A 115,343-nucleotide genomic window follows, 5' to 3' on the forward strand; every position below is an offset into this window, starting at 1 on the left:
AAACACGTGGAACGACCTGTAATCTTTCCGCTTTCGAATCCGACTTCACGGGCAGAAGCGACTCCAGCCGATTTACTGAAGTGGACTGATGGCAAAGCGGTGATCGCAACCGGGAGCCCTTTTGATCCTGTCGAATATAATGGGGTCACGCATACTATCGCACAATGTAACAATAGTTATATTTTCCCCGCGATGGGTCTCGGTATTCTGGCTTCTCGGGCACGACGCGTTACCGATTCCATGTTTATGGCCGCGGCATCGGCACTCAAAGAAACTTCACCGGCGCTCAAAGATCCGACTGCATCGTTACTGCCTCCATTGACTAACATTCGCGAAGTCGGGCGACATATTGCGAAGGCCGTTGCTGCAGCGGCGATTGAAGCTGGTGTGGCTGATTCCGTTACTCCCGATGAAATTGATCAGCGGATTGAGCAAACCATGTGGAATCCAGAGTATTAACACAGCAAGTCATGTTGCATCTTAGGATGATATGCGCATCAATTGATATAAGGAAATTTCATGTCTGATCATTGCACTACTACAGTTGGTTCCTATCTTGCTTCACGGTTGGAAGAAATCGGTTTACAACATTACTTCGCTGTGCCGGGTGACTATAACCTTGTCTTGCTCGACAAGCTGCTGGAAAATAAAAATATGCAGATGATTTCCTGCTGTAATGAATTGAACGCAGGGTATGCCGCCGACGGTTATGCGCGGGCCACAGGAGGCGCCAGCGCCGTCTTTGTCACTTACAGTGTCGGAGGTTTGAGTCTGCTCAATGCTATTGCGGGGGCGTATGCTGAAGACTTGCCGGTGATCGCCGTTTCGGGAGGGCCGAATACCAATTCGGAATCCGAATTTGAAATGTTACATCACACGCTGGGGACGCTCGATTATGACTATCAACGTGATATCTTTTCAAAGGTGACTGCCGAAGCGGTCACGATCCATGATCCTCGCGAAGCACCTGCCCAAATTGATCATGCCATTCAAACGGCACTTCGTTTTCGCAAACCTGTTTATATTGAGATTGCCTGCAACATCGCTTCGGCTGTGACTGCGGAACCGACTGTGCGAGAATTCGGAGGACCGACGGCCAGTGATCCACTGTCACTAAACGCCGCCGTTGAACACGCGGCAGAACTGCTGAATTCAGCGGTCAAACCTGTGATGGTCGCAGGTGTCAAACTACGTTCGTTTGGAGCAGAGGAACATTTTCATAAACTGGCGGATGCGTCGGGGTATGCAATCGCCACAATGCCCAACGCAAAAGGTTTTTTTGACGAGCAGCATGCGAACTACATCGGAATCTACTGGGGTCCCGTGGGTTCACCCGGCTGTGGAGAAATTGTCGATTCTGCAGATCTCTGCTTGTTTGCCGGCCCTACGTTTACTGACTATACCACAACAGGACATGCGGCTTTGATTAATCCGACGCAAGTCATACAAGCCTTACCGAACAGTGTGGTGTTCCCCGACCGTACTTTCAGTAATGTCAAATTAGCAGATTTTCTTGAGTCACTTTCCACGAAACTGAACCCGAATGATGCATCGATGGTGGCCTATAAACGAATTCAGGAAGAAGTGACGCCACTCCGCCCCGGGGCACCGGAAACAGCTCTTTCCACACGTCAACTCTTTTCACGCATTCAACAGATGTTAGGCCCCGATTCCGCAGTGATCGCGGAGACGGGTGATTCGTGGTTCAATGGAATTCAGCTCGATTTGCCGACAGGTTCACGGTTTGAAGTCCAAATGCAATACGGTTCGATCGGCTGGTCTGTTGGTGCCACGCTGGGGTATAGTATCGGTGCACCGAATCAGCGTCCGATTGCTCTGATTGGAGATGGCTCGTTTCAACTGACGGCTCAGGAGGTCTCCACGATCATTCGTTACGGATTGAAACCGATCATTTTCCTGATCAACAATGGTGGTTATACAATTGAAGTGGAAATTCATGATGGACCGTACAACACCATTAAGAACTGGAATTACGCGGAACTGGTGAAGGTCTTCAATGCAGAAGATGGAAATGGCTGGAGTTGCAAGGCTGGTACAGAAGGGGAACTGGACGAAGCGATTCAAAAAGCGGTGGCCCATAATGGTCCTGCCTTCATTGAAGTGCTCATCGACCGGGACGATTGCAGCAAGAATCTGCTTGTCTGGGGAGGGCATGTCGCCAAAAACAATGGCCGTCCACCACACTCTGCATAATGGAATCAAAACCATGATGGTCTTGCTTTTAAAGCTACATAAGCGTGAATGTTTGCAAAATAGACTGAGGATGGAAATTGATGGAAGAAGTCTGTGAATTGCCCGATGGGAAGTTGATTCTGCGAACCCTGGCGATGCCCGCCGACACCAATGCGAACGGAGACATTTTTGGTGGCTGGATCATGTCACAGATGGATATCGCTGGTGGAATTATGTCGAAAGAGATTTCGAGTACACGCACAGTGACCATTGCCGTTGAATCGATGAAATTCATTCGACCCGTCAAGGTAGGGGATGTCGTATGTTGTTATGGAACGGTTGAAAGAATTGGTACGACATCTATTAAACTGCAACTTGAAGTCTGGGTAGAGCCGGTGCTGCGGCATGAAGATTCCAATTGTCCCTACTTTAAAGTCACAGAAGCTGCGTTTACTTATGTGGCCATTGACAAACATGGCAAGAAAACACCGATTGTTAAACAAGGCACTTAAACGGCTCTCAAATTCACACTCGCATTAAACAGAGATTCATCGTCGCCTGTCTGTTGTCACGAGCACATTCCGTGTACAATGGGGATGACTCACTGAGTCTGATTGAAGTGAATGTACCAGAAGCAAAAAGTGAAGAACTTCTGTTGGCTAGGAATATTTTCAACCGCCAATGAACAGTGCGAAAGGATCAGAAACTCATGAAGAAAGTGGCGATTATTGGTGGAGGGTTCAGTGGGACAATGGCAGCCGTCAATTTGGCGCGACTGAGCACAGGTCCTCTTTGCATTCAACTGATCAATGATAAATATCCGCTGGGGCGTGGCGTGGCCTATGGTACGAAACGCGAAGAGCATCTTCTGAATGTGGCAGCGCGAAATATGTCGGCTGTTCCCGACCATGCCAATCATTTCCTCGACTGGCTCCGGACCCGCGTTGATTACAGCGACTTACCAGATCCTCAACTTCGTGAGACATATGTGCCACGACGGATTTATGGAGACTACTTGCGCAGTATATTGTCAAACTATATGCAGCCGATCGATAGTCACCATCCTGCTGAAATTCATGTGATCGAAAATGAAGCCGTAGATATTGAACTCAATTATGATGGATGTGCAGAGATCACTCTCAAAGATGGAGAAACAGTCGAAGCGGACCGTGTCCTGCTGGCCACTGGCAATCAGCCTCCCTCACCTGTCGCATTTTCTGATCACTCGTTTTCACACCCCGCTTATTCGCCAGATCCGTGGGGAAACTGGATGGAACAAATTCCTGATTCGAAGGAGGATGTTATTGTCCTGGGAACAGGGCTATCGATGGTCGATGTCTTCCTGACACTCAGCGAGCAGGAATGGGAGGGGAATATCATTGCGATTTCCCATAATGGGATGATTCCCCAAGCCCATTTTCGTGGAATCGAGTATCCCGATTTTCTACCACCCGAACCGGAAAAACTGGGACTTGAGAAGCTTGTCGAATTGTTGGAAAAACATTGTCGACAACTGCAACGGATCGGAGAGAATCCGGGAATCGTTGTGGATCGTTTGCGACCACATACCCAGCGCATCTGGCAGCAGTTTCTGGTGTCCGAAAAACAGGAGTTTCTCAAACGTTATGCAGCACGCTGGAATGTGATCCGTCACCGGATTGCCCAACCCATTCACCAACGGGTCACAGAAGCCATTACGGAGGGGCGATTACGTGTGATGCGTGGTCGCATTTCCGGACTGAGAGAGCAAGGTGACAAAGTGGAAGTGGCACTTCAAGACAAATCAGGAAACGAACAAATGCTGTCAGGGGGACTGGTTGTAAATTGCACGGGTCCCAACAGCGGTTTTTCAGACACCAGTGTCCCATTGTTTCAAAACCTGTTGAAACGGGGATTGATTCGACCCGATGAACTGGACATGGGCATTGATGTGGCCGCAGATTTTGCAGTGATGAATGCGGAAGGAAATCCATCTGAGTCTTTGTTTGCCATTGGTCCTTTGATGAAAGGGACACTTTGGGAAACAACGGCCGTTCCCGAATTACGTGGTCAGGCAATGCGAGTCGCTCAACTGCTCCTGGATGATGTCGCATTGGTCACGCCGGGACATGATTATCGATTCTCTGTCGAAGAAGAGCATGTCATCGAGTATTATATTTAATGGATTTGCAGTTGTGACGTTCGCCAAAATTGCCAGAGGGATAATCAGTCCCTTTGCCCCGCTCATTGCTCAAATGACAGAGATCGTTATTTTTTACATGAGTTCAATTACCTCTGTTTCTGAAATTTAGCAGAAAGTCCGTTTGCAATCTCTGTGTAAATAGGATGTTTAGGTTGTTTGTGTTGATAGGTATTTTAAAAAGGAGGAAGTGACCTAAGTTTATAGAAGAACAGCGATACCAGAAGCCCGATATTTATGAGGGATATTACTCTGGACTGTTGTTTGGGATTAACTCGTTTTATTCGGGTGAGATGTATAAACGCAAGACAAAATGATCAGAGTGAAGCTCTAAAACACGCCGATCTAGTCAAGATGACTTCGTATGAACTCTACCACTGATTTTTTATCAAAACTGTTATTTATCAAGAGTGGCATTGATTCAAACTGGGACTATCAGTTCAACCCCGTTGAGAGTCAGGAAACAACGTCTCGTTTCAGCTTGGGAGAGCTGTTTTGTGACGTCGCAACCCGCCATGCGGACCGACCTGCGATTTCAAATTCCGTAGCATCGTGGAAGTATCATAGCCTGCTGTCTGCGGCCCAAAAAATATCTGATCAACTCCAAAGTCATCCTGAATATCAGCCAGGCCATCGTGTGATTCTCTTAGTGCCTAACTCGATCGCCTATATTGCTGCGTTTTATGGAATCTTAATGTCGGGGGGAGTTGTAGTTCCTTTGCCCGCTAATACAGAGCGAGGAACACTCCAGAAGATCCTCGAATCAACAGAAGCCTTTTATATTATTTCGACTTCGCAGGTTCTGAGTCGACAGCCTGACTTAAAAGGACTTCAGAGTGATACCATCTGTAATGATGAGTTAGGAGCACAAAACCAAACGATTCCTCCAAAGCCCATTGTCACCACCGCAGATGATCTGGCTGCGATTTTTTTCACAGCTGGTTCCAGTGGTAAGCCAAAAGGGGTGATGCTCAGTCATTCCAACTTGATTTCGAATGCACAATCGATTCAGGAGTATCTTGAATTGAAAACGGATGAGCGTCCTTTATGTGTGCTGCCATTTCATCATGCGTTTGGAAATTCCATCTTGCAGTCACATATCTTGTTGGGTGCGCACTTAGTTTTAGATGGTAACGCCTTATTCCCAGAGAGCATTGTGAAATCTGCAATTCTTCATCGTTGTACCAGTCTGTCTGCAGTACCAGATTTATTCCGGATTTTATTAGAGCGAACGTCTTTTAAGAAAGCCAATCTTTCCTCATTACGCTATATGTCGGTAGCCGGTGGTGCATTGCCGCACGCGATTTCTGTTGAAATCAGTCAGTGTATTGCCCCCGCTCGCTTTTATGTGATGTATGGTCAGACAGAGGCAACGGCCCGCCTGGCTTATGTGCCTCCTGAAGATCTGCCCGAGTTAGCTGACGGGTGCATTGGTCGCGCGATTCCAGGAGTGATTCTGGAAGTAGTGGATGAAAAAGGACGTGCGACTGAGCCGGGAACTGTGGGAGAGCTACGTGCCAAAGGTGCCAATGTCATGCGAGGATATTGGCGCGATGCGACAGAAACGAGAAAACGCATCAGAAACGGTTGGTTGTACACAGGAGATCTGGCAACAATGGACGAGGCAGGTTGGATTATCCTCAAGGGACGACGTAATGCGTTAGTCAAGATCTCTGGTTACCGAGTTCACCCGGTTGATCTGGAAGAGTTTGCCCTGAGATCATTCCCCATTTCGCAGGCAGTAGCTGTACCGTTCGAATCAAAAGATGTAGGGACTCGATTGGCTTTGTATATCAAATTGAATTCCAAAGCTGACCAAATATCAGTTTCTGAAATGAATGCGATTTGTCGTAAAAACCTGCCGCGACAAATGGTTCCGGATTTCATTAAAATTGTTGAATCATTTCCATTAAATCATGCCTTCAAAATAGACCGTTCGCAGCTATCGGTATCAGCGGAATAAAAAACGCAGCTTTCTATTTAATTATACATTCCATAAACTGGGTGAATTCGAATGAATCGTTCGTTTCAGGATCACCTGGCGGAATGATCACAGTCGGTCACCAGACAACCGAATCTCAGATTACGGCGCAGTGCTTAAAAATAGTAGCTTCTGACCTCGCTGATTTGCTCGTATCAAATCACCGCTACTCCCGGATATTCATCTCCGCTTTATATGCTGAGGTTTGGTAAACTACGAAAGCAGACGGGGAAAACTCCACGCGCGCGACGCAGATCACAGAATTTTGCGAGAGACGCAGTGGTGTCAAACGGTAAATAACCACCTGAAAACAAGGCTCCATTCGATGAAGAATGCGGCTCTAAAATGCCAAGTGCATTTTTTTGATTATTTTGTCGCAATTGTGAACCATTTGTCGAATCATGTAATACTGGTACTGCGATACAAGTTTGAGTTTGGAATCGAAGCCTTTTATTTGGAGGAAAGACAATCATGAAACGCTATTTATTGATTGCATTATTTATGATGAGTTCTCTCTCTATCTTGGAAGCGGGAGAAAAGCGAACTTGGGAGGGGAAGTGGAATAATCGCAAGTATAACACAAGTGGGCCACTTAAGTGTGTAGCGGCGTCAGATGATAAAGGAGTCTGGAAGGCTACATTTACCGGGTTGTTCAAAGGGGACCCGTTTAAATATGAAGCTACGTTTCAATCTCGACCAAATGGAAATCAATTGAATCTTGCAGGGACTGCCACCATTCGAGGACATAAATATCAGTGGGCAGGCTTTATGAAAGGAGCGACCCTCAGCGGGAAATACAAATCTAATATCGGCTATTACGGTGAGTTCGTCTTGAAAGAGAAAAAATAACGACCATAGAATTCCCAAATCAATCTGTTTATTTCATTTATTCAATTGTGGGAATATGTGATTTAATTTGTTGCAGATTGGTTTTTCCCGTTGGTTTCCCAAATTTTGTAATGAACTTTATCAGTAGCCAGGCCCAAAAGGGAATTTCTTTTTCAAAAATAATGCGTTCAATAATTTGAGTTTTTCCACCTTTGGGAATGATCTCATAGATCACAGTGAAATGATCGGGCGCTCGCTGTTCCTGCTCTGTTTGCACCACCAGATTACAGGTGACCTTTCGAGGGTCGTCGTCTTCCGGAACCATGCCAGCAAAGTCAATGTTTTTGCCTTTGAATTGAAGCTGGCCGATACACTTATTTCCTTCAACGGAAATGGATTTGATCTTGTCATTAATCTTCGGCCAGTTTTCCAGATTACTGATCCAGTCGTGAATGACTTCAGCAGAGGCATTTATCTTTGTTTTCTCTGTTAATTCCAATTGCATCGGTCGAACTGTTTTTATAAGTGTGAATGAAGGACCATTGTCAACAGAGTATGATTGCAATCATTCTTTATCACAAGATTGATTAGACTCGGAGTCCGTTCTTCTCCGCTTGTGTGAACTCTTAAGCACACATTCCAGGCAAATGTATCACTTACAGAAGGAGAAAATGTACAAAGGACTATTAATCATTTCTCGTCTGGCTTGCAGCTAGCGTTTGAAAACTCGATAAGAATTATTACGAATTCAATCAAACTTTTTTGAGCAAAAAAAGACAGATGGTATGTGCAATGTTCAGTTTTTTAACACGTGGTCAAATTAATATCGCCTGTCGTGCAAATCCGAACTCCGCTTGCAGGTCGAGTAAAATGAGTGTATACAAGATGAATATGATTTCCCTACCAATGTGAAATCGTATAACGGGTCTTCCAAATTCAGTATTCGAACACTTCTTAGAGTAACAAACAAGCTCATTTTTGTAGTGCCAGTTTTCAATTGAATCTTCCTTCAATGAGCTTAGTTCCAACTACATAACTTGTTTCTTTTGTTAAGAAGAAAATACAACATACCTCTACTCAAAGTACCATACCATTTGATGATTCTTATCTGTGAATCAGATTCAAATATCCTTTACCTGAAATCATCTGAATCAAATAGTTCAAACCATTTGGGATTACTGTGATAGAAAGGAGTTCTGTTTCAATATAGTGGCTCATTTCGTTTAGTTCCTTATGGAAAGTGATTCCCTCCTTTCCATGTTCACACGTATGGAGATCACAAAAACAGTTCTATTCGATTGAACACAGCATAGTTGTTTTTTCATTCCTATCATCTATAGATAATTATTATTCCCAGCATTTCAACAGACTTGATATGCCAATCATTTTTATTTTATTTATACTTTCTTCATTCGGTCTGGAGATTGAGTTCTGAAGAGAAAGTGCCGTTAAGGAAAACGACCATATGAAAAACAATCCTCTGCCGCGTCTTGATGAAGACCAAGCACTTCGAGAGCGTTTACTCCCTCATTGTCGGCTTTCATTAGGAGAGGTTTGGGAAGATCCTTTAGGACAGCATCGTGTGGCTTGTGCCGATGCGACAAATCTAAGCCATATAAAAAACCTGGTTCGTGATGATCGGGCTTCTTTAGCGATACATGATCCACCTTATAACCTGGTTGCTTTCAATTTGCGGGATGTCGACGCATTTATTGAATGGTGTGCGGACTGGGTTCGGCTCTCGGAACGATTCATGGTTCAAAACGCTTCATTTTATGTCTGGTTAGGTGCAGATCAAAACCAACATTTCCAGCCTTTGCCTCAATTTATGATGATGATGCAACAGCTGGAGCTATTTGAATCACGTTCTTTCATCACAATGAGAAATCAGAGAGGATACGGAACGCAGAAAAATTGGATGGCCGTCAGACAAGAATTATTGTACTACACCAAAGGGAATCCTTTTTTTGAAGTGCAATATACAGACATTCCCAAAATTCTAAGAGGTTACTATAAAAAGATTAACGGCAGAAAAACAGAAAATCTGGAGCGTGGTAGATCAGAAAATATTCGTCCGGGTAATGTCTGGGTTGATATCCAGCAAGTGTTTTATCGTATGGAAGAAAACGTATCAGGCTGTTATGCCCAAAAACCTCTTAAATCTTCCGAACGCATTATTTCTGCCAGTTCGCGACCTGGTGATTGTGTACTTGATTTTTTTTCACATTCTGGTTCAACACTAATATCCTGTGAGCAGTTGGGACGACGCTGTCTGACAGCCGACCTGGATCCCATCTACTGTGAGATTTCGATCCGCCGACTAGAACATTTTCGTAATTCTGGAAAAGTCGGATGGCAAAATGGCCATCCATTTGAAGATGTCTTGGAACCTTCATTGGATGAACAATTAATGGCGGATGAATAGACGTAAAGAATTACTTGGTAAAGCTAAATATCATTTTCACGTATTGATGATACCAAAGTAAGCAGGAAATCATTTTCCCATCCAGTATTCACGTTCCTATGCAGCGTGGTTACGACCAGTTTTTCATAATTCATTTTGAATTAGACAATGAATCTATAACGAGAATCTTCAGAAGTAACTACTTTGAATTCAATGCAAAGTTCACTTCGGTTGCATCTTTATTGATCGTGGCAGTCAGTTTACTGGTAGCAGGATCGCTGTATTTAAGTGGGATCTCTACTCCACTTGATGTCGAACCCTTCGGTTCAGCTAAAGGATCTGACACTTCAGCCGACGAAAAAACTGAGACTTGATACTCGCCAAATGGGATTCCATCACCGTATTGGCTGCTTGCTATCATATAACTACCATTCTTAAGTTCTGCTGTCGCGGCAAATCCGGAGCTCGAAATGAAGTTGATCTTCCCCTCCGAAATAGGGGCTGTGTCCAGAGTGACTCTTCCGGTAACTGTTCCTAACGACTCTTCCGAACGAGAGCATCCAGATGGTATCCATAAGCCAATGATCGCGACGGCAGAAAAACAAATAGAATTTCGAATTGTTTTTTTTACTTGAAACATGGAATACTCATCTCCGTTAAGACAATCGTAAGGCTGCCTATGCGAACTGGCAGAGATTCAGATTACAAAATACCATTTCTCGTTAGAATTAATTTAAGGCATGAGGTAAAGCCATCGACCTTATATCAGAGCATAAATATAAAAACCGACAATACGAGGTCACGTGTTTAGAAAGCGTCTTTCTCCATCGAGCGAGTATGTATAAGGCTGCATTAAAGCCCTATGGTCGTTTACACGCTAAAACTCTCCAAGAATCTTCCCATCATCGCGAATCGAAAGATTGATGAGAGTTGTTTGGTCAAGTGAGGAGGACAGGAAGCTAACCCCACCATCTGCACGTAATACAAAAGCCCCTCCGGCATGGATCGACTGAATAGAGTTGTTTACACCATCACGATGATTCCCCCCTGTACTGGGGATTTCAGTAACATTGTCGATTGGGTATCGAATGGTTGTTATATTACGCGCCCAGGGAGTACTGCTGAATGGGTAGGTTTCACCCGGAACAGGTCGGTTCGGGCGTCCTTCTGCACCGGGACCCAGCCAGGTTCCCCACTCACCACTACCACGAATATCGACATCCTGACCACTTGAATTGACACCCCAATCGGACTGCTCCCCCACCATAATCGTGTTTGAAGCTCCGTCGGTGATATCCCGTAATTTCACTGACGCATTAGCTACTAAGATCCCATTCTCGCATGCATATCCTACATTGTTACTCACACAGCGATTTTGTCCTGTAGGATCGTTAGACGATGTTGCTGAGGCACTTGCACCAGAAATACCAATGTAACAGCTCGTTGCGAACACGTTGTCACGAACGCAGAATTTAGGTAGAGGGCTCGACGGACACCAAAGTATGTTCGGTGCCCAGTTTTCCAGCATCGATCTATTTGGTCCACCAGAGTAGCCTGCCCAGTCAACTGTTACCAATCTGTTTGTCATTGTACTTTGTTCCAGGTGTGGAAGAATCGCTACCCACCAGGAAAAAGAGAATTTTCCAAAGCCACCTGCAGGGAATGACCTATGCGCATCGTGATAATTATGAAACGCTAAGCCAATCTGTTTTAGATTATTTCGACAGGAGGATCGGCGCGCTGCTTCCCGAGCCTGTTGAACTGCCGGTAATAACAGGGCAATTAAAATGGCAATAATGGCGATGACTACGAGTAGCTCAATCAAAGTAAACGCGCGTCGTTGTTTTGTCGGCGAGTTCATGAGTTCGTCCTCTTTTGAAATTTGAATGATCATGAAAGAGATGAGAAACAGATTTTTATAATCAGAGTTAGGTCTAAATTAAGAAAATGGAAAAACCACAAATTTATATGCTACTGACGCCAATATAAATTCTATTGGTGACAATATCAAATTAATAATGCACAATTGATATGGTTTTTAGATATTTATATATTGGCGACAATATCACAATCGAAAGCGATTTTAGTCATAGGGTTCTTTCAATTTCCCGTGTTTTATAGGTTTACGTTGTTGGGATCGAGTGACCCATCAACGTTGGTTGTTGTGTCTTTGCCTGTCGATCTCTATAATTCAGAAGACTTGAAACAACTTTGAGATGAATTCAGTGCGGAGACAACTTCATGCGAATTATTAGAAATCGTCGACAAATTTTACGCTTGGTTTTGAGTATTTGTTGTGCTCTTGTCTTTTACGTCGATGCTCACGCTGCAGAGAAAGTCTTCAAAGCGGGCGCTGCCGCCAGTAATATTACTCCTCCGTTAGGCGAATATGTCGTAGGTGGTTTCAAGCCTTTTCCAGCACAAAATGTTCACGACGAATTGCACGCTCGTTGTCTTGTGCTTGACAATGGAGAAACGAAAATTGCGTTTGTGATTTGCGACAGTCTTGGCGTGAAAGCAGAAGTTTTCGACAATGCTCGTAAATTGATCAAAGAAGAAACGGAGTTGCCTCCAGAAAACATTTTGATGGCTGCGACGCATACGCACTCTGCTACACGCGCCAGCAGTCCAAAATATCATCCATTTCTTTCACGTCGAATTGCAGACTGTGTGCGTCGGGCGTTAGAAAACCGAGTGCCTGCTAAAGTCGGTTGGGGTGGAATTGACGAACCATCTGAAGTTTTCAATCGTCGTTGGTTTACAACGAATCCGGAATTCTGCAAGAATCCCTTTGGTGGCATTGACACAGTCCGCATGAACCCACCACGTGGTAATGCTGCTTTGGTAAAACCTTCTGGACCCATTGATCCCGAGATTTCATTTATTAGCGTTCAGTCACTCGATGGTCGCCCACTCGCTTTATTGGCGAATTATTCACTGCACTATGTGGGCGGTGTCAAAAAGGGGGAGATTTCCGCGGACTACTTCGGCATCTTTTCAGAAACGATTGGTTCGTTGATCGGAGCAGAGCCAGATCATCCGCCATTTGTGGGCATGCTATCGAATGGAACAAGCGGAGATATTAATAACATTAATTTTCGAAACCCTGGTAAGCGAATGAAACCTTATGAAAAGATGAGACAGGTCGCTGAGCTTACTGCCAAAAGAGTTGCCGAAGCGTATAAAGATGTCAAATACAAAACCTGGGTTCCTCTGGGTGCCGCCAGTCAAGAATTGACATTAACGGTTCGCAAACCAAATGCCGCCATGCAGGCATACTTTAAGAAAGTCACTGCTCAACCCGAAGATGCTCCTAAGCATCACCGTTATGAACGTAATTACGCAAGCCGCGTTCAAAATTTGCTTGATGGTCCGGATGAGATCACCGTCATGTTACAAGTCTTGAGGATCGGAGATTTATGCGTGGCAGCCATACCCTTTGAAACGTTTTGTGAGATTGGACTGGAGCTCAAGGAGAAGACTCCCTTTGATGATGCCTTTACTATTGAACTTGCCAATGGTTCTAACGGTTACCTTCCGACTCCCGCTCAACATAAGCTAGGTGGCTATGAGACCTGGATGGGCACGAATCGTGTGCAGCTTGATGCGTCTGATAAAATCACTGCGATCATTTTAAAGTTAATGAAAGAGTTACATAACGAGAAATAAGAACTTATTTCTTATCGATTTTAAATGATCTTATCATAGTCATCACTCAATACTTTCAGAGAAACTTGAGTCAGATCATGGATTGAAGACGTTGTGATTCCAGTTCTAACATTGTTACACGAGCATGATTTTCGTATTAGAAAATTGAGAATAAAGTTCCAATTCCTTTGCTATCAGCTACAATGCAGTCACTATCAAGACTCATCATGGAATAGGGATCAATTATGTCCAAGCGACGAACTCGAATGATGTACGCTGGGGGAGGGGTGTTGGCTCTGGGGATCATTTTGGGCCAGTTCTTTGGTCTGACTCCTGGTATCAATTCAGGATCAGGAGAGGGAGAAGAGAAGGCTGCACCTGATACTGATCCTCAAACAATTCTCGCATCAACTGAAACCGAAATCGTGCCTGTTCTTATCCAGCCAGAGTCGGAACAAAGTAAGTCGCAATCTCAGACCCCTCTGAAAGTGCTGGACATTTTGATTGATAACCGTAGTTACTTCATCAAAGCCGCTTCCCAGCCTAATGAGAAATATCGACCTGCAGAAATTGAAGAGATTATCAACCAGGCAAAAAAAGCAACCGGTAATGAAGACGGAATTCATATCCGTGTATACCGAAAAGGTTCTGCACGTGTGATACCGGAATCATTGCTGAAAGAGGAACTGAAAAAGTCGGGACTGTCATCAGAAATGATCGACTGGAAAATTCATCTTGTGGATTGAATTGTGATCTCTTTCAATAAACCTTCACGCTCTACTAATACCGTAAATGGCAATGGAATTGTTGTAGCAAGCTTACGAAATTCATCGCTTGTTCCAAATGTTTTTCCATCGATCTCATAAATTCGATCATTCATTTGGAGTCCCGCCAGATCAGCGGATGATGCTTTCAGAACGTTGGAAATGACGATGACGGTCGGCTCGGAATCATCGGTCTTCCATTCAATTCCCAGTCGCACTGGCTGCCCTTTTAACTCAACAGGAATTTCCAGTGGCTTTTCTTCTTTTGGTCTTTTGACTTGCATAATGATTTTCGAAGGAGCACTGCGAATGAGAGCGGCAAACCCAGATTTCGTTATGGGTGATTGGCCATCAACCTTAATGATTTCATCCCCGATTTTAAGACCAGCTTTCTTTGCAGGGGAGTTAGACAAGACTTGAGTCACCAGAAGGTTCCCCTGTTTGTATTTTTCTGCATTCCAGGCTACACCCAGCCGAGGTGGGTCAGGTTTATCAACTTTGGCTTGTTGGTCGATACCTTCCAGAATATCTTGATCCGCATTTCGATATTTTGGTTTTTCCTTTTGAAGTGAAAAGTCGAGTGTGAGCTGTGCCAACAGTTGAGCACATTTTTGTGCTCCCGCATAATCTATTTTATGTGCATCATCTTCAGGTCTATGGTAGTCTTCATGCTTTCCAGTATGGAGCATCAGGAAAGGAATGCCTCTCTTATAAAAAGGCCAATGATCGCTGTCTCGTCGAACTGCATTGTCAAACCGAATTTTTACTCCTGTTTCGCGATGATTACATTTTACTGCGAAAGAACGTAACCCTTTCGATGACCTGGAGCCAAAAAGGTTTAGAGGTTTTCCATTCAGACGACCCACCATATCTAAATTGAGATAAACAGAAATTTGATCGAGGGGAATGTTGGGGTGATCTACCCAGTACTTTGATCCAAGTAATCCCATTTCTTCTGCGTCCCAAAATACAAACATCAAAGAGCGTCCAGGAACTTCTTTGTGTTTGGAAAGTGCCTGGATGACTTCGAGAAGTGCGGCAGTCCCACTGGCGTTATCATCAGCACCATTATGAATCTGGCCGACCCCTCCTCGACTGTTACTTGGTTTCCCATATCCGACGTGGTCGTAATGCGCACCGATCACTACATATTCTTTTTTCAATTCAGGATCGTTTCCGGGTATGATTCCAATAATGTTGCGAAATCCACCTTGAAATTCCTGGAAATATCCTTCGTCATCTAATCCAGGCTTGATACCATATTTTTGAAGTAACCCACGAATATAAGTACCAGCCGCCTGCCCTCCTTGTGAGCCAGCTTCTCTTCCCTCAAGTGAATCGCTGGCTAAAAATTCGATATGTGTTTTCAGCTCATCGACCGAAATTGACTTTACTGCCGCTTTATATGCGCTAGCGGCAGGATAATTCGTTTCAGCTTGAATGAAATGATTGCCACAGGCAAACCAAATCAAACCAATCAAACATAAGAATTTGATTTGTGAAGAATTACATTTACGAAAAACACCATTCGCTGGATCAGAAGTCAAAGTTCGCGGCTGTTTTGGTTTTGGATACACGCTATAAATTTCCCGATTGTTTTTGAGGTAGGCGAGTTAGGAAGATGACCTATTCTTACTATACCTCTTGTTTTAGGCTAGGGGTGTGTACAAATGGTATTGCTCCGAGCAAGTTTAAGATGAGTTACAACGACTGGTATTGCAGTTATTTACGAAGATTGGATAAAACACAATCTCAATTCAATGCCCATCAACCGGCAATAATTGCAGTTAAAGGACTCTTAGGAAGTGACTTAAGGTAAGTAACTTTTAATTGAGATGCAAATCTGATTCATAAATAACGACAGGCAAGGAAGCCATGGTACGTTCATTTGCTCAAACTCTGCTAAATCAATTCGCACAAATTTTATGTAAACGATTGGGAATTCTTTTTCTCATCGGTTGGATCTGCGGTCTCTTTCTGTTTGCCTGCATTCAGCGCTTCCAGTCATTTGTTAGTGACAGCTCAGAAGTTTTAGTTGGGATCGGGTTATCGATCTGTATTGGGATCTGGTTGGGTTTACCAACATCAGTTGCGCAGTCCAGCCGTGCTTCGGACTCAACTTCGAAACCAATTTTTGATCGCAGAAAATTTCAATTTACGCTGCTTACTTTTGCAGGTTGGTCCATTTGTTTTCCGCTTCTTTTAAAACAATTAAATCAAGTCTTACATCTGTTTTCGATTCAACAGATGTCAAATTTTGTTTTTCTAACGGGCCTCATGATATTGGCTGCGATCGCACTCATCATGCCTGCTACCTATTGGTGTGCCCGATTATTCTGGTTGACTGTGAATCACATTGGTTTCAATTCTATTCACCAGCTGAATCAACATATTGCCCGTTATTTAGCAGGCATCGTATTTGGACTGTTCATTGCTATCTTTTGGTTAGTGCCGCAACTAGGCTGGACGATTTCGCTTGCATTTCCTGTCGGAGTTTCTTTACTGATCTGTTTTGGTCCATGGATCGTAGCTCACTTAAGATCTTTATTCCCTGAATCACTTGAGTGGATTTCGGTGAATTTGATTAAAATGAAATCAGGTTCACTTTCTAAGGAGAATGAGAGTTTGCTGTCAGAAAAGCAGACTGATATTCCCTTTGTGATAGATGGTAGTCGTTTTCTTGTTAGTCTCGCCGTCGGAATTCTCTTTGTGACTTCGAGTCGTGTTCTCTTTCAATTGTATCCAGATTCACTTTACCTGAAAGTGATAGCCTGGTCTGCATTCTTAGCTGGAATTGCAATTGCATTGAATTTCATCCGTTTTGGTGGGTTAGAGGCTGCGGTTCAGTCAACAATCTGTTTCACTTTAGGAACAGGCATCGTTGGCATTGGTTGTCTGGCACTATTCCCTCTGTTTGTCTCTTGGATGCTGTATGCAAATGCTTTCATTGAGTTTGCTTTCGTTCTGGCATTGGTAAGAGGAGCTTTAACTGCGTTTATCTTTTGTGGTCTCGGGTATTGTTGGGGTGGTTTTTTAAATTTATCGATTCAGCCCAAGCGTTCGCGGGAAAACCAAATATCAATGTATCCGCTTCCCATTTGGCAGCCATTCTGTTTCCTGGCAGGCGTATTACTTAGTTATGGGCTCGTTAGTACTTCAATTGCAGATGTCAGATCAGTTGCTGCGATTTCTGCATTGGTTTTACTATGTCTGGCAGTGACGATTTGGTTTTCGCAGTACCGGCTTCCTCGAACGAGAACACAAGCTGTGATTGCGAGTTTCTGTTTAATGGCACTCATTACCGGCTTACTGTTTCATCACAATTATGATGCCCGTCGCTCAGCAAAATTATTATTTTCAACGAATACATTTACAGGCTTGCGTTACGGATTAAATTCAGAGCTATTGCCTTATTTGGATGAGGGGCGTTGCTTTTCGGAAGTCGAAGGTGAATATGGCACATTTACGCTCTGGTCATTTCGTGAGAATCAAATCCAGATCCGCAGGAGTGGACTGCCATTTGGAGTCACAACTGTCGATCCTGGGTTGTGTCCTCACACGACTGGGGAACTGATGCCTTTCCTGATCCCCGTGATTCTTCATGAGCGTCCCTCGGAAGTCTTATTTTTAGGTCTGGGAGCAGGGGTCGGCGTCAACTCCAGTTTGGATTTCCCGGTTCAAAAAGTGACTTGTCTGGAATCCGATCAAGGGTTAGTCAAATTGTATGAGGAAGAGCTTGCGTCTCGAAATTCAATTTCTGCATTCGATTCAGAACAAGTTCAATTGATTCAACTACCGATTGCGTTGGCGATGGCGTCTCGAACTGAATCGGAAAAGCAATATGATTTGATTATCAGTAATCCAGTTCAGTCAGTGGTGACACAGTCGTTGTCTGAATATACGGCTGAGTTTTATCAGAATGTTTCCCGTCATCTGAATGAAGAAGGGATTTTTTGTCAGAGGTTTCAGCACATAGATTTTGGAGCCCAGCCTTTACGTGTGATAGCACAAACATTTCTTTCCCAGTTTAAACAGGTTATGGCAATTGAAATTGCCAATGGTGAAACATTATTTTTGGCAACGAATTCTGAGCAAGGCTTTATTCGGGAAAATTTGATTGATCGGCTACAAGCTCCCCAGGTAAGACGTACAATGGCGCAAGTAGGCTGGGACTGGTCTGTTTTGATGAATCTGGCTGCTTATTCTCATGATGCGTTGAAAGACATGGCCGATGATGTGAAAACATCCGTGAATAATACTTCGACCGGTAATTTTGCTTTTACACTACCTTTCGAATTAATGCGCTGGGGATTAAAGCGAGAAGAAATTCAGAAGATGGTTTCCAAAGAAAATCGTACCGGCCGTATTATCAACTGGATGCCACTTGAAAAAGATGATCCCATCGTACTTAGGAGACTGTCTGAAGTCACTGCGCAAAATAAATTGATGGCACAATACCCTGATCAATACTGGAAGTACCGTAAACCTGCCAAGGAACAGATTACAGAAAACCCGCGTTCATTGATCCGGCAAGTTGCCGCAGAGAACTTAAATGATGATTATATTCATAGTGAAGACAAACGCCGCATGCTCTATTTCAAAGCATTATCAGATGCGATGGAAAAAGCGAATCCTTCGATTGAACTTATCAGCCGTGTTGTGAAATTTACCTCTACCTATGATCCAATGGTGAGCTATTTTATGCATGATGAAGTGGCCGAACTCTACAAAAAGTCAAAAGACGCTCCTCCAATTCTCGAATTTTCACATCGACTTCATGCCATCAATTATGGGGCTGTCTCAGATCGATCTATCAATTCTGTCGTGCGGGCTCTGGAATTAGCAGCCACTAGGTCTGAGATGTTCCAGAGATCGGAACAGCAATGGGACCATTTAAATGGATTACTACAGGCTCTGAAAGTACGTTGGGAGAATCGTTCTCAAGCACGGCCCGTCACATCCAAGCAGGCATTACATGATATCGAGTTAAGTATATCTGCAATCGAATTGGCATTTGATGCCATGGATGGATTACACGATCAAATAGGGGTTTCACAGCAAAGTTGGGATCTACGAAAACTGGTTTTAGAACGAACATTGGTTCGGCCTTTACAGACCTATCAAAATCGAGTGTTACCACACCACTATAAAAAAACGCGCGAAGAAGCCAAAAAACTGTTGGAGAATATTAAGCTTCCCGAAGCTGATGCACTTTGAGGCTGAGGATTCTTTTCAGAGTAAATACAGGAATCGATTGATAAACTAAGTGTCGATCCGATGTAAGCAGCTTCAATCATTCTCTAGAATTTCAAATTCATTTCCTTCACTCGCGTTAAAAAGCCCAATTTTCTGAATCTTTTTGGACTCTAAACGAGTATATTGGGAAATGTTGAATAGGGCACTTTTGTCAGGTGAGACTCCCCAAGTGGCAAGAGGAAAGCTCAATTTCAGGTTACTTTCGAATCCTCGGAAAAGGCGGACTATGACGGACAACTTTCATTCAAATTCATATCGTGTGTTTTCTAAACATAGAACAATTTTTCGGTGTGTATGTAGCATAATACTGTTGACCGGCCTGCTTTTCAGTAACTCCCTCTGGGGGCAGGAACCGTCCAAAAAAGACTCAGAGAAAAAAGAGAAAACAAAACAGGCAGTAGAGACGTTATTACCTAAGCCGATTATTGTCATCAATTTTGCAAGTGTTGAGCGCATTTTACAGGACATCGATTTGATTTTCGAATTGGCAGAGCGCCCTGAAATTGCTGAGATTGCTTCATCTTCTCTCGCGAATGTCAACGATCTCGAAGGTATCGACCAAAACAAAAACATGGGAGTGGAAATGTATCTGAAAACAGGGTTATTACCTCAGCCTGTTTTCATCATGTATCTTCCCATTTCAAAAGTCCGCTCCTTTATTGAGACGCTAGAAGCGGTCATTCCCGGTGATGAAGAAACAATCAAAAAAGACCCAAATCGAGATGATCTCTATATTGTTAATGGCAGACGTGGTGAGTCTTTAATTCGGATGCAAGACAATTACGCTCATATGCTGTTTCGAGGTGGAGAAAGTGAAGAAACACTCGACCTGATTACATCCCGAGATTTTGATAATCCCACCCAGCAATTTCAGAACTTAACCAATAACTATGACCTTGCAGTGAAGCTGGATTTAAGTGGCGTTCCTGAATTGATGCGAACAACATTTTTAGGATTTTTTCGTACTGCAATCGAAACTCAGTTACAACAAAGAGATGGAGAATCTGATTCTGCTTATGAACTACGACGTATGTCGGGCAAGCAGAATATCGAAGGGATCGAATATTTTCTCAACGAAGCTCAGGAGTTAGTTTTAGGGGGATATATTGATAAAGAGCAGAAAAAGGGAATCATTGATTTCCTGATCAAGGCAAGACCAAATAGCGATCTGGCTCGTGATATTAAAAATATTCCCGGCAAGGCCAGTTATTTCAGTGTGGTGACCTCACGTGAGAATCTACCTGTCGCGGCTTCTGCATCAATGAATATTGCGCGTCGTGAGCGAGAATCTTATCACGCTTATTTAACTTACTTTGAGAAACAACTCGCTGAAAAGTTGTTAGCTGAAGATGAACGTCTGCAAAATACAAATTCCGTAAAGCAGTTTTTTGGTCCCATTAAATCAATGGTGAAGAAGGGACACCTCGATTTGTTTGCACAACTCGTTGCAACACCTTCACGAAAGTTTGCCTTGATCGGCGGCATCAAGGTTACTCCTTCTTCCAATCTACCGGCTGCTTTACTGGATATGATCGAACGCGTCGATAAATTACCTGACAATAAGGCAAAAATATTTACGAATGCGGAAACCGTTCAGGGGATCGCCCTGCATCAGTTACAGCCTGATATCAAGTCGGCCGATGATCGACAGAAACGTTTTTTAGGTGGCGTGCCCTCACTTTATGTTGGTGCCGATTCACAGGTGATCTGGTTTGCGATGGGAACGGATATCGCAGTTTCTGCACTCAATGAAGCAATCGAACAGATTAATACGGCATCACCTGAAGCACGAAAAGAACAGCACACGGCTCCCTTCCAGATAGAGTTTCACATGCGACCCTGGTTAAGCTTGTTTTCCGAAGAAGAAATCGATCAGAGTGGTGTCATGCAAGTACTGGATGTTGCATTTGAAAAGGACAACGATTTAATTCAAATGACAACTCAACCAACTGAGACGGGAGTTCGAACCCAGATCCAAGTCGATGAGGGGTATTTAAAACTGTTGGGGCTTTCAATCTCGAAGCAATTTGATCGTAATCAGGAACGTCGTGCTCGCAGAGAACGGGAACGCCAGAAAAAGAAAGCGAAAGAAAATCAGAATAATTAATACATTATCAAGAGTACAATTGTTAAATGATAATGAATGCCATTATTTCTTTTTGATCGTTACATAATGATTAATAAACTGTGCTTGTGACATAGATTGTGACAGATCAATATTTGCGCCTTCGAACAAGCGACGCATAGAACGGCTTTTTTTCCACTCTTCGGCAGAGACGGTATCATCTTTATTGCGGTCGAGCAGTTTGAAAAAGTACTTGGCTTGAGTGTTTATCGGATCGTTACTAGAGGCAGTTGATTTTGTAGGAGCCGTTTTCTCTTTCGTAGTCTTCTTGGATTCACTGAGCTTAGCAGAATCTTCCGATTTTCCTGAATCTGTTCGTGATTCGGTTGGCTGATCCCGATTGAGAGCAAACATGAAAGAAGCAGCACTGCGCTGTGTTTTACCTTCTTTTGAGAGCTTGATTTCACGCGGTGTCAAAAAACCATCTCCGTTCAAATCCATCGTAAAAAAATCATTGAGCTTAGTAGGGTTGTTTTTTCTCCATTCATACAAGCCAATCTGACCATCTTGATCTGTATCGTGAGGAATAAAATCTTTCGATAAATCAACTGTTGTGCGTTCCAGCTTGGCGGTTTCTTTTTTAGTCGAACTACTGGATTTGCGACTGGAAGAACTCGTCGGTCTGGTCTCTCTACCTGATTGAAATGAACCATAACGGCCCCGCATTTCACGCTGGTCAAACCCTCTCTGTGAAACCGATCCTGAACTTCCACTTGGAGAAGAACTCCTAAAGACCATTGGTCGTCTTTGCCCTCCTTCATCTGAAGAACCTCTCCGACTGCGCATGCGTTCCATGAGCTTAGGCAAAATCTGCTCAAATTCTTTTTGACTGATACTACGAGATGTATCCAATCCTGCTGCTTCCAGAGACTCTTTCAGGCGTCCGGGCATCTGTGCAAATTCTGCCGGTTCCATTACGCCGTTTTTATTTCGATCAATAAACGACATAAATCGTTGAGTACGGCTTTCATCAGTGGACTGTGCCGAAGCCTGATCAAGTTTGACCCCTACCAGCATTAAAGGCAGAAGTAGCAGACTGAGAAATCGAAACATTTTCTTCCTTCGCGGTATTTTAGGCGGTCTTTTCGTGTCAGGACCGTGTTTAATAGACAACTACAGGGATTTTGCGCATCTAAAGCTTCTAGATGCAAGAGGTTTTCCCCAGAGATAACATAATAACACCAGTTATCGCGGAAAAGATCGTTCAAATCGAAAAGATTTCAGTGATCTTTGAAACGGGCCGTAAGCTATTGAAGTATCACATGATAGTGCATGTTTGGGCAATTTGCTCTTGTATTTGATTTTTGCCACTCATAGCATAATGGTCATAAGGATATCTTTATAATAAGTCTTTTTTGTCGTATTCGGAATTGTCATTCACAATGGTCCTGAAAACAAAATCCTTTCATTGCTTTGTCGTTATCTTGGTGGCACTCATTTTATGTTCAGATTCTGTCCACCAGTCACTCCAGGCTCAACAGCCGGGAGGCCGACCGGACCGGGGAGGATTTGGCGGTCGCAGAGATCGAGGAGGCTTTGGTGGCAGAGGAAGCTTCGGTGGCGGGGGACCACGAGGTGACCTTGGTTCCTTAGTAGCTCGCGAAGCAGTACAGAAGGAACTTCAGTTAACCGAGGACCAGAAAAAAAAGCTGAGTGAAGTAGCTCAAGAACTTCGCCCCAATCGCGAAATGATGGAGAAATTTAGGGACCAGATGCGCGAAGCACAATCGGAAGAAGCGCTTAGCAAAATTCGCGAAGAGATGGGCTCTGTATTCGAAAAACGGAGAAAAGAAGGCGAAGCGAAACTTTTTGGACTATTGAATGAAACGCAAGCGGCTCGATTAAAGCAACTGCAATTGCAAGAAACCGGGTACCGTCAGCTGACCAATGAAGAAACAACGAAACAGCTTAATCTATCCGATGAACAATCGAAAAAAATCAAAGCAATTGAGGAGCAACGGCTCGCAGCGCGTCGCGAATTAGGACGCCGTGCTTCATCAGAAGAACGTGAAAAACTTCAAAAAGAATTCGATCAGAAAATTGAAAGCATTTTAACGAAAGAACAACAATCTCAATGGAAACAAATGCTCGGTCCAGCATTGGTCTCGGATCAAAATCAGAATTCTACAACTGTAACAAGTAATGAAGTTTCTTCACCTCGTCCACGCCCTCAGATTCCAATGGAACCGGAAGGCTTGCGGCCGCAAGACCGTCGTATTTCATTTGGTGGCGGAAAAGAAGTTGCTATGGATAAAACTGCAGATCAACCCCAAGTCGGAAGTGAGCCAAAACCAGTTCGTAAAATGTCGTTCAATTTCCGGTTTGCTCCCTGGGGAGATGTTTTGAAACTCTTTGCAGAGTCTGCAGGTTATACACTTGATTTAAACGATGTTCCACCGGGGACTTTTAACTATTTTGATAAAGGTTCTTATACGCCAACCGAAGCGTTGGACATTATCAATGGTTACTTGTTGCAGAAAGGGTATGTCATTGTTCGTCGCAATCAGTTTCTGGTTGTCTTAAATATTGATAATGGAATCCCCCCCAATCTGGTCCCCATCGTTAGCTCTGAAGAAATTGCCAAACGTGGAAAGAATGAACTGATGAGTGTTTCTTTTCAATTAGAAGGAGTTGACCTCGATCAAGTTTCTAAAGAAGTACAAGCTATATTAGGTCCTCAGGGGAAATCTGTTGCATTGAAAACAGCAAACTCGATTATCGTTACCGATATTGGCAGTAATCTATTACGTGTCAAAAAAATTCTGGAAGGAGCGATTGCCAATGGGGGACCCACCGATCTCGTATTTCGCTCTTTCGATTTAAAGTATATTGATGCTTCGGAAGCAGAGAAGATTGTTCGCAATCAATTTGGGCTCCCTGCGGCAACGCAAAATGTGAGTTCCAGTGCTATCATGGCCCGCTATTACGAAGCACGGTCTCGACGCAGCAGTAGTAGCAGTAGCAAGAGCACCCCACAACCGACAACGACCGGTAAATCAACACAGGTAACAGCAGACCCTCGTACCAATCGTCTCTTGGTGACTGCAACACCTGCTCAAATCAAAATCGCAGAAGAAATCATTAAATCGATCGATGTGGATGAAGACAGTTTGGGAAGTCTGGTGGCAGGAGGAGGTCACCGACCGTTTTTGCAGGTCTATTCAATTAGTTCAGCTGATTCGCGCGAAGTCACGAAAACATTAGATGCAATGATGCCTGGCGTGGTCGTGAATGAAGATGCTCGCAATGGAAAGATTCACATTCTAGCGACACTCAAAGAACACAAAAAAATTGACGAGATGATTCGTCAGTTAGATGGCGAAGGGGGGAGTCAGTCTGTTTCTGTCATCAATCTCAGTTTCCTCGATCCTATCTCTGCAACGACGACGCTACGCTCGCTGTTTTTGAGAGATGGCAATGATGCTCCGACAATTGAGGCAGACTTGCTGGGGCGGCGCCTGCTGGTACGTGGTTCGCCAGATCAGGTCATTCAAATCAAAACGGTATTAGCACAATTGGGTGAAGATGGGACCGGTAAATCAAACGATGTCAGAGACAATAGCCCTGTTCGTACGATTCCGCTTGGTGGCCGTGATTCGAAAGAAATTCTGCAGTTGATCGATAAGCTCTGGTCAGCCTCTTCTGGTGAGGAGAATCCAATCCGAATCGTCGTACCTTCTGACAATTCATTAATCCGCGAAAAAGTATTGGGAGAAGAGAGCGCTCCCGTTAGAAATCGAGGTTACCGCGTACCAACTCAAAGTACGGGAGCACCTTTGAATCGTCCGATTCAGCTCAGGCAACCTGCTTCAGAATCTGACACTCAGCGGTTTTTCTTTACTGCAAGCGAGCAGAAATCAGAGAGTGAAGCAACTCAGCAAAAAAATGCTGCTACCGAGACGAATACTGCTGATGAAGTGAAGACAGAATCAGTGGATCAGAAAACATCGACTCAGAAATCTTCACAATCGGATAAAAAGAAACCAGTTGCCATTTCGACCAACGGAGATAATCTAATCATTTCATCAACCGATTTGGAAGCTTTGAATCGGCTTGAGCAAATGATAGAAGCATTAACCCAGGCGATTCCTCCTAAAAATCAATGGACGGTCTTTTATCTGCGTTCTGCTGACGCAACGGCCACGGCTAAGATGCTGGAAAGCCTGTTTCCAACCAGTTCAGTATCAGATATGGCACCAGACTCTGGTATGTTTGGCGGATTGTCTTCCATCGGGGGCAGTCTGATGGACGCCACCGGCTTATCTACTTTGGGTATGGGACCTCAGACATTACGCATCATTCCAGAAGTAAGATCCAATGCGCTTTATGTTACAGGACCACCTGATAAAGTCCGCTCGGTAGAACAGATGTTGAAAGTTCTTGACACATCAGAACTGCCTGCTTCATTACGAAATCGTTCACCGGGAATTATTCCTGTTGAGCATGCTTCTGTGAATGAAGTCGCAAACATTGTCAAAGAACTCTACAAAGACTATATGCAAGCCCCTCAGAAACAGAATAACTCACAAAAAGGAAATCCGTTTGCCGCGATGATGGGAGGGCGAAACCAGCAGAATTCTAATGCGAAACCAGCTGAAGCCCGACTTGCTGTGAGTGTTGACGAAAATGCGAATCAGTTGCTGGTTTCCGCCAGTGATTCGCTGTTTCAGGAGATCGAATCACTGGTTCGCGAGTTGGATTACTCCGCGAAAATGTCACGAAAATCAGTTCGCGTTGTAACACTCAACAACGCGAGTTCTGCTTTAATTCAGAATGCCTTGACTTCGCTCTTACCTAATGTTTCTGTCAGTACAACAGGTAGTAATTCTCGGAAAAAAACAACCGACCAGAACGCGAATTCTCCAAACCAACCTGCATCCCCCACGAATTCAGATAACCGTAATGAAGAAATTCGCAAATTTTTTGAACAGCGAATGCGCGAACGGATGGGAATTTCTCAACCTGGGGGAAATTCGAATGGTCGTACCTCACGCGGTTTTCGTTTTCCTGGAAGTGATAATAGTGGTATCAGAGGAGGCGGCAGCCGTTCGAATCGTGGCCGGGGTCGCTAAGATACCATTCTCCATGAATCTTTTTGCTATTGCGTAAACCCCATGGAAATCGGTGAAATTCTCCAACGACGTGGACTACTTGACGAACGCCAGCTGCAGTTAGCACAGCAATCGGCGAACGGTCATCGTCTGGATCGTGTTGTCTTGGAAATGGGGTTGGCTTCGGAAGAAGATCTTCTCAAAGTATTTGCCGATGAGCTTGGCATGAAGTACTTTGAGTTAAAGGATTTTCAAGTTGATACAGAGTTGCTTTCACAGTTTCCCGCTACGCCAATCTTTCGACATTCATTACTTCCCTTGCAACGAAATAATGGCCGTGTGCTGGTGGCATCAGCCGACCCCTTTGATTTTGAAGCCATCGATGAGCTCAGTTCACTGAGTGGTCAGGTTTTAGAGCCGGTACTTGCACTCCATGATGATGTTGTTGAACTCATCAAGGATAACCTTGGTGTTGGCGGTGACACGATTAACGAACTAGTCTCACAGCGATCTGCTGAAGACGGTGTCGAATTACTTGAAGAAGTCTCCGAAGAACATGGCGAACTGGCCGACATGGCACAGGCGGCTTCGGTAATTCGTCTTGTGAACGAGTTACTGATCGAAGCATTGCAGCAACAGGCCAGTGATGTGCATATCGAGCCACACGAGACAGGCCTGGTCGTACGTTATCGGATTGATGGTTTATTACGGGTTCAATCTGTTCCTGCTGAGATCAATCATTTTTATTCGGCGATCATCACTCGCCTTAAGATCATGTCGCATCTAAATATCGCTGAGAAACGATTGCCACAAGATGGACGAATCAAACTTCGGATTACGGGCCGAGAAATCGATGTTCGTGTTTCGATTATTCCGATGATCTATGGTGAAGGAGTCGTGCTGCGTCTGTTAGATAAAGAACGGATGGTCTTTCGACTGGACAATGTTGGCCTCAATCAGGGGCTGCTGACTACCTTTCGCGATTTGATTCAGATGCCTCATGGAATTGTGCTAGTGACAGGTCCCACGGGAAGTGGAAAAACTTCGACGCTTTACAGTGCCTTGAACGAAATTAAAAACCCCGAAACGAAAATCATCACGGTTGAAGATCCGGTCGAGTATCACAGTGAAGGAATCAGTCAGATTCAGGTGAATTCTCGAATTGGACTGACCTTTGCAGCCGGTTTACGTAGTATCTTACGTCATGACCCTGATGTGGTTCTGATTGGAGAAATTCGAGATGGAGAAACAGCCAATAGTGCGATTCAGGCATCTCTCACCGGGCATCTTGTTTTCAGCACTTTGCATACTAACGATTCACCAGGCGCATTTACTCGATTAATTGACATGGGCGTTGAACCTTATCTTGTCGCCAGTACAGTGGAAGCCGTTTTAGCACAACGTTTGGTACGTTTACTTTGTCAGCACTGCAAAGCGCCTTATCAGCCACAGGCTGATAAATTGCCGCCCGATTTTCCAGACCTTGAAATTAAAGAACTCTGGGAGCCCGTTGGTTGTCGACATTGTCGGGAAAGCGGATATTCTGGACGGATTGGTATTCTTGAACTTCTCGTAAACGACACAGTCATTAAAAGGTTGTGTACCGAGCATGCCAGTTCAGGGCAAATACGCGATTATGCTCTAAAAAATGGGTGGCAGACATTACGTGATGCTGGTTGGGAAAAGGTACTCGCAGGAATTACTTCCATTGATGAAGTCCTGCGTGTCACTAAAGGAGATATCTAAAGCGAAATATTAATTGTAAATGCAAATAGACAAATTTGTTTTCAAGAGTTTTGATTCAATCAAAGTAATTACGATGCCGGAATTTCAATACATTGCCAGAGAAGCGACAGGCCGTCAGGTGACTGGTATTCTGTCAGCACCCAATCAGCAGGATGCCTTGAACTCTCTGGCTGCGCGCAGCCTGTTTCCTGTGAAAGTGGATTTGGCAGATCAGGCAAAAGCACAATTGAAATACACGGGGCGTCGTGTTCGTGCTCGCTATTTGTCTGTCTTTTATACCCAATTAGCAGACTTACTGAAGTCAGGCGTTCCCCTGCTCCGTTCGCTCGAGTTACTACATAAGCAGTCAACAAATCCCGCTTTGAAATTAGTTCTGGAAGAGGTTCGAGCTGAAATTGCCGATGGAACACGGCTGGCTGTTGCTATGGGCCAACATCCCAAAGTCTTTTCTGAACTGGCTGTGAGTATGGTTCGTGCAGGGGAAGAAGGGAGCTTTCTGGAAGACGTTCTAAAACGCATTGCCAACTTCACGGACCATCAGGAAGAGTTGAAAAATCGTGTCGTGGGCGCGATGATTTACCCTGCGTTTTTGACGACATTCGGAACGATTATTGTAAGTTTTTTACTCATCTATTTCGTTCCCAAGTTTGAACCAATTTTTGCAAGAATGTCCGCACGAGGAGAACTTCCCTGGGCTACAACCACACTACTGGGTTTCAGTGAATTCATGCAATCTTATTGGTTTGTGATTCTTTTTTTAATGGCACTAGCTGTGGTTGCGGTTTACAAATATATCGCGACAACGGAAGGGCGCATGAAATTCGATCAATTTCGATTAAACGCTTATGGTTTGGGTAGCATCGTTCGCAGTCTGGCCATTGCCCGTTTTTGTCGGATTTTAGGAACTTTGCTGACGAACGGCGTTCCTATTTTACAGTCCTTACGAATCGCCAAAGATGCGGCAGGAAATAAGGTGATCAGCAACTCAATCGGTGAGGCAGCTGAAAGTATCTCTTCCGGAAAATCGATCGCAGAGCCATTTGCTGTGAGTGGGCAATTCCCGGAAGAGGTAGTGGAGATGATTGCTGTGGGTGAAGAAGCAAATAATTTAGAACAGGTATTAATTGATATCGCTGACAATATGGAACGGCAGACGAACCGTAAACTGGACATGTTTGTGCGTATGCTGGAGCCTTTGATGTTGCTGCTCATGGCTGCCGTTGTCGTTTTTGTGATGTTGGCTTTACTTTTACCCGTCTTTCAAAGCTCAGGCTTACTATAATAAATAAGGGAAGCAAACTTCACTGGTTAAATCTCATTTAGGTTGAAGCCAGAATTGTGATTTCTGGAAAATGTATATTGCGAAAAGGATGGAGACATGTATCAACAAAAAAAACAAGTAAGACAAAAACGACACGGATTTACGTTATTGGAAATGCTGATTGTATTGGGAATCATTCTCGTTATTGCAGCGATGGTTGTTCCCAACTTGTTAGGTAGTCAGAAGAAAGCCAACATTAAAGCCACACGTGCCAGCATTCACAATCTGGAACAGGCATTCAAGCTCTATGCTGCCGAGAATAACGGCGAATACCCACAAGGAGGCCAGGAACAGATTCAGCTTCTATTAGAGCCAGCTTCCTCAGATGGTCAGGCAGCGGAGCCATATATTGATTCACAACCTCTGGATGCCTGGGGGCAGGTATTTCAATATGAGTACCCTAATAATAAATCAAAATCGACCAAGCCGGCAATCTGGTCTCTGGGGCCAAATCAACAAGATGAAAATGGATCTGGTGATGACGTGAATAACTGGGACCAGGCAAAATAGTCTAACTTTGCAGGAGGCCAGTTAGAGATGATGACAAGGGGGCGCTATCCGTGCCAGTTCAACAGAAAAAGAGTTTGAAGATTCAACAAAATCGATCAGCATTTACGCTGATCGAAATGTTACTCGTTCTTTCCCTGCTTTTGGTACTGATCTCTGTTGTCTGGCCTGCTGTACTCCGGATCAACGCGAACAATCGATTAAAACAGAACATGCAGGATGTGAAATCAGCGTTCGCTGCCGCACGCATTCGCGCTATTGAGCATGGTGTCAATTATCAAATATATTTCGAATTGGGTGGGAATCACTATCTGGTAGTACCCGTTGATAAGGAATTACTAGGACAAGGCACTGATTCTGCTGATACACGGCAGATCTCCAGCGATCAGACTGTGATCGCACAAGAGCTCTCAGAAGATTTTGAATTTAGTCAAAACGTTGTTGCAACAGTAACCGAGCCAGCTATCCCCTTCGAATGGCTGGGAAATCTTCCTGCTGCCAAAGATTGGAAATGGATGGAAGCATCTTTTCCGATCACCTTTTATCCTGATGGATCTGCTGCCTTCGATTTGAAACATGAGATTCTAGGGAAAGATCAAAAAAGAGTCGCCAGTATTGAACTACGAGGACTCACCGGTAGCGCATCGATTTCTTACGATCGGGAGTCGTCTCGATGAGGATTCTCAGGCCGATCAACCAGACGTCTATTCCGAGTCGGGCTGGACTCACCTTACTGGAAGTTCTAATCTCGCTGACGATTTTTCTGGGTGCTTTGGCAGCAATCAGCCAGTTGATTAGCATTGGTTCGCGGGCCGCTTTACAGGCACAGCTTCGAACTCAGGCTATGATAAAATGCCAATCAAAACTGGCCGAGGTCATTTCTGGTGCGCAACCGATGGAGTCGGTTTCTCTGGCTGCATTCGAAGATGATAACGAGAACTGGAAATGGAGTTTAAATGTCGAGCCTGGTACCTACGAGACGCTTTTAAAACTGACAGTGGATGTGCAATATTCCGGAGACTCTGAGACCGTTACCACCAGTTATCAGCTTACACGCCAGGTTCGGGATCCTGCTGAATTGCTGGATGCCGCGAATACCGTAGAAGTCAGCGATGACACTGAAATGGAGGATTTTTAAATGCGAAAATCATTTAGTTCTCCGAAACGCAGGCTTGTTTCACTGTCATTGGGATTCACCTTACTGGAAGTCATCCTGGCGATTGGATTAACAACATTACTATTGGCTGCCATCTATTCCGCTCTCGATTTATATTGGAAATACACAACCATTGGTCATGCACAAGTAGAACGCGCGCAAATAGCCCGGGCAATTTTTCAAAAAATAACGCATGACTTACATTGTGTGACTTATGTGCAACAAATTACAGAAGAAGAGTCGACAGACTCCTCAGAAGAGGAAGATGAGATTGAAGAAATCCCGGTTACAAATCCGGATGAAGCTTATACGACTGCAAACATTGGCGTTTATGGAGACGCTCAATCACTTGTATTACACACCAGTCGTCCAGCCCGACAACCACTACTATTATCACAGTCAATGAGCGAAAGTGATTCCACCGATTCACAGAGCGATTTGTTATCGATCTCCTATTTTATTGCAGACGCTGGTTCTGAAGGATTGCAGGGAGTGGTCGGCGATCGTTTTCGAAGTGCTACGGAATATGGTGTTGCGACACAAGGGCTTGCAAGGCTCGAAGGAGATCGGTTAGCCATGATCAATGCAGATGAATCGGCAAATCTCGAAGAACTGGCCGAGCAATCTCAATTATTGGCGCCAGAAATTGACAACCTGCAATTTCAATATTTCGATGGAACTGACTGGTTAGAAGTTTGGGATAGTATTGAATATGGAACAGTCCCCCAGGCAGTGAAGGTTACAATCGGATTTCGAAACGATGATGATCAAGGCGTCATCAAATCGATCAATAGTAAAATCAACGGTTACGAAAACACATACAGCATGGTCATTGCTTTACCGTTGGCATTACCTGCCATTTTACAAACATCAGAACAAGAAGCCGACGCGTTTTAAATGGTGCAGCAACATTTCTTTCATCACGATCACAGGTATCAAATTTCTAATCGAGAAATCATGTTGAAGCTGCGCGCGGGTAGTACATTACTGGTGGTGTTGGTAGTCGTGGTCATGCTCAGCTTAGGCGCATATACATTTTCTGAATTAATGATCGTGGAAATGGAAGCAGCCAATATTTATGGGCGGTCTCTGCAATCGCGCGAACTGGCGCTCTCAGGTATCGAGCAAGCGGCTGTTTATGTGGGAGACCGCTCAGAAATTGATGGCTGGAATTCCTACCATAATCCGGAACAGTTTCAGAATATCAATTTAGTACCGGGTGAGATTTCAAGAACCAGCGGTTATTTCAGTGTTGTGGCACCCGTCGTCACAGATTCCGAATCAAAATCCATTCGCTTCGGCTTAATGAATGAGTCGGGAAAACTGAATTTGAATATTCTGGCAACTGAAGAAGTAGATGACTTAGAGGATGTCGATTCAGAATTAGATGAGTTTGATATTGAAGCCGACACACCAGTTGACCGTTTAATGTATATTCCGAATATGACAGAAGACATTGCAGCGGCGATCCTCGATTGGATTGATGAGGATGACGAAACGCGTTCATTAGGTGCTGAGAGTGACTATTACGAAACACTCGGATCGCCTTACTCTGCTAAAAATGCTCCTCTGGAGTCATTGGACGAACTATTGCTGGTACGTGGTGTCACTCCAGAATTACTTTATGGCGAAGATACAAATCGAAATGGAATCCTCGATCCTAATGAGAATGACGGTGATGCGACATTGCCTCTTGATAATGCCGATGGAGTTCTGGATCCTGGTTGGTCAGCGTTCTTAACAGTTCATAGTCGAGAGATCAACATTCGCCCTGATGGTTCAGAAAAAATCAATCTGAATGCAACGATGTTGACCGAACTCTATGATGAACTCGAAGCAGAACTTGGACCTGATGAAGCTCGGTTCATCGTTGCGTATCGAACAAGTGGGCCTGTTCCGACTTTGAGTGATTTCGAGTCAGGAGGGGCTGTAACTGCTGTCGGAGGAGAGACAAGTGAGAGAGAAGCTCTCAACGAGTTAGCTGTCGGAATTGCGAAAGCGATATTTTCGGAAGAGGGAGTTACTGTCACCCGTGCAGGGATCGATTTGTCTGCTGGGGGAATCTATAGCATCAATTCAATTTATGATCTGATTGGCTCTGAAGTGGAAACTGAGATCGATGGCCAGCAGACAACGCTCGTCAGTCCCTGGTCAGCTGACCCTTCAGCCATGACAGCTGATTTACCAATTCTGCATGACCTTCTAACAACAACTAAAAGCCAGTATATCGAAGGACGTATCGACATTGGGCAGGCACGGTTGGAAACGCTTCTGGGAATCCCTGAAATGGACGAAGATTTAGCCAATTCGATCGTAAATTCCCAAATGACTGATACAAATGGTGCGCCATCTACAGAAATCAGTCAGGCACGACAAACAACGGGATGGCTAGTCATTGAGGGCTTAACGACAATAGAACATATGAGAACACTGGCTCCTTACATTAACAGTGGAGGGGATGTATTTCGTGCCCAGTCGTTAGGATATTACGGAAAAGGAGGTCCTGTTACTCGAGTCGAAGCCATCATTGATGGAACATTCATTCCCCCACGAATCACATATATCCGTGATTTGAGTAACCTGGGAGCTGGATATCCTTTGTCGTCGTTTCGAGGAAATGAGACATGGTGGCTTGGTGAAACAACTCAGTGATAGGACGATTTCGAAACTGAAATTTTGAAAAGTAAAAAATGGCAGACTATCTAGCACTTAACTGGGAAAAATCAGAACTCACTGGCATCGAAGCAACTGTCAGTGGTTCAGCTGTTTCCATAAAACAGTCATTTCATATCGTTTGGCCTGATGAGTTGAATCCCACTCAGGATCCGATTTCAGCTGGCAGTTGGTTGAAGAATGAATTTTCGCGGTTAAATATTTCGGTAAAAAACGTACTGATTTCTTTTCCCCGTCATGACACTACGATTCGTGTATTGGAAATACCTGATGTTCCTATAGAAGAAGTGCCTGAAATCGTTCGGTTTCAGGCGGCAACGAAATCTTCGGTTCCTCTCGGTCAATTATTGCTCGACCATTTGCTGCTGCCCGTCCGTGAGGGAAAAGAGGCACGTGATGTATTGGTTGCCAGTATTGTCAGAGAACTGCACGATCAGGCGGTGAATACGTTCCAGTCAATGGGTATGGATGTCATTTCGACGGGAGTCAGTGCGATCTCTGTTGCTGAATGGATCGCACATGTTGGTACTTTCGATAAGATGTCTGATCCTACCTTAATTGTGAATCAGGTAGACCATCATCTGGAAATGTCCTTGGTCAATGATCAACAACTATTATTTACCAACTCAACATCGATGACATCTGCAGATCGCGAAGTCACAGAACAGTCAATGATCACAGAGGTCAACCGTTTTCTTTTAGCCAGCAGTTCACAACTTGCTGGACAGAAAACAAAACAAATCATTTTGATTGGCGAACAGCAGGCACAGCAATCTTTTTCTAAAAAGTTAAGTGACCGATTTCGTTGTGCTGTTGAATTTGTAGATCCGTCACTAAGTACAAAGTCTACATTCAGTGACTCTCACCCGCTTGAGTATCCAGGAGTCTTGGCCGGACCAATGGGGATGTTATATTCCCAGGCACAAAAGAGTATGGAAGTTGTTGACTTTCTGAATCCTCATAAGGCAGAAGTGAAGCCAGATCGTCGTAAACTACAGATCGGTTTAGGAGTTGCCGGTGTGGTATTGATATTTATGACGGCTTTATTTTTAACACAGCGTCGTGTTTCTGATCTGGATGAACAAATAGTGGAACGCCAGAATATCCAGAATGGTTTAAATGAATTGCTCAAACGAGGGAAGCCGACTTTAGAGTCAGTCACACTCATCGAAAACTGGGAACACTCAAATTCCAAATCATTAAAAGTATTGAATGAGTTAGATACCGTACTACCTGGAACAGATCGACTCTATCTAAGCGATATGAGTCTGAATCGCTCTGCCGGTCAATCGATCAGTCGCCTGAGAGCGATGGGCCATGCGAAAGATGACCTGGATGTGAGAGACCTTAATCGCCAATTATCTAATGACAATTATCGAGTTCATCCCAAGCGAAGTAATAATAGTACTTTTGATTCTGATTACCCTGTTCCTTTTGAGATCGACGCAGAACGGCTTCCTCCTCAAGTAAATACTCAGCAGAAACCCAAGGCTGAGAAGGTGAATAAAAGTTGATTGGGAAGAATCATGTCGGGAATCGTAAATCAAATGCGAATTTGTTTCATTGAGTTGGGTGTGTGAACGATGCAAAAACGAGAAAAAATACTGGCATTGATTTTTGGAGCCGTGATTGTCTTCTGGTTGGGAATGCCGATTCTACATAGCACTTTTATCGAACCAATTGAGTCTCGAGAGAATCAACTGAATGCGATCAATAATTCCATTGATCAGAAAGAACAGCAAGAACTGGAACTCCTTCGTTCAGCCAAACAACTGGGAACCTGGGTTGAACACAGTCTTCCGCCGGACGAACACGATGCGCAAAGGCTCTATCTGGAATGGTTAAATGATCTGGCAGAACTTTCAGGAATATCAGATTTGAAATTGTCGCCTGGCCGTCGAATCCGTGAAGGCAAAACTTATATTGCTGTCCAGGTTTCTTTAGAAGGGACCGCCACTTACCAGCAGTTAAGTCACTTTCTGTTGCATTTCTACCAAACCGATCTATTACAGAATATTGTTCGCTTGGAATTAAAGAGTACCGGTACTGGTAAGTCTGACCCACTCGAAGTGAAAATAACAGCAGAAGGTCTGGCTTTGACAAAAGCAAAACCCCGTGAGCAATTATTTCCACGTGCAAAGGTAGCTGCTATTCTGAATTTTGATGGGACTAAAATGAAGGTTCAAGACGTCATTGATTTCCCCAGCCAGACTCCTTTTCGAATTCGTATTAATCAGGAATTCCTCACTGTAAATGAAATCTCAGGGGATATTTGGACTATTGTGAGAGGTGCCAATTCGACAGTCCCTGCTCGCTATGATGCTGGTACACCTTTTGAGCTGTCACCTCTCAGTCAATATTCTGAGGGAAATACAAAACTGCAACAGCCGATTACTCAGGATACAGAACTGATTAAAGTTCTTAGTTCAAAACATTTTCCCAAAGGGCAACGATTTCTCATCAAGATCAATAACGAAATCTTAAATGTAATCAATCAGACCAATGGAGAATGGGCTGTTCAACGTGGGGTCCTTGATACAAAACCCACTGCTCACTCCAAAGGGGCAGTTGTCATGCAAGCTCCCCAATATTTACAGGCGGTTTTTGATTATGGTTTGGTTGCACCCTCAAACCCATTTGCGAAGCCTGTTCCAGATAAAGTTTATAAGTTGGAACTGAAAGAGATTCCTAAACAGACGATTGTCAGAGGTAATACTCTTGAGTTAAAAATTCCTATCGTAGGTATCAATCCTTCAATCAATGCTCCTGTGTTATCTGTCAAAGAGAAATTACCAGGGTTGGTAATCAAATCGGATAAGTTAAATTGGTCCCCTGCTAAAGAGCAAAAAGCAGGCGTTTATCCCATAACGATCACTGCAGTTCAGGGAGATCAAACTCAAGAAAAAGTGTTCCAAATCGAGCTACTTGAAAAGAATACGCCACCAAAAATTGAAGCCATCAAATCTGTGGTTGCATACCAGACACAGCCTCTCTCACTATTCGTGAAAGCCAGTGATGTCGATCTTCCGCCACAAAAGCTCAAATTCGAGTTAGCATCAGAAGCTCCTGAGGGTGTGAAGCTCAACTTAGAGACAGGGGAACTCACCTGGACTCCTGCTGCTTCGGCTGAGTTAAAAGACTACGTGATTACCGTAAAAGTTTCAGATTCGGGGACGCCTCCTGTTTCTTCAACTGAGAATATTACTGTCAAGGTTTTATTAGACGACGCATTTTTTACGTTCTTAACGGGTAGTATCAACGTTGATGGAAAGAAAATGGCCTGGCTACGAAATCGGGCAACTAACCAGAAGCAGGAAGTTCAAGCGGGTGACACAATTAATGTTTCGGAGATCCACGCCATCGTGAAGTCTATTTCAGATAAATATCTTATTCTGGAGATCGATGGCAAACCGTGGGTGCTCTCACTGGGAGAAAATTTCAGAACATTGCGAAACCTGTCCTCAGTTCCTGTGTTGAATTAGCCTCTCCTCTTGTAAACTCGAAAGAGATGGTTACTTCTCATACCTTTCCTCTCCATTTTCCCTATTCTTAGCTCGCTATATTCTCAGGCATCAATTCTGCAATTCGTAAACCGACATCACTGACATGTACGGGCGGAAGTATTTATGCGCATATTATTACTATATATGGAGTTATGTTAATCGCCGATCCCTAGAAAACTCTGATTTTCTTTCCAAATATAAACACCTTTGTTCAATAAAATAGTCAAACTTTTCCGATATTAACGATTGTAGGGATTCTTTCGGGGACGATCTCGCTTGAGATGCGTCTACATTCCTTGATCAGAATTCCTGAAGTCGGCTTATGGCATCAATGGGGTGAAACGTTGTTTTTATTCATACGATTAACCAGAAATTATTCCAGGCATTTACGTTGCCTGTTAGCATTGCTCGTTCTGTGCGGGCCTTCAGTTTCTGTTTACGCCGACTCAAAGCCCTCGTTTTGGAATCGCTTTCGAAAGCCATCCTCTACAAAGACGAAGGAAACTAAAGCTGTTTCAGATGACTATGAGCGAAGCTTTTCCCAGAACGAACATCGACCAGGTAAAGAGCCTGCAGAAATTTCTTTAAACTATGTCCAATCGACGTGGAAGAGAGTATTAGAACAAGTTGCAGAGCAAAATGAGCTGACGTTGGTAATGGATGTTGTACCGAAAGGTTTTTTTTCGCGTCGAGATAAACGACTGCATTCCTTTGATCAAACTTTACAAATCTTAAATCGAGAACTCGAGCCTAAGGGATTTCGGTTGCTTCAAAAAGACAAATTTCTAGTCGTTCTCGATCTTCGACAGACCAAAGCAAAGTATATTCCCCCAACCATCCAAAACGGTAAATCGAAAATAAATACCGAAAGAAAGAATCACGGAGTTCAACAGGTAAACTACCAGAAACAAGCTAAGGTGTCTGAAACACAAATCAGGCAGCCAGATGTACCAGCGACTTTTGAAGAAAGTGCACAAAAACTTCCAAAATCTCAATCGAAACTGAGGAAAACTCAGTTTTCAGTTCGTCCGGGTACACTAAGCAGCACGGAAGTACTCAGGCAGTTCTATCATGCCTTCGAAAGACGTGCTGAACTGCAGGGAGAGGGACCAGGTGGTTTTCCTGGAATCGTAGTTTTTATGAATAGAAATCAGAATGTACTCAAGGATGAATCAACTGATTTAGAGAACTTAGTTGATTCACATATTGATTTTCGCGTAGGACTCGATAAAGAAAATAATGCATTGGTTTTTGAATGTGCTAGTTCCAAAGCAAACTCATTGAGATCAACAGTCATGAGACTTGATCAGGCTGCCAAAGGTTATGCAGAGTCAATTCAGCTTGTATCAGGTACGATGAAAATTGGTAAAGTTGCTCAAGCCCTGCATGAGCAATTGAAATCAAGTACAGTTAAGACACGTTCGCATTTGAGCTTATCTCAAAACAGTGCTTCTAAAATACCACCGCATTTACGTAATCGACGTGTCAATCAATTAAGACAGCGTATAGATCAAATCAGTTTTGATGAAAAGCAGCTTGAGAACACAAATCAAAATCCAGTACCACCCGGCCCAGCAGAGAAACTGGATCAAGCTCAAAAACAGCAATCGCTTCCGGAATTATTACAAGATCTAAAGGGCAATGTGAATATCGAGTCTGTCCCTGACCTCGGAGTTCTGATTTTACGCGGTAAAGATGAAGATGTTGAAGCACTGATGAAGATCATCAAAGAGTTGGAAGAATTAAGTGCGGGCACCCGTCCTGACATCCATTTATTAAATTTGCGTCATGTGAACTCGACTGCACTGGCTGATCTTTTGAACGGAGTGTATGAAGAGCTCGTCAATTTACGAGCCATTCAAGGGCAAACTCAAAAAATCAAATTCATTCCTCTGGGAAAGCCCAACGCATTATTGATTCTAGCCCCTGATACAGATATGCCTTCGATTCTTAAGCTGGCAGAGGAACTGGATCAACCCGTGAACCCACTCACCGAATTTGGTGTGTTTCATTTGAAAAGTGCCAGTGCCACCCAGGTCTCTACAACATTACGTGAGTTTTACGATGAACGAGGTGGATTGGGAACTCGCATTATCGTCTCTCCCAATATACGAACCAATTCGATCATCGTTCAAGCCCAGCCAAGAGATATGCAGGAGGTCGCGGCGCTGATTCAGAAGATTGACCAGGATCAATCCAAGGCAGTCAGCCGTGTCAAAATATTTCCTCTAAAGAACGCGATTGCAGAAGACTTAGCTGAAACTCTGAACTCAACATTACAAAGTGTTCTTAACCCGGCAGCAGCTCGAACAGCAGGTTCCGGAGCTAATTTTGGAGGCGCGGGGGGTGAAGCAGCCCAGCAATTACAGGAAGCACGCTCAGTTGTCCTTGAGTTTTTGACACACGATAGATCTCAAAGCCGGGTCTTGCGATCAGGATTATTAGCAGACATTCGAGTCATTGCCGATCCGCGTGCAAACACACTGGTTGTTACTGCTCCGAAAGACAGTCTGGAGCTGGTAGAAGCGTTAATCAATCAATTTGATCAGCGTGTCTCGACAGTGGCGGAATTAAAAGTATTTACATTGAAAAATGCGGACGCAGACTTAATGGTGACTTTGCTACAGTCTACTTTTTCAGTTGAGAACCAACAAACTGATTTAGGCATTCAAATCGCGGGTATTGATGATACCAATAGTAATTTAGTACCTTTGAAATTCACGGTGGATCGACGAACCAACTCAGTTGTCGCGCAGGGAGGAACTGATGCATTGCAGATTGTTGAAGCCATCCTGTTAAAACTGGATGGTGCAGACAGCCGTAAACGCGAAACTACAGTGATTCAGTTGAAAAACACTCCGGTCGCGGATGTTGCTGTAGCCATTAATGAATTTCTGGACACGCAACGTGCACTCATTGCTCAGGATCCTGATCTGATCAGTAGTTTCGAGTTGCTGGAGCGCGAAATCATTGTCGTTCCTGAACCGATAAACAATAATTTAATCATCAGTGCCACGCCTCGCTATTTTGCTGAAATTTCCAATCTCGTCAAAGAATTGGATAAGGAAGCTCCGCAAGTCATCATTCAGGCTTTGATTGTTGAAGTCGAATTGGATAACGATGACGAGTTTGGAGTTGAGTTGGGAATTCAGGATTCATTGCTCTTCAATCGAAGTATCATCGACAACATTCTGACGGTACAGCAAACCATCACCGGACAAAATAACGTCACTCAAACCAACCAGACAATTGTTTCCCAAGAGGCAACGCCCGGCTTTCTGTTTAATAGTATTAACCCATTGGGAACCAATAATTCGAATAACGTTGGAAATACGGCCGGTCAGGCATTGAGTAACTTTTCATTACAGCGCGGTAATGATGATCTTGGCTTTGGTGGACTCGTGCTTTCTGCTAGTTCTGAGTCTGTCAGTGTCTTAATTCGGGCATTAGCTGCCAAACGGAATGTGCACATATTGAGCCGTCCTCAAATTCGAACGGTCGATAATGTCACTGCCCAAATACAGGTGGGGCAAATTGTTCCAGTGGTGAACGGCGTCACAGTTTCCAGTGTAGGTTCAGCAAACCCTGTAATCGAACAAGATGAAGCAGGAATTATTCTGGCAGTGACACCACGGATTAGCCCTGATGGTAATATTGTCATGGAAACTATAGCTGAGAAAAGCGATTTTGATGGTCAAAGCGTTCCCATCTTTACGGATGCAACCACTGGGAATGTTGTTGAATCTCCGATTAAGAACATTACACAAGTCCAGACGACGGTTAGCGTTCCCAATGGTCAAACTGTAGTTTTAGGTGGAATGATTACCGAATCTGATACTACTATTGAACGCAAAGTCCCTTGGCTGGGTGATATTCCCTTTTTAGGCATTCCCTTTCGTTATGACTCATCCTCAACCAGACGTAAAGAGTTATTGGTATTCCTGACTCCACGCATCATTCAAAACGATGCTGATTCTGAATTTATTAAGCAGGTCGAAGCAGAGCGCATTCACCTGATGGAAGAAAAAGCGGAAGAAATGCATGGACCTATTTTTGCTGTACCTCCGGGAGAACCAGAGTTCATACCTGAGGGCGACGGGCTCTTAGAACCGATACCGCCAGCTGAGATGCCTCAATCCAATTTGAATTCATCTGAATTGATCGAAAATGAAAGCAGTGGAGAGATCCAGCAAATCGGTTATGACACAGAGGCTTTAACAAAACGATCTAAAAAGAAGCCGGCAAAACAAAGGCGCTTTCCTTATTGGGGGCGAGATTAATATATGGACGATTTAATCATGCCTTTTCGATATGTGGTGATTTTATTTCTTTCAACACTTGTTACGGGATGTGCAAGCATCGATCTGACCAGTTGGGATTGGAAAATGAAACATCAGTTTGCGACACCCAAAAAACCGGTCTATGAAATTGTGGCACTCTGGGAACCGGCTGAAGGAAAAGGGGTTGATGGAATGCCAACCCGAGGATTTGCTGGCCAGTTAATGTTTTTCCAGCATAATAACCCCTCGCCTGTTTACGTGAAAGGCGAAGTGATGATTCATCTATTCGATGACCAGGGTGATCTGGAAGATCAAACAAAACCAATTCATCAATACAAATTTGATTCAGGAGCATGGCAGGCTCACGCGGTTGAATCGACTTTAGGTCCTGGCTATCAGGTTTTCATACCGTATGTTCGAAAAGGTCGGATTCAAGCGGAGTGTGCCTTGCGCGTTCAACTGACCCAGCAAAGAGCTTCCGACGTCTATTCACGAATGGTTTCAGTAAAACTGGAAGGAACAACCCCTGAAACAAGGCAACCGTCTCTAACACAGAACCAACAGCACTTTGAAGCAAAAGGTCAGATCGAAGTCGATACTTTAGCAAGACGAGAAACAGGAAAGCGTCTAGAGCTATCTCGGGAGCATAAACAAATTAAATTTAATGATTCTGAACAGCGACAGGAACTAATTCAGCAAACGAAAGCAGAATCGTTGAAGCCTATTTTAGATGAACGCGATGAACGAATTCGCCAATTGGAAAATCAAATGGCTCGTTTACTGGATGACCAAAGGCAACAATCAACGGAACGATTTAGCAATTCTGATAACGAATCGTTTCCCACAAATTCGACCAGTTATCGTAAATTTCGAATGAGTGGTTCGGTGAAATAACATGATTCTCTACTTAGAAATCAGATTATTTACTTTCACAGAAATATGTCGATGTTATAATTAACGTTGATTCGATCTGGTTTTGTCTTTGCTTCTGTTTCGGGGAAAACATGACGCGCTTTATACTCACAAATGCAATGATCATCATCGTTTGGGCTCTGTTATCTCTTGGACTCTCCGAACGATGTCAAGCTCAGGTACAAACTCTGTCTAATAGTTCCTCAGGTAACGCAGGAACAAATATTGGCAACTTTAGTTCCGGAAATAGTGCCTTTGGTGATTCCCAATTAGGGCTGTCTACTTTTGGTAACGCGCAAACAGTGACTCCTCAAAATTCCTTCATCGGTCGATCCGATGCAGCGCAAAACTCATTTATCGGACGTACAAATGCACAAAATGCGGCCAATACTGCCGGGCAGAATCGTAACTTTAACCGGGCAAACACGAGCGGATTTCAAAATGGTCGAAATCAGTTTAATACAGGTCAGAATGCAATAAAAGTGCCTGCTTTTCGTCCACAGATGAGAGTGGCATTCAAGTCTGCTCCTCTCCCACTGAGTAATATGAAAACATCAATGGATCAGTCCTTTGATCGAATCAAAGAACGAAACGAACGATTTCGAGATGTGCAGTTCCAGTTGAACGTTGATCGCAGCGTCACACTACGTGGTCAGGTCGAATCAGCAAGTGCCAAAAAGCTGGTGGAGTTCCTGGCTATGTTGGAGCCAGGTGTTCGTAAGGTCAAAAATGAATTAACGGTTACTGCCAAAAAATAGTTTGTATCAAACAAGGCTTGTTGTGGCCGGTGCCTGCACTGATTTCATTAATAGTGCAAACTGTTGATCGTGTTCGCTAAATTGCCGTGCTCTATCCTCAAGTTGATTATCAGTAAAGGGGATCTTTACGATATGACCGCTACCGGGGGCGACATCAATGGACTCGGTTTTTTGATTTAATAATGTTCTCAATTCAAAGACCGTATTTCCAGAGGGCGTCATCAACTCGAGTTCATCGTTGAGTTCAAATTTGTTTTTGACATCAACAATCAGACCATCTTCTTCACGGTCAATAATATCGCCGACAAATTGTTGTTTATGAGCGACCGAGCGACCATGCTCATAATTTTGCATACTTTCTGAAGCATGTCTTTGGAAAAAGCCTTCGGTATAACCACGATTGGAGAGACTGTCGAGCATTTCCAACAAATTCTCATTGAACTCAACACCCGCGGCGGCATCGTCGATGGCTTTGCGATAAACCTGTGCGGTTCTAGCAGCATAAAAGAATGATTTTGTGCGTCCTTCAATTTTCAGCGAACTGATTCCCATATCACTAAAAGTCTTGACATGCTGTACCGCACGCAGGTCTTTCGAGTTCATGATGTAGGTACCATGTTCGTCTTCGTAAGCAGGCATGTATTCGCCGGGGCGTTGTGGTTCTTCCAACAAAAATACCTGATCCACGATGGGAAGTTGCTGCTGACTTTGGGGAGGAGGAGGATTTTTTAGCACAATATCGCCTTCCATGGTCTGGACCGCATCATTCACTTTATAGTCCCAGCGACAGGCGTTGGTGCAGTTCCCCTGATTTGAGTCGCGATGATTCATGTAGCCAGAAAGCAGACAGCGCCCTGAATAAGCGATACAAAGTGCACCGTGCACGAAGACCTCCAGTTCCATGTCAGGACATTCTTCCTGAATCTCAGCAACTTCTTTGATTGACAGCTCGCGAGAAAGGATGACACGAGTCAGACCAAAGTTCTGCCAAAATTTAACAGTGGCATAATTGACGGCATTTGCCTGAACTGATAAATGGATGGGAACTTCTGGCCAACGTTCTCGGACCATCATGATTAACCCGGGGTCAGACATGATCAGGGCATCCGGTTTCATATCGATGACCGGTTCCATGTTTTTGAGATAACTGCGCACTTTCAGATTGTGAGGTGCAATGTTACTGGCAATATAGAATTTCTTACCCAATTTATGCGCTTCTTCAACGGCTTCTGCCATGACTTCCAGTTTATTGAATTCATTTTCTCGAACACGCAGACTATAACGAGGCTGCCCGGCATAAACGGCGTCAGCGCCAAATGCGTAGGCATATTGCATTGCCTTGCGCGTACCAGCGGGGGAGAGAAGTTCCGGTTTCATATTGATACCTAAGTCGAAATTTCTATCGAAAAATAGAGTGTAAAATGCGAATCACTCAAAACAGGATAGTATTATTCCTGGGGTAGATTCCATAGGGCCTGGGCAAATTTCTTCCCTAAATCCAGATAACCCTCAGAATTATAGTGCCAACGGTCTGAATAACCATAATTATCAGTACTGGTCACGAGCGCTGCACGTTTGTCTTTTTTGACAAACGAGGCTTGTGCGGCTCGTACGATCTCACCATGTTTCCAGACTTTTCCCTCGGGATGATTTCCTGAGTCGGAAATACGACCTATGATCACAGGGAGATCATCCGCGTACATGGTTGCGCGAACTAAGTCCATCAGTCGTTTCAGGTTGGACTCATAAGCTCGCGCGATTTCTTCAGAGTAAACGGCATCGCTTTCGCCTTGCATCCAGACAATACCAGCAGGAACCAGGGTATCGCTTTCACCATCCTGATCAATGTCCCGCGTTTGTAGTGCGCGTTTCATACCTGCGAGAAAATGGTCGTATTGATTGATCCCCTGGCCTGCTCCCGTTCCCTTTTCATAATCCGGGTCCCAGCAACCAAAGTTGCCAGCCGCCTCGATAGCAAGAGAAGTTCCGCCACGCGAAATTTTGATCAAAGCAACATGTTGATTCGGAGCGAGTTCTTTCAGAGTTTTCGCAAACGTCAGCTCAGCTCCAAACCGATTTGAATAAACATTGGCCTTCCCATCCGATTTGAATCCAGCACCGTGACCGGGTTTGAGCTGAGACCAGATACCGCGACCATCAACGGCAACACCATCCGGGCTTGGATTTGCATGAAAGATCATTACGTCGGGAATCGGTTGTTTGAGATCGGCCGGAAGATCTTTGGTATAACCGTAGCCATCCATATTAGATTGGCCACCGAGAAAATACACATGATATGTTTTGCTGGAAGCAGTGTTAGTACTACAGAAGAATTGAATATGGATCAGCATTAATGCAATACATGCAAAACGACACATAGGAAACCTTTCACACAATTTGTAAAAATAGATTACTTGCGATTCGACCTCGCAAGTAATCTATTATACAAGCTATGCGATGATTTCGTCGATAGAGTGGCCGAAATCCATTTCAATGCGTTTGTGGCCAGGCACTTCGAGACGGCGGGCATTCAGTCCCAACTGTTTCATCAGCGTGGCATGCACGTCAGTCACATAATGCGGATGCTCTTCGGCATGGAACCCGAGTTCATCCGTTGTGCCATGCGCGACACCACCCTTGATTCCACCACCGGCCATCCAGATTGAAAAACCATATGGATGATGGTCACGACCGTTACTGCCTTGTGAACCGGGTGTTCGTCCAAATTCCGTTGCAAACACAACAATCGTATCTTTTAATAAGCCTCTGCGTTTTAAGTCTTTTATCAGCCCTGCCGCAGGTTGATCGACCTGCTTTGCCAGCTTGGAGTGATTCGTTTTCAGATTCGAATGCGAATCCCAGGCACCGGCAGCACCACCCCCATGCATGATCTGGACAAAACGAACGCCCTTCTCTACAAATCGTCGCGCAGCCAATAACTGCATTCCAAATGGTTTTGTTGCAGGATCATTCAGCCCATAAAGTTCCTGAGTCTCTTTGGTTTCCTGATCAAACCGAATAACTTCAGGGACTGCCGATTGCATGCGGAATGCCAACTCATAAGACTTAATCCGCGCCTGAAGTGTACTATCATTCGGATATTTCTCAGAGCTAAGCTGGTTGAGCTGGTTGATGAGAGAAAACTCGATTTTTTGTTCTTCACTGGAAAGATCGAGTTCGGGTTTTGCATAGGGCAGCGGATTTTTAGGATCGACTTTGAGGGGAACTGAATCATATGCAGGCCCTAAATAATGTCCGTCTCTCACATCAAAAAAGCGTGGTCCCATATTGATGAATTGCGGCAGGTTCTGATTCAGTGATCCCAGGCCATAATTAATCCAGGCACCAATAGTTGGCACCCGACCATCGAGCATATGTCGCCCAGAGTGAAATTGAACTTGAGCACCATGGTTGTCGTCTGTGGTCCACATGGAGCGCACGATAGAAATGTCATCGACACAACTGCCAATATGGGGGAACCAGTCGCTGACCTCAATACCACTCTGACCATATTTCTTATAACCCACCTGCAGTGGATAAACTTTATTTCTTTGTTGCCCGTTGGCATCGTTGACGACAACAACACGTACTCGTTTCAGTTTTTCAGATTCTTGAACGCTTTTCCAGGGAGTTTCACTGATCGATTTCCCTGCGTATTTGGTGAGCATTGGTTTCGGATCGAAACTTTCCATATGACTCACACCACCGCGCATGAACATCCAGATGACGCTTTTCGCTTTGGGAGGAAAATGAGCTTTGCCATCGGGTGGAACATGTGCCGTGGATGCACGGGCTTGATCTTCCTCTTGTAATAAGGAAGCGAGCGAAATTCCAGCAAGACCGGAACTGAGGCTCGTCAGGAAGTTGCGACGAGGAAGCTTACCTGAGAAGTTCTGAAGAGAATACTGTTTATTCATGACGCACCTTCATCGAATCGTGATGAAATCGTTATGGTTGAGTAAGGCATGAACCAGATTTTCACGCGAACGCCAAGTCGGATTTTGATTTTTAGTTGATTTTAATACCGACTCTGTTTCAGCTAAAGCTTTCAAGCAAAGAGCCGATTCCTGCGGGGTTGGCTCTACACATAGAATTTTCTCATAGGCGAACCTGATAAATTTCTGATTATTGATATCAGGATGCTTTGTTTGAATTTGCTCTGTAATTTTACGAGCCATTTGTAGTGAGACTTTGCTATTGGCTAGTGCCAATGCCTGTTGAGGTATGACACTTTGATTTCGACGATAGCATGCAAAAATATCAGCGGCATCAAACATACTGAGAAATTTATTCTGAGCATCACGTGAAGTTGTGAAATATAAACTGCGTCGCTTACTTTCAGGGTTTTTATCCGGATCGATGGTCGGACCTCCTTGAGTCAGATCCAGTTCTCCAGCCAGGTAAAGCAGACTGTCGCGTATGACTTCTGATTCCATACGTACGGTATTCCGCAGCCAGTAATATTGATTCTTTAGATCCTGTTCCAGGGTTCGGGGATCCGCGCCAATTGTTGAACTGCTGAGTTGATAGGCTTTTGATGTGATCATCAGTTCATGCAGATGTTTCATGCTCCAGTTGTGTTCCATGAAGTCAACTGCGAGCCAGTCCAGTAATTCGTGCTGAAGTGGTTGTTTGGAACGCAGGCCAAAGTCAGTCACCTCTTCTACCAGTGGCTGACCAAAGTGCCTTAACCAAATATGGTTCACGGCGACTCGTGCCGTTAACGGATTATTGCGATCAGTAATCCAGCTCGCAAACGCCGTGCGACGTCCGGTGCTGGTTGTGGGATAAGGTTGAAATCGGGATGCCTCCTTTTCCGCAGGGCCTTCAAGTGCTTTAAGCGAAGCACGGACTGGCGTATACTTTTCGCCCGGCTTATTAACCGCTTGCTTTGCTGTTTCGAGTTGTTTTTTGGCAGTTGTGAGCTCTTTATCAATTTTTTTCGCTGCTTCGCCTGTGGTTGACTCTCTTTTTTCCTGTGTCTGAGCAAGTTTTTGCTCGGCCAAAGCTAACTCATACTTTCTGGCGGCCAGAGCAGCAACTCGTCTTAAATTAGTTTGGTCAGTCTCTGATAGGTTCGAATAGGGGGCCTTATCAGCGGTATAGGCAGCCATCAGACTCTTTTTATAAAGCTGAGCGACTCTCAACGAAATCTCAGCAGTTGTCGATTTTGCTTTCGCCAGTTTTAATGATGGTGTTTTAGAATCTTTACCATCGATTAATTTTTCATTGGCTGGAAGTGAGCTGATATGGATCTTTTCGAATTCTGCAGAGGCGTCAAATGTCAGCAGGTCCATTTTTCCAGACTCCCTCTGTAACGGCAGCTTGTAGGAAATAGCATGCTCTCCATTCAGTGAGACGTTTACCAGTTGGTCGCGCACTTTAATTTCGAGTTCATAAAGCTCGTTCAGATTCACAGCGCATCCATGCCGTGCTTCTGCAGGATAAATAGACCGTGATCCTTCATTGTATGAGATCTGAAGCTTTGAGCCTGGCTTAACGGCGCTGAGATAGATCATCTTTTCCCGCTGACCATTGACATCAAAGGCGAGCCCGACTGAACGCCATTTATCACCGCCAGTGGTCTTGAATTTCAATTTGGCTTTAAAGTTCAGCGGATGATTTGCTTTCGAACGCAAATAGGCTCGGCCATATCCGGTTTTGGTTTGGACGAGTTTCCCATTTTGATAGGCCCACTGACCAGGGCCCATGGCCCATTGTTTTGAATTGGCCTTAGTAAAATCGTCAGCCAGAAAAAGCTTTTCTTTTTCCTGAGACTTCTGTTGGACAAGATTCGTTTTAGAGTTTTTCTCTAACTCTGCCAGTTGTTGTTTTGTTTGCTGAACTGCTTTCTGCGCAACAGAGATTTTTACTTCCGCAGCTTTAAGTTGATCCTTTAGAACAAAATCCTGTAATGCTGGATTATGTGCTTCTGCCGGTAAGTTGACTGGTGTGACTTGAAATGAATTGAAAGTGAAGATCTCCGGAGTCCCTGGTTTGAGTTCTCGAGTCTTATCTGGGGCTTTTTCATTTCCACGAATATGCACATAGGTTTTTGCATCAGTGTGCGCATCGAAAACACGAGGCAGGCCGTTTTTTTCCAGATCGGTTTCTCCGGGCAGTGCGTCGAGACGTACCTGATATGGTTCAAAAATGGCTCTCATTTGGTAATAATCTAAGTTGGTTAGCGGATCATATTTATGATCATGGCATTTGGCACAATTCATCGTAAGTCCCAGGAATGCCTTTGATGTATGTTCCAGAGTACTGTCCAACCAGGTTGTTCGATTGAATAAATAATAATGCCGCGCCAGAAAGCCGGTGGCGCGTAGTGCCTGGTGATCCGTTGGCTTGAGTTCATCTGCAGCGAGCATGTCCTGAACCATCTCTGCATAACTGCTATCGTGATTTAATGATTCAATGATCCAATCGCGCCAATGCCAGATATGTTTTTGACTGTATCGCAATTGCTTTCCCAGTCCATACCAGTCTGTATATCTCCAGATATCCATCCAGTGTCGGCCCCAACGTTCACCATATTGTGGGCTCGCTAATAATTTTTGAACGACTTTTTCATAGGCATCGTAGCACGAGTCGTTCACAAAATTTTGTATCTCATCTTCTGTGGGTGGTAGCCCAATCAGATCGAGATAGACACGACGTAATAACACTCGTTTGCCTGCTGGGGCTACGGTGATTAATTTTTTTTGTTTCCGTTGTTGTTCCAGGAAAGCATCAATTGGATTTTGAGAGTTATTACCAGAGTGAGTTTGAGGCACTTTTGTTTTAACAGGTGGTTGAAAAGACCAATGATCTTTAGGGCTACCGGGAATTTCTTCCTGAGGAGTTTTGGCTCCCTGTGCGATCCAGGTTTTGATCAAGGCGATTTCATGCGCAGAGAGCCTGGAACCTTCTTCGGGAGGCGGCATCTGCTCGTCTTCTTGAGCCATGATACGTTGTAAGAGCAGGCTCTGGTCTGGTTTGCTGGGGTGAAGGACTGCGCCGCTATCGCCCCCATTCAGCATAAGCTCACGTGTTTCCAAACGCAGTTCTGCTTCCTGCTTGAGGGCACTATGGCATGCATAGCACTTCTCTGCAAAGATCGGTTTGATCTCCTTCAGGTAATCAACGTTTTCAGCTCCGGTGAGGCATTGCGGAGAGAAGACGCCCCATAACAAGGTTCCAAAAACAAACCTGCAACAAATTGTTTTAGAATTCCATCGTATCATACCTAAATATGTACCAACGAATTGAAAGTGTGGTAAGTCCGTACTTCTAATTTTTATATATTATATATATCTTTCTTTGTATATTTTATACAAAATAGGACAAGTTTCACTCATAATTGTGCTAGTCCGTAAAATTAGTAACGATTTCAATTGGTATCAGGGTGTAATTTGGTAGGCTCAAGCGTTGAGACTAAGTTTAGCAATGGCTATGACTTTCCAGACGAATGTAAGCCTTGAAGTCCTATTTGATCACGTCTACCATTGCCATTCAGATCAGATAGGACCAAAGACTGGAATTTTCGTAAGTTATGGCTGGTTTTATGATCCGATTGAGAGGCAATTGCGTTTAACATAACGCAGATTCATTATGAGAGACCATGTTGTGCTTTGTAAGCAGTTAATTGAACCAGCGATTACAGATAAGGGATTCGATCATGGCCGATGATTCCAAAAGTGGTGGTGATTTGGAAAAAGACCAACGTTCACAAGAAGATGCGCCTCCTTCCAGCATCTATTTAATTTCGTATCCCAAAATTGTATTTCTCTATCCCACATTCCTTGTCGCAGTTGTCGTGGCGATTTTCATGTCGATTGCTGGTGAGTCTGCGCAGATTGGTGGCAATCGAGAGCACATGGCCGAAGTGATGTCGCTGATCTTTCTGGGAGTCTTCGGCTTAAACCTGACAGTTCTTGCTTTCGATTTCCCACGAACCACCTCGTTGACTCTTTTCTTTCTGGGAGCGGCGCTCTTTATGGGGGCTTGGATGCTGTTGCGGTTCAATCCTGATATCGTTCCTACGATTACTGGTCTTCTGAAAGGATTACGGCCCTGGGCTAATTCCCAAATGTATTGGCTGTTTGCCGGCATACTGGGTTTGATTTTCATTGGTGTGGCGATCAGTGTTCGTTTTGATTACTGGGAAGTGAAAGGGAACGAGTTGCTCCATCACCACGGTTTCTTGAGTGATCTGGAGCGATTTGCCGCACCGAATTTGAAAATTGATAAGGAGATTAGCGATATCTTTGAGTATCTTCTGTTGCGATCAGGTCGATTGGTATTACATCCCAGGAATGAGCCTCGGGCAATCGTACTTGACAACGTCCCATTCATTTCCCGTAAGGAAAAACAAATCACTCGTATGCTGGGAGCGCTACAGGTTCAGGTACGACCAGATAATCACTAGCGATTTCGATACTGAACCTTTCCCCAAGTCAATGTGTCGCCATTTGACTTGAAGCAACGTTGTTTTAAGTGCAAGCAATTTCTGTTTATCATTCATAGAAATCAACGGGTCATCGTCTGCTTGATGTTTTTTAGGCGCGTGAGGTTTTGAGTCATGGGTAAAAAAGGGAAAAAGAGTGCTTCGAAAGAAGATCCCAACTCGAGGACCGTTTGCCAGAACCGTAAAGCGCGTCATAACTATGAAATCCTGGATACACTTGACTGTGGAATTGTTCTGGCAGGTAGCGAAGTCAAAAGTATTCGCGCGAACAAGATTTCGATTGAAGAAGCATTTGCTCGCATGAAAGATGGTGAAGTCTGGTTATACAATTGTGATATTGCCCTCTATCCACAAGCCAATACGATGAATCACCAGACCAGACGGCCTCGCAAGTTGTTGATGAAAAAAGCCGAAATCAAGAAATTTGCAGAGCGTGGCGAACATACCAGTTTGACGCTCATACCACTAACGGTTTACTTCACACGTGGTTTGGTCAAAGTGAAGCTGGGAATCGCCAAAGGACGCAAACTGCACGACAAACGTGAGAAACTGAAAAAAGATTCAGCTCGTATGGATATCCAACGTGCGATACGTGCCCGTAATAATTAAGGCCCTCTGAAAGTTTTTCAAAGGGCCTTAACGCTTTCTCTAAACTGTTATAAATGTCTTATTTATTGGCTGATTTCGGGTCTGTATATAGCCTGAGATGAATTAAGTCACCTTTTTGGGCTGGACTACCTGGTTTAGGCAGTTGCTCATAGACATGATAGATTTTCTTAGCTTCATTTGCAGGTTGGCCTGCATGAACCTTTGAGTCAAATCCCATTTGTTTCAACATTTTTTGTGCGGATTTGTAGTCCCTCCCAATCATAGAAGGCACTTTAAATGCCGCCATTTGCTGAACTGGCTTTTGAACATTCTTGTTTTCAGCCGCTGCGATGACTTTGCCCTGCAGTTGATAGTCATCAAGGTCGGGACGAAAGGGATCTTTGTCTCTGCCTAATATACCGTCAATGAATCCTCGATTTTTATTCGCGACGACATCCTTAAATCGATAGACTGTCGACTGGTTTCCACCAGGGTGAATCAGTTGCACCGCACCTGGTATATAAGTCTTCGGGTTGAGTAAGACTTTTGCTTCACTGTAATTGGCGGCATCAGCGGGCCGCCGAGGTTTCACAGCAATGATGATCTGTTGTGGCGTATTCACGAGAAGTTTTAAAAAGTATCGTTTTTTGGCAGTTGCTGCCGGCATTCCAAATAGAAAAGGCAACGGTCCTTCCATAATGTTGGCACCACGTCGATTGAGGGGAATAGGAAAGACTTCATACGTTTTTTTTTCTTCATCAATTGAAAAGATACGTTTTCCATCACAGACCCAGCGCTCATCTTCTCCTGGTTTCAGTTGAAAAGGTTTGCCTTGCGCATTGCGTTTATCACTGACCTGGCCTTTTTTAATCTCCATCCCCGTAATCTCGATCGCACCTTTATCGGGGTGCTCATAATAAAATTTGCCTTCGGATCTCTTTTCTAACTGAAAGACGTCGTCATACCAGAGGCGTACATGATTTCCTTGCAGTTTTTGAATCTTCTTCGATTCGGTTTCCCATTGTTTTAGAATTTGCTCCAGTTCAGGCGGTAATGGTTCTATCTTAAGAACGGCATTGGCTGGATTAGGACGTTGTTTACGTTGTGCCAACAATTCATTGTTCATCAGTAACAGAATCAATGTAGTACAACAGGTAAAAATAAGAGCACTTTGATGTAAAACAAGTTTCGACTTCATTTTGTTATCCAAATCCTTCCCTGAATTGCCGGTCTGGCTGATCGGCGTGCCAGTGAAACTGGCGAGTGGCCCGATATCTATTAGCAATCCGTGCTATTGAAGAAGATAGGTTTTCTAGTAAGTGTGGGGGTGAATTTCGTGGCTGTGATTTCTGAAATGATGTGCGACCAAATACGGTCGGAGTGTAGCAGTTATCGTAATTTCTGACTATCCATTTTTGTAAATCTAATTACCAGGGCATTTCCATTAATTGAACAATTTGATTGGCCAAACTATCGGTAGCAGTCTTAGTCGCGGTAGCCAGAGATTGCCCCACTTCCGGGGCAAAGGAGGCTGCCGAGACCAATGATACAACATCAGCAGTGATCGGAACTTGTTGCTGCGATAAAATTTTACCACTTCGCATATCTTCCCAGGTTACCTCAACGACAAATTGTAAATTTAAGTTGCGAGGATCATCAAATTGAGTTGTGCCTAAGACACTTTTGTTAATTTGTTTAATCGTACCCGTAAGTCGAGTATCAGCTTCAGCCCCTTTTGCCAGTCGAAATGGCGTGCGTGACTGAATTTTTTGCTGAACGGCTTCCGTTAACTGGTATTCAAATCCTCGGCGAAACGTCTTATTTTCAAAAATTGGTACATAAACCGTTTGTACGTCAGGCTGATAAGAATTGCCTACTGTATACCCACAGCCTGTCAGATCGATTGACAGCAGAGATAGCAGCAACAAATTGAGCACAAAACGTTTCATAAATATTTTCGATAGATAACAGACATTCCGCCAAGAAATGATAAGTGATTAGAGTTTTATTTTTGCTGGTTTCGAATCTTCTTCGATGGGAATTCTCCTGATTGGCTCGTCAAGCTCATCTAATCTCAAACGAGCCGGTGGTTCCAGTTCCTGATTTGTTGCAGGAGCTCTAGCTGACTTTGGTGGAGTGGGCGGCGTATTTCCAAATGAAGGTAAGCTTGGTACAAGTGATCTTTTAGGTTCTGGCTGCTGTTGAACCATTTTCTTTGGTGTTGCGTAGTTCGCCCAGAGGTGGTTGGTATTTTCCTCACCAAGTTCTGACAATAACTCACGGGCCTCGTTAGCAAAGCTGGAAGTCGGATACTTTTCGATCAGTAAGTTGCAATAAATGGCGGCTGACTTTGGCTTACCTCGACGCATCCAATATTGAACCGTTTCCCAATCTCGCTTTGCCTTCGCTTTTTCAATTTTTTTCAACTCTTCTTTGAGTCTTGCTCGTTCTGATTCAGGAAAGAGACGGAGAGTTGTCTCTTTGAGCTCACCTGCATCATTCAAAACGGTAGAATCATATTGAGGACCCTGGTACGACATCAGTTTCACGTGGGTTCCCAGCATGAACGCATCTTTAAGATGAGGACTTTTGGGATATTCTTCACGTAGTAGACTAAACGTACGGTCGGCGTCCATATAACGCCCTTTTTTCAGATAATAGCTGGCGGTAAGCATTAATGAATCATCAGCGAGAGGACCTGTCGGATCATGGAGCCAAATGGATTTGAGTGCTTCCAATGCGCGGTTCTCTGTATCGAACACGGGACGCGTACGATCAAAGAAATTAGGAACCAGAGCCCAGCGTGATTCTCTTTGTTTGCCATCACTGGGAATTTCAGGAGTTTCTGAACCAGGATCTTCTAAATTGACCTGTTGAATATCGTTACCAGTAACGATCGATGGTTCCTGCAACCAGTATCGGGCGATATGAAACAATCGTTTTGTGGTTTGGTCTAAGTGGCGTGTGGAAGGAAAATCAATCAAAAGTTGATCATATCCATCTTGTGCCCATGAGTATTTTTTTTGTGCAAACTGAGATTCTGCCACCATGAACTGGGCATCCTCTCGGATCGGATCATTTTTGTATTTCTTCACAATGGCTTTGAATTCTTTCTCAGCCGCCTTATATTCCTTTGCCTGGAATTTTTCGTTTGCCAGCTTGAATTCTCGTGCGCCTAATGCCGGCTCGATGAATGTTGAATCTTTTTTCTTTTTCCAGAGTGCGGTCTGCATCACTCGTTGCATTGGACCGCGAATTCCATCAATCGAAGGATTATCAGTTGCACTTTTTTTGGACCAGGGAGGTTTCCAGGCTGCGAAATCGGAGGATCGATCACCAAACATCGTACAGCCAGAGATCAACCCACATAGCATGAGTGCAACACAAAGGCGTATTGCAGGCTGCACGCATCGAAATAGGTAATTTAATTGGTATATGGACATGGTCGTCATCCCTGACTTCCACCAGAGGGAAATGAATTGTTTGTTTATAGTTGCAGGTAGGGTGCCATTTTAGGACGACGACCCAGGATATGAGACATGGTTGTTGATAGCAATTGTCTGATCTCTCGTTGTTGCTGGAGTGATAAGTTCAATCGCTGGGAAAGTAGTGTATTCTCGACTGTTAGTTTTTGTAAGATTGTAATTGTACCACGGGAAACCCGGACTTTTCCGTGTCGCTGTTGCTCGCAATGCTGGCAATACAAGCCCCCGTTATTTGCGTCATAGAGATACGATTCCAATTGTCCCAGTTCTTGACTGCAGCCGGTACAGTACTGGAACTGAGGAAGCTGGCCGATCTCTTCTAATATAGTTAACTCAAAAATAATTAACGATTTCTGATAATCATCATGTTCTTGCAAGTGTTGTAATACGACACATGCTGCATCAAACAGCTCTGGATGTGGATCATATTCCTCAGTGAGAGCGTCTAATAACTCCGCAATGTAATACCCCACATACAAGTTGGAAAGATTTCCAGGATAAGGACGAAAACGATTCACCAGTTGGGCTTCGGTCAAAAGATCGAGACCACCGGAGGATTTTCGGATGAAGACTATCCGACATGTGGCTAACAAGTCAATAGCAGCCTCGAACGAGCTTTTTAATCTTTTTGCACCTTTTGCCAACGACGTAATTTTTCCAAAGTCCCTGGTGAACCAGGTAATGACTTTGCTGGACTCACTAAAGTCGGCCAGTCGAATAATCAAACCTTCGGTTTTTTCGTTGGACATTGATGAGGTCAGGCTATATTACCAGGTTTAGTTGGTCGTACGATAATTATGAAACTCTGAATCGCTGTCTCTGCGAATTCAGTTTCTCAAATTCCGATTTCTTCTTGAATCTTTGATTTTAGAAGCGCACCCTCTACGCTGAAAAGGAGAAATGAGGGGGGAATCATGATTTACGCTTACAAAAATAAAAAGCCTGCGACTAAATCGCAGGCTTTTTTGTTGTAAAAAATACAACTAGCGCTCAAATGGTGACATACTTTCAGAAGAGAGTATGGCAAAAATTTCGGCCCGAAGTCATTTAACCGATTATGTGTCTTTCACCGGAAAGGTCAAATCATCCAAGTGACGGACTTTAGAAAACATCGAGCTTAAAGTGATTTCCTTTGTGATAAGGTCGATCACTGGGATAAAAATTATGCCAGTTCTGATTGTAAACCGGAATTCTCATACTTTCCGGATAGCGATAATACAGGTTGTCATAGCTCCCCTGTGGTCTTTGGAAGTTTTGGGGATAATAGACATAGGGATAATAGTAAAATCGTTTCCAGTCTGCGGGTTGTCCTCGACCAGCTGCCATTGCATCAGAAGATGAAAAAGTAGACGTGGCCAACCCAACCACAAACAGGAACAAACCTGCGAGCATGAGACGCCGCACCATCATAGTTCTCTCCTTGCCAGTCAGTAGAATAAAGGAATCAACCCGGGATAGGTTGAGATTGATTTTGTACGAAAGGAATCCTGAGAGATTCAGTATTCCGCTTTATTCATCGACCTGATCGAGGGTGCTACAACAGGATAATTCTGCACAAACCGATTAATCGTCTCAATTAAAACTGTACAAATTTATCGAATAGAGATTATAGAGGATAACGTTTGAAGCTGTCTAAACGAGTCGGGCTGTAGAGATTCCTTCCATAATCCAACGATTCAAAAACGTCAGCAAAACCGTTTTGTCGTTTAGATCAGGCTGAAAAGAATTCAGGAGATGAGTTTCCGCACCCGTTGTTTCCCACATACGAGTAACTCTCTGGGGCGAAAATTGGTCCTTGGAATTGTGAGTGATATTTTGGTCGAGAAGAATCCGATTCCCTTTCAAGTTACAAGGAGCCTCGCTTCGGAAATCACTTTTATTGAACTGCCCATTGAGTAAAGCCGCTCCTGTATAGAAATGGGGGGCTCCTATGAGTAGTTTTGTGGCGACAGAACAGCCTGTGCCAGTTCCAGCCAGATAAATTCGTCCTGTGTGGATGTTAAGAATTTTTTGCAGTTCGCGGACTGTGTTTTGGACATGCTTACCAAACTGCTTCACAAACAGGTGACTGTCGGGCCAGTGATAGCCATTAGTGGGTGCAGCAGGGTCAACTGCGGGGGCACGAAATGAGAGCCCTAAATAATTTCGGAAACTGATTTGCGGCATGATTTCATGCAGATCCTGTTCAGAACCGCCATCAGGATGTAACCAGATGACTAAAGGGTAGGCATATCCAGGCTCGTAATGTTCTGGACGAAACAGGGCGACATGCTTAATCGGTAACCTGACTACCACATTCGACTGATTGTCATTTTCAGACATTCTGTCTACAGGAAGAGGAGGCGTGAATGCGACTCTCTCTCCATTGAACACATATTTAATCCATTTAAGACGTTGCGCATAATCCATTGTCATTTTACTTTCAGTAAGTCAGTGTAGAGGAGTCTTAAATGTGGGGGAGTAACAGTAGTTTATTCCTGAGCAAGTTGAACTTTTGTGTGTGGATTTGGGGTTTTTGGTGGAATGGATCCATATACAGGGAGATCAACGGCAGCAGCCACTTCGCTCATGGGGAAGTATTTTCCGGGACAGGCTGTTGCTTTGACATCGCGGTGCCCTTGTACGTTTTCACTGGAAATGTGATATTCGGTTTTTAGAACTCCAACCAGTTTCTTAACGGCTGCCAATTGTGCTTCCGTAGGAGGTTCATTTTCGAAATTTCCTACCAGACAAACGCCAATCCCTTTCTGATTGTATTCATTATTTCCGGCATGCGCACCATGCATCTGCTCGCGCCAGCGGAATGTCGATTCAATTGCACCATCGGGCATGCCGTTCCCATTTCCAATGACGAAGTGATAGCCGATGCCCAGCCAAGCATTGCCGGACTTATCTTTTTTCTTGCTATGAAGCTCGTGAATACTTTCAACGCTTCCAGTTGATGAAGCGGTGTGATGAATTACGATATATTCCCAGTCACGTGTTTCAACTTCAGGTTTCCAGGGATTTTGTGGTTCAAGTGCCATTGTTGGTGGTGTGATAAACAACGGCGTATTGGGAGCTGGTTTGGAAACCTGAGCTGGATATTGAGGTTGTTGAGCAGGTCCGTTAATGGTCACAGGAGGCAAGGATGTTTGCTGGGTACATCCTGCGATCTCTAAGGCCGGCAACATTGCAACGCAACACATTATGATGCCCTTCAAAATGCTGCCCTCCCTGACAACCAATGTGCTTATCAATTCGTTTGAAGTATAAAGAAATCAATAAAATCATTCTGCTAAGTAATTTTCTAAGTCGGGACTGTAATTCCGAGCGTATTTTGTGTCAATGCGGGGAGTGTTGGTGGTTTATGCTGTGGTTCTTTGAAATGGAAAAGGCAGCCTGAATCAAAAGATTCAACGATCTAAAGTCTCTAAATTAGCAACAAAAAGTGCATGTAATTTCTTCTCACATGCCTCAAATTACCTATATTGCGCAACAGACACGATTTTGATGAAAAATAGAGCTCTTTATAGATGAGACTGAATCTAAGCCTTAGTAAAGTCGAGAGCTCTCTACAAATTTGAGGAGAAAAGATTTGGTATTGTTATCAACACAGACCATTGAGCTAAAACAAGAGGAATTTCCGCAATTTAGCGGTCTCATGCATGAGAGACGTCAATAAAGAAACCAGATGCCATCCAGTGTCTGAACCAGACATGGAGTTTTGCATCCAACTGATCTGGTTCCATGAGGCCTGACTCAGCAAATTGAGTGATCGTATCTCCTACTTTTAAGCCTTGATTGAGCTTTGATAACAGGAAGTATTCCGACTGAGAAACAGATTCCCGACGGACAATAAATTTTCTGCGTGTAATCGCGAGATAGGTGATTTGCTGTTCTGGAATTGGAGGTGAATTTCCCTGTCGTGCGCTGGAAATATACTCGTGAACGGGAAACTGAAATTGGAGTAAACGAAAACAGGGAGCCATTTGAAGGCAAACTTCAGGCCAGGCTTCTGGCTCTATCGAATTTAAAGCCTCTGCAGTGAGTGGCGTTACTCTTTCGATGCCCGGGCCATCAAATACTTCGCTATAAATACGTTCCAACACGGCGATTTCAATCAAAAAGTCGGTCCAGTTGAATTCATCGTCCTCGGAAATTGGCTTGGTTTCTCTTAAAAACTGAGGAAAATGAGCTCCCAATTCACTGAGCGTATAACTGGTTGGTGGGTATTTCTGAAGGAACTCCATCGAGAAGGCACCAAAGGCCGTTTTTCCCATCGCACAAACCAGAGCGGGAAATTCTTCGCTTAAGCATTCCAGTAGACGAGCATAATACGCATTGGCATAGATACCCATCCGCTCCAGACTAGTCAGTTGGGTGGAAGCGGTAATCACTGTTTCCAGCTCATTACTTTCCAATGGAATCTTACTTTGTGCCTCTTCAGAAGCGATGCCAGCTTCGACACCAGTCGGCCAACTGATAACGGTTTGCATCCAATGTTGAATTTGATCCAGATTGCGTGATTCGTTGCTCATTCCACTTCAGCCGTAATGAATGATGCCGGGTGAGGGATCGCCTTTGAGGTTGTGTTCGTAACCATTTCTTCTGTACTTTCTTTTTCGAAGGAGCTCAAATTCTCATCCATGTAATTTTTGGCTTTCAGAACTTCCTCGTGCACAACAGGAAATGGTGGAATATCGGCATCCCACTCTAACAAAGTAGAAACTCCTCCGGTTCTCTGGTGTAATAACTGAAATAACTCCCAGACGGGATCAATTACCTTGCCGTCATGTGTATCAATTAAGTGGGTCCCACAGTTGGTATGTCCTGCCAGGTGGCATTGTACAACTCGTTTCGCGGGAACTGCTTCTATATATTTTACAGGATCAAATTCATGATTCACACTGGAGACATACACATTATTCACATCGAGCAATAAGCCACATTCCGCTTCTTCTGCCATCCGGCAAACAAATTCAGACTCACTCATCGTTGAGTCTTTAAATTCCAGATAACTACTAGGATTTTCCAGAACGAGCGGACGTTCCAAAATTTCCTGAACAGTTCGAATTCGTTTAACGAGATGTGAAAGTGTACTTTCATTGTAAGGTATTGGCAGCAGATCATGTGTATTGCGTCCTGCAACGCCAGTCCAACAGACGTGGTCTGAGATCCAGTGTGCGTTCACTGATTCGGCTAGAGATTTCAGTTTTTTCAGGTAATCGCGATTGAGAGGATCGGTGCTTCCAATTGAAAGTGAGACACCGTGCATCACAATAGGATAACGTTCTGCGATCTGCTCCAGCACAGCCCGCGGTCTTCCCCCAGAGTCCATGAAATTTTCTGAGATGATCTCAAACCAGTCTACTTCGGGCTGGTGTTCCAGTATATGGGCGAAGTGTACGGTACGCAGTCCGACTCCCAAGCCCAAATTTTCGTGTCCTAGACGTGGTTTTAACATATGTCCTCACTCCGACTTTCAGTAAGGGGACTCTTATCCGAATCGAAAAAGTTTGCTAATGCGTGCTTGTAACAAAAGCAGGCTCCAGACCAACTAAATTGATCAAGGAGCCTGTTTTATTATAGCAAAATCGAAACTTATTTTTTGGGAGCAGGGGCAGGACCAACTTTTTTGCCAGCTTTTTCCATGGCTTTTTCGAATTCAGCACGGGCCAATTTCCATGCTTCTGGCATCAATGGCACACTGCAGCTTCCTTTTCCTTTACAGGAATTCATGCCAGGGTTAGAAGCACAGCCACCTTGGCCTTTACATTCGTTGGAGCCTTTACATGCATGTTCTGCAACAGAGGCACAAGCTCCGAGACCAGCACAATCATTTTCCACACCGGCATGGGTTCCTTTGCAAGTGTTTAAACCACGACAGACATGTGGTTCACTCATCAGTAGACTCACATCTTTGGAATCCTTGTCATCAGCACCATGATCGTGATCATCTTTGTCATCCCGGGTGGTACTACCAGCTTCTTCACCAGCAGCTGGTGTTTCTGAAGCAGCAGGTTGCTCTGGTGCTTTTTGCTGACAGCCAGTCATTGAGCCTGCTACCATGCCACCAAATGCAGCAAATGTCAGTCGATTAAAATCGCGTCGATTGAGTTCAGGGCGTTTCATGGATTTCCTCATTGTTTTATGTTGGGGTGATGCAAGTTCATACAATGAACTCAAAGTAGAAAGGTCTGCTCTTTTGTTCTGTGAGTTATCTCACATTTTCTGCAAAATTTAAACGGCGGATGATTGAATTCGCTAAAAATTTCCATTTCTTTTTTGATGCAAATTTTTTCTTAACTCAGCTGTTTTAACGTATTTCATAATAGAACTATCTCTGCAACAGAACAGCATTCTGAGAAGTTGTGTGTTAGCTCACAGGATCGTATTGCTCGAATCTCGATATAAAAGGTAGAGGCACACAGCCTCTCAATGGAATGAGTAAGACAAGATCCAGAACCTCCAATCAAACACTTCGCAGCACAAATCATACATGTACCCGAAACAACACTGATTCTTCTTGTTAACAGAACAAGAATTTTAATTGGAGAAGAATGTCAGCAATCACATGAGATGCTTTTTGTATGTCACGGCCCAGGATATTTGCCTTTTAAAATCAACTTGATTGCTTCATTTGACGTAAGAAAGAAAGGCTCCAATCGAATTTGCATTTACGGTCATTGATTTATTCAGAAGAAAAGGCTGTATGTTCTGATTCGATAAGAGGCATTACTAAAATTACATGCGATTTCAAATCAGACTGGTTTGCGTCAATCAATTGTTTGCTGGTTTTACCTCCAAAAAATCATAAATAGTAATTTGCAACTCGAGGTGGTACTTCGGCTTTGAGTTCAGTGAGTCGCGCTGTTGAATGTCAACCCTTTCAGAGTTCAGCACGTGCCTGCGTTAATTCAGGAGTTTTAGCTAGTTTATGGGAAGGTCACTTTTCATTATGTTTTACTAACCGTTACAAGTCTCATATCAATTACAAAAATATGAACCAGAACATTCCTGTTAATTGAATAAACCATCAAATCTATCCGATATGTAAAACCGTGTAGGACTTCTGGGCCTGTTTTAAAAGGGGTTTTATTGTGCGTGTACCAAGTTTAATCGCTGTAACACTCAGCTTCATACTCATAACATTTTTCACCCAGTATGTTCAGGGTGAAGAAATCAAGTGGCAAACCAATTTAAAACGAGCTGCCCAACAGGCTCGTGTTGAAGAAAAAGCCATGCTTATTCAAATTGGAGCATCTTGGTGTGGGTTTTGTCACAAGATGGAGAGAGAGACTTATCGGAATCAGAAAGTGATAAAACATGTCAATTCCTGTTTTATTCCGATTCGAGTCGATGCTGACCAAAATACAGAATTAGTTGAAGCCATCGGTGTAGCAGGGCTACCAACGACTGTTATCATTACGCCTCAACTAAAAATTGTGAAGAAGATTTCTGGCTATGTTGCTGCTGGAGAAATGACAGGGCATCTCAACAAAGTATGTCTTGTTAACCATGAACGTAAAGTACCAGTTCGTACCACCGAAAAGATTCAGAAAATGAGTCAGAATCAGGTGGTCTCTCAATTTGCATTCAAGAATGTTTGCCTGGTGAGTATGCTGGATGATCAACGGCTTGTTGAAGGTATCCCAAATTTTACTTCTGAATATAAGCAACGGAAGGTTTGTTTTGCTTCCGCAGCGAACAAAAAGAAGTTCGACTCAAATCCGGATCGATACTGGCCTGCGTTTGAAGGAAACTGCCGCGTTTCACAATTGGAAAAAAGTCAATTAGTGGAAGGTGATCCGCATGTCGGTGGTGTGTATCGAGAGAAACTCGTTTTTTTCACTTCTGCTGATCAGCGAGATCGGTTTTCCGCCAACCCGGCAGGATATCTCTTACACCCATAGTACAAAAAACACCTGACAGCAATTCCTCTTCTTAGGTTGGAAGGGAGAGGAACAATGTCGCTGCCAGGTGTAGTTCTAAAAATCACTAAATTCAGCCTGTTGGTTTTGAGTCAGCAGGCTGATTTTTTTGTAGGTTACTGAATCTTTTCAATCGACTGTGGCTCGAGCCAGACAAACTTGCCGTGATTCGCAATTTGTTTCCCTTTCACACTCACTTTCACGCTTTGGAACCGGCTCTTATAAAGATCAGGATGCGAAGCATGTGCTCCTTCGATCACATAGACTTTTCCATCGTTACTCTTAATTGCGAGTCCTAGCTCTTTGGGGTCCTTTTTAGGATGGACCCCGTATTCACAAGCAGCACAACCTGTTGTGCCATTGATCGAAACCAATTGAGATCCGATGGCGTTTGTACTACTCGTTTTCTGGCCACCCTCTTTCTGAGATACGTATTTAGCAGGGTTGGCCTGGAATTTTTGCTTGACACTTTCACTGGGAAACTGGTAACGCATACCTTGGTAAATGGCAGTGAATTCTGGTTTGCCTGGAACGTCTTTTCCTCCATCGATTTTGCAGACAATACATTTTCCATTGTGTGCTAAGTCAACATCAGCGTACTTCTGTGGCGATTGATCAAATATCGATTTGATCTGCTGATTGGGGAATAAAAACGCTCGTCCTTGATAAAAACTCACATGATCCACCTTACCAGGGTTACGAACACCGTCATGATGAGAGAAACAGACAGAGCAATCACCATTTAATGCAGGAGCAAATTTCTCTGGTTCGGTTGCGAACATTTTTTTTATTTCCTCATTAGGAAACAGATAAGTCCGACCATCATAGACCACAGCGTGCTCTGGTTTCCCTTTGACTATTTTTTGACTTTTAACGAGACAAACAGCACAATTTCTATTAAGTGCCACTGGGGCTTTATCAGCTATTTGTTTCTCTTTTGCTTCAATTGAAACGGCTGTTAAGACAATGGATGCTAATAACGCAACCGTCATTACAAATGGTGTCAACTTCATCGACGTCTCCTGGAAATTTTTTGTGTTGGATTTTTATCGTTGTGAGTGAGACTACCATTCAAACCTTTGTCCTGTCATTTAAAATAATGCCTTTGGTTTGGTTCGTGATGTTTCACTTCCCATTACTTACGTAATCAGTATTGCCGTGTCACAGAGCTCAATCTGTGGTCTATTTCACACTCTGAAAATTTTTTCCAGTTCTCTCAAACAGCAGTTTGCTGAATTGAAGAATCATGGTCTTCCGTCGTGAGAGTTAAAAACGGTATTGCATGAAATGCTCAAGTGTTGATAATCAGTACCTCTCTCCAAATCAGTCCTATCTTCAAACATATCTCAAACCCTCTCGTACTATTAAGTTATAAAAATCAGGTGCCTTATGTGGTGCACAAGTTGCCAGTCAGATGTGGCTGCAGAAGTTTCTACCGATTCCAAGCGGGTCCATTGCGCAATCTGTGGCAATGATCTGGGAACGACAGCAGCTACACGAATTAGCGATAAGACTCAGGAAGCCCGGAATTTGCTTGCACGTTGGTCGAATCGTGAGATCCTGGATCCGTATGGTCCTTTGAGCAAGGTAGAGTCACGTCCGCAGTTTGCCTCTTCTCCCTTTGAGCAATCGGAAAAAAATGACCTTGAAAATGTTCCACCACAGGCTGCTGTGAAGGAACAAATAAATGAGAAACCTACATCAACTCACGCACAAGTTTCAAATACTCCTTATCAGGAAACACCAATTCCTGTAGAGCAGAAGTTAGAAAGCGAACCTATACACGAGGAATCAATTTCATTTCAACAAACGGCCGTTCCACGGTTGCGATCTGATTATCGTGATATTCAGGATTTGATCGAAGACGATGAGCAAAGCCCGAACTGGTTGGGGTTGGTTGGTCAATTAATGGCATATGGTGGTGTGGCTGTTTTAACAATTGGAACCACACTCGTTTTATGGGGTTATTATGGCGGACCTGCAAACTATGCTTCCACAGGCTGGCTCATCAGCACTGCCGGACAAATGCTACTCTTTCTGGGAGTCATTACTCTCGTTTCAGCAGGGATGGAACAGACTTCATCTTCAGTGAGCCGTCGTATTGATCGTCTGTCACAAAGAATCTTCTTATTTGAGCAAGCCATGCTCGACCAACAGGACTCACAGAAAACCCAGCGCCCTAATCCGCAGCAGCCCCAAACTGATGCAACAGCATCAGAAATACGATCCCGAAGATCTGCTTGAATTACAAGCAGAAAAGTATTCTCTTTGCACTCAATCTAGGTTTCGGTCAAATTACTACTGAATCGCCTCTGACTCCAGTGTGAGCAAGTGCTGTTTGAGCGATGTTCCCTGAGGTGAAGAAAACCCTCCTAATTTTCCACCTGAAGCGACCACACGGTGACAGGGAATAATAATCGGAATTCGATTTGTGGACATTACGGTTCCCACAGCACGCGCGGCACGTGGCGCTCCTGCTTTGGAAGCGAGTTCTCCATATGTGATCTGTTTTCCATAACCTATTTTTTTAAGTTCTCGTATGACGCGTGTCTGAAATTTTGTCATGTGAGGTAGACTGACTTTGACGTCCTGAAATTCGACAACCGCGCCTTGATAATAATCTTGGAGTCTCTCTGACAAATCTGGAAACCAATTTGATTCCTCGAACATTTTGATGGATTCGTCATGGTTTTCTTTACAGACTTGATTCGCTGCTTGACGAACATCAGCGGCAGAGTGGTGCCCCATCAATAGTCTTTCTACGCCCTCGGAATTTCCCATGAGTCCACACCAACCGATTTCCGTAGAAAAAATCGATAATTTTAATGAAAATGACTCATTAGAAGTGCCTTTCTGTGCTGTTTTAGAAATCGATTTGGGAACTGAAACAGTTCTTTGACCCATCTGGAATTCTCCGATAGAATAGATTTGACTCAAAAGTACAAAATAACCGCTGTTTATTTTAGAACATATAAAACTGAATTTACAAGATAATAGAGTGATTATGCATCCATACAGCATGTTGTCCGACGAATACTTTACCAATCTGAATTTATGCACGGAAATGACGCTACCTTCATCTCGGGAAACGGTGCTGAATTTTTTTGAGCGGGTGCAAAAATCTTTTCCAACCATGCGAAATTTCTATAACCGCGGCGAAAACGGTTTCATTCTTGAGGAAGACAAAGAAGAGACCGGGCAGCAACGTTGGATTTCTCTCGAACCTCAGCGCGTGAGTAGTGGGTACTTTTCACCCAAAGATCCGGATGATTGTTTGAAGCAACATAAATTAATGTTGGAACTGGTTCCTTATATGCTGTCAATCAGTCCTCTCGATTGTGAAGCGCTAGATTATGTCGTGGGCTTTGATTTTTCTTATCGTGGGAATCATGATGCTTTAGTGGCCGAAGCCTTAGGGTCGAATCAGGCGATTGACAGCCTGTTACAGATTCCTGGAGCACGGCCGCTGAACTACGAACCATCAATCACGCTCAGTCTGGACGATTCCTGTCGTTGTCAGGCGCGTTTGTTAATTGAGACTCGTACAAATGCCTATCAGGTCAGACGTGAGGATTATTCCGATGAGCAACTTTCCGTATTCTTTACGCTAAGACAGTATGGTAGTCTCTCAGCAGAAACAAAATTAGAAGAGACCATGCTGGATCTGAAAGAAAAATCAGACCAATTGATGAATGAATATGTCATCGATCAGGTCTTGCGTCCTTTGGCACAGGCAATTTCAACGAAATAAAGAGTGTTTTTTAGAATGAGGGCTGGCCCAGTTTCAAAATTGGGGATACCCCTATAAAGTAGTCATCATCGATTGTGCTTCCAGAAAACTTCAAGATCAAAGGGGAATCCTTCGTGGCTCTATCATTAAGCGATTTTGCTCAGTCTCTTACCGTCGAAACAGCTTTTAGTGTCTTGGCTGTTGCAAAGCAGTTAAAAGCAGAAGGCAAAGATGTTGTCGAGTTGGAAGTGGGAGACAGTCCTTTTGACAGTACCGCCTCTGCAAAATCAACAGGTATTGAAGCGATTCAAAATAACCAGTCACATTATTGTGCTTCTCCTGGAATTCCCGAATTCCGTAAGGCGGCTGCCGATTTTGTCTCGCGTGAATTTCAGGTAGCCGCGAAACCAGAGAATATTGTTGTTGGACCTGGTGCCAAAGTTTTTGAGCAATTCTTTTGTGAAGCCTTTTTGAATCCCGGCGATGGCGTACTCGTTTTTAGCCCCTATTTCCCGACTTACTTGCCAAACATTGAACGTCGCGGCGCACGTATGGTTCTGTCGGATCTGAAGCAGTCAAATGATTTCCGTCCCGACCTTGCCGACATTGAAAAGTTTCTGTCTGAGGATCCTGCTCCGAAGGCCATCTTCCTGAACTCGCCTCATAATCCCACAGGAGGGGTCATTGAGGAATCCGACCTGAAAGCAATTGCCGATTTAATCCGTGGTAAAAATATTGCTGTGTTTAGCGATGAACCGTATTGCCATATGGTCTGGCAAGGAAAACATCACTCTATCTTGGCTCAACCAGGGATGATGGATCAATGTGTTTCCGCATATACATTCAGCAAGTCTTATAGTATGAGTGGCTGGCGGTTAGGATTTTGTGTGGCTTCGGAAGAGGTTGCTACATCCATTGGTAAAATGGTTAACACCACACTTTCGTGTACACCTCCTTTGGTGCAACTTGCTGGTGCAGCTGCGTTGAACTGTGATTCCGAAGAGCGTGATGAAGTCATGTTGAAATTCAGAGAGAAGGTTGTTCTGCTAACGGATAAATTGAATCAGATCGATGATTTTCATGCCCTTGATCCCAATGCAACATTTTATGTCTTTGTGAATGTGGCCCCTGTCTGTAACAGATTGAGCATTACAAGTCACGGACTGGCACTCTACTTATTAGAAGGTGCCGATGACGAATTCGGTATTGCTTGTCTGGGGGGAGAATGTTTTGGAGAAGCTGGTCATGGATTTTTGCGTTTCAGTTGTGCAGAACCGAATGATCGACTGGAAAAAGCAATCGATTTCATCCCGGAAGCCATTTCCAGAACAGAGCGTATAGCTAGTTATTTGGAAGCGAATCCAGCAGCCAGGTTGAAGTCGCCGTACACCGTTTAAGAGTTTTTGCTCAATACAGTTCTGAATGCGAAACAGAATTTCAAGGATGTTATGAATCGTTATCAAGCGTTGATCCGCACTGCGGTCATCCTTTATTGGGTCCTGTTATTTACGGCGACTCATATCCCGTTAAAAAAAGGGACACTCCCCCAGGGAACTGACGTACCACTACATTTTCTCGCTTATGCAGGTCTTTCATTTCTGTTGACATGGTGGTTGTCGCTCAAATGGGACAAGCTGACTTTCAAACGATTATTCGCTGTATTTGTGGGAGTCAGTCTGTTTGGAGTCGTGGATGAGTTGCTACAGGGGATTCCGGTGTTAAAACGTCAGCCAAGTATCGATGATTGGGTAGCTGATACTGTGGGGGCACTGTTAGGAATATTGCTATTTCTGTTGGTTCAAAAACCGTTGCGGCAGCTCTTGGATCGTTTTCAAAACCATGATGCAAAATAATCACAAGTGTTAAAGCTAGATGAAATCTAACACTATTCTTTTTTACTAGCCGACGGAGTGCGCCAGTGGCGTTTTGATTTATTTAAAAGTGTCATCGCACTCGATGGTCCCCAGGTTCCTGCATAATAAGGCTCAGGAGTCTGATCTGTCTTTTCCCATTCTTCCAGAACTGGTGTCACAAACTTCCAGGCAGCTTCCAGTTCATCACTCCGAGTAAAGAGAGTAGAATCACCGCGCAGCACATCCATCAGCAATCGCTCATAAGCTTCGGGCAGGCTTTTGTGGTAAGCATCTTCAAATGCAAAATCCATCTCAACGGGTTGAATCTGATATTGCATACCAGGACGTTTCGTCGAGAACTTCATGGAAATCGATTCTTTAGGCTGGATGCGGAAAATGAGTTCATTCGGCTTTCGTTCAACCAGCGAGCAGATATCACCATCGCATTCTACGGTCGTAAAGAGATTCATTGGTGGGTGCTTAAACTGAATGGCAATTTCACTGACTCGTTCAGGCATTCTCTTGCCCGTCCGCAAGTAAAAGGGAACCCCTTCCCATCGCCAGTTTTCGACCATTACTTCCATTGCGACAAAGGTTTCCCGGTGAGAGTCTGCAGGCACGCGCTCTTCTTCCCGATACCCGGGGACTGCCTGTCCAAACGATTGTCCCGCTGTATATTGGCCGGCGACAGCCCATTCGGAAATATCACCTTTGGTTCCTGGTGAGAGCGTTTTCAAGACTTTCAGTTTTTCATCACGAATTTCCTCTCCACTGAAAAGCGCGGGAGGTTCCATGGCAATTAAACATAAAAGTTGTAGAACATGATTTTGTAGGACGTCTCGTAACGCTCCCGAACGGTCATAATAGCCACCCCGCCCGTGTTCAATTCCCTGTGATTCTGCAACTGTGATTTGTACATGATCAACGTGATTGCGATTTAATAAGGGTTCAAAAATCGAATTGCTCAATCGGAACAACAGAATATTCTGAACAGTTTCTTTACCTAAATAATGGTCAATTCGATAAATCTGATCTTCATCCAAGAGTTCGCTTAATTGCTGGCTCAGTTCCTGTGCAGACTGAAGATCGTGGCCAAACGGTTTCTCAATGACAACACGCAACCACTCTTCTCCTGAATTGCGTGGTACCATCTGCGCCTGGGATAGTGCATTAACGGCTGGATAAAATAAAGAGGGTGCTGTTGCCAGATAAGCGACACGTTTGGTGATGATGTCTCCGAGAACTTCACGTTCAACCGCTTCTATTGAAGATTTCAGTTTTGCATGATCACTTTCAGCTGTGATATCAATTTCACGGTAAAACAGTCGCTTGGAAAAGAGAGCCCATTTTTCATCTGTCACAGTGCCCGTACGAGTAAATTTCGAAACCGTATCGCGTTGCTCGTTTCGAAATTGTTCGTCTGTCTTTGACCGTCGCGCCAAGCCTATGATGGGAAGATCTGCTGAAAGAAACCCTTCGCTCCAGAGGTCATACAATGCGGGAATTAATTTTCGGGCTGTCAAATCACCAGAGGCGCCAAAAATCAGAATGGTTGCAGTTGTTAAATCGATAGAAGGATTAGAATTGGCCATGACTTACATCCATGCCTTAATAGAAAGTGTGGTTCTGGGAATAGGAATGTTTGTTATATTAAGTGAAGCAGACAGTTAAATTTTTGCCGATTGTTGTTCGATGAGTAAATCCAATTCACCTTTGAGGCGAGGTAAGATATCATCATAGGAATATCGGCCTAAAGACTCGCTTCTTTTCTTTAGATTGACATAATTAGGACCACACCAGAGGCCGAGGTCTGCATCATCTGTTTCTCCAGGACCATTCACTCGACAACCCATGACTGCAATTGTAATTTTATGCTCCTTGGCATATTCAGTCATTTTTTTGACATCCGCTGCCAAATCAACAAACACCTCGTTTTCCACACGAGAGCAACTGGGACAGCTGATGATATTAATGCCTTCTTGAGCAAAATTAACAACCGTTCGTACGCGCCCGGCAGCAATATCTTCCAGAATGGAACGCCCGGCTTCGATTTCTTCTCCTTTTCGATCATTGGGAACGGTTAAGGAAACGCGAATCGTATCTCCAATGCCTTTACTGATGAGTTGTTCGAAGGCCATTCTTGTCTTTATGATTCCATCTGGAGGCATACCGGCTTCCGTTACGCCCAAATGGAGTGGGATATCGGGACGTTGTGTGGCAAACCGCGTATTCACTTCAATTACTTTTGCCGGATCCGAATCCTTTAGCGAGACACAAAACCGGGTGAAATCAATGGATTCCAGAAGCTCGCAATGATCAAAGGCACTTTCCAGCATGGGAGAGATAGAGTCATCAGGATCATACTTTTCGAGTTTCGCCGGATCGACTGAACCACAGTTTACGCCAACGCGGATCGCGCAATCATTGTCTTTTGCAACTTCTGCGATAAATTCCACTTTCTTCTGCCAGGGTTTTTCCGGCTCATGATGATAAAGATGTCCCGGGTTGTAACGCAGTTTGTTGACATACGGGGCGATGACTTCCGCCAATCGGTAGTTTTCCTGTAAGTCTACAGATAGAGGAACAGTCGTCTGTTTTCGAATTTCGATGAGTGCGGCTGCTTCTCGTTTATTATCTACAGCAATTCTTACGATATCAGCTCCAGCCTCTTCCAGTGAATGAATCTGGGCGACGGTTGCATCAATGTTGCTGGTTTTCGTCGCGGTCATACTTTGAACAGCAATTGGATTCTTGTTTCCAATTGTAATTGCACCAATCTTCACTGCTCTTGTTGGATTCCGTGGTAACTGCAAGTTGCTGGTCCTTTAAGGTATATTGATGCTCAGATTTCGATTTCAAATTCAAGGATTGTAAAAGATCCAGACTGCAACGTCCATTCATGAAAAATAGATAAAAATCAATTGGGATTGACAGATTTTTCATGTCTTTTTACAAGCCTTGGGTCAAGTATTGCTATTTTATGCAAAAATGCGTCGTATACAAAGTAGGCGGAATAAAAATGAATCGTCAAATTGCAGGGATGCTAGTCGGTTTATGTGTGCTCAGTGGCTGTGGGGCTGATGCACAAACGGCTTCAGAGAAAGCAGTTAAGTCAAATCAAGCTACAGAGAATGTATCGCAAAATCAAGAGGCCAAAAGTGATACAACCTCCAAAAGTGGAGCTCATACAGAAGAGTCTGTGAAGTCAACGCAGCAGATTTCTCAAAATTCGAGTACTGTAGACGAAGCCACTGTGAAAAAAGCAGAGGAATTTTTTGTTCAAGCAATGAAGTCGCTAAAAAAAAGGGAATTTGCTAATAGCGTTCAGATTTTAACTACGGCGATTAATCTCAATCCACACGAATCGAAATACTATTTTCATCGTGGGAGTGTATGGGCTGACCTGAAACAGGACGCCAATGCAATAATTGATCTTACAAAAGCGATTGAGATGAGTCCTAAAAATGGTCAGTATTATCTGACTCGGGGGATATTTTTTGCGACACGCGGTGGCGGTGAATTGGCGGTCAAAGATTTCTCGAAGGCCATCGAACTCAATCCAGATGATTTCCAGGCTTTTAACAATCGTGGTTTGTTGTTTGCAACATCGGGAAAAATAAAGGAGGCGCGAGCTGACTTCGAACAGGTTTTACGCATCCAACCGGATAGCCTTGATGCAATGAACAATCTGGGTTTTGCGTTGATGAATCTAAATGAGATCGACAAAGCCATTGAGACCTTAAATGAAGTAATCAAGCGAGAACCGAAATATCTGAATGCCTATGATAATCGTGGACTGGCCTGGCAGAAACAAAAAGAATTTGCAAAGGCAGCAGAAGATTTTACAACCGCGATTCAACTCAGCCCCCAGAACCTGAAATTTTATCAACAGCGGATGGTTGTTTATGAGAAGATGAATCAACCTGAAAAGGCTAAGGCAGATGCAGAAAAAATTAATTGGTTGAAAAGACTGGCAATCATCAACGATCGAATTACCAAGTCACCTAAGGATGTAGATCTCGTATTAGAGCGTGCACAGTTTTATCTGGAGTCAGACATGCGTGAAAAAGCAATGCAGGACTATGCGAAGATTGTTTCACTAACCCAGGATACTGGGCGTGGCTATTACATTCGTGGTGCACTTTATTTAGAAGAAAACAAACTTGATCGGTGTATTCAGGAATGTTCTCGAGCCATAAACATACAACCGAATCCAGAAGCCTATTCAATTCGTGGTGATGCTTTCATGAAACGCGGTGATATTGAACATGCACTGCGTGATTTCGAACGAGCCAAACGGATCGATGAAATTGTAGCGAAGGCCTATCTGATGCGATCAAAATCACTTAAGAAACAAGGCAAACTGAAAAAGGCCGCCGAAGATTTTGAACGTGCCGTTGCCATCGATCCTTCTTTGGGCCCCACTAAATTGAATGAAGATAAAACGACTGCCAAGCCCGTCATTCGTCCTATTGATTGAGATCGGACAATCGTTCTTAAAAGGTGGGTAGATCGAACAAAGATACTTGTTTGTCTGTTCGGGTGCTTTAAACGTAAGTGAGGATTATATGAGCGACGGTTTTCTGGACGATATGGAAGACTCACGTAGGCGCTCCAAAGAACCTCAATCGTTTTCGATAGCCGATTTGCTTTTCGTAAGTTTTAACTCACGCGTGATTGCACTGGATCGGGACACGGGCGACATGATCTGGAATTGGAAAACACCAAAAGGCAGGTCGAATTATGTTTCGATTTTAGTAGACGATGACCAATTATTTGCATCTGTTGATGGTTACACGTATTGTTTAGATCCTCTCACAGGACGCCAAATCTGGTTTAATCCTCTGAAAGGATTCGGGTATGGAATTCCCTCATTGGCCACTGCGCAGTTCAACAGCAACACCTCTGCCGCTGCTGAAATCCTCGCGCGTGAACAGCGTAGACAGCAAACGGGAGGGTAGTAGGTAAGGTTTATCAGGTAGTGCAAGAGACCTCTTTTTACGATAGCAGCTCGGCATTCGTTAAGTGCCACCGGTCAGAATCAAGAATGGGCTTGATATCAAAATTTGGCTTATGCTGATTGGCATGCACAAAGACTCTAATGGTTGAGCGTCTTTGAAAGAACCCAAATTTTGTCAGTAGTTTCATGACTTCTTTCTTCCCAAAATAATTAAGCACAATAGAATCGATCCCGATTTGTCGTGTATATTCGCAGAATATTGCTAACATCTGTTTCAATGATTTCTGATCGCGACAAAAGAAGTCTTGGATTCCTGCGGCATAATCACCATTTCGACCAGATTCTCCCAAAACGTAAACCAAATAACCCAACAGTTCCTGTTGTGGATTTTCTAACGTCAGAATATGAAATCGTGTGTCCGGCTCATGGCGAAAACGCCATTCCAGAAATTCACGAGTTCGTTCTACCATAAAGCTTCCATCAGAATATTCAGAGAACAACGTCCCAAATCGTTCATCAATCGGTGCATCAAAGTTGACTTTGATACGATGAGATAAAAACGTTCTTGTTTCGAGAGAATAAATTCGTAGTGAGAGATCAACGAGAGATGAAATGCCTTTTCTCAAGATCGTAGTTCGAATTTTGTCTTTTAATTTGTACTCACTTCGAATTGGTTTTACCCAATTTTGAAAGTTTCCGATTTCTTGATATCGGCATCGTTTAAAAACTGCGGCGGCAGTCTCTGTCATCCCAAACACGAAATCAAATTCTGTTTCTGGTAAATGGGAAATTAAAGCGCGTTGCAGTTTGAGTGCAGCTTGAGCGCCACGATGTGTTTCATCGACATTGATTCCCTCAGCCTGACCCACTAAAAAAGGTTGTTTCGATGAACTCATACGACGGGGCAATAAACCGGTCGAACCAACTAGTTTGCCAGCTTCCTCTCTGGCTAACCAGCAATAGTTATCACCAAACGGGTTTTGCTGATGAGACCAGTTAAACCATTGAGAATCAGTTTTCTTAAAATTCCGATTAATCAACGAAAGTAGTTCTTCATGATCGTCACTCGGAGTTGTCTGAGTGATTGAATAACCCATACAGAATGAACCCGTCTATACATGATAAATGACTGAGAAAACAGCAGTTATTAACATTCATGAAGTCTAGGCCACAGGTATGGGAAGTCAAATTCGATAAACGTTGATTGATGTTAGTGATCAAAGTCATGCACTGTATCAGATAGAACTGCTATCATTCTGAAACATAAGTGCTTACGAGGAGTTCTATGAGACTCCCGTTGGCTTCAGGGAATCGTAGATCTGTGAGACGTTTTGCCGGAATCCAGTGGAATCCCTTCAGACTTTGATCGGTGAATACTGCCTGCATCTGAACGGGTTGGCACAACCAGAAATGCAGTTGAACGTCAGCATGATCATATGCGTGCTCTTCATAACGTAATTCTTCCAAAGCTGTGACCTCAAGGCCCGTTTCTTCGAGGCATTCTCTTACCGCGCATTGCTGAGCTGACTCACCGGATTCACATTTTCCACCTGGAAATTCATGAAAACCTGCAAGTGGAGAGTGTACATCCCGGATCCCAATCAAGAAATGCCGTTGATATTCGACAACGGCAATTCCGATTCGGTTTGTTTTCCGGGAGCTCATCGCTTCAGTCCGTTTCGTTCCGGAAGCATTACAGAGAGGCTTTAACGACTTTCGGTCACGCGTCCAAAAATCATACGGCCCGCGCTACTTTGTAGAACACTTGTGACAACAGCATCAACGTCGCGACCTACTAAATGGTTTGCTTGTTCGCAAACTACCATCGTTCCATCATCCAGGTAGCCTACGCCTTGAGCCTGCGACTCTCCTTCTTTTATAATCTTTAATTGAAGATGCTCGCCAGGCAGGTAACGTGGTTTCAGAGAGTTTGCCACATCGTTAAGGTTGATCACATCAACTCCCTGTACGCTGGCGACTTTATTCAGATTAAAGTCATTCGTCACTACTTTCCCACCAAGTTTTTTCGCAGCCACGACTAGTCGTTGATCGACGGTGAGCCCCTTTTCTTTATCTGTTTCCTTAGCCTCGTGCATAGAGATATCCACATTCGGATTGTTCTGTAAAGTAGATAAAATATCTAATCCACGACGTCCTCGAACGCGACGTACTTTATCACTACTATCAGCAATGTCCTGTACTTCTTTCAGAATAAAGTCGGGAACAATCATTTCTGAATCCAGAATTTTGGTTTCGACGACGTCGGCAATTCGCCCGTCAATGAGAGCACTACTGTCGAGGACCAAAGGACGTCCTCCTTTTAATTCTCGGGAAAATTCCACATAAGGTACAATGAACCTGAAATCATCCTTGGTTTGTAGAAGAAAAGAAATACATAGATAAGGTAGCGTCAAAGTGGTAATCATCACCACTCCTTCACCCCATGGTGTCTTTGAAATCACAGGTCCCAGAGCCTGTATGAGTAGATAGCTAAGCAACACCCCTACCAATAATCCAAAATAGATGGCTGAAATGACTTCGATGCGCTTTCGACTAATGAGCAGGTCCAGGCAGGTGACTCCCTGGGTAAAGATCATCAAGAGCACAAATGCGACCAGAGGATATTGATCGACAGGACTGGGGGGATTAGAACTGACATAGGTTGCAATTGCCCCTGCACAAACAAAAGCATAAAGCACTCGGATACTTATTAATAGCATTTTAAATGGGTCACTTTGAGTTTAAGACAATGGTACTAGTTATTTGTTCCCATTAACTCTCCCCACGCCAACTCCCACTTTAACAAAAGACTGTTCAGGCCCGATATTTTAATTCGGACATGCTCCAGAAACATTCCTGTTCTCCAGAAAATGGTGTTAGACATCCAGAGAGTTTGGGAATGATTTTGACATCGACAATAACAGGTTTTAAAAAATTGAACCAACAAAATATTGATTTGATTTTCCTGATGAACTTAACTGATAGTGCGTTATCTACACAAAACAGACTAGTTCAATCTATTAACAATTCCACATACCAAGATCGCTTTTATTTAGTTTAAGGACCTCGTCTATTCCTTTACTAAAAGTTCATCATTCAAACAAACGTCATGGATGTGTTGTTGCTAACAGATGTCGAAGCAACAAAATCATTGTGTGATCTCCCAAACACACAACATATTGCAGCTTTCAATTCTCGGTTATATCAAATTTGAAAACCTAAGCTGTTATATCAAACTACTTTCTCGTAACGAGAAAATAATAATCGTACACTATAGCTAATCAAATTTACTCACGCCACTGAAAAGGAAACAGTATCAACTGATTCTGCAACTTAATCTCGATAAATACACAAGTAATCAGTGTCTTTCAGTGGAAGAGCGCGATTTCTATTCTCAGACATCTCTGTATATAGATTGTGAATCTCAACTTCAATTTCTGTTGGAATTCAAGGAGTAGACATACAGATAGTTTTGCATTAGGACTCGAAGAACTCAATTCCTGCTACTGCATCAGACGCAAAAAGAAGTGCAAAGGTTCCAGGATTGATTCAATGAATACCAGTCAGTTTGAATCTTTACGGGTTTTCGGGAGGAACAAAGGCTCTCATTGAACTGCCGAAGTCATAGAAATGCTAAAAGATGCCTTCAGGCAAAACTGGAAGCATCTTAACTGACCTGCTAGCCAGGATAGACTCATATTGGTTTGAAAGCTGAAATTTAGCTTCCAGCAGCAGGACCGCCTACAGGTGGCGCAAATTTGATTTTCTCAATGTAACGGATAATGTGTTTTCCCGACGAATCAAGCCGACCTGTGCAAGCACTGACTGCCTTCAATGTATATTCAAAATGCAGGTTGTAGTCGGCTTCGATTTCAACTTCCATATCTTTTGTGATTGGATTACCGGGTCTGCCGATAATTTTCAGGATCTCATTATTCAAACCAGCAAACACATTCGGACCATTTCCCAAATTGACCTGTCCCAGTCGAATGGTATTCAGTGATCCATCTTCATTAGCCACAAGCCGGACTTTGATGTCAAACATAGGCAATTCATCGGAAGGGGTAGAATCATCGGTGATTGGCATATTGACGTTAAAGTCACCTTCCGGTTCAACAATATTCAGTGTCAACATAAAGAAGATCAAAAGCTGAAAGACGACATCAATCATCGGTGCCATCTGCGGCTCGATCTTTTCTGCTTCTCGCCCTGAACTACGTAACTTCATAGGAATATGATCCTGCAATAAAGAGGTCTGTAGAATCTACAGAATGTCTCAAAAATAATTGGCTACTGTGTCTTTTGTGTTGCTACAAAAGAAAACTTCGTGAAACCGTTTTCCTGTGCGAGCTTGATAAGGTCTTGTATCAATCCTGTGTCCACTTGAGCATCTGACCTTAATTTCACGGGGACATCATTCGGATCCTGGTTTTTCTGTTTGTAGATACGTGCTTCCTGTTCCAGTTTTGGTCCAAATTTTAATACCGGGATTTTTTCACCAGTATAAAAAACATAAGCCTGAGGATCTGTAATTTCACCCTCCTGATTACGTTCAAAGCCGATATTCAAAACGAGTTCATCAGCTGCTTTGGTTTCAGGAGGTTTAGCCAAAGAATCCGAGGGAAGTTTTACTCGTTCATCTGCTTGAATCTGCTCAAAATTGGTAATCACCATAAAAAAGGCGATTAATTGAAAGACAATATCAATCATCGGCGTCATGTCGATCTCAGCGACTGCCGCTTTTTGGGATTTAATTCGCATTGTAAAGCTCTCCACTCAAACAGAGTTAATTCCTGAATCGTGTTTGCAATGATTCTATTGATTCATTCAGACTCTATTTGCTATTAGCAGAAAAACGGTTCATTAGACTTTCGCTAATCATTCCTACTTCCAGTGAAAATCGAGCGACACGATTTCTTAGCAGGCTATAGAAAATCATTGCTGGAATTGCGACAGTCAAACCTTCCAGAGTCGTAAACAATGCTGTTGAAATACCGTCTGCCAATTCAGAGGGTTTAGGCGAAGTTGCAGAACTTGCAATTGTCTGGAAACTCAAAATCATACCGTAAACAGTACCCATCAATCCAATCATAGGAGCGATGGCTCCAATCAATGCCAAGTAGCTTAGCTTGTGCTCCATTGCCATGTTTTCGTCTTCCCCAACTTCCTGCATGCCTTCAATAGCCTCCGCATAACCTTGATTTAGCTTACTCAAGCCAGCTGCTAAAACGCGTGCAACGAATGAATCATCGCTTTTGGCTAATTCATAGGCGCCTTGATAATCCTTACTATTGATTTTTTCTTCAAAGGCTCCGATCAAATCGGGAGGCATCATATTATCTCGTCGAATCGAGAGAACATTCGCCATGATCAAAGCGACCATCAAAAACGAAAGTAAGAGCAGGATTAAACCGAAGAAGCCTGAAGCACGAATCATCCAGGACAGAAAACTTTCCTTTGCTACTGCCGGAGCACCATTTTCTGCCGGAGGGTTTTCTGCTGCGGGAGCTTCTCCCCCAGCTGCAGGTGCTTCGCCTGCCGGGGCTGCTTCATCATCTGCAGGTGCCTCGCCTGCGGCGGGGGCGGGAGTTTTTTCGTCCTGATATGCCCAGGTTTTTGAGTTCAGGCCAATTGGTGTAAAAACAACTGCGCAGAGAAGTAATATACTCAGGCTACGATAAGCCAGTGAAATCTGATTCCGTTCCAAGGAATTCCCCATCATCATTGCTGTGGTCTCCGGTCTTTTGAAAGGAGTGTAAATCGTGGATTTGTTGTGATTCAAGTTTGAAGTATTTTTAACTTCGTTCATTATTTATAGGTCAAAATTGCATTGTAAAGGGAATACTGACTGAATCTTTCCAGCAATCTGACATTCGTACTAAAAAATTAGCTTCTTGCCGCTTTTTGCGTCCATTCACTATTGGGATACTGCTGTTGCAAGACAGCACGGGCTTCAACACCACGTTCGGGTTTCTGAACTTTTCCCCATAATGTAGAAAGGCGATAAAGGGCTTCGGCATGAACTGCTGGTTCCGAAGGAAATAGAACATCAATATGGAGATAGGCAATTAATGCTTCTTTGGACTCTCCTAATTCGCGATAGCAGTCTCCTTTTCTCAGGTAGGCTTCTGCTAGCAATGCGCTTTGTTGGGAATTGGCACTCTTGATGATTTCATCGAGCTTCTTGATCGCTTCTTTAGGCTTACCTTCTTTTTGCAGACACCAGGCACCACCTAATTGTGCTGCTCTTTTACCGGCTAATTCTGACTCTGATTTGGCATCCATTTTGGCGACGGCATTGAACGCCGCTAACGCACCGTTGACATTCCCTTGTGCGAGTAGAACGCGTGCTTTCAGATTTTTGGCATCCATCTGATAGTCTTTCCATGGGGATGTTTCCAAAGTACTGAATGCTTTGTTTGCTGCAGCATAATCTTTTTTTGCCAGATAGGCTTCTCCCAGTAATTTTGTTGCCGGGTAATATTGATAATGATCACCGTTGGCTTTGATAAATGCATCGAGCATTTTAATAGCGTTATCCAAAGCAGCGGCATCTGATTGTGCACTTTTGGTAGTCGCCCGGGCAATCATGAACTGTAAGTCCTTCTTGAGGTTGGCGCTGCCACCTGCCTGCGACTTTTTATATTGTTCTAATGCTGCAGCGTAGTTTCCGTTCCGTTCTTGATTCCGAGCAATATTCAATTGTGGCGGTTCACCATCCCACCGAACCCGTTCAACTTCATTTGCGGGAATTTTTACGCTTTTCGTGCCCCGTTTTAAAGTCAAATCGGTTTTCGTATAACCAGTGATATCACCTAACAACGGGCTGCTACTGTTGTACTGATAAACCGAGTCTGCTGCTTCGAGATTTGAAACTATTAGAATTTGTAAACCTGCCAGCAGGCTTAAACAGAACCAGATTGGGTGTTTCATCAGTTTTTTGCTCCTCAACAATAATTATAGTCTCATCACGGATTAGTGATTTTGTCGGTTCAAAGTAAATCAAACATCCTTCGATTCACTTTCCGGACGAGGTCGTGATTGTTTTTGTTGTTTTGCTTGTGCGGCTTTTTTCTTGGCTATTGCTGCTTTACGAGCTGCTATTTCTTCTGGAGACATTTGGGCCAGCTTCGCTTTACGAGCTGCAATCTGTTCCGGTGTAAGTTTTCGTTTTTCCTTGCCTGATTCCTCTTTTTCTGGCCTTTTTTTACTTTTGGCTTTCTCCGACTCTGTTGGGGATTGTGCTTTATCCTCAACAGCTTGCGGCTTGGAGGACTTTGTCTTTGCAGAACGATTCGGTTTGAGTGTCGGAGGTGGCTCTGGAATTTGTGAAGGCATTGTTACATTCGAGGCAAGTTGATATGACGGTCGAGCCTTTTTGCCAGGCTTTAAGCCAAAGAAATAGAATGCGGCGGCACCTCCAATTCCCAGAAGAATGACGACTAGGAATAAAATTGTATTAGACCCGGCTTCTGCCTGTGGTGTTGCTGCAGATTGTTGTGCGACTTTTTGCTGCGTGTTCGAAGGAGATTCTGTTTTTAATTGATTCGCTCCATTCGCTGCGATCGTTTGTGCTGCGGTCTTGCGACGTTCCAGGTTTTGTGGATCTTCACCCAGGTCAGTCTGAATTTGTCGATAGAGTTGGTTGAAGCGCTCCCAGACTTCATCCGACAAATCAACGCTTATTTGGCCAAAGACGTTTGTTTCATATTTGGCACGATTCAATTCATCTTGACTGTTGATAGCGATTCCATATTTCCGTCGAGACTCGATGCTATTGAATTTTGAATCATAATACATTTTCTTTAAATCATCGCGGCCCGTAGCAGCGATTGAATTTTGTAAGAGACGGGCTAGATAGCCCCAACCTCGAACAAGGACTCCATCTGAAAGTGTGATTCCATTAATGGCGTCCAGATATTTTTTGTGAGAATCACCCTGACCACTGCCAGCCCAATCTTGCAAGATGGAAGCTGCTTCAAACTGAACTTCAGGCGATTTGTCCTTCTCTTTAAGAACTGGAGTGATTAATTCCAGTGCTTCTTCGAACTCACCTTGCTGACGTTTACAATTGACAAGTCTCAGAGTAATTCCAACCTGAAAATTTCCGGGGATGAAATCGCCTGAAGCATCTTGGCGTTTCTGGATCTCTTCAAAGGCCGCTGCTGCTTTATCAAAGTATTTTCGGGCGATGGCTGGGTTCTCACTGGCTCCTTGTCCCATCCCAAAATAAGTTTCTCCGATCCAGACCAATGAACCGTATGTCTGGTCCTTTCGCTTGAAGATGTCAGTTAAAAATGTTTCCAGTGACTTGCGTACGTCATCAATGCGTTTGGTATCACCGGTTGCTTTCAGACGTTCTATCTCTTCAGTAATCTTTTCGCCCAGTTGGCGATACATTTCGGTAATGGATTCTCCACCAGATCCCGATGCAGATTCTTCAAGTTGCTTCATCGCTTTCCGAGCTAATTCAATCTGTTGTAAACCAATAAAAGCACGCAATTGAAGTTGATACACCAGGTTGGCAAATTCACTACTTTGAACTCCCTTGGCAGGTCGTTTTTTGCCTTTCGCGACGTGAATTGCTTTCAGGACGGAGTGTGGTCCTTTCGACAAAATATCGACGGCTTCCTGATAGTTTCCTTTGTTCAAAGCAATTTGAGCAAGTGAAGCTTTTGCCGCAGTGAGGTTTTCTGGTGTTGCTGCTGTCTTAGGTAAAGATTTAAGAGTTGCTGAAATACCCGTTCGAAGATGTTTCTCTGCAAGTTTAGCCCACTGGTTTATATCAGCCGGTTTATCGTCGGACCGCCGAGACATTGTTGTCAGATAGCTATTCCAATAAGCCTGCCCTGCTCTAATCTGGGCATCCACATATTGTGGCGCCGCTGGAGGGACTTGTGAGTACCACTTGGCAGCTTCTGCGGGACGGTCTGTCTGACTGTAAATATTACCCAGCTGAATACGTGCATCGTTGGCTCGATCACTGTCAGGCCATTTTGTCGTAATCAGATTACATATGCTTTCCATATGCTGATTATCAACATACCGCTGTTCTTTGGGTGAATCATTGTAAGCCTGTAGATAGCCTGCCAGCGCAAGGTAAGCCGCATCCAAAGCGATTTGCTCACTATCTTTGTGATGGAAGTTAGCGATAAATTCGCCAAGAATTGCAGATTCATAACTTCGTCTCAAATTATAGTATGTATAGCAGAGTAAAAATCGAGCGTGATCTAATTCTTTGGGATCGGTTTTGTTGTCGGCCAATTTCAGGGCAATTTTCAGAATGCGGGCCGTTTCTTCCATGAATTGATTGAGTTCGATCTGTGCATTCTTTTTGTCTTTTGCTGATTTAGCCGCGGCAAGTTTGTCCTTCAGGGTTTTGGTCTGCTTAACACGGTCCTGCCCTAACCCATAAGCCGTTTCGAAATCATTGGGATCTCCTCCGGAATTTCCTTGTAGCTTTGCGGTAATACGACTGATCAATAGTCGGGAAACATCACGATATTTGCCTCGGAATGCGTTGACAAATCGAGCGTTCTTCAAAGCTTGTCGCAGAATTCGTTCCTGCTCATTTTTCTTTTTTCCCTCGGTATTGGCTAACGCTTCTTGAGCACGTGCCAGTTCCCATGTGATTCCCTGACCGATAGAAGTACGATTCCGTGAACGGTTTGCTTTCAACCATTCCTCTGCTTCATTGATCACGAGTTCGTAATCTTTTTTCTTATCATCGTTAAGACAAATTAAACGGAACTGCAAGATATTATCTTTTAACTGTTTGATCGGCTGTGATTGTCCTGGGTGGCCCAGCAACTCATTATAAATTCCCAGCGCGCGGCCTAACTCTCCCTGTTCCTCAAAGCATTTGCCCTGCCACATACGGGCATAAAGTCCACCTACCTGGCTGCGATAGCGTTCGTGAATTTTGGCATATTCTTCTGAAGCCTTCTTCAAGAGGCGATTAAAGTCGGCACTGCCAGGATCGTAGGTTTGTGCTTCTGCATAAGTACATTGTGCGAGATCGAGCTGCGCGCTCATGAACTGGATTTCTGCGTTTGCTCTGGCTTTGTATTTTTCAGGTTCCTTTTGTTTGTCAATAAAAGTAGCAGGGAACGATTTCCAGGTCTTTTCGTGCAGATTGTAAGCCTTCTGAAAAATCGCACGTGCCTGGGCAACAAGTTTCCTGGCAGCAGCCTGAGCTTCTTTTTTCTTTTTTACTTCTGATGTAGCTTTAGCTTTACGAACTTCAACTTCCGCTTTTTCAAGAATAATCTTTCCCTGTTCGGTATTCGCTGTTCCCGCTTTGGGGTGATTAGGGCTCTGTTGGGTAAACAGTTTTAATTGTGCTAACGCCTGATTGAGCGTTGCTTCCTGATCTTTCGGGAGCTTCTGAGTTCGTGAAAACATCATCAGAGTCATAGCACGCTCAAAAGGAATCAGCTCTCGTATCTCTTTGGGCGTTGTTTGATCAATGTCGATTTGATCGAGATACTGCAAAGCTGTATCGTGATAGTTTTTGTCTCTTAGACCCTGCAGGAACTCAAGATACTGCTCTTCTGCAGATGCAGGAGCCAGAGAAGTGAGTATGGCAGCAAAACTCACTATTGAAACTAAATGGAATAGACGCATATTACAAATTCCATCGCTAATGAACGGATGAACTAAGGCAGTGATAGAAAGGACTCAAACCTACGAAATCACACGATTGGAAGAAGCCATACAGAATGGAGACACCTTGACAATCATTATACCTACCTTATTAACAAAATGTTCGCTATCTGATTTCGATTTTCTTAAAAGAGATGGTTTTCCAGAGGTGAGAGAGAACCATTCTTAGCTGAAAAATCGTTAAATACCAGCATATCCCGAGAGAGAGGTCTCTGCAAGAAAGATGCTGGTAATCGTTGATAATTCGGTTGTTAAACCAATACATCTTTGGCTTTACCTGGACCTGATGAAGGTCCCTGAATCTCTTACGACATTTTCATTGGGAAAGTTGGCATTGAATGGGACCTGACTTCAAGATTGTACACCGCTTATTTGAAGATGAAGAATAAAAGCTCAGTCAGCCTCCGAATTTGACGTTGGACAGTGATGTCTATATAAAGAATGACATACGTCAGGCGAATCGGAGAGGTGACAGAGTGGCCGAATGTGCCGGTCTCGAAAACCGGTGTACCGCAAGGTACCGGGGGTTCGAATCCCCCTCTCTCCGCTTAGGAAAAATACAGGCTTGCAAACTCATGTATAAATTATGTTTGCAAGCCTGTATTTTTTGTAATCTGATATCTAATCTTTAAGCCGCGACAGTCTTCTCTCTTGCCGTGATTCCAAAAACTCACACTTACATATGAAACTTCTTCATGCTTTGAAGACTCTCTCTGTCGCCTGCGAGCGTGAGCAGGATTGGAAAGCCGCCATTCGAGCCCATCAACAGATCATTCAAATGGCGACAGATTTCAAAAAAAATACCGGCAGTGATCGGTTCCAAAGCGCGATGCATAGCGCACATTCCAATTGTGAAAGGCTTTCGAAAGCAAACTTGCTCTAGATTAAATCATCTTTGTAATATGATAATGTTGATCTTCTGAAATTTCGACTTCTGCCAGGTCGCCTGCTTTTTCGATCATGCGTTTGCAGTCGGCGTTGAGATTTCTCAGGTGTAATTCTTTTCCTTCCTGCCGATAGCGTTCTGCAATTTTGTTAATCGATTCAATCGCCGATTGGTCATAGACACGAGAGAAATAGAAATCGATGGCGACAAAGGGTGGATCATTCACCGGATCAAGTAATTCACGAAAGCTGCTGACAGATGCAAAAAACAAGGGACCATGTAATTGATACACTTTGGTGTCATCTTCAAAATGAATATCAGCCATCATATGTGTGGCATGATGCCATGCAAAAATGAGTGCCTGAACGACAATCCCCAGCAGTACCGCGATCGCGAGATTGTGAAACAGGACTGTATAGCCTGCGACGAGAACCATCACGAAGACATCACTTTTGGGAACTTTATTCCAGGTATGTAGAGTGCTCCATTCGAATGTTCCAATTACAACCATGAACATCACACCGACCAGCGCTGCCATAGGAACCATGGAAATCACAGGTTTCAAAAGTACAACTAGAGTCATTAAGCCTACTGCAGCCACAACGCCCGAAAGTCGACCACGTCCTCCGGAATTGACATTGATTAAAGATTGTCCGATCATCGCACAGCCACCCATGCCTCCAAACAGTCCACAGACAATGTTGGCCGCTCCCTGACCAATACATTCACGGTTTCCGCTACCGCGTGTTTCGGTGATTTCATCGATTAAAGTGAGAGTCATCAACGATTCAATCAATCCAACTCCAGCCAGGATCAATGAGAAGGGAAGGATGATCATGAAAGTTTCCCATGAGAGCGGAGCAAGAACATACCGCGAATCAAGAAAGAAAAGCATCGGTAACGGTTCTGATGTTGCTTTAACAGAGGCCACAGCCGTTTCGATTTGTGATTGGCTTAAAACAGAAAGATCAACTTGAGTTGTAGACGTTTCCTGACTTTGGACTGCTAGTGCTGCATCTTTAACGGCTTTCGCTTTGAGGTTATTCATCATCAGATCATCAACAGTTTGCACAACATTTGCCTGCCCTGTTGGATTCCAACTATCAGGAGCAAATTTGTTGATCCCGATAGCGATCATAGAAACCACGATAATCGCAGCGAGCGAACTCGGAATGGCTTTCGTCATCCGGGGTAGCAATACGATGATAGACATCGTCAGCGCAACAAGGAAAATCATTATGGTTAATGAAGTTCCCGGCAGGAACGTCATTGTTCCATCGATACCCAGTGTTTTGAAACTTCCAATTTGCGCCAAGCCAATGACAATCGCCAACCCATTTACAAATCCTAACATCACAGAATGCGGAACCAGACGAATCAGTTTTCCCAGTCTCAGCAGACCTACGGTGATTTGAAGTAAGCCACAGAGAATAACGGCGGGGAATAGATATTGGATGCCATGTATAGCAACAAGTGAGACAACCACGACAGCCATAGCTCCCGTAGCACCAGAGATCATGCCCGGACGACCACCGGTCAGCGAACTGATAAAACCAATAAAGAAAGCAGAATAAAGTCCCACCGTGGGGGGAACACCCGCAACAAAAGCAAATGCAACAGCCTCAGGTACCAAAGCAAGTGCCACAGTAAAACCAGATAAAACATCATCCTTGACCGAAGCAGTATGCTTCGAAAAATACGCTAACATCAAAACTCCAATAAACGTTCTCGAAATCGATCCGCATGGTCAGCCTGTACGACGAACGCATTCGTCTTCAGACTCTCCCTGCTGACGCGGGAAAAGGGGGGCACTTTGAACAATCCGCTCGAGTGCAAAAGCAGACTTGTAGTTCAGGATTACCGTTAAAGCAAAAGTGAATTACAAGATTTAACAACACCAACTGTAAACCGTTTGATTCAAACGGGGACTCCAGATAATCATTTGATTATCTCGGGGGTGTTGCAGGAAATCAGGTGGGGAGTTGAGATGATCAACCAATCTATTAAACGGTGTCATACTTCCTTCAGTTGTTAAATAGAACCCACACGCAGTTTCTAGTACATTCCAAATTTCTTCACAACCTCGAACAACTAAGAACTTCAAATATAGTGCTATATTCACCGTCTATTCACGATAATCGTTATAAAAATTAATAGTTCATCTTTACCACACTCTGTGATTCAACTACTTGAACTTTCTGCATTTTTACTTTTAGTTGATCTTTTTCAGATCTGTACGTTCGTTATATCTTGTTATGCTAAATCTGTTCTACGCAGATTCATTTGAGAAAGAATGTCTAGAGAAATCGGGAGTATTAAAATTCCCCTCTGGTGTTCCATGATTTGGATGTAAAGAAGGTCTCGCAAGAAATGCAACGAAAAAGTTACTTGATCCTTCTGATGGTTTGTTTGATTCCATGTATCTTCTATTCGTTGTTTTTATTTTCAACCTGTCTATATCCAAACTATTTTGAAACGTTTTCATCCAACTTTAATATATTAATCCCCTTTTTTTCTTTCTGCTCTTTTAGCTTCGTGTTTTTATTCTGCTTATTCTATTTCGGTTTTTTAAAACATTTGAATGTTTTCGAAAAATTGGCACATATATTTTTATGGACGATGTTTTCTGTTTTCTTAAATGGTCTCACATTTTTTCTGACATCTTTATTAATTTTCGCGATCGATGGGTTTCCAGTGCCATGAAGACTAACCATGTTACACAAAAAGTCTGGTTGATTGCGCTGACCTAATAAAGTGGCGATGATTCCTAGAATGTTTTGACAGCTTACTGCTTAAGACTATTTATTAACAAATTAAACAAATCGATCACCTTAATCTGAGTTAATTCGCAGCTTTTGTTTACTGGCGTCACGTCTCTGCATTGGTTAATCTGAAATCATCTGTTAGTGATATTTTTCATTATTCCTGAAGGTGTTTTCATGATCCGCGCTTTGACTCTGCTCTGTCTTCTATTTGTTTCGTCTACCAGCTTTGCGGCCCAGCGGCCGAATATTTTATTCATCTTCACCGACGATCATGCACCGCATGCAATAGGTGCTTATAAGGGTTGGCTCGAACAAGTCAACCCGACTCCTAACATCGATCAGCTGGCAGCAGACGGGATGCTGTTCAAAAACAGTTATTGCACAAACTCCATTTGTGGCCCCAGCCGGGCTGTTATACTGACTGGCAAGCACAGTCACCTGAATGGTTTCATGCGAAATGGCAATCGCTTTAACGGCGACCAGCAGACATTCCCTAAGCTGCTGCAAAAAGCAGGCTACCAGACCGCCATCATCGGTAAGTGGCATCTGTCTTCCGATCCGCAAGGCTTCGATCATTGGAAAGTTCTACCGGGACAAGGAAACTACTACAACCCTCATTTCAAATCCGCAAAGGGCCGTGAACAGATTCCCGGTTATTGCACCGACCTCGTTACTGACATGGCGTTGGAATGGTTGAAAGAAAATGCCAACTCCGACAAACCCTTTATGCTAATGTGTCAACACAAGGCACCACACCGAACCTGGATGCCTCCGCTCAGGCATTTGAATCTGTACGACGACATCGAAATTCCCGAGCCCAAGACTCTATTCGATCAATGGAAAGACAACGCCAGCCCCGCCCGTCATCAGGAAATGGAAATCGACGGTCATCTGAATCTGGTCTATGACGTCTTCGGTCCTCCCATCAATGGCTGGGATCCTGATGCGGGAAAGTCCGTCGATAAATCCGGATTCCGTAACTTAAAAAAAATGACCCCTGAGCAACTTAAAGTCTGGAACGCCGCCTTTGATCCTAAAAATGAAAAGTTGAAACAAGCGGGTCTCACCGGTAAAGATCTGGTTCGCTGGAAGTATCAACGTTACATCAAAAATTATCTGCGCTGCATTAAAGGCGTCGACGAAAATATCGGTCGCATGCTCGATTACCTCAAAGAAACGGGTCTCGATCAAAATACCATCGTCATCTATTCCTCAGACCAGGGATTTTATCTCGGCGATCATGGTTGGTACGACAAACGTTGGATGTATGAGGAATCGTTCCAGATGCCTTTAATCGTCAAATGGCCTGGCGTCACCAGGTCTGGAACTGTCAATACAGACCTGGTTCAAAACCTGGACTATGCAGAAACCTTTCTGGAAATTGCCGGTGCAGATATTCCCGCCGATATGCAGGGACAATCACTGGTCCCTCTCTTGAAAGGAGAAAAAGTAAAATGGCGAGATGCCTTGTACTACCATTACTACGAATTTCCCAGCGTACATATGGTGGCGAAACATTTTGGAATTCGAAATCAACGATATAAGCTGATTCGTTTCTACCAGTTCGATGAATGGGAATTCTACGATTTACAGAAAGACCCCGAGGAGCTGACTAACCAGTATAATAATCCCAAATATGCAGACACGATTGCGAAACTGAAAATCGAGCTCAATGAGCTGCGTAAATCATATAAGGACGACTCTGATATCAGTGTGATGCCCATCGAATGGCGTAAGAAGTTTCGACCCGAATTACGCTAGCATGAATCAAAGTCTGGTGGGCAGTTCCGAATTCCATTCAGAGCGACCCACCAGACAACAGGAGGTCACGGTGCATTCAAATGAATTCATCTACCGACCTGGTCTTCCATTAATTGACGAGCTTCCAGCGTGGCAGATTCCCACTCGCCCTCGTTGGCCTGCGCCACAATTTCGTTCAGCCAGTTCGCTTCAGATTCAGTAATTTCTTGACTCTCAAGCGAACTCTGAATCAGTTTTGTGATGGTTTCCAGACGTTCCTTACTCTTTTGATTGCAGATAGAATACAAGGCCTTGGATATCTCATAAGTTTTAGGCGAGACCTCGGGATAGCCACATGCATTTAATTGTAGAGCAACAGCGGTCAGCAGTGTGATATCGAAACATTTTTGTAGTGATCTCTGATTCATCTTAAAATTCTCCAATCACTTCACCTTCGTTGATACTCGAAAGCTCAGCAAAGAGAAGTAAGTCGATATTTTCTGAAACAAATTTCACGGAACCATCGCCCATACAGACATGTCCCCCTCCGATATGCTCTGAATACATTTGCCCCACGTGAAATGTGGGGAAATTGATGGGATGCACAATCGGAAAGCCGGTAATGTCCAGTTCTCCCCCGGAGGGACCAGCATGCACCAAACACAGGGTCGCTGCGGCATCGGAACCATTTTCCGGACTGGAAAATTGAGGATGAGTAAACGCACCAGGAACGACTCCCACCCAGGTTTTGTCACTCAGCTTGGAGGAATGTTCTCCTAGGAAGATTGTGTTGGAAGTTCCATCAGTGACGTCTCGCATTTTAGTTCGGGAGTTACGGAAAAAAGGGCCATCAGCAACACGCGAGGCATCGCCATTGATGGTCACTGTCGTTGTTGTTTTAGTATAGATATTCGTAAAAATAATACCTGTAGGGACGGCTCCACACTCTCCCCAACACGATTCCTGGCCATGACTGGCCACATAATGTGAACGCCCAAACCGAATTTGTGATCCCCCTATCACCAGTGGCGCCCCTGGTTCGTCTCGTACGAGAAACGGTTCATCACCACCCGATGTTGAAGGACACAGGAAGACAGGTAACTTCGTTTGTACAATCGCAGCATGCGACGGATCCCAGCAGGCGCGATTCACATCCAATGCATTATAGACGGGCGCCTGATCTAAATAAGGAAGTAGCATCGAACTCCAGGACCATCCGGGAGCGGCGTCCCAAGTATCTGGATCAATGTTTGCCCACGCAGGTCCTGAACCGGTGCTGGTCGCATACGAAAAATAACCGGCGGGAAATGCGGAATGCGTATCATGATAGTTATGCAAGGCAATCCCAAGTTGTTTCAAGTTATTCTTACACTGACTGCGTCGTGCGGCTTCGCGTGCCTGTTGAACGGCGGGGAGTAACAAGGCAATCAAAGTCGCAATAATGGCAATCACGACAAGTAATTCAATCAAAGTAAAACCCCGGCGTGTTTTGGGGAAAGTAAGTTTTCTCATCACAGCAGTCTTTCTGCTTCAGGTCGATTTTGGTGGATTGATAAATTGTAGCATCGGCTACATTTTTAAATATTGTAGCCAAGGCTACATCTGTGTCAATCAACAATGGAAAAAAATTAATATCCAGAGACTTATTTTTTCGAAATCATCATTTCTGTATCGCATTCTTAGCTTCGTACGTTTCCTGCACACAATAGGAGAATTTACCGTAAGAGATTGATTTACAGGGAGATAGAATGCACTTGACACGCCCATGTTTCTGAAGAAACTATCTTTTTGCGTCGCGCGCGCGAGGATTAAAAAAAGATATAGTGCAGATCTCAGTACCTGTCTGCTTTTTACCATAAAACCCGCTGGTTTCAGAGCGATTTGGTTAATGGGTATAGGAGTTGGTTCTCGATGAGCACTTCTTTCGATACCACTTTCGAGACAGAGACGTGCATAAATTGAGTTCGGAGTAACCGTTCTACTACCACATCTCAGACAAAACCGCGCAAATCTTTGGTTGACACCTTCATGCCGTTCGCGACGATGATTCAAAGTCAGAGGATAGACCAGAATTGCAAACCAGAAATCCATCTAGTAATCTCCTAAAACGATTTTTTGAAATTCAAAACCGATTACAGATTCTAAGTTATATCGGGGCACTTCATCAGCGAATTGATTGATGTTCTGTAAAGACGGCTACCGCAATTTCATTACAGAAAACCAGGCGAATTGTACCTGATGTGTCATTACACACGAGAGATGAAAATCGGGAAGCAGAATCGCAAAAATTCTTGGGTAGTTCTGAAAGCGATTAAGAATTATCATCAGAGGCGACGAAATAATGTGATCAACTCATTAGACTCGTTATGAGTCTAGCAATTTCATTAGAGGCGATTGTACTATGGTCGAAGAATTAATGAAGCAATTGCAGACAACAGAATCGACACCACAAAAACGATAACTCCCCGTCGATTTTTTTGTTTAAACCAACAGTTAGCTGCAATACATGCTCCAATGCCGGCAAGTAGAACCAAACAACCCTGCAAAACATTTTGCCATACAAGTGCGATGTTATCGAGCCCTTCGTATTCACCATTGCTAAATTCAATTGGACCATACAGCGTGTTGTAGTATGCCATTGTGCCGAGCATTAAAAGACCACAAGCGACTCCGAAAAAACCAAACAGAGCAGAAATAATTCCAGCGACTATATACCAACGCATGATTGAAAATATCCCTAATCTGACTAATAGTAGTTCCTGCATATCATCAGCAGCTATCCCTAGAATAGTTTCCATCACTCGTCATCAGACCAAAGTTTGGCGAGATAAGCTTGTGCTCGCGGACGAAGGTTCTCGATGGCCAAATCAAGGTCTTCAAACATTGGAGCGACGATACTTTCACAAGATTCGAATCCTGCACGACATCGATCAGAGACAATTGTTGCGTACGGTAAGTCGTCGATCCCTGATGGATAAATACTCCGTCCATACATCCCCCAAATTGTGTTGCCCCATTCGTAGGTCAGATCACGCAGATCAAAGACGACCGCTTCTACATCCCATAGCGACAGAGCACACAAGGTGATCGTTCGCATAAACTGTCCGTCTCCATTACCATCGGAGCCATACCCATAATTGCCAATAAATCGAATTACTAAAGCACTCGCTTTTCTCTCATCACTGATATCACAACTAAAGATGCGATATTTGATATTACTAAGATCGGTGAAGTGATGCTCTGTAAGTTGCATATGTTACCCTGTCAGTCATTTTCATAATCGATATCTTTTATAGACTATAGACATAGTTCCTGCTTATCATCCGCAGGCAGCGAATTGTCCTAAATTACATAGGGGTAAATTGTAAGACTAAAATTATTGACAGAGGTTCAACACACAATACGTAAACTAATCGAAGTTCATTTTTTTTATGTGTGCTGCCGCGGCGTCTGCCAGTACGTCGCGGAACATTCGGTCAGGATTGTCGAAAAAGGCGATGCTGATTCCCCGATCGACGGAGCGGGTGGCCAGCAAGGTCAGCATCGGTGTGGGAGGCACATAACGCTCCATGTAAATGAGCCGCATCCCATTCCCTTTAATATGCAGCAGGCGTTCAAAGTATTGCATGGCAAGGTTTTCATCGCGGGCCAGCACGGCACCCTTCACCGAGACACGCAGTTTTTGCCACTCTTCGGGTGTTATTTCTTTTTTCCAGGCCATGACCTGCCGGTGCATTGCGTCGAGTTGGCTCGCTGCTGCTCCTGCAATATTTGCTTTAATCATGGGCAGCATGCTCCGTGTGAAAGTATGCAGCTCTTCGGTGCTGAACTGCTGTTGTTGAATCACCTTTTCCAGGAACCGCTTCGAATCAGCCAGGAGCTGTTTCTGCCGTTTGAGGTTTGCACCTTCCAGACCAATGTGATCAATCTGTTTTTCGACCCGGTCGATTCGCCCGCGATATTCAGTTAGTTGTTGAAGGCGTTGAGCGTCGAGCTTGCTGGCCCCGGGGGGGCCGAGCATGAGGTAGATTGCGACAGGCATATGTGCAAAGACTTTTAATGTATCGTACCTGGGAAGAAGCATTTCGGATGTGGTTTCCGAATTGTTGCGGACCAGAACGAGCTTTCCATCGCGTAGTAAAATGATCGGCCCGCCAGAGGCGAGATCTAACTTTCTCGCGACCGTGTGAGCATTGATGAAGTCACGATTCAGATTATAAAGTGCGGTGCTCGTTGCTTCATTGATCTCTTCCGAATAAGCCGTGTGTGACAATAAAATGAAAATGAGGCCAGTGGAAAAAATTCGTCTCATGTTCCTGTCTCCCTGATTCTGAATAAGCTTACGGATCGACCTACAATAACGTGTTGGGTTGAAATAAAATCGTAGCAATTCGTGACTCGGTTGTCGAATCTTTGTGATCAGAATCGTCACGTTGTATCTGAGAAGTCGTTATTGCTCTCCTCTTTGTGGATGCAACGCATACAGTCGATCTGGATGATCATAATCGGGCAGCATGACATCTTTCTCATAGGTCATCCCGATTTTCTCAACTACCCGAATCGAAGCTGTATTGCCGGGGTCGACCAATGCAATGATTCGAGCGAGGGAAAGCGTATTGATCGCATAATCTCGCACAGCGATTGCGGCTTCCGTCGCATAGCCTTGAGACCAGAAGCACGGTTCGAAACGAAAACCGATTTCAGTCTCCTTTTGACCTTCAATGTCCGGGAATTCTGACAAGCCACAATAGCCGATTATGCGATTTGTCTTTTTCAACATGACGGCCCAAATCCCAAAACCGAGTTGGGAGTATTCATCAATGCGGTTCTCTATCCACCTCTTCACATCATCCGGAGTCTTCACTCCACTGCTGAATCTCATGACCTCTGGATCGCATAGAATCCGGCAAGCCGCTGTAACATCCGACATCTCAAATTGCCTAATAAGAAGGCGCTCAGTCTGGCTGATGATGCTTTGTCGCATGGATTTCTTTGTCTTATATGAGTTCAACTTATTACGAGTTAGCCACCCTTTTGCGGACTGGGATGGAGGTTGAATATTGTTTTAATTCACATTGTAGCAGTTTTTAATGTCATAGATTGGACATTCCTGAATGAAAACAGATGGTTTGTTTCTGTCACGCGTAATCCCAATCGTCTGGACTGTAAAATGACCAGAAATGACGTTATGATATTGCCCCGCATATAATCAATGATATTAAGGCGATTCAGGATGGCAAAAAAGCAAAAACCGAAGAATCAGCACGAACGCACACGTGTCGATCATGCCACGGAAATTGCCGAGGATTATGTCGAAGCGATTGCGGAAATCCTCGAAGAGCAGGACGTTTGCCGGGTTAAAGATCTTGCCGAGCATTTTGCCGTGAGTCACGTCACCGTGAATCGAACGGTGGCTCGTCTGCAACGGGATGGTTATGTCACGACTGAGCCTTACAGTCCAGTAGAATTAACCAGCCAGGGAGCAAAGCTGGCGAAAAATTCCCGGCGTCGCCATGAAATTGTCTTAAGCTTTTTGATTGCGCTTGGTGTGAGTGAAGAAACCGCAGCCACCGATACGGAAGGCATTGAACACCATGTCAGCCCCGAAACTTTGAGTGTGATGGAAGCCTACATTTCAAAAGCCCATCGCTAGTCTGCGGCTGTTCAGCCGGTTGTTTAAAAACTCTCGCTACGATCAGGATTCTTTACTGAAATCGGGTCAAGTCTCTGCTAGGATGGATTGAGATAACAGTTTGAGATTCCCTTAGCCTCAATGGAGATGATTAATGATTCGTAGTCTTAGTCCATTTATCACATGTGTATCTTATCTTGCGCTATTTTTTCTGTGCACTACTCAGGCTACGTCAGCGGCAGAAACGAAACCCAACGTTCTGTTTCTAATTTGTGACGATTTGAATTGTGACCTTGGCTGTTATGGTCATCCTCAAGTGAAGTCTCCTAATATTGACCAACTGGCGAAACAGGGAGTGCGGTTTCAGAACGCGTACTGTCAGTTTCCTTTGTGTGGACCGAGCCGCGCTTCTTTTATGACGGGCCTCTATCCTGATCAAACTTTGATTCATCGTAACGCCATCTACATTCGAGAACATGTTCCCAACGTCCAGACGATGTCGCAAATGTTTCGCAATCATGGATACTTCGCCACACGTGTGGGGAAAATTTACCACTATAATGTTCCCAAACACATCGGAACCAGTGGGCACGACGACCCTTATTCCTGGAATCTGACTTTCAATCCCCGTGGCCGTGATGTGGATGATGAAGACAAAATTTTCAGTCTGACTCCCGGCAGCTTTGGTGGAACTTTAAGTTGGCTGGCTGCTGAGGGGACCGATGCAGAACAGACCGATGGTATCGCTGCCAAGATTGCCATCCAGCAACTCAAAAAACATGCCGCCCAGAAGACTCCCTTTTTCATGGCTGTCGGATTGTTCCGACCGCATACCCCTTACGTGGCTCCGAAAAACTATTTCGAGATGTACCCTTCTAAGAAGATCAACGTTCCCCAAGTTCCCAAAGGATACCTTGATACGATTCCACCACCTGCCCGCAAGAGTTTGTTGCGCAAAAAAAATCAGGTGAATCTGCCTGACAAATTAGCGCGACAGGCCATTCAGGCCTACTACGCTTCGATTACCTTCGCTGACGCACAGATTGGTCACATTCTTGCGGCTCTCAAAGAGACAGGCCTCGATGAGAATACGATCGTCGTTTTCACCTCCGATCATGGTTACCACATGGGAGAACACGGGTATTGGCAGAAAACAACATTGTTTGAAAATGCCGCTCATGTGCCTTTGATTATTGCCGGTCCCGGCGTCTTAGCCAAAGGACAGACTGCGGCTTCTCCTGCTGAAATGGTCGATTTCTATCCCACACTGGCAGAACTATGTGGTTTGAAAGCACCGGCTTCGATTTCCGGTGTCAGTCAGGTACCAACTCTGAAAGATGCCACAGCGTCTTCTCGTAAAACCGCTTTGACACAATACGCAAACGGTTACAGCATCCGTACGCCGAGCTACCGCTATACGGAATGGGGAAAGGCGGGCAAAGAAGGAGTAGAACTCTATGATCACAATACAGATCCCGCTGAAATGAAAAATCTGGCAAATGATCCTGAAACAAAGCAGTTGCGGGACGAATTATCCCAAATATTACAGGCACGAATTCAACAAGCCAACCAAAAACCAAAAGGGGTCAAGCAAATCAAATTCGAAAATCGAAGGCGCGTTCCCAGGTAAAAACGGGTTTGCCTACTTGTAATTCCCGACTATGTTGATTTGAATGGAGTAAGACGACTCGTATCAAACCGATACCGAATAGAAATTGGAATCAAGCATGAATCTATCCCGCCGTGAATTTTCCAAATCACTTGCACTCGCTGGACTCGGCTGTGTGACCGGACAATGGGCAACCAAAAAAGCACTCGCAGCAGAACCGAAAATTGAAGCAGGTACGGGCTTCATTGATATGCACACGCATATTGGTACGTATACCGATCCTAAAAAGAATCTCTCCGTGGAAGGTTTGCTGAAATGGATGGATCAGTTTCAGGTCGAAAAATCCGTTGTGCTGCCACTGACTTCTCCAGAATCAACCATGTATCTGCAAACGACCGAGTCAGCATTAGCAGCCGCCAAAGCATATCCCGATCGATTGATTCCCTTTTGCTCGGTCGACCCTCGAACGACTCATGCCGGGAGTGTCAAATCTTTAGTGAATATGATTCAACGTTGGGCTGATCAGGGGGCGAAAGGATTTGGCGAACATAAAGTCGGTCTGAATTTCGATGATCCTCTGATGATGCGGGTCTATGAAGCATGTCAGGAAGTAGGTATTCCTTTGCTGTTTCACATCGATAACATTCGTGGCAAGGATGTTCCTGGCCTCAAGCGTTTGGAAAATGCACTCAAGACATTTCCCGAGTTAAACTTCATTGGACATGGTCCTGGCTGGTGGGCTTCCATTTCCGGTGGTCTCACTCAGCAGGAGTTGGGTGGCTATCCTAAGTCCAAAGTCAAACCGGGAGGTGCCATCGATGACTTAATGAGCCGCTATCCAAATCTCTACGGTGATCTTTCTGCTGGTTCCGGTGCGAATTCCATTTCACGTGATCTGGAATTCGGCACAAAATTCTTGATTCGTCGACAGGATCGCATTCTATTCGGAACTGATTATCTGGCCCCCGGGCAACATGTTCCCCAGTTCGAACTTTTCCAGAAAATAGAACTTCCTGCTGATGTTCGATCTAAAATCTATCGCGAAAATGCCATTAAACTTCTCAAGTTGACTTAGTCTGAAAAACTATTGACTCAGAATTTGCGGATGAAAAATAGATAAATAGATTATGTGTGTTATGCACGACAGAATTGTGTGCATGTGTTCATTTTGATCTGTTTTTCAATAAATACATGCGGAGTTCCGGTTGTTCTTTCCGATCATATTTGTATATGCTAATATATAAAGTTTCCTACCTAAGTTACTCGCCACATAGGTACTAAATAAAGAACTGTCTCAGTTGAAGTCAAGCGTTTTAATGTGAGACCATTTTTTATCTAATCCTAATTAATAATCGATCATCGATTTTAGATATGGGAGAGTTCGGATGTCTCAACCAACCAGTTTCCCAAACAATCCACACCAACTTCATCACGCCGGTGGAAGCTCATTTTCTCATTTCGCGCCGGGTAGCGATCTGGTTCACGTGGGGAGTCGGCGTTGGTTTCTGCAAATGGGTATGGCCGGAATTGCCGGGCTTTCTGTCCCTCAATTGCTTAAGCAACAGGCGCTGGCTTCTCCTGAAGCGAAAGTAGATCAGAAGGTCCAAGCCAAGTCGGTGATATTGATTTGGCTTTCTGGTGGACCCAGTCAACTGGATACCTGGGATTTAAAACCGCAAGCTCCCAAAGAAATTCGTGGTCCTTTTAATTCCATTTCCACCTCGGTGAATGGAATTGATATTTGTGAGCATATGCCGAAGCAGGCAGCGATGATGGATAAGTTTGCCATCATTCGTTCTATGGATGCCACGGCCAGCAATCACACACCAACAACATTCCAGGCTGCTAATCCCAAGTCGCGTCGAACGAACGACAATCGCGATGGCGGAGGTTATCCTTCGATGGGATCTGTGGCTGCCAAATTCCGTGGACCAAACGTGCCCGGGATGCCAGGCTTTGTAGCGCTGGCTGACAGCATGAAATCCGATATTTACGGTGCCGGCCATTTAGGGCATCGTTATGAACCATTGGATGGCGTGAAATCCGCAGGTAAGTTTGGCATGCCTGCCGGAGTTCAAACCTCCCGATTGAATGACCGCAACGAATTACGTCGCCAGTTTGATCAGCTCCGAAAGCATGCGGATCTCTCGACTGAACTTTCATTGCAGGATCGTTACGTGCAGGAAGCTTACGATATGGTGTTGTCAGGAAAAGTTGCGAAAGCATTTGACCTGAACCGCGAACCACAGAAGCTTCGAGAAAAATATGGTAGCCACTCTTTTGGACAGAAGTCGTTACTGGCGCGTCGGCTTGTTGAATCGGGTGTGACTTTCATTACGATGAGTGATGCCTGGGGACACTGGGACCATCATGGTGATGAAGTGAAATGGGGTGGCATTGAGAAAGGTCTCAAACCCATGTTGCCAGTTCTCGATCATGGGATCACCACTTTGGTCAGCGACCTTGATGAACGAGGGCTGCTCGATTCGACGCTAGTGCTGGTACTTGGTGAATTTGGCCGTGGTCCGGTCATGACCAAAACCAATGGACGTGGTCACTGGACTCCGGTGATGTCGATGTTGGCAGCCGGTGCAGGCGTTCCCGGCGGTCAAGTCATTGGTGCCACAGATCGACGCGGTGGCGAAATCGCAGAACGACGATTAGGCCCGGGAGACCTCGGTGCTACCGTATTCAAAAAATTGGGCATCGACCCTTACGGTCACTGGATCAAACCGGGTGGACGTCCTACACCATTGGTCGATGGTCCTGCTGGTCCGATTGCGGAACTTGGTTAATCAGTGATTGTAAACTCCAGAGAGCGAGATTCACTCGCATTCGGAGCGTTCGATTTTCTTTTCGATACATCAATGGCAAAAAGACGTTCGATGCTATTTCCTGCCAGATCTTCGAGCACGGTTCCTGCAACCAGTCGATAGTGACCTGCCTGCCACGGTCTGTCTGGTATGAACCGCCAAACGGACTCATGTTGACTGAGTTGAATCTGTCCTTTGACAATGGCCCCCTGCTCTGTCTGCACTTTCATCTGATCTTTGAGTAGTACGTAGTCCAGAGGCTCGCCCAGTTTACAAATGAGTGGCTTTCGTGTTCCCTTGAGGGGAACGCTTAATTTCCAGTCTTTCACGAATGGCTGACGTTCATCAATGGCGACTGCTGAGAACGGTTTCGAAACGGGTGTTCCCAGTGCGTGCCCCGATAATGCGGCCCACTTTGGGTCGATTTTCAATTCGTACTCGTCTCCCTCATTCAGAATCGCACCCAGTTCGACGTTCAGATTGACTCCTGCTTTCTGTCTCCCCGGATGAAACCAGAGTGTTAACTGTTTACCATCGGGAGACCAGAGTTCGGTATGGCGAAATGGACGGGGGACTTGTTTGTTTTGAGTTTTGTTGAACAGAGAAAAATACTCAAAAATCTCTCCCTGCTGCATTGGCTCGGAGAATTGAATGTAAAATTTTAAGTGATTCGCGGGGAGCCTCTTTCCCGAAGGGTAAATCGCCAGCACACGAGGGGGCTTGAGATTGGGTAATGGAATATAATATTCGGCTTGAAGTAATTTCGCCTTCGTTTTTGCAGATAACTCTAACGGTTTTGGATCGAAGGTTGCTTGATAGCGAGTCCCTCGGACTAAGGGAAACGCTGGTTCGAATTCCAGATGGTTTGTTTTAATGCGATAACGTCCCAGCATTGCTGGAATACTTTGTCCGGACTGTTTTTGCAATTTGAACGTCAGCACCTCATGAAGCTTTTGTTCATCAGCTTGTTTGAGAGAACTCCAGAACTCGGATTGATTTGCTGTGACAACAACCAGACACCGTCGTGGGTCTTTGGGATTTGCAGTGATCTTTAACGTAAACGGTTCAACCGGTTTACTCGCATGAATCTCTGCTTGGAGCCCCCACCAGCAAATTAACAGTACAGCCAAAAACTGCCAGCGATGTTTCCCTACGATTTGTTGTTGTGGTTTGATCATAGCGCTGACCGTTTTTGAAAATCTGATATTAAACAGCGAAAAAACTCTTTCCTGTTCGCAAAACAGAACAGGAAAGAGTCTATGGCTGACTCACAACATCAATTAAGGAAGCTGTGAAATTTCCAAATCGAGGTGTCCGTCATTATCACGGAGTACGACGATTTCTTTTTTATCCAGTTTATCAATGTGCACAGCACCGGCAAGCTGATCGACAATTTCGATTCCATCCGGGCCTGATTTCTTTTTCACATTTCGCCGAACGGCATCTTCATTCACGTCTTCCGCTTCGAGGTAGTCCATATTGACGCGGACGCCCCACCATTTACTGGGACCATACATATTCCTTTTCCAGTGGAAACGAAATGTATTGGTTAACAGCCACTCTTTGCCATCACTTTCATAAGTCAACATATCCAAGGGACGATTTCCTGAACCGAGTTCGACCACACTCGTCCCTTTGACTTTGCTGCCCGACTGTAATTCATCCAGCGGAAATTTGGCGATGGGCGTACAGGCAAATGCTCCTACGATGTAGTTCTTACCCTTATTCGTATATGGTACGAAAGATTGAATCGGCGCTCTCGTTTCCCATTTTCGGTGTGCCACGTGATAAGTTTCGGCACTGTAGATATCAGCCGAAGTTCCATGTGTGATCGGAAGGGGAATCGAATAAATTTTATTGACAAATTCGGCATTGGATTGTGCTGCTGCCAATAGACGATCACTGGCCAATGCCACTCCTGTAATATTTCTGATTTTAGAATTCTTACCACCGGGCAGACCAACCTGCACAAAATCGACCTCAGACAAATCGAAATTTTTGACCTTACCTTGCGCGTCAATGACCAGGATGGCAGATTGCCCATCGGTCTTACGGCGAACGGAAAGATAGACTTTACCACTTTGTGAGTTCACAGCCATATCTGTGATTTGAATTTGGGAGGGTTCAACCCCCATACTTGCGGCGACAGCAACGTCAATTTTAGGAATTTTCTTTTCCAGCTTTTTTAGGGGTCCCAGATCATGAGTGTCAATTACAGTTACAGTCGCTTTCGCGGGGTCCGCCACCACCAGCAATCCGCTGGGTCCAAAGGTTATTTTCCCAACCGATTTGAAATCGGGATTTCCCTTCTGTACATTTTTGAGATACTTGCTCGCCGCATCCTTGGTCACACCGGCTTGAGCCATTTGGCTACCTGTGAGTAGCAGCAGGAGCGCCACAATAGGGACGCCTGCTTTCATGATTCGCGATCTGATCATCAAACTGGTTCCTGAAAAAAGTGTTGTAAAATTTTGGGGATCCGCTCCCCTCCAACTGACTTCAATCCTAATTCCCCCAAATTTGAGAGTCAACTAGATTGTGAATTTAACATGGTTTTGTACTAATTCCGTCCCACACGCAGAAAAACCGTGATGGATACTAATCGGGAAAGGTTCTCAATATTCATTAGGATTTTTACGCGCTTGACATCATTGATGCGTTTTTTGTTATAATGAGACTTCTTCCACAAGTCTCCTTCCTTTATAAACGAGCAACATTCAGTCATGGTTGTTTCCCGGCATCGACTTTTATTTTTGCTGTTCAACTGTCTGATTGTCTTGATCGCCAGACCTTTACCTGTCTACTCGACAGAGACCTCTACAGAAACTGCTCGGTCGACAAGCATTGTTTATGAAGTTGATATTCAACCAATATTCCAGGCACATTGTGTCAAGTGTCACAATCAGAAAACACGAAAAGCAGAATTTGACCTGAGTTCTCCTGCAAATCTACTGAAAGGTGGCGAATCGGGATCGGGATTAGTCAAGGGCAAACCAGATGAGAGCCTGTTGTTTGAATACTTGCATGAGGGCCAGATGCCTCCCGAAGGTTCAAAGCCATTATCGAAACAGGAGCTCTCCAAAATACGTCAGTGGATTCTCACAGGATTGAAGTTTCAGCAGAGCCCCGAAGCACATGCGCCTGCCATACTCACTCAACACGATGTTCTCCCGATCTTGTACCGACGTTGTGTCATGTGTCATGGTCCCGAGTACCAGGAGGGAGGACTCGATGTTCGCTCCAAAACCAAAATGCTCACAGGAGGCAAAGGAGGGTCGGCAGTCATCGCAGGCAAACCAGCTGAAAGTCTGTTGGTTAAGTATATCGTCGAGAAGACCTGTCCGCCGAAGGGGGAAATCAGTCGGGCTGGCATTGAGCCGATGACTGATGAAGAACTGGCAACAATCACCAAATGGATTCGCCAGGGGCTCTCAGAAGTGAAAGTGGAAGCTGAGGAGTTCCGCTATGATCAGGATCCATTGGTTTCAAAAGCAGATCGCCAATTCTGGTCGTTTCAACCTCCTCAGCAAGTCGACCCTCCGACTGTGATTCATCAGTCGCTGGTTAAAAATCCAATCGATGCTTTTCTTCTTCGAAAATTAGAAGCGCAGAAACTGTCTTATGCTCCGGAAGCGGATCGGCGCACTCTCATTCGCCGTGCGACATTTGTCTTAACAGGTTTACCTCCCACTCCGAGGGAAGTGCAGGAGTTCCTCGCTGATGAGAGTGAAAAGGCTTATGAGAACCTGATAGACCGTTTGTTACAGTCTCCCCGCTATGCGGAGAAATGGGGGCGATTCTGGCTAGACTTAGCTGGCTATGCTGATTCCGAAGGAAAGCGGAGTGCCGATTTGATTCGGAAATACGCTTACCGCTATCGTGATTATGTCATCCGTTCTTTCGGTGAGGATAAACCTTATGATGTCTTTCTCACCGAGCAGTTGGCGGGCGATGAATTGGTGGATTATGCGAACCCGCAAAATGCGACTCCGGAAGTCATTGAAAAACTGGTGGCGACCGGTTTTTTGCGCATGGCCCCCGATGGAACCTCGGCGAATCCAGTGAACCGGGTTTCAGACCGCATGGAAGTGATTTCGGACGAACTCGATGTACTCGCTCGTGGTGTACTTGGATTGACGATGAATTGTGCGCGTTGCCACAGCCACAAATACGATCCGATTCCGCAACGAGACTATTACAGGATGATGGCAATCTTCAAGGGTGCTTACGACGAATACGACTGGATGACACCACAACCATTCAGCAATCAATGGAAACGAGCCCGTAGCCGATTATTAACGGTGATCCCTGAGCAGGAACAAAAGGAAATCGACAAATACAATGCACCCATTGAAAAACAAATTGCGGAATTAAAAGCAAAGCTCAAAAACAAGGAGCTCTCTAAAAAAGAAAAGAAGGTGCTCGATAAAGAACTGAAAAAGCGAACTGCTTCATTGAAGACTCCCAATTTGATTCGAGCATTATGGGACCGTGGTCGTCCCTCGCCGACTTATATTTATCGTCGTGGTGATGAAAATCAACCCACACGCCTTGTGCAGCCCGGAACGCCTTCTGCCATTGCGGATGGAATCTCGCCCTATCATATCGAGCCAATCACACAAACAACTTTCAAAACCGGGCGCAGGCTGGCATTCGCCCGCTGGCTCACTCAGCCTGATCATCCATTGACTTCACGGGTGATCGTCAACCGTATCTGGAATAAACATTTTGGAAACGGAATTTTAAAGAGCCTCGATAATTTTGGTGCCTTGGGCACTCCACCCAGTCATCCGGAACTACTCGACTGGTTGGCTGTGAACTTTGTAAAAAATGGATGGAGTTTCAAACAGTTACATCGTTTGATTATGACGTCGCGTGCGTATCGCCAATCTTCGTCTATCACTTCACTCCATCAAAAGCGAGATCCGGAAAACAGGCTGATTTCCCGCATGCCCTTACGCAGGCTGGAAGCAGAAGAACTGCGAGATTCGCTCATTTTTACTGCGGGACAACTTGATGAGACACCATTTGGTCCACCGGTTGATGTGGAAGTTCGTTCGGATGGTCTGGTGACTTCAAAGCGAACCGAACAGGGGTGGCGGAGAAGCGTTTATGTCAGACACCGACGAAAAGAAATGCCGACATTTCTGGAAGTGTTTGATCTTCCACAAATGAATCCGAACTGCACGGTTCGTAAAAACTCAACCGTTGTTTCTCAGCCTTTACTTCTCGTGAATAATAAAATGGTGTATGACATTGCGGCTTTGTTTGCCAAACGGGTTCAGGCTCAGACAGGTGATGATCCGAAGAAACAGATAGATGCTGTGTATCAACTTGCATTTCAGCGCGATCCATTGCCCGAGGAAAGAAAGATTGCTCTGGCATCGTTACGTCTCTTAGACCAAAGCAAAGAAGCAACAATGCCTCTGGTTGCCAGCAAGCCAGAACAGGCTAAGAAGCAGAATCAATCGACTAAGACGGCCCATGATGGTCTAGCTAATTTTTGTCACGTATTACTGAACTCAGCCGAGTTTCTTTATATTGATTGAAAATCCATGCCTCCCTCCTCAAACCAAAATTCGATCATGGCTGCCATCTCGCGTCGAAGTTTTTTCGACCGCATGACAGATGGGCTGTATGGTGTCGCGTTGACCTCATTGATTGGTCAGCAAAACCTGATGGCTGAGAATCAGAAGCAGCATAACATACATCGAATCCCTGAAGACCTGACCCCCAAACGACCTCATTTCACACCTCGTGCAAAATCGGTCATTCATCTCTGCATGCAAGGCGGTCCCAGTCAGGTTGATTTATTTGATCCTAAGCCGGCGCTGAAAAAGTTTCATGGAAAAACGGCTCCTCGAGAATTGACCGGAAATGCGGTTTTTGAAAAAGACCGTACTGGAAAATTAATGCAGAGCCCTTTCAAGTTTCAGCAGTATGGCAAAACGGGTGCGTGGGTTTCTGAAGCGTTGCCTCACATCGCGGAAGAAGTCGATCAGCTGACGATAATTCGTTCCATGTATAACGTACATCCCAACCACGAACCGGCCATCTACAAACTGCAATCGGGGCAAACCTTCCCCGGTCACCCCGTCCTGGGCTCTTGGATTACTTATGGCCTGGGTAATGAAAATCAAAATCTACCCGCTTACGTAGTCTTGGCTGACCCCAGTAATCGCCTGCCAGTCAATAATGTGGATAACTGGATGTCGGCGTATCTTTCGCCCCTTTATCAGGGAACACGGATGAAAGCCACCGGTTCACCTTTGCTGAATCTGGCACCTGATTATTCCGAATCCGAACAGGTTGCTCAGGCCAAACAACGGTTGCTCAAGCAGTTAGACCGCATGCATCAGAGTCAACGTCCTGGTCAGCAGGAGTTAGAAGCCAGGATACGCAATTATGAGATGGCTGCGAACATGCAGCTGGAGGCAACACAAACGCTGGATATTTCACAAGAGACCGAGCAGACACTTTCCATGTACGGAATTAACGAGAAAGAAACTGACAATTTTGGAAGACGTTGTTTACTGGCCCGAAGGCTGGTTGAGAATGGGGTTCGGTTTGTTCAACTTTATACGCGCGGCCAAGTCTGGGATAACCATCAGAATATTCAAAAATCTCTGAGTAGTGCCTGTCGTCAAACAGACCTTCCCATTGCCGGTTTGTTGAAAGACCTCAGGCAAAGGGGCTTATTAGATTCCACTCTGGTGTTGTGGGGAGGAGAATTTGGCCGCTTGCCGACCGCGCAGATTACCTCTGAATCGAAAATGCAGGTGGCGGGACGCGATCATGGTCCTTATGGTTTCTCAGCCTGGATGGCAGGCGGTGGAGTGAAACAGGGACTGGTTTATGGCAATACCGACGAAGTGGGATATGCTTCCGTAGAAAATCGAGTCAGTATCCAGGATTGGCACGCCACCATTTTGCATCTCTTAGGTATGAACCACGAAAAGCTGGTTTACGAACGTAACGGCTTGGGTGAACGGCTCACTCATCAGTTTCCGACACGTGTTGTACACGACATCATCGCGTAGTTTTGGGGATAAAAAAGTTGAATGGTGAACCGCTTAAAAAAAGGAGTTCGCCATTGACTGACAAACTCTTTTTCTGATTTCATAATGAATTAAAAGCAGAAAGCAACAACTATTTGTAATCGGTGGGGTTTCCAAACAGTCCGCCGCCGCTTCCACTGGTTGGATCACCTGCATTACCGCCCAGTAGTGGACCTTTCCGTTTTCGTTCGTAGGCGGGTTGTGCTTCTGCTTGCTCTTCCGCAGGGGCTTCCGGTTTATCAATAAGGGCTTTCAAAGATAAGCTAATGCGCTTGCGGTTCAGATCTACTTCAAGCACCTTTGCCGATGTTTCCTGTCCCACGGTTAGGACTTCTGTCACTCTTTTGACACGACGGTGATCCAGCTCGCTGATATGGACTAGTCCTTCCAGGCCCGGTTCAAGCTCGATGAAGGCACCAAAGTCAGTGGTGCGCGTGACCTTTCCTGTGACGGTAGAGCCTTTGGCATAACTTTCCTCTGCCGCTAACCAGGGATCCTGTTGCAATTGTTTCATTCCCAGACTGATACGATTCTTCTCGCGATCGATCTTGAGGATCTTTACATTGATCTGCTGCTGTTCACTAAGTGCATCTTTAGGGTGTTTAATGCGATTCCAGCTGATCTCACCGATATGCAGAAATCCATCAATGCCTCCGATATCGACGAACGCACCATAGTTCTTGATATTTTTGACGGTCCCGGTCACTTCCTGACCAACGGCGAGTTTCTCCCAGAGTTCCTTTTGAATTTCTTCCCGTTCTGCTTCCAGGTACTTTCTGCGGCTTACGACCAAATTTCGTTTCTTAGGATTGACCTCCGTAATTTGAACGGTCAGTTTTTGCCCTACGAACGGTTCCAGGTCTGCCACAAAATAGAGGTCAGCCTGACTTGCCGGCAAGAAGCCTCTCAAGCTTCCCACATTGACTTCAAGACCACCTTTATTTGATTTATTCACAACACATTCCACAACCTGTCCTGCAGAAACAGCATCCCAGTTTCCGGAAGGCTTATGACGTCCGCGTGGTAGTGAAAGTACAATAAGTCCTTCTGTTTCTTTGATACTGGTGATTTTGACTTCGACCTCTTGGCCAACTTCAGGAGCCTTGTCACCAAATTGTCTTAGTGGAACGATACCCGGAACTCCCAGAGCACGAGTTCCTAAATCGATGAAGACATCATCATTGTTGATCGATTCAACTTTTCCTTTGAGCCGATCCCCTTCTGCGAGCGAATCGCTTGCTTCATCAGCTGGTGCTGCGGGTTGAGTCGCTGCTGTGGTGCTTTCCTCAGTTGCTTCTGCTGCAATTTCTTCGTCAGTCAGAGTCTTCGGAAGTTCCTGTGCTCCCTGATCAGATAAAGCGGCTGCCAGTTCTGCTTCCAGATCCTGGCCGATATCATCGACTTCCGGGGGAATATCAACAGGCTCTGCTGCTTCTGCAATCTGTAACAGAGCCGCTTCTTGAAGTTCTTGTTCACTGAGCTCTTCTGCGTCACCCTGTTCGCCATCTTTTGTTTGCTGCTGAGGTGGACCACCGGAACCAAGTGAAGGAACGGCTTTAAACTGTTCCGGGTTGACTTTAGGTTTTAATTGAACTTTACGTTCTTCTTTGGCGACTGGTTCTTTCTCTGGTGTTTCAGCTTCCGTCGCTTGTTCCGGGACGCTGTTTTCTTCTGCTGTTTGTGCAGGCTCAGGAGTCGTTTCAGGCTGCGGTTCTGTCACCGGCGTGGAGGCAGCAGCTTCGGTCGCATTCGCTTCTTCAACGATTTGATCCTTATCGCTCGGACCCTGATCTGCCGACGGATTCGTATCTGGTGTTTCTTCGCTGGCCTTGATTTCTTCAGTTGGTGGTTGTTCTGAACTCATGGGAGACAAACTTTCTCGCCTTATTTACATACTTTAAAAACAGAAACGACTTGAGGTGAATGAAGTAACTCAACACGAACAGGATCTCACTTGAGCAAAAAACTTCTGATTTCCTGTCGAAAGTGGCCCAAACTATATAAAAGAGTATCACCGGCGCGACACTCCTGCAATTCGTAGAGCCTAGTTTTCCGATTTTTTAACTTTTGCTTTAACACAACGTAAACCCAATGCTGGACTATGAGTTGTTGGACTTACTTTTCTGCGAAATGCAGATCTGAGATAGTCATATCGGTCAGTCCACGCTCCGCCTCGGATCACACGCGGCGATTCTGGGGTTCCAGTCCCCCAAACTTGACCGTCCTTGGGTGCATTTTTATAGTTATCGTGCCAGGGATCTGCCACGAATTCCCAAAGGTAACCGTGCATATCATACAGTCCCCACGGGTTCGGTTTCAGAGCTCCCACCGGGGGATCATTGCCCGCTGCATTGCCAGTATGCCAGGCATATTCATCAAGAATACGAGCGAGTTTACCCTTATCGCCTGTTTTTTGTGCTTGATCGCCAAAACTGTATTCCGTTGTCGTTCCCGCGCGACAGCAGTATTCCCATTCGGCTTCGGTAGGCAGTCGAATTTCCTCATCGGGTCTAATTAATGAGTCTTTTCGCAATAGCTGGGTTAATTTCTGGCAAAATTGATTGGCCGTACGCCAATCGAACTCTTCAGCAGAGTTGCGAGGTCCTTTCCAGCGGCTGGGATTATTGCCCATGACCGATTCATAAAGATTTTGTGGCACTTCATACTTACCAATCCAAAAATCAGTAGTGAAGATGACTGTGTGGACAGGTGTTTCGTTTGGCAGTCCCTTTGTAGAGCCCATTTGAAATGATTGGGGAAAGATTCCTTTGCCTGGTGTAATCGGCACCAGCTCTTTGACAAATTGTTTGAGTAAGGCCGATTGCTGTTCGTCAGCCGAAAGATCTCCTGTTCCGATTGGGAGAAGCAGTAAAACTCCAGAGAGTAAAAGAAAATGTCGCTTGAGACCAAGGGCAAAAAAATTGAGATGATTCATGTGCTTCACTATATGTTACCAATTTGTTAGGGTACAACTTTGAAACTGTATTTTATCAATGCGGAATGGAATTCGAAAGCAGATTCGCTGTTGATTCTTTCTTTTACCACTCGCTCTACTATGCAGTTCAGATCTTATAAAAATAACGGATTCTTCAATGATGATTAAGTATATCTTGAGCATTCCGCTGTCGTTTCGTTAATCAGGTCAGCACATGACAGAGACTTCCCCTTCGTTCCCTCGCAGTATTGATTTACTTTCTCATCAGGAATGTCAATTAGTCGTCGTTGATGTGCAGGAAAAGCTGGTGCCTGTCATTCCTGTAGCGGAAGAACTTGTGTTTCGGATCAAACAATTAGCGCAAGCTGCAAATCTCTTTCAAATTCCCATCAGTAGTACCGAACAATATCCTAAAGGTCTGGGACCCACTGTTGCGGAATTGGCAGATCTACTGCCGGAACCAAAAGAAAAGGTTCGCTTCAGCGGTGCAGAATGCTTAGGTTGGGGTTCGATTACCAACACGATTGATAGTCGTGTAAAAATTGTGCTGACCGGGGTCGAAGCACATATCTGTGTGCAACAGACTGCTTTGGATTTGTTAGCAGCAGGCTATCGCGTTATCATTCCCATTGATGCTGTTGCCAGTCGAAATAAGCTCGATTGGAAAGTGGCGATCAAACGTATGGAAAATTCGGGAGCGCAGATCACTACTACGGAATCAATTTTATTTGAGTGGTGTGAAGTTGCTGGGACGGATGAATTTAAACAGATCAGCCGTCTGGTGACTGAAAAACGGTAAGCGACTCCTGCTATTGTTGTAATTAGAATAGTCAATTGATTCAAAGTTTCTATCAATCATAAAGAGTATATATAATGACAATCGAACATCATTTTCACAGTCCTATTCAACCTCCTCGCCGCACACTGATGGGACCTGGTCCGAGTGATATTGCTCCCAGTGTACTGACCGCGATGGCAGCACCTACTGTGGGCCATCTTGATCCCTACTTTCTGAAAGTCATGGATGAGCTCCAGGAAATGTTAAGGACGCTTTTTCATACTACAAATGAACTGACGCTGGCGGTGAGTGGTACCGGGAGCGCAGGAATGGAAGCCTGCGTGGTGAACCTGATCGAACCGGGTGACAAAATGGTTGTCTGCACGAATGGTGTATTCGGCGGTCGGATGGCTGATGTGGCCAGTCGGGTCGGAGCTGAAGTAGTTGAGATTACCCGTGAGTTCGGTGAAGTGTTTTCAGTAGAAGAGATTGCCGAAGTCGTAAAAAAAGAAAAACCCAAAGTTTTGGGAATTGTACATGCTGAAACATCGACTGGTGCCGCACAATCGCTCAAAGAACTGGCTGATGTCGTACATGATGCAGGCGCACTGCTGCTGGTCGATTGTGTGACCTCACTGGGCGGAATGCCTGTCAAAATCGATGAATGGAATATCGATGCCGCTTATAGTGGCACGCAAAAGTGCCTCAGTTGTCCTCCTGGTTTGGCTCCCGTCACATTTAGTTCACGTGCTGTTGCTGCCATGGATGCCCGTAAGACGAAGGTCTCCAGTTGGTATTTAGATATGTCGATGGTTCGTTCCTACTGGGGAGGTTCACGTGCGTATCATCATACTGCTCCCATCAATATGAACTACGGTTTGCATCAGGCGCTGCGATTGGTTCTCGAAGAAGGTATGGAAAACCGATATTCCCGGCATTATGCAAACCACTGTGCGTTGAAAGCAGGCTTGCAAGCGATGGGAATTCAGTTTGCCGTCGCGGAAGACCATCAATTACCGATGCTCAATGCGGTCAAAATTCCTGAGGGGATCGATGACGCTGCTATTCGTAGCCAGCTTTTAAATTGGTTTGGAATTGAAATTGGGGGAGGATTAGGCCCAATGAAGGGTAAAACCTGGCGGATTGGTTTAATGGGAGAAACCAGCAGGGGGTCTAACGTGCTCATGTTTCTGGCCGCACTGGATCAATGTCTGCTACATGCTGGCTACCAACTTAGTCCTGGTGCTGGTGTAGCCGCTGCAAATGATTTTTACCGTACAACAATTACAGACTAACCAGAGGATGTTGCCAACTTTGGATTTTTGATCGAAATAACGTGTTATTTTTAATGTGTTTAGGTAAGAATTCCGATTCATAAGATACGATTTTTATATGACTTGTCGTACCTTTACTGTCTGGTTATATTGGGTGTTGAACTCAGACAGAAGTCAGATGAGTTAAAATGAGAGAATTCGAACATTCTCATGAATTTTTGTGTCGAATAAGTGGCATTCACGAAAATGATTGCCTATTATTTCCGACCACCTGCGAGGGGCCGTAGCTCAATTGGTTAGAGTACCGGACTGTCGATCCGGGGGTTGCGGGTTCAAGTCCCGTCGGCCTCGCTTGAGTATGACACTGATTCGGCTGGTGTTTTTCACTAGTTGCGGTGTCTGAGAAATGAAGTACCGGATCTAAAGTCCGGGACCTCACACGAATCTAGATTAACGTTGACGCGAGATGAAAAACATTTCGAAGCAAGCTCTTTCAGAGCTGTTTACGTCTGTTATTTGTTAGCACATTCTCTCGCGTCAACGTTTCTAATATTCAATTCTGCGTGGAAGGTCTTTCCGCAATTTTCTAAATTCTCCCCCACTCAATATTGACTTTTTGAAATCTCCCTGCGCAAACTGACTCTCGCTAATAAATAACAGACGTCCGTGAGATTTCTCACCCTACTCTTCTAGCCGTTTATCTCTGCTCGAAGATCGAGACCTTACGAACGTCTAAAACAACTTTTTAATTCGTTCGTTGGGTCGGCCCTTGTCTGTTGGGCATTAGCCGATCTTTGGAGTTGAGTTTTTATGCGGGGTTCTTTGCTGCTTTGCTTGCACGTTTCCAGAACTACTTCAGCCGGTTGATCGTTGCGCTTTACGCGCTTTGATCAACCGGCCCGCTTTTCTCAACCCCTGAAAAATTCACGATCCCTATCGTTGCGCTAAACGTACGCGCATCGCGATTGTGGAGGGAATAGTATGAGAATTTGTGAAGAAGAGAGGGTTGAAAATTGGATAGTTTTCTTTGGGAAGGATCGCGTTTGTTCATTCACGATTCAGGATCTAACAAACAATGCCTACAAGGAGGCACAACGGAGTGAGGACAGATCAACTTTATCAGCAGGCACGATTGATCTGTTTGGGCTAACTGTACCTATTCCTAAAGAGGACAGCTGCCATGATTTCAAATTCTCAAACTTCATCGATCGATTCCGATCGTCTCACGTTACGAAAGGCTTTTTTAGAGCATTACAAATCCCCAGATCTCAAACCGCGCACGCTGGAATGTTACGAAAACATGCTCGGCCATTGGGAAGCCTTGACCGACGATCCGGAAGTGTTCGACATCGAAAACAAAACCCTGCAAACCTTTCGCAATGCGTTCATGGAAGATCACACGCCACCAACGTTCAACAAATTACGGCGTCATATTCTCGCGATCATGAATCGGCTCGGTCCCCCAGGTCCTCGCAATCGCGAAGGCCTCGGAATTCTCAAAGAGTTTGTGTGGATCAAACCACTGAAGGAGAACGAAAAGATTCCCCGCGTGGCCAACGATCAACAATTGAACGCGATCTACGAGGCGTGCGCAGTTGCGACCTGGCCGAATTTCGAATTTGGATCGGCTGCCTGGTGGCGCGCGGTTGTCGTGTTTCTCTACAACACGGGATTGAGACGAAACGACTTTCTCGATCTGACGATCAAAGAGGTCGACCTCGACAAGGGGATGATCACATTCGACGCGGAAAAGACAGGGAAACAACGCCGGCTACCGCTCCATCAATCAGTGATCGATCATTTCCAATTGATTTGGTCCGATCGCGAACTGGTCTTTCCCAAACCCAAAGGATTCAAACAACTGTATGGTCAGTTTTACAAAATCCAAATGGCCGCGCGGATCGATGGAGAGGATCATTTCACGTTTCACCAACTGCGGTCGACGTGCGGAACGAATCTGTTTGTTCGCTCTCCTGCAGCTGCGCAAGAAATGCTCGGTCATTCATCGGTCGAAACAACCAGGCGTTCGTATGCCAACGTTTCAAACCATTTGATCGAGGAAGCATTGGCAACGCCACAACCGGCCGCATTTCAAACTTCATCCAATCCCGACGACGATCCGGATCCGGATATTCTGCGTTTTCCCGCATAACAAAAAATTCCAACGACGCGGAGGTCGTTCATCCTCACGTTACACGCTTAAACCTGGTTAACTCATTTTTATCAAGCGTGTGGCCGCGTCGTTTTCCTTTCAACGTAGGCACGTTGTCCCTAATAAATGCCCATCGATCGAGATTTCGATCGGTGGGCATTTCGCGTTTGAATGTTTCTTTTTTAACGGAGCTGAACTCATGAAAACATTCGAAATCTTGCTGATGAAATCAGACAGCTTACAGGGTGAGCCTACAAACAAAATTCTTTCTATCAATGCTCACTCTGAGGTAGAAGCTCGCGATAAAGCAATCATTCCGGACGGGTTTTTCTCAGCTGGTATTAGAGAAGTAATCAAGGTCGAGGGAGCTCAGATTTTCGTTGTCACTGAATGAAGGAAGGAGAACGTTGTGTTAACGGCCATTGAGAGAAAGACAAAAGACGCCCAGCTCGAATCGAGTGTTTTTAATTCCATTCATCAAGTTGGTACCACCGTTGAATACTGGAACGGAAATCGGCAGAACGGATGGATTGACACGGTGACAAGATCAAGCGCGTTTGCTGTCGGTGAAACAAGCTACATTCTCCTGGCCGATGCCGGCCGAATCCCTTTGTCACGGATCAAGGTGATTTATCGTCATGACTGATTTAGAAGCGATCGAACTCTGGAGAGTAAAACGGGCTGAAGCTCTGAAAGCGGTTGATGATTTCAACGCGAATTATTCTCCGGGAACGGAAGTCTTTTATTGGTCCGAGGGGCGCGATCGCAAC

General features: G+C 44.5%; 89 protein-coding genes and 2 tRNA genes (2 of these 91 cut by a window edge). 49 read left to right on the plus strand and 42 right to left on the minus strand.

Annotated elements, in window-relative coordinates:
* The 6 genes from V144x_RS04245 to V144x_RS04270 all read left to right on the plus strand — a co-directional run.
* Nucleotides 1-459: the 3' portion of an NAD-dependent malic enzyme gene (locus tag V144x_RS04245; protein WP_144981875.1), read on the plus strand. The gene continues 1,212 nt to the left of window position 1, outside the view; only the last 459 of its 1,671 coding nucleotides appear in the window; the start codon falls outside the window, past its left edge; it ends in the stop codon at nucleotides 457-459.
* Between the two features lie 60 nt (nucleotides 460-519).
* Nucleotides 520-2,214 carry a thiamine pyrophosphate-binding protein gene (locus tag V144x_RS04250; protein ID WP_144981878.1) on the plus strand — a complete coding sequence of 565 codons (1,695 nt, stop codon included), beginning with the start codon at nucleotides 520-522 and terminating at the stop codon, nucleotides 2,212-2,214.
* A gap of 77 nt (nucleotides 2,215-2,291) precedes the next feature.
* A complete protein-coding gene (yciA, locus tag V144x_RS04255) occupies nucleotides 2,292-2,705 on the plus strand; it encodes an acyl-CoA thioester hydrolase YciA (RefSeq protein WP_197998749.1) in 414 nt (137 codons plus the stop codon).
* A 197-nt stretch (nucleotides 2,706-2,902) separates the two neighbouring features.
* Nucleotides 2,903-4,354: an FAD/NAD(P)-binding protein gene (locus V144x_RS04260; protein WP_144981884.1), complete on the plus strand. Its 1,452-nt coding sequence runs from the start codon at nucleotides 2,903-2,905 to the stop codon at nucleotides 4,352-4,354.
* 382 nt (nucleotides 4,355-4,736) lie between these two features.
* Nucleotides 4,737-6,335: a class I adenylate-forming enzyme family protein gene (locus V144x_RS04265; protein WP_144981887.1), complete on the plus strand. Its 1,599-nt coding sequence runs from the start codon at nucleotides 4,737-4,739 to the stop codon at nucleotides 6,333-6,335.
* 489 nt (nucleotides 6,336-6,824) lie between these two features.
* Nucleotides 6,825-7,202 (plus strand): hypothetical protein, encoded by a 378-nt coding sequence (locus V144x_RS04270; protein WP_144981890.1) that lies wholly within the window; start codon nucleotides 6,825-6,827, stop codon nucleotides 7,200-7,202.
* A 37-nt stretch (nucleotides 7,203-7,239) separates the two neighbouring features.
* Here V144x_RS04270 and V144x_RS04275 read toward each other — a convergent pair whose 3' ends face one another.
* Nucleotides 7,240-7,686 (minus strand): SRPBCC family protein, encoded by a 447-nt coding sequence (locus V144x_RS04275; protein WP_144981893.1) that lies wholly within the window; start codon nucleotides 7,684-7,686, stop codon nucleotides 7,240-7,242.
* 960 nt (nucleotides 7,687-8,646) lie between these two features.
* On the opposite strand from V144x_RS04275, the gene V144x_RS04280 reads away from it, so the two are divergent.
* On the plus strand, nucleotides 8,647-9,606 hold the full coding sequence (locus V144x_RS04280) for a DNA-methyltransferase (RefSeq protein ID WP_144981896.1): 960 nt from the start codon (nucleotides 8,647-8,649) through the stop codon (nucleotides 9,604-9,606).
* Nucleotides 9,607-9,784: 178 nt separating this feature from the next.
* On the opposite strand, the gene V144x_RS04285 is transcribed toward V144x_RS04280, so the two are convergent.
* Both V144x_RS04285 and V144x_RS04290 read right to left on the minus strand, forming a co-directional pair.
* The gene (locus V144x_RS04285; protein ID WP_144981899.1) at nucleotides 9,785-10,225 is read right to left on the minus strand and encodes a hypothetical protein; all 441 of its coding nucleotides are present in this window, start codon (nucleotides 10,223-10,225) and stop codon (nucleotides 9,785-9,787) included.
* 237 nt (nucleotides 10,226-10,462) lie between these two features.
* Entirely contained in the window at nucleotides 10,463-11,446 is a 984-nt protein-coding gene (locus tag V144x_RS04290; RefSeq protein WP_144981902.1) for a DUF1559 domain-containing protein, read from the minus strand.
* A gap of 380 nt (nucleotides 11,447-11,826) precedes the next feature.
* Between V144x_RS04290 and V144x_RS04295 the strand changes: the two genes are divergently transcribed.
* Nucleotides 11,827-13,254: a hypothetical protein gene (locus V144x_RS04295; RefSeq protein ID WP_197998750.1), complete on the plus strand. Its 1,428-nt coding sequence runs from the start codon at nucleotides 11,827-11,829 to the stop codon at nucleotides 13,252-13,254.
* A gap of 224 nt (nucleotides 13,255-13,478) precedes the next feature.
* Nucleotides 13,479-13,979: a hypothetical protein gene (locus tag V144x_RS04300; protein ID WP_144981905.1), complete on the plus strand. Its 501-nt coding sequence runs from the start codon at nucleotides 13,479-13,481 to the stop codon at nucleotides 13,977-13,979.
* On the opposite strand, the gene V144x_RS04305 is transcribed toward V144x_RS04300, so the two are convergent.
* Nucleotides 13,964-15,574, minus strand: coding sequence for a M20/M25/M40 family metallo-hydrolase (locus V144x_RS04305; RefSeq protein WP_144981908.1), 1,611 nt, complete (start codon nucleotides 15,572-15,574; stop codon nucleotides 13,964-13,966). The genes V144x_RS04300 and V144x_RS04305 overlap by 16 nt on opposite strands.
* 298 nt (nucleotides 15,575-15,872) lie before the next feature.
* On the opposite strand from V144x_RS04305, the gene V144x_RS04310 reads away from it, so the two are divergent.
* Nucleotides 15,873-19,214: a spermine/spermidine synthase domain-containing protein gene (locus tag V144x_RS04310; RefSeq protein ID WP_144981911.1), complete on the plus strand. Its 3,342-nt coding sequence runs from the start codon at nucleotides 15,873-15,875 to the stop codon at nucleotides 19,212-19,214.
* Nucleotides 19,215-19,563: 349 nt separating this feature from the next.
* Nucleotides 19,564-21,360, plus strand: coding sequence for a hypothetical protein (locus V144x_RS04315; RefSeq protein ID WP_144981914.1), 1,797 nt, complete (start codon nucleotides 19,564-19,566; stop codon nucleotides 21,358-21,360).
* 42 nt (nucleotides 21,361-21,402) lie between these two features.
* On the opposite strand, the gene V144x_RS04320 is transcribed toward V144x_RS04315, so the two are convergent.
* Nucleotides 21,403-22,431, minus strand: coding sequence for a hypothetical protein (locus V144x_RS04320; protein WP_144981917.1), 1,029 nt, complete (start codon nucleotides 22,429-22,431; stop codon nucleotides 21,403-21,405).
* 329 nt (nucleotides 22,432-22,760) lie between these two features.
* Between V144x_RS04320 and V144x_RS04325 the strand changes: the two genes are divergently transcribed.
* The 13 genes from V144x_RS04325 (at nucleotide 22,761) to V144x_RS04385 (ending at nucleotide 43,285) form a co-directional block, all read left to right on the plus strand.
* Entirely contained in the window at nucleotides 22,761-26,450 is a 3,690-nt protein-coding gene (locus V144x_RS04325) for a secretin N-terminal domain-containing protein (protein ID WP_232102710.1), read from the plus strand.
* Between the two features lie 42 nt (nucleotides 26,451-26,492).
* A complete protein-coding gene (locus tag V144x_RS04330; RefSeq protein WP_144981923.1) occupies nucleotides 26,493-28,175 on the plus strand; it encodes a GspE/PulE family protein in 1,683 nt (560 codons plus the stop codon).
* A gap of 73 nt (nucleotides 28,176-28,248) precedes the next feature.
* Nucleotides 28,249-29,457 (plus strand): type II secretion system F family protein, encoded by a 1,209-nt coding sequence (locus tag V144x_RS04335; RefSeq protein WP_144981926.1) that lies wholly within the window; start codon nucleotides 28,249-28,251, stop codon nucleotides 29,455-29,457.
* 96 nt (nucleotides 29,458-29,553) lie between these two features.
* A complete protein-coding gene (locus V144x_RS04340; RefSeq protein WP_144981929.1) occupies nucleotides 29,554-30,006 on the plus strand; it encodes a type II secretion system protein GspG in 453 nt (150 codons plus the stop codon).
* Nucleotides 30,007-30,056: 50 nt separating this feature from the next.
* Nucleotides 30,057-30,680 carry a prepilin-type N-terminal cleavage/methylation domain-containing protein gene (locus V144x_RS04345; protein ID WP_144981932.1) on the plus strand — a complete coding sequence of 208 codons (624 nt, stop codon included), beginning with the start codon at nucleotides 30,057-30,059 and terminating at the stop codon, nucleotides 30,678-30,680.
* On the plus strand, nucleotides 30,677-31,141 hold the full coding sequence (locus tag V144x_RS04350; RefSeq protein WP_144981934.1) for a type IV pilus modification PilV family protein: 465 nt from the start codon (nucleotides 30,677-30,679) through the stop codon (nucleotides 31,139-31,141). The genes V144x_RS04345 and V144x_RS04350 overlap by 4 nt, the downstream gene beginning before the upstream one ends.
* Nucleotides 31,142-32,056: a hypothetical protein gene (locus tag V144x_RS04355; RefSeq protein ID WP_144981937.1), complete on the plus strand. Its 915-nt coding sequence runs from the start codon at nucleotides 31,142-31,144 to the stop codon at nucleotides 32,054-32,056.
* Between the two features lie 60 nt (nucleotides 32,057-32,116).
* Nucleotides 32,117-33,811: a type II secretion system minor pseudopilin gene (locus tag V144x_RS04360; RefSeq protein ID WP_197998751.1), complete on the plus strand. Its 1,695-nt coding sequence runs from the start codon at nucleotides 32,117-32,119 to the stop codon at nucleotides 33,809-33,811.
* 38 nt (nucleotides 33,812-33,849) lie between these two features.
* Nucleotides 33,850-35,346: a type IV pilus biogenesis protein PilM gene (locus tag V144x_RS04365; RefSeq protein ID WP_144981941.1), complete on the plus strand. Its 1,497-nt coding sequence runs from the start codon at nucleotides 33,850-33,852 to the stop codon at nucleotides 35,344-35,346.
* A 69-nt stretch (nucleotides 35,347-35,415) separates the two neighbouring features.
* Nucleotides 35,416-37,314 carry a putative Ig domain-containing protein gene (locus V144x_RS04370; protein WP_144981944.1) on the plus strand — a complete coding sequence of 633 codons (1,899 nt, stop codon included), beginning with the start codon at nucleotides 35,416-35,418 and terminating at the stop codon, nucleotides 37,312-37,314.
* 302 nt (nucleotides 37,315-37,616) lie between these two features.
* Nucleotides 37,617-41,615: a secretin N-terminal domain-containing protein gene (locus V144x_RS04375; protein ID WP_144981947.1), complete on the plus strand. Its 3,999-nt coding sequence runs from the start codon at nucleotides 37,617-37,619 to the stop codon at nucleotides 41,613-41,615.
* A gap of 3 nt (nucleotides 41,616-41,618) precedes the next feature.
* The gene (locus V144x_RS04380; protein WP_144981950.1) at nucleotides 41,619-42,509 is read left to right on the plus strand and encodes a hypothetical protein; all 891 of its coding nucleotides are present in this window, start codon (nucleotides 41,619-41,621) and stop codon (nucleotides 42,507-42,509) included.
* A gap of 110 nt (nucleotides 42,510-42,619) precedes the next feature.
* Nucleotides 42,620-43,285: a BON domain-containing protein gene (locus tag V144x_RS04385; protein WP_144981953.1), complete on the plus strand. Its 666-nt coding sequence runs from the start codon at nucleotides 42,620-42,622 to the stop codon at nucleotides 43,283-43,285.
* A 6-nt stretch (nucleotides 43,286-43,291) separates the two neighbouring features.
* Here V144x_RS04385 and trhP read toward each other — a convergent pair whose 3' ends face one another.
* The 4 genes from trhP to V144x_RS04405 all read right to left on the minus strand — a co-directional run bounded on the left by trhP (nucleotide 43,292) and on the right by V144x_RS04405 (nucleotide 50,514).
* On the minus strand, nucleotides 43,292-44,662 hold the full coding sequence (gene trhP / locus V144x_RS04390; protein ID WP_144981956.1) for a prephenate-dependent tRNA uridine(34) hydroxylase TrhP: 1,371 nt from the start codon (nucleotides 44,660-44,662) through the stop codon (nucleotides 43,292-43,294).
* A 71-nt stretch (nucleotides 44,663-44,733) separates the two neighbouring features.
* Nucleotides 44,734-45,663, minus strand: a complete 930-nt coding sequence (locus V144x_RS04395; RefSeq protein WP_144981959.1) for a sialate O-acetylesterase — start codon at nucleotides 45,661-45,663, stop codon at nucleotides 44,734-44,736.
* Between the two features lie 72 nt (nucleotides 45,664-45,735).
* The gene (locus V144x_RS04400; RefSeq protein WP_144981962.1) at nucleotides 45,736-47,202 is read right to left on the minus strand and encodes a DUF1501 domain-containing protein; all 1,467 of its coding nucleotides are present in this window, start codon (nucleotides 47,200-47,202) and stop codon (nucleotides 45,736-45,738) included.
* A gap of 9 nt (nucleotides 47,203-47,211) precedes the next feature.
* Nucleotides 47,212-50,514: a PSD1 and planctomycete cytochrome C domain-containing protein gene (locus V144x_RS04405; protein ID WP_144981965.1), complete on the minus strand. Its 3,303-nt coding sequence runs from the start codon at nucleotides 50,512-50,514 to the stop codon at nucleotides 47,212-47,214.
* Nucleotides 50,515-50,948: 434 nt separating this feature from the next.
* Here V144x_RS04405 and V144x_RS04410 point away from each other — a divergent pair, with 434 nt between their 5' ends.
* Both V144x_RS04410 and smpB read left to right on the plus strand, forming a co-directional pair.
* Nucleotides 50,949-51,698 carry a hypothetical protein gene (locus tag V144x_RS04410; protein WP_232102711.1) on the plus strand — a complete coding sequence of 250 codons (750 nt, stop codon included), beginning with the start codon at nucleotides 50,949-50,951 and terminating at the stop codon, nucleotides 51,696-51,698.
* 153 nt (nucleotides 51,699-51,851) lie between these two features.
* The gene (gene smpB, locus V144x_RS04415) at nucleotides 51,852-52,346 is read left to right on the plus strand and encodes an SsrA-binding protein SmpB (protein WP_144981968.1); all 495 of its coding nucleotides are present in this window, start codon (nucleotides 51,852-51,854) and stop codon (nucleotides 52,344-52,346) included.
* Between the two features lie 58 nt (nucleotides 52,347-52,404).
* Here the strand turns inward: smpB and V144x_RS04420 are convergent, their stop codons facing one another.
* The 10 genes from V144x_RS04420 to V144x_RS04465 all read right to left on the minus strand — a co-directional run bounded on the left by V144x_RS04420 (nucleotide 52,405) and on the right by V144x_RS04465 (nucleotide 61,924).
* On the minus strand, nucleotides 52,405-53,523 hold the full coding sequence (locus V144x_RS04420; RefSeq protein ID WP_144981971.1) for a PASTA domain-containing protein: 1,119 nt from the start codon (nucleotides 53,521-53,523) through the stop codon (nucleotides 52,405-52,407).
* Nucleotides 53,524-53,752: 229 nt separating this feature from the next.
* Complete coding sequence (gene lptE, locus V144x_RS04425) at nucleotides 53,753-54,274, minus strand: LPS assembly lipoprotein LptE (RefSeq protein ID WP_144981974.1); 522 nt, start codon at nucleotides 54,272-54,274, stop codon at nucleotides 53,753-53,755.
* Nucleotides 54,275-54,322: 48 nt separating this feature from the next.
* Nucleotides 54,323-55,768 (minus strand): outer membrane protein assembly factor BamD, encoded by a 1,446-nt coding sequence (bamD, locus tag V144x_RS04430; protein WP_197998752.1) that lies wholly within the window; start codon nucleotides 55,766-55,768, stop codon nucleotides 54,323-54,325.
* A 44-nt stretch (nucleotides 55,769-55,812) separates the two neighbouring features.
* On the minus strand, nucleotides 55,813-56,559 hold the full coding sequence (gene recO, locus V144x_RS04435; protein WP_144981980.1) for a DNA repair protein RecO: 747 nt from the start codon (nucleotides 56,557-56,559) through the stop codon (nucleotides 55,813-55,815).
* A gap of 352 nt (nucleotides 56,560-56,911) precedes the next feature.
* Nucleotides 56,912-57,220 carry a hypothetical protein gene (locus V144x_RS04440; RefSeq protein WP_232098909.1) on the minus strand — a complete coding sequence of 103 codons (309 nt, stop codon included), beginning with the start codon at nucleotides 57,218-57,220 and terminating at the stop codon, nucleotides 56,912-56,914.
* Nucleotides 57,221-57,442: 222 nt separating this feature from the next.
* Nucleotides 57,443-58,225, minus strand: coding sequence for an alpha/beta hydrolase (locus V144x_RS04445; RefSeq protein WP_144981983.1), 783 nt, complete (start codon nucleotides 58,223-58,225; stop codon nucleotides 57,443-57,445).
* Between the two features lie 56 nt (nucleotides 58,226-58,281).
* Complete coding sequence (locus tag V144x_RS04450) at nucleotides 58,282-58,998, minus strand: peptidoglycan recognition protein family protein (protein ID WP_232102712.1); 717 nt, start codon at nucleotides 58,996-58,998, stop codon at nucleotides 58,282-58,284.
* Nucleotides 58,999-59,451: 453 nt separating this feature from the next.
* Nucleotides 59,452-60,330, minus strand: a complete 879-nt coding sequence (locus tag V144x_RS04455; protein WP_144981986.1) for an HvfC/BufC family peptide modification chaperone — start codon at nucleotides 60,328-60,330, stop codon at nucleotides 59,452-59,454.
* Nucleotides 60,327-61,256 (minus strand): MNIO family bufferin maturase, encoded by a 930-nt coding sequence (bufB, locus tag V144x_RS04460; protein WP_144981989.1) that lies wholly within the window; start codon nucleotides 61,254-61,256, stop codon nucleotides 60,327-60,329. Before bufB ends, V144x_RS04455 begins: the two co-directional genes overlap by 4 nt.
* 137 nt (nucleotides 61,257-61,393) lie before the next feature.
* Nucleotides 61,394-61,924: a hypothetical protein gene (locus V144x_RS04465; RefSeq protein ID WP_144981992.1), complete on the minus strand. Its 531-nt coding sequence runs from the start codon at nucleotides 61,922-61,924 to the stop codon at nucleotides 61,394-61,396.
* A 968-nt stretch (nucleotides 61,925-62,892) separates the two neighbouring features.
* Here V144x_RS04465 and V144x_RS04470 point away from each other — a divergent pair.
* Nucleotides 62,893-63,705 (plus strand): DUF255 domain-containing protein, encoded by an 813-nt coding sequence (locus V144x_RS04470; RefSeq protein WP_197998753.1) that lies wholly within the window; start codon nucleotides 62,893-62,895, stop codon nucleotides 63,703-63,705.
* 134 nt (nucleotides 63,706-63,839) lie between these two features.
* Here the strand turns inward: V144x_RS04470 and V144x_RS04475 are convergent, their stop codons facing one another.
* Entirely contained in the window at nucleotides 63,840-64,736 is an 897-nt protein-coding gene (locus tag V144x_RS04475; RefSeq protein ID WP_144981998.1) for an eL24 family ribosomal protein, read from the minus strand.
* A 376-nt stretch (nucleotides 64,737-65,112) separates the two neighbouring features.
* On the opposite strand from V144x_RS04475, the gene V144x_RS04480 reads away from it, so the two are divergent.
* Nucleotides 65,113-65,967 (plus strand): hypothetical protein, encoded by an 855-nt coding sequence (locus V144x_RS04480; protein ID WP_144982001.1) that lies wholly within the window; start codon nucleotides 65,113-65,115, stop codon nucleotides 65,965-65,967.
* Between the two features lie 54 nt (nucleotides 65,968-66,021).
* Here the strand turns inward: V144x_RS04480 and V144x_RS04485 are convergent, their stop codons facing one another.
* Nucleotides 66,022-66,627, minus strand: a complete 606-nt coding sequence (locus tag V144x_RS04485) for a methylated-DNA--[protein]-cysteine S-methyltransferase (RefSeq protein ID WP_197998754.1) — start codon at nucleotides 66,625-66,627, stop codon at nucleotides 66,022-66,024.
* A 100-nt stretch (nucleotides 66,628-66,727) separates the two neighbouring features.
* Between V144x_RS04485 and V144x_RS04490 the strand changes: the two genes are divergently transcribed.
* The 3 genes from V144x_RS04490 (at nucleotide 66,728) to V144x_RS04500 (ending at nucleotide 69,306) form a co-directional block, all read left to right on the plus strand.
* The gene (locus V144x_RS04490; protein WP_232102713.1) at nucleotides 66,728-67,474 is read left to right on the plus strand and encodes a hypothetical protein; all 747 of its coding nucleotides are present in this window, start codon (nucleotides 66,728-66,730) and stop codon (nucleotides 67,472-67,474) included.
* Nucleotides 67,475-67,587: 113 nt separating this feature from the next.
* Entirely contained in the window at nucleotides 67,588-68,850 is a 1,263-nt protein-coding gene (locus tag V144x_RS04495) for a pyridoxal phosphate-dependent aminotransferase (RefSeq protein ID WP_144982007.1), read from the plus strand.
* A gap of 51 nt (nucleotides 68,851-68,901) precedes the next feature.
* A complete protein-coding gene (locus V144x_RS04500) occupies nucleotides 68,902-69,306 on the plus strand; it encodes a VanZ family protein (RefSeq protein ID WP_144982010.1) in 405 nt (134 codons plus the stop codon).
* A 32-nt stretch (nucleotides 69,307-69,338) separates the two neighbouring features.
* Here the strand turns inward: V144x_RS04500 and zwf are convergent, their stop codons facing one another.
* Nucleotides 69,339-70,898 (minus strand): glucose-6-phosphate dehydrogenase, encoded by a 1,560-nt coding sequence (gene zwf, locus V144x_RS04505; RefSeq protein WP_144982013.1) that lies wholly within the window; start codon nucleotides 70,896-70,898, stop codon nucleotides 69,339-69,341.
* Between the two features lie 75 nt (nucleotides 70,899-70,973).
* The gene (gene ispG / locus V144x_RS04510) at nucleotides 70,974-72,119 is read right to left on the minus strand and encodes a (E)-4-hydroxy-3-methylbut-2-enyl-diphosphate synthase (protein WP_144982016.1); all 1,146 of its coding nucleotides are present in this window, start codon (nucleotides 72,117-72,119) and stop codon (nucleotides 70,974-70,976) included.
* 206 nt (nucleotides 72,120-72,325) lie between these two features.
* Between ispG and V144x_RS04515 the strand changes: the two genes are divergently transcribed.
* Nucleotides 72,326-73,786, plus strand: a complete 1,461-nt coding sequence (locus tag V144x_RS04515; RefSeq protein WP_197998755.1) for a tetratricopeptide repeat protein — start codon at nucleotides 72,326-72,328, stop codon at nucleotides 73,784-73,786.
* 88 nt (nucleotides 73,787-73,874) lie between these two features.
* The gene (locus tag V144x_RS04520; protein WP_144982022.1) at nucleotides 73,875-74,267 is read left to right on the plus strand and encodes an outer membrane protein assembly factor BamB family protein; all 393 of its coding nucleotides are present in this window, start codon (nucleotides 73,875-73,877) and stop codon (nucleotides 74,265-74,267) included.
* 37 nt (nucleotides 74,268-74,304) lie between these two features.
* On the opposite strand, the gene V144x_RS04525 is transcribed toward V144x_RS04520, so the two are convergent.
* From V144x_RS04525 to V144x_RS04560, 8 genes are all read right to left on the minus strand, one after another.
* Nucleotides 74,305-75,363, minus strand: a complete 1,059-nt coding sequence (locus V144x_RS04525) for a GNAT family N-acetyltransferase (RefSeq protein ID WP_144982025.1) — start codon at nucleotides 75,361-75,363, stop codon at nucleotides 74,305-74,307.
* Between the two features lie 154 nt (nucleotides 75,364-75,517).
* Nucleotides 75,518-75,931 (minus strand): (deoxy)nucleoside triphosphate pyrophosphohydrolase, encoded by a 414-nt coding sequence (locus V144x_RS04530; protein WP_144982028.1) that lies wholly within the window; start codon nucleotides 75,929-75,931, stop codon nucleotides 75,518-75,520.
* A 41-nt stretch (nucleotides 75,932-75,972) separates the two neighbouring features.
* Nucleotides 75,973-76,986, minus strand: coding sequence for a PIN/TRAM domain-containing protein (locus tag V144x_RS04535; RefSeq protein ID WP_144982030.1), 1,014 nt, complete (start codon nucleotides 76,984-76,986; stop codon nucleotides 75,973-75,975).
* A gap of 998 nt (nucleotides 76,987-77,984) precedes the next feature.
* Complete coding sequence (locus tag V144x_RS04540) at nucleotides 77,985-78,494, minus strand: ExbD/TolR family protein (protein WP_144982033.1); 510 nt, start codon at nucleotides 78,492-78,494, stop codon at nucleotides 77,985-77,987.
* Between the two features lie 62 nt (nucleotides 78,495-78,556).
* Nucleotides 78,557-79,027: an ExbD/TolR family protein gene (locus V144x_RS04545; RefSeq protein ID WP_144982036.1), complete on the minus strand. Its 471-nt coding sequence runs from the start codon at nucleotides 79,025-79,027 to the stop codon at nucleotides 78,557-78,559.
* 73 nt (nucleotides 79,028-79,100) lie between these two features.
* Nucleotides 79,101-79,991: a MotA/TolQ/ExbB proton channel family protein gene (locus tag V144x_RS04550; protein ID WP_144990683.1), complete on the minus strand. Its 891-nt coding sequence runs from the start codon at nucleotides 79,989-79,991 to the stop codon at nucleotides 79,101-79,103.
* 161 nt (nucleotides 79,992-80,152) lie between these two features.
* Nucleotides 80,153-81,199 carry a tetratricopeptide repeat protein gene (locus V144x_RS04555; protein WP_144982039.1) on the minus strand — a complete coding sequence of 349 codons (1,047 nt, stop codon included), beginning with the start codon at nucleotides 81,197-81,199 and terminating at the stop codon, nucleotides 80,153-80,155.
* A gap of 69 nt (nucleotides 81,200-81,268) precedes the next feature.
* Entirely contained in the window at nucleotides 81,269-84,892 is a 3,624-nt protein-coding gene (locus V144x_RS04560) for a tetratricopeptide repeat protein (protein WP_144982042.1), read from the minus strand.
* A 501-nt stretch (nucleotides 84,893-85,393) separates the two neighbouring features.
* On the opposite strand from V144x_RS04560, the gene V144x_RS04565 reads away from it, so the two are divergent.
* Nucleotides 85,394-85,478 (plus strand) — tRNA-Ser (locus V144x_RS04565).
* A gap of 135 nt (nucleotides 85,479-85,613) precedes the next feature.
* A complete protein-coding gene (locus V144x_RS04570; RefSeq protein WP_144982045.1) occupies nucleotides 85,614-85,814 on the plus strand; it encodes a hypothetical protein in 201 nt (66 codons plus the stop codon).
* 1 nt (nucleotide 85,815) lies between these two features.
* Here V144x_RS04570 and V144x_RS04575 read toward each other — a convergent pair whose 3' ends face one another.
* Nucleotides 85,816-87,525: a SulP family inorganic anion transporter gene (locus tag V144x_RS04575; RefSeq protein ID WP_144982048.1), complete on the minus strand. Its 1,710-nt coding sequence runs from the start codon at nucleotides 87,523-87,525 to the stop codon at nucleotides 85,816-85,818.
* 1,231 nt (nucleotides 87,526-88,756) lie between these two features.
* On the opposite strand from V144x_RS04575, the gene V144x_RS04580 reads away from it, so the two are divergent.
* Complete coding sequence (locus tag V144x_RS04580; protein ID WP_144982051.1) at nucleotides 88,757-90,343, plus strand: sulfatase family protein; 1,587 nt, start codon at nucleotides 88,757-88,759, stop codon at nucleotides 90,341-90,343.
* Nucleotides 90,344-90,429: 86 nt separating this feature from the next.
* On the opposite strand, the gene V144x_RS04585 is transcribed toward V144x_RS04580, so the two are convergent.
* From V144x_RS04585 to V144x_RS04610, 6 genes are all read right to left on the minus strand, one after another.
* The gene (locus V144x_RS04585) at nucleotides 90,430-90,750 is read right to left on the minus strand and encodes a hypothetical protein (protein WP_144982054.1); all 321 of its coding nucleotides are present in this window, start codon (nucleotides 90,748-90,750) and stop codon (nucleotides 90,430-90,432) included.
* A 1-nt stretch (nucleotide 90,751) separates the two neighbouring features.
* Complete coding sequence (locus V144x_RS04590) at nucleotides 90,752-91,834, minus strand: DUF1559 domain-containing protein (RefSeq protein WP_144982057.1); 1,083 nt, start codon at nucleotides 91,832-91,834, stop codon at nucleotides 90,752-90,754.
* A gap of 887 nt (nucleotides 91,835-92,721) precedes the next feature.
* Nucleotides 92,722-93,045 (minus strand): hypothetical protein, encoded by a 324-nt coding sequence (locus V144x_RS04595; RefSeq protein ID WP_144982060.1) that lies wholly within the window; start codon nucleotides 93,043-93,045, stop codon nucleotides 92,722-92,724.
* Nucleotides 93,046-93,119: 74 nt separating this feature from the next.
* The gene (locus tag V144x_RS04600; RefSeq protein ID WP_144982062.1) at nucleotides 93,120-93,575 is read right to left on the minus strand and encodes a hypothetical protein; all 456 of its coding nucleotides are present in this window, start codon (nucleotides 93,573-93,575) and stop codon (nucleotides 93,120-93,122) included.
* Nucleotides 93,576-93,731: 156 nt separating this feature from the next.
* The gene (locus V144x_RS04605) at nucleotides 93,732-94,634 is read right to left on the minus strand and encodes a hypothetical protein (protein WP_197998756.1); all 903 of its coding nucleotides are present in this window, start codon (nucleotides 94,632-94,634) and stop codon (nucleotides 93,732-93,734) included.
* A 138-nt stretch (nucleotides 94,635-94,772) separates the two neighbouring features.
* A complete protein-coding gene (locus V144x_RS04610; protein WP_144982068.1) occupies nucleotides 94,773-95,306 on the minus strand; it encodes a GNAT family N-acetyltransferase in 534 nt (177 codons plus the stop codon).
* A gap of 249 nt (nucleotides 95,307-95,555) precedes the next feature.
* On the opposite strand from V144x_RS04610, the gene mntR reads away from it, so the two are divergent.
* The 4 genes from mntR to V144x_RS04630 all read left to right on the plus strand — a co-directional run bounded on the left by mntR (nucleotide 95,556) and on the right by V144x_RS04630 (nucleotide 100,358).
* Nucleotides 95,556-95,975 (plus strand): manganese-binding transcriptional regulator MntR, encoded by a 420-nt coding sequence (gene mntR, locus V144x_RS04615; RefSeq protein WP_144982071.1) that lies wholly within the window; start codon nucleotides 95,556-95,558, stop codon nucleotides 95,973-95,975.
* Nucleotides 95,976-96,108: 133 nt separating this feature from the next.
* Nucleotides 96,109-97,584 carry a sulfatase gene (locus tag V144x_RS04620; RefSeq protein ID WP_144982074.1) on the plus strand — a complete coding sequence of 492 codons (1,476 nt, stop codon included), beginning with the start codon at nucleotides 96,109-96,111 and terminating at the stop codon, nucleotides 97,582-97,584.
* 97 nt (nucleotides 97,585-97,681) lie between these two features.
* Nucleotides 97,682-98,638, plus strand: coding sequence for an amidohydrolase family protein (locus tag V144x_RS04625; protein WP_144982077.1), 957 nt, complete (start codon nucleotides 97,682-97,684; stop codon nucleotides 98,636-98,638).
* A 310-nt stretch (nucleotides 98,639-98,948) separates the two neighbouring features.
* The gene (locus V144x_RS04630) at nucleotides 98,949-100,358 is read left to right on the plus strand and encodes a DUF1501 domain-containing protein (RefSeq protein ID WP_144982080.1); all 1,410 of its coding nucleotides are present in this window, start codon (nucleotides 98,949-98,951) and stop codon (nucleotides 100,356-100,358) included.
* Here the strand turns inward: V144x_RS04630 and V144x_RS04635 are convergent.
* Both V144x_RS04635 and V144x_RS04640 read right to left on the minus strand, forming a co-directional pair.
* Nucleotides 100,355-101,554 carry a hypothetical protein gene (locus tag V144x_RS04635; RefSeq protein ID WP_144982082.1) on the minus strand — a complete coding sequence of 400 codons (1,200 nt, stop codon included), beginning with the start codon at nucleotides 101,552-101,554 and terminating at the stop codon, nucleotides 100,355-100,357. The genes V144x_RS04630 and V144x_RS04635 overlap by 4 nt on opposite strands.
* Nucleotides 101,555-101,656: 102 nt before the next feature.
* Nucleotides 101,657-102,814 carry a hypothetical protein gene (locus V144x_RS04640; RefSeq protein ID WP_144982085.1) on the minus strand — a complete coding sequence of 386 codons (1,158 nt, stop codon included), beginning with the start codon at nucleotides 102,812-102,814 and terminating at the stop codon, nucleotides 101,657-101,659.
* A gap of 285 nt (nucleotides 102,815-103,099) precedes the next feature.
* Here V144x_RS04640 and V144x_RS04645 point away from each other — a divergent pair, with 285 nt between their 5' ends.
* Both V144x_RS04645 and V144x_RS04650 read left to right on the plus strand, forming a co-directional pair.
* Nucleotides 103,100-105,925: a PSD1 and planctomycete cytochrome C domain-containing protein gene (locus V144x_RS04645; protein WP_144982088.1), complete on the plus strand. Its 2,826-nt coding sequence runs from the start codon at nucleotides 103,100-103,102 to the stop codon at nucleotides 105,923-105,925.
* Between the two features lie 36 nt (nucleotides 105,926-105,961).
* Nucleotides 105,962-107,416: a DUF1501 domain-containing protein gene (locus V144x_RS04650; RefSeq protein ID WP_232102714.1), complete on the plus strand. Its 1,455-nt coding sequence runs from the start codon at nucleotides 105,962-105,964 to the stop codon at nucleotides 107,414-107,416.
* Nucleotides 107,417-107,525: 109 nt separating this feature from the next.
* Here the strand turns inward: V144x_RS04650 and V144x_RS04655 are convergent, their stop codons facing one another.
* Together V144x_RS04655 and V144x_RS04660 are read right to left on the minus strand one after the other, a co-directional pair.
* Nucleotides 107,526-109,298: a 30S ribosomal protein S1 gene (locus tag V144x_RS04655; RefSeq protein WP_144982094.1), complete on the minus strand. Its 1,773-nt coding sequence runs from the start codon at nucleotides 109,296-109,298 to the stop codon at nucleotides 107,526-107,528.
* Nucleotides 109,299-109,478: 180 nt separating this feature from the next.
* Nucleotides 109,479-110,369, minus strand: coding sequence for a formylglycine-generating enzyme family protein (locus tag V144x_RS04660; RefSeq protein ID WP_144982097.1), 891 nt, complete (start codon nucleotides 110,367-110,369; stop codon nucleotides 109,479-109,481).
* Between the two features lie 214 nt (nucleotides 110,370-110,583).
* Here V144x_RS04660 and V144x_RS04665 point away from each other — a divergent pair, with 214 nt between their 5' ends.
* From V144x_RS04665 to V144x_RS04695, 7 genes are all read left to right on the plus strand, one after another.
* Nucleotides 110,584-111,168, plus strand: coding sequence for an isochorismatase family protein (locus V144x_RS04665; RefSeq protein ID WP_144982100.1), 585 nt, complete (start codon nucleotides 110,584-110,586; stop codon nucleotides 111,166-111,168).
* A gap of 74 nt (nucleotides 111,169-111,242) precedes the next feature.
* Nucleotides 111,243-112,442, plus strand: coding sequence for a pyridoxal-phosphate-dependent aminotransferase family protein (locus V144x_RS04670; RefSeq protein ID WP_144982103.1), 1,200 nt, complete (start codon nucleotides 111,243-111,245; stop codon nucleotides 112,440-112,442).
* 256 nt (nucleotides 112,443-112,698) lie between these two features.
* Nucleotides 112,699-112,772, plus strand: a tRNA-Asp gene (locus V144x_RS04675).
* 829 nt (nucleotides 112,773-113,601) lie between these two features.
* Entirely contained in the window at nucleotides 113,602-114,573 is a 972-nt protein-coding gene (locus V144x_RS04680) for a tyrosine-type recombinase/integrase (RefSeq protein WP_144982106.1), read from the plus strand.
* A gap of 199 nt (nucleotides 114,574-114,772) precedes the next feature.
* On the plus strand, nucleotides 114,773-114,967 hold the full coding sequence (locus V144x_RS04685; protein WP_144982109.1) for a hypothetical protein: 195 nt from the start codon (nucleotides 114,773-114,775) through the stop codon (nucleotides 114,965-114,967).
* 15 nt (nucleotides 114,968-114,982) lie between these two features.
* Nucleotides 114,983-115,219 (plus strand): hypothetical protein, encoded by a 237-nt coding sequence (locus V144x_RS04690; protein ID WP_144982113.1) that lies wholly within the window; start codon nucleotides 114,983-114,985, stop codon nucleotides 115,217-115,219.
* Nucleotides 115,212-115,343: the 5' portion of a hypothetical protein gene (locus tag V144x_RS04695; RefSeq protein ID WP_144982116.1), read on the plus strand. It continues 120 nt past the right edge of the window; 132 of the gene's 252 nt are visible here — the first part of the coding sequence; its start codon is at nucleotides 115,212-115,214; the stop codon falls past the right edge of the window. The genes V144x_RS04690 and V144x_RS04695 overlap by 8 nt, the downstream gene beginning before the upstream one ends.

Source organism: Gimesia aquarii (assembly GCF_007748195.1).
Lineage (GTDB): Bacteria > Planctomycetota > Planctomycetia > Planctomycetales > Planctomycetaceae > Gimesia > Gimesia aquarii.

Coding starts and splice junctions, on each gene's coding strand:
- V144x_RS04575 (WP_144982048.1), bottom strand. CDS start 87,525: ATGTTAGCGTATTTTTCGAAGCATACTGCTTCGGTCAAGGATGATGTT.
- V144x_RS04250 (WP_144981878.1), top strand. CDS start 520: ATGTCTGATCATTGCACTACTACAGTTGGTTCCTATCTTGCTTCACGG.
- V144x_RS04290 (WP_144981902.1), bottom strand. CDS start 11,446: ATGAACTCGCCGACAAAACAACGACGCGCGTTTACTTTGATTGAGCTA.
- V144x_RS04330 (WP_144981923.1), top strand. CDS start 26,493: ATGGAAATCGGTGAAATTCTCCAACGACGTGGACTACTTGACGAACGC.
- V144x_RS04405 (WP_144981965.1), bottom strand. CDS start 50,514: ATGATACGATGGAATTCTAAAACAATTTGTTGCAGGTTTGTTTTTGGA.
- V144x_RS04685 (WP_144982109.1), top strand. CDS start 114,773: ATGAAAACATTCGAAATCTTGCTGATGAAATCAGACAGCTTACAGGGT.
- V144x_RS04580 (WP_144982051.1), top strand. CDS start 88,757: ATGATCCGCGCTTTGACTCTGCTCTGTCTTCTATTTGTTTCGTCTACC.
- V144x_RS04610 (WP_144982068.1), bottom strand. CDS start 95,306: ATGCGACAAAGCATCATCAGCCAGACTGAGCGCCTTCTTATTAGGCAA.
- V144x_RS04520 (WP_144982022.1), top strand. CDS start 73,875: ATGAGCGACGGTTTTCTGGACGATATGGAAGACTCACGTAGGCGCTCC.
- V144x_RS04590 (WP_144982057.1), bottom strand. CDS start 91,834: ATGAGAAAACTTACTTTCCCCAAAACACGCCGGGGTTTTACTTTGATT.
- V144x_RS04355 (WP_144981937.1), top strand. CDS start 31,142: ATGCGAAAATCATTTAGTTCTCCGAAACGCAGGCTTGTTTCACTGTCA.
- V144x_RS04550 (WP_144990683.1), bottom strand. CDS start 79,991: ATGATGATGGGGAATTCCTTGGAACGGAATCAGATTTCACTGGCTTAT.
- V144x_RS04280 (WP_144981896.1), top strand. CDS start 8,647: ATGAAAAACAATCCTCTGCCGCGTCTTGATGAAGACCAAGCACTTCGA.
- V144x_RS04285 (WP_144981899.1), bottom strand. CDS start 10,225: ATGTTTCAAGTAAAAAAAACAATTCGAAATTCTATTTGTTTTTCTGCC.
- V144x_RS04665 (WP_144982100.1), top strand. CDS start 110,584: ATGACAGAGACTTCCCCTTCGTTCCCTCGCAGTATTGATTTACTTTCT.
- V144x_RS04600 (WP_144982062.1), bottom strand. CDS start 93,575: ATGCAACTTACAGAGCATCACTTCACCGATCTTAGTAATATCAAATAT.
- V144x_RS04320 (WP_144981917.1), bottom strand. CDS start 22,431: ATGTTTCGATTTCTCAGTCTGCTACTTCTGCCTTTAATGCTGGTAGGG.
- V144x_RS04540 (WP_144982033.1), bottom strand. CDS start 78,494: ATGAAGTTACGTAGTTCAGGGCGAGAAGCAGAAAAGATCGAGCCGCAG.
- V144x_RS04620 (WP_144982074.1), top strand. CDS start 96,109: ATGATTCGTAGTCTTAGTCCATTTATCACATGTGTATCTTATCTTGCG.
- V144x_RS04360 (WP_197998751.1), top strand. CDS start 32,117: ATGTTGAAGCTGCGCGCGGGTAGTACATTACTGGTGGTGTTGGTAGTC.
- V144x_RS04395 (WP_144981959.1), bottom strand. CDS start 45,663: ATGTGTCGTTTTGCATGTATTGCATTAATGCTGATCCATATTCAATTC.
- V144x_RS04265 (WP_144981887.1), top strand. CDS start 4,737: ATGAACTCTACCACTGATTTTTTATCAAAACTGTTATTTATCAAGAGT.
- V144x_RS04645 (WP_144982088.1), top strand. CDS start 103,100: ATGGTTGTTTCCCGGCATCGACTTTTATTTTTGCTGTTCAACTGTCTG.
- V144x_RS04525 (WP_144982025.1), bottom strand. CDS start 75,363: ATGGGTTATTCAATCACTCAGACAACTCCGAGTGACGATCATGAAGAA.
- V144x_RS04625 (WP_144982077.1), top strand. CDS start 97,682: ATGAATCTATCCCGCCGTGAATTTTCCAAATCACTTGCACTCGCTGGA.
- V144x_RS04275 (WP_144981893.1), bottom strand. CDS start 7,686: ATGCAATTGGAATTAACAGAGAAAACAAAGATAAATGCCTCTGCTGAA.
- V144x_RS04485 (WP_197998754.1), bottom strand. CDS start 66,627: ATGGGTCAAAGAACTGTTTCAGTTCCCAAATCGATTTCTAAAACAGCA.
- V144x_RS04560 (WP_144982042.1), bottom strand. CDS start 84,892: ATGCGTCTATTCCATTTAGTTTCAATAGTGAGTTTTGCTGCCATACTC.
- V144x_RS04545 (WP_144982036.1), bottom strand. CDS start 79,027: ATGCGAATTAAATCCCAAAAAGCGGCAGTCGCTGAGATCGACATGACG.
- V144x_RS04335 (WP_144981926.1), top strand. CDS start 28,249: ATGCCGGAATTTCAATACATTGCCAGAGAAGCGACAGGCCGTCAGGTG.
- V144x_RS04420 (WP_144981971.1), bottom strand. CDS start 53,523: ATGAAGTCGAAACTTGTTTTACATCAAAGTGCTCTTATTTTTACCTGT.
- V144x_RS04325 (WP_232102710.1), top strand. CDS start 22,761: ATGGTCCTGAAAACAAAATCCTTTCATTGCTTTGTCGTTATCTTGGTG.
- zwf (WP_144982013.1), bottom strand. CDS start 70,898: ATGGCCAATTCTAATCCTTCTATCGATTTAACAACTGCAACCATTCTG.
- V144x_RS04655 (WP_144982094.1), bottom strand. CDS start 109,298: ATGAGTTCAGAACAACCACCAACTGAAGAAATCAAGGCCAGCGAAGAA.
- V144x_RS04500 (WP_144982010.1), top strand. CDS start 68,902: ATGAATCGTTATCAAGCGTTGATCCGCACTGCGGTCATCCTTTATTGG.
- V144x_RS04365 (WP_144981941.1), top strand. CDS start 33,850: ATGGCAGACTATCTAGCACTTAACTGGGAAAAATCAGAACTCACTGGC.
- V144x_RS04530 (WP_144982028.1), bottom strand. CDS start 75,931: ATGAGCTCCCGGAAAACAAACCGAATCGGAATTGCCGTTGTCGAATAT.
- V144x_RS04455 (WP_144981986.1), bottom strand. CDS start 60,330: ATGAGCAACGAATCACGCAATCTGGATCAAATTCAACATTGGATGCAA.
- V144x_RS04270 (WP_144981890.1), top strand. CDS start 6,825: ATGAAACGCTATTTATTGATTGCATTATTTATGATGAGTTCTCTCTCT.
- V144x_RS04595 (WP_144982060.1), bottom strand. CDS start 93,045: ATGCGTTGGTATATAGTCGCTGGAATTATTTCTGCTCTGTTTGGTTTT.
- V144x_RS04300 (WP_144981905.1), top strand. CDS start 13,479: ATGTCCAAGCGACGAACTCGAATGATGTACGCTGGGGGAGGGGTGTTG.
- V144x_RS04605 (WP_197998756.1), bottom strand. CDS start 94,634: ATGAGACGAATTTTTTCCACTGGCCTCATTTTCATTTTATTGTCACAC.
- V144x_RS04445 (WP_144981983.1), bottom strand. CDS start 58,225: ATGACAATGGATTATGCGCAACGTCTTAAATGGATTAAATATGTGTTC.
- V144x_RS04570 (WP_144982045.1), top strand. CDS start 85,614: ATGAAACTTCTTCATGCTTTGAAGACTCTCTCTGTCGCCTGCGAGCGT.
- V144x_RS04640 (WP_144982085.1), bottom strand. CDS start 102,814: ATGATCAGATCGCGAATCATGAAAGCAGGCGTCCCTATTGTGGCGCTC.
- V144x_RS04585 (WP_144982054.1), bottom strand. CDS start 90,750: ATGAATCAGAGATCACTACAAAAATGTTTCGATATCACACTGCTGACC.
- V144x_RS04650 (WP_232102714.1), top strand. CDS start 105,962: ATGGCTGCCATCTCGCGTCGAAGTTTTTTCGACCGCATGACAGATGGG.
- V144x_RS04490 (WP_232102713.1), top strand. CDS start 66,728: ATGCATCCATACAGCATGTTGTCCGACGAATACTTTACCAATCTGAAT.
- V144x_RS04410 (WP_232102711.1), top strand. CDS start 50,949: ATGGCCGATGATTCCAAAAGTGGTGGTGATTTGGAAAAAGACCAACGT.
- V144x_RS04400 (WP_144981962.1), bottom strand. CDS start 47,202: ATGAATAAACAGTATTCTCTTCAGAACTTCTCAGGTAAGCTTCCTCGT.
- V144x_RS04380 (WP_144981950.1), top strand. CDS start 41,619: ATGGACGATTTAATCATGCCTTTTCGATATGTGGTGATTTTATTTCTT.
- V144x_RS04555 (WP_144982039.1), bottom strand. CDS start 81,199: ATGAAACACCCAATCTGGTTCTGTTTAAGCCTGCTGGCAGGTTTACAA.
- lptE (WP_144981974.1), bottom strand. CDS start 54,274: ATGAAACGTTTTGTGCTCAATTTGTTGCTGCTATCTCTGCTGTCAATC.
- V144x_RS04475 (WP_144981998.1), bottom strand. CDS start 64,736: ATGAAGTTGACACCATTTGTAATGACGGTTGCGTTATTAGCATCCATT.
- V144x_RS04385 (WP_144981953.1), top strand. CDS start 42,620: ATGACGCGCTTTATACTCACAAATGCAATGATCATCATCGTTTGGGCT.
- trhP (WP_144981956.1), bottom strand. CDS start 44,662: ATGAAACCGGAACTTCTCTCCCCCGCTGGTACGCGCAAGGCAATGCAA.
- V144x_RS04450 (WP_232102712.1), bottom strand. CDS start 58,998: ATGTGTTGCGTTGCAATGTTGCCGGCCTTAGAGATCGCAGGATGTACC.
- V144x_RS04260 (WP_144981884.1), top strand. CDS start 2,903: ATGAAGAAAGTGGCGATTATTGGTGGAGGGTTCAGTGGGACAATGGCA.
- V144x_RS04375 (WP_144981947.1), top strand. CDS start 37,617: ATGCGTCTACATTCCTTGATCAGAATTCCTGAAGTCGGCTTATGGCAT.
- V144x_RS04635 (WP_144982082.1), bottom strand. CDS start 101,554: ATGATCAAACCACAACAACAAATCGTAGGGAAACATCGCTGGCAGTTT.
- V144x_RS04670 (WP_144982103.1), top strand. CDS start 111,243: ATGACAATCGAACATCATTTTCACAGTCCTATTCAACCTCCTCGCCGC.
- bamD (WP_197998752.1), bottom strand. CDS start 55,768: ATGTCCATATACCAATTAAATTACCTATTTCGATGCGTGCAGCCTGCA.
- mntR (WP_144982071.1), top strand. CDS start 95,556: ATGGCAAAAAAGCAAAAACCGAAGAATCAGCACGAACGCACACGTGTC.
- V144x_RS04660 (WP_144982097.1), bottom strand. CDS start 110,369: ATGAATCATCTCAATTTTTTTGCCCTTGGTCTCAAGCGACATTTTCTT.
- V144x_RS04515 (WP_197998755.1), top strand. CDS start 72,326: ATGAATCGTCAAATTGCAGGGATGCTAGTCGGTTTATGTGTGCTCAGT.
- V144x_RS04440 (WP_232098909.1), bottom strand. CDS start 57,220: ATGATGGTGCGGCGTCTCATGCTCGCAGGTTTGTTCCTGTTTGTGGTT.
- V144x_RS04340 (WP_144981929.1), top strand. CDS start 29,554: ATGTATCAACAAAAAAAACAAGTAAGACAAAAACGACACGGATTTACG.
- V144x_RS04370 (WP_144981944.1), top strand. CDS start 35,416: ATGCAAAAACGAGAAAAAATACTGGCATTGATTTTTGGAGCCGTGATT.
- V144x_RS04295 (WP_197998750.1), top strand. CDS start 11,827: ATGCGAATTATTAGAAATCGTCGACAAATTTTACGCTTGGTTTTGAGT.
- smpB (WP_144981968.1), top strand. CDS start 51,852: ATGGGTAAAAAAGGGAAAAAGAGTGCTTCGAAAGAAGATCCCAACTCG.
- V144x_RS04480 (WP_144982001.1), top strand. CDS start 65,113: ATGTGGTGCACAAGTTGCCAGTCAGATGTGGCTGCAGAAGTTTCTACC.
- V144x_RS04680 (WP_144982106.1), top strand. CDS start 113,602: ATGATTTCAAATTCTCAAACTTCATCGATCGATTCCGATCGTCTCACG.
- V144x_RS04465 (WP_144981992.1), bottom strand. CDS start 61,924: ATGAAACGCCCTGAACTCAATCGACGCGATTTTAATCGACTGACATTT.
- V144x_RS04310 (WP_144981911.1), top strand. CDS start 15,873: ATGGTACGTTCATTTGCTCAAACTCTGCTAAATCAATTCGCACAAATT.
- V144x_RS04535 (WP_144982030.1), bottom strand. CDS start 76,986: ATGCTATTAATAAGTATCCGAGTGCTTTATGCTTTTGTTTGTGCAGGG.
- recO (WP_144981980.1), bottom strand. CDS start 56,559: ATGTCCAACGAAAAAACCGAAGGTTTGATTATTCGACTGGCCGACTTT.
- V144x_RS04350 (WP_144981934.1), top strand. CDS start 30,677: ATGAGGATTCTCAGGCCGATCAACCAGACGTCTATTCCGAGTCGGGCT.
- V144x_RS04630 (WP_144982080.1), top strand. CDS start 98,949: ATGTCTCAACCAACCAGTTTCCCAAACAATCCACACCAACTTCATCAC.
- bufB (WP_144981989.1), bottom strand. CDS start 61,256: ATGTTAAAACCACGTCTAGGACACGAAAATTTGGGCTTGGGAGTCGGA.